The sequence below is a fragment of the Rhodobacter sp. 4.3.4 genome, from assembly GCF_058724655.1.
The window spans coordinates 3,082,163-3,193,484 of the sequence record NZ_CM178967.1; the positions used below are offsets into that span (position 1 = coordinate 3,082,163).

Annotated in this window: 106 protein-coding genes, 2 tRNA genes and 1 pseudogene (2 of these 109 cut by a window edge); 48 read left to right on the plus strand and 61 right to left on the minus strand. The window is 66.4% G+C overall.

Annotated elements, in window-relative coordinates; genetic code table 11:
* The 4 genes from AC4PTB_RS15265 to thrC all read right to left on the minus strand — a co-directional run.
* Positions 1-700, minus strand: the beginning of a protein-coding gene (locus AC4PTB_RS15265; RefSeq protein ID WP_492192646.1) for an FAD-binding oxidoreductase. 710 nt of this gene lie to the left of the window's left edge; only the first 700 of its 1,410 coding nucleotides appear in the window; it begins with the start codon at positions 698-700; its stop codon lies beyond the left edge, outside the window.
* A 66-nt stretch (positions 701-766) separates the two neighbouring features.
* Positions 767-1,351 (minus strand): GNAT family N-acetyltransferase, encoded by a 585-nt coding sequence (locus AC4PTB_RS15270; RefSeq protein ID WP_492190726.1) that lies wholly within the window; start codon positions 1,349-1,351, stop codon positions 767-769.
* Positions 1,351-2,610: a M16 family metallopeptidase gene (locus tag AC4PTB_RS15275; RefSeq protein ID WP_492190727.1), complete on the minus strand. Its 1,260-nt coding sequence runs from the start codon at positions 2,608-2,610 to the stop codon at positions 1,351-1,353. The genes AC4PTB_RS15270 and AC4PTB_RS15275 overlap by 1 nt, the downstream gene beginning before the upstream one ends.
* The gene (gene thrC / locus AC4PTB_RS15280; protein WP_492190728.1) at positions 2,607-4,013 is read right to left on the minus strand and encodes a threonine synthase; all 1,407 of its coding nucleotides are present in this window, start codon (positions 4,011-4,013) and stop codon (positions 2,607-2,609) included. The genes AC4PTB_RS15275 and thrC overlap by 4 nt, the downstream gene beginning before the upstream one ends.
* 159 nt (positions 4,014-4,172) lie before the next feature.
* Here thrC and tldD point away from each other — a divergent pair, with 159 nt between their 5' ends.
* Both tldD and dprA read left to right on the plus strand, forming a co-directional pair.
* Positions 4,173-5,594, plus strand: a complete 1,422-nt coding sequence (gene tldD, locus AC4PTB_RS15285; protein ID WP_492190729.1) for a metalloprotease TldD — start codon at positions 4,173-4,175, stop codon at positions 5,592-5,594.
* A 182-nt stretch (positions 5,595-5,776) separates the two neighbouring features.
* A complete protein-coding gene (gene dprA / locus AC4PTB_RS15290; RefSeq protein ID WP_492190730.1) occupies positions 5,777-6,928 on the plus strand; it encodes a DNA-processing protein DprA in 1,152 nt (383 codons plus the stop codon).
* A 2-nt stretch (positions 6,929-6,930) separates the two neighbouring features.
* Here dprA and AC4PTB_RS15295 read toward each other — a convergent pair whose 3' ends face one another.
* On the minus strand, positions 6,931-7,374 hold the full coding sequence (locus AC4PTB_RS15295; RefSeq protein ID WP_492190731.1) for a hypothetical protein: 444 nt from the start codon (positions 7,372-7,374) through the stop codon (positions 6,931-6,933).
* A gap of 113 nt (positions 7,375-7,487) precedes the next feature.
* Between AC4PTB_RS15295 and topA the strand changes: the two genes are divergently transcribed.
* The 7 genes from topA to AC4PTB_RS15330 all read left to right on the plus strand — a co-directional run bounded on the left by topA (position 7,488) and on the right by AC4PTB_RS15330 (position 15,036).
* Positions 7,488-10,148, plus strand: a complete 2,661-nt coding sequence (gene topA / locus AC4PTB_RS15300) for a type I DNA topoisomerase (RefSeq protein WP_492190732.1) — start codon at positions 7,488-7,490, stop codon at positions 10,146-10,148.
* Between the two features lie 74 nt (positions 10,149-10,222).
* Positions 10,223-10,924: a CoA transferase subunit A gene (locus tag AC4PTB_RS15305; protein WP_492190733.1), complete on the plus strand. Its 702-nt coding sequence runs from the start codon at positions 10,223-10,225 to the stop codon at positions 10,922-10,924.
* Positions 10,925-10,927: 3 nt separating this feature from the next.
* Positions 10,928-11,146: a hypothetical protein gene (locus AC4PTB_RS15310; RefSeq protein WP_492190734.1), complete on the plus strand. Its 219-nt coding sequence runs from the start codon at positions 10,928-10,930 to the stop codon at positions 11,144-11,146.
* Positions 11,146-11,775 (plus strand): CoA transferase subunit B, encoded by a 630-nt coding sequence (locus tag AC4PTB_RS15315; protein WP_492190735.1) that lies wholly within the window; start codon positions 11,146-11,148, stop codon positions 11,773-11,775. The genes AC4PTB_RS15310 and AC4PTB_RS15315 overlap by 1 nt, the downstream gene beginning before the upstream one ends.
* A 240-nt stretch (positions 11,776-12,015) precedes the next feature.
* Positions 12,016-12,984 carry a lysylphosphatidylglycerol synthase transmembrane domain-containing protein gene (locus AC4PTB_RS15320; RefSeq protein ID WP_492190736.1) on the plus strand — a complete coding sequence of 323 codons (969 nt, stop codon included), beginning with the start codon at positions 12,016-12,018 and terminating at the stop codon, positions 12,982-12,984.
* A gap of 8 nt (positions 12,985-12,992) precedes the next feature.
* The gene (locus tag AC4PTB_RS15325) at positions 12,993-14,288 is read left to right on the plus strand and encodes an FAD-binding protein (protein ID WP_492190737.1); all 1,296 of its coding nucleotides are present in this window, start codon (positions 12,993-12,995) and stop codon (positions 14,286-14,288) included.
* A gap of 1 nt (position 14,289) precedes the next feature.
* Positions 14,290-15,036 carry an SDR family NAD(P)-dependent oxidoreductase gene (locus AC4PTB_RS15330; protein ID WP_492190738.1) on the plus strand — a complete coding sequence of 249 codons (747 nt, stop codon included), beginning with the start codon at positions 14,290-14,292 and terminating at the stop codon, positions 15,034-15,036.
* On the opposite strand, the gene AC4PTB_RS15335 is transcribed toward AC4PTB_RS15330, so the two are convergent.
* On the minus strand, positions 15,037-15,822 hold the full coding sequence (locus tag AC4PTB_RS15335; RefSeq protein WP_492190739.1) for a crotonase/enoyl-CoA hydratase family protein: 786 nt from the start codon (positions 15,820-15,822) through the stop codon (positions 15,037-15,039).
* 117 nt (positions 15,823-15,939) lie between these two features.
* On the opposite strand from AC4PTB_RS15335, the gene AC4PTB_RS15340 reads away from it, so the two are divergent.
* Together AC4PTB_RS15340 and copM are read left to right on the plus strand one after the other, a co-directional pair.
* Entirely contained in the window at positions 15,940-17,049 is a 1,110-nt protein-coding gene (locus AC4PTB_RS15340; protein ID WP_492190740.1) for a pyridoxal phosphate-dependent aminotransferase, read from the plus strand.
* Between the two features lie 105 nt (positions 17,050-17,154).
* Positions 17,155-17,547 carry a CopM family metallochaperone gene (gene copM, locus AC4PTB_RS15345; RefSeq protein WP_492190741.1) on the plus strand — a complete coding sequence of 131 codons (393 nt, stop codon included), beginning with the start codon at positions 17,155-17,157 and terminating at the stop codon, positions 17,545-17,547.
* Positions 17,548-17,550: 3 nt separating this feature from the next.
* On the opposite strand, the gene AC4PTB_RS15350 is transcribed toward copM, so the two are convergent.
* Entirely contained in the window at positions 17,551-18,750 is a 1,200-nt protein-coding gene (locus AC4PTB_RS15350) for a pyridoxal-phosphate-dependent aminotransferase family protein (RefSeq protein WP_492190742.1), read from the minus strand.
* A 237-nt stretch (positions 18,751-18,987) separates the two neighbouring features.
* Between AC4PTB_RS15350 and AC4PTB_RS15355 the strand changes: the two genes are divergently transcribed.
* On the plus strand, positions 18,988-20,652 hold the full coding sequence (locus tag AC4PTB_RS15355) for an ABC transporter ATP-binding protein (RefSeq protein WP_492192647.1): 1,665 nt from the start codon (positions 18,988-18,990) through the stop codon (positions 20,650-20,652).
* 36 nt (positions 20,653-20,688) lie between these two features.
* Positions 20,689-21,432 carry a CAF17-like 4Fe-4S cluster assembly/insertion protein YgfZ gene (ygfZ, locus tag AC4PTB_RS15360; protein ID WP_492190743.1) on the plus strand — a complete coding sequence of 248 codons (744 nt, stop codon included), beginning with the start codon at positions 20,689-20,691 and terminating at the stop codon, positions 21,430-21,432.
* Here ygfZ and AC4PTB_RS15365 read toward each other — a convergent pair.
* A complete protein-coding gene (locus AC4PTB_RS15365; RefSeq protein WP_492190744.1) occupies positions 21,419-21,643 on the minus strand; it encodes a hypothetical protein in 225 nt (74 codons plus the stop codon). The genes ygfZ and AC4PTB_RS15365 overlap by 14 nt on opposite strands.
* An 88-nt stretch (positions 21,644-21,731) precedes the next feature.
* On the opposite strand from AC4PTB_RS15365, the gene AC4PTB_RS15370 reads away from it, so the two are divergent.
* A complete protein-coding gene (locus tag AC4PTB_RS15370; protein WP_013068809.1) occupies positions 21,732-22,052 on the plus strand; it encodes a DUF6280 family protein in 321 nt (106 codons plus the stop codon).
* A gap of 165 nt (positions 22,053-22,217) precedes the next feature.
* Here AC4PTB_RS15370 and AC4PTB_RS15375 read toward each other — a convergent pair whose 3' ends face one another.
* From AC4PTB_RS15375 to AC4PTB_RS15385, 3 genes are all read right to left on the minus strand, one after another.
* Positions 22,218-23,858 (minus strand): hypothetical protein, encoded by a 1,641-nt coding sequence (locus AC4PTB_RS15375; protein WP_492190745.1) that lies wholly within the window; start codon positions 23,856-23,858, stop codon positions 22,218-22,220.
* Positions 23,859-23,989: 131 nt separating this feature from the next.
* A complete protein-coding gene (locus tag AC4PTB_RS15380) occupies positions 23,990-25,396 on the minus strand; it encodes a TolC family outer membrane protein (RefSeq protein WP_492190746.1) in 1,407 nt (468 codons plus the stop codon).
* 104 nt (positions 25,397-25,500) lie between these two features.
* Positions 25,501-26,151 carry a protein-L-isoaspartate O-methyltransferase family protein gene (locus tag AC4PTB_RS15385; RefSeq protein ID WP_492190747.1) on the minus strand — a complete coding sequence of 217 codons (651 nt, stop codon included), beginning with the start codon at positions 26,149-26,151 and terminating at the stop codon, positions 25,501-25,503.
* A gap of 184 nt (positions 26,152-26,335) precedes the next feature.
* On the opposite strand from AC4PTB_RS15385, the gene AC4PTB_RS15390 reads away from it, so the two are divergent.
* Positions 26,336-26,409 (plus strand) — tRNA-Cys (locus tag AC4PTB_RS15390).
* A 26-nt stretch (positions 26,410-26,435) separates the two neighbouring features.
* Here AC4PTB_RS15390 and AC4PTB_RS15395 read toward each other — a convergent pair.
* The gene (locus tag AC4PTB_RS15395) at positions 26,436-27,197 is read right to left on the minus strand and encodes an ion channel (RefSeq protein ID WP_492190748.1); all 762 of its coding nucleotides are present in this window, start codon (positions 27,195-27,197) and stop codon (positions 26,436-26,438) included.
* Between the two features lie 96 nt (positions 27,198-27,293).
* Between AC4PTB_RS15395 and ettA the strand changes: the two genes are divergently transcribed.
* The 3 genes from ettA to cutA all read left to right on the plus strand — a co-directional run bounded on the left by ettA (position 27,294) and on the right by cutA (position 30,691).
* On the plus strand, positions 27,294-28,949 hold the full coding sequence (ettA, locus tag AC4PTB_RS15400) for an energy-dependent translational throttle protein EttA (protein ID WP_492190749.1): 1,656 nt from the start codon (positions 27,294-27,296) through the stop codon (positions 28,947-28,949).
* Positions 28,950-29,110: 161 nt separating this feature from the next.
* Positions 29,111-30,376, plus strand: a complete 1,266-nt coding sequence (locus AC4PTB_RS15405) for a RelA/SpoT-related domain-containing protein (RefSeq protein WP_492190750.1) — start codon at positions 29,111-29,113, stop codon at positions 30,374-30,376.
* Positions 30,377-30,691, plus strand: a complete 315-nt coding sequence (gene cutA / locus AC4PTB_RS15410; protein WP_492190751.1) for a divalent-cation tolerance protein CutA — start codon at positions 30,377-30,379, stop codon at positions 30,689-30,691. It begins immediately after the preceding gene.
* Positions 30,692-30,903: 212 nt separating this feature from the next.
* Here cutA and lepA read toward each other — a convergent pair whose 3' ends face one another.
* The gene (lepA, locus tag AC4PTB_RS15415) at positions 30,904-32,703 is read right to left on the minus strand and encodes a translation elongation factor 4 (RefSeq protein WP_492190752.1); all 1,800 of its coding nucleotides are present in this window, start codon (positions 32,701-32,703) and stop codon (positions 30,904-30,906) included.
* Between the two features lie 268 nt (positions 32,704-32,971).
* Here lepA and AC4PTB_RS15420 point away from each other — a divergent pair, with 268 nt between their 5' ends.
* The 3 genes from AC4PTB_RS15420 to AC4PTB_RS15430 all read left to right on the plus strand — a co-directional run bounded on the left by AC4PTB_RS15420 (position 32,972) and on the right by AC4PTB_RS15430 (position 34,021).
* On the plus strand, positions 32,972-33,283 hold the full coding sequence (locus tag AC4PTB_RS15420) for a hypothetical protein (RefSeq protein ID WP_492190753.1): 312 nt from the start codon (positions 32,972-32,974) through the stop codon (positions 33,281-33,283).
* Between the two features lie 85 nt (positions 33,284-33,368).
* Entirely contained in the window at positions 33,369-33,557 is a 189-nt protein-coding gene (gene copZ, locus AC4PTB_RS15425) for a copper chaperone CopZ (RefSeq protein ID WP_013068822.1), read from the plus strand.
* A 167-nt stretch (positions 33,558-33,724) separates the two neighbouring features.
* Positions 33,725-34,021, plus strand: coding sequence for a hypothetical protein (locus tag AC4PTB_RS15430; protein ID WP_492190754.1), 297 nt, complete (start codon positions 33,725-33,727; stop codon positions 34,019-34,021).
* Here AC4PTB_RS15430 and AC4PTB_RS15435 read toward each other — a convergent pair.
* Complete coding sequence (locus AC4PTB_RS15435; RefSeq protein ID WP_492190755.1) at positions 34,006-34,455, minus strand: low molecular weight protein-tyrosine-phosphatase; 450 nt, start codon at positions 34,453-34,455, stop codon at positions 34,006-34,008. The two genes, AC4PTB_RS15430 and AC4PTB_RS15435, sit on opposite strands and share 16 nt — an antisense overlap.
* Positions 34,456-34,484: 29 nt before the next feature.
* Between AC4PTB_RS15435 and AC4PTB_RS15440 the strand changes: the two genes are divergently transcribed.
* Together AC4PTB_RS15440 and rpmB are read left to right on the plus strand one after the other, a co-directional pair.
* Entirely contained in the window at positions 34,485-35,177 is a 693-nt protein-coding gene (locus tag AC4PTB_RS15440; RefSeq protein ID WP_492190756.1) for an NAD-dependent deacylase, read from the plus strand.
* Positions 35,178-35,300: 123 nt separating this feature from the next.
* Positions 35,301-35,588, plus strand: coding sequence for a 50S ribosomal protein L28 (gene rpmB, locus AC4PTB_RS15445; RefSeq protein WP_444463262.1), 288 nt, complete (start codon positions 35,301-35,303; stop codon positions 35,586-35,588).
* A gap of 69 nt (positions 35,589-35,657) precedes the next feature.
* Here the strand turns inward: rpmB and meaB are convergent, their stop codons facing one another.
* A complete protein-coding gene (gene meaB, locus AC4PTB_RS15450) occupies positions 35,658-36,647 on the minus strand; it encodes a methylmalonyl Co-A mutase-associated GTPase MeaB (RefSeq protein ID WP_492190757.1) in 990 nt (329 codons plus the stop codon).
* Positions 36,648-36,768: 121 nt separating this feature from the next.
* On the opposite strand from meaB, the gene AC4PTB_RS15455 reads away from it, so the two are divergent.
* Both AC4PTB_RS15455 and hrpB read left to right on the plus strand, forming a co-directional pair.
* On the plus strand, positions 36,769-37,500 hold the full coding sequence (locus tag AC4PTB_RS15455; protein WP_492190758.1) for a DUF3108 domain-containing protein: 732 nt from the start codon (positions 36,769-36,771) through the stop codon (positions 37,498-37,500).
* Positions 37,497-39,935 carry an ATP-dependent helicase HrpB gene (hrpB, locus tag AC4PTB_RS15460; protein WP_492190759.1) on the plus strand — a complete coding sequence of 813 codons (2,439 nt, stop codon included), beginning with the start codon at positions 37,497-37,499 and terminating at the stop codon, positions 39,933-39,935. Before AC4PTB_RS15455 ends, hrpB begins: the two co-directional genes overlap by 4 nt.
* Here the strand turns inward: hrpB and AC4PTB_RS15465 are convergent.
* The 3 genes from AC4PTB_RS15465 to AC4PTB_RS15475 all read right to left on the minus strand — a co-directional run bounded on the left by AC4PTB_RS15465 (position 39,932) and on the right by AC4PTB_RS15475 (position 42,735).
* Positions 39,932-40,477, minus strand: a complete 546-nt coding sequence (locus AC4PTB_RS15465; RefSeq protein WP_492190760.1) for an isochorismatase family protein — start codon at positions 40,475-40,477, stop codon at positions 39,932-39,934. The genes hrpB and AC4PTB_RS15465 overlap by 4 nt on opposite strands.
* Before the next feature lie 80 nt (positions 40,478-40,557).
* Positions 40,558-41,484, minus strand: coding sequence for an ornithine carbamoyltransferase (argF, locus tag AC4PTB_RS15470; protein WP_492190761.1), 927 nt, complete (start codon positions 41,482-41,484; stop codon positions 40,558-40,560).
* A 69-nt stretch (positions 41,485-41,553) separates the two neighbouring features.
* The gene (locus AC4PTB_RS15475) at positions 41,554-42,735 is read right to left on the minus strand and encodes an aspartate aminotransferase family protein (RefSeq protein ID WP_492190762.1); all 1,182 of its coding nucleotides are present in this window, start codon (positions 42,733-42,735) and stop codon (positions 41,554-41,556) included.
* A gap of 325 nt (positions 42,736-43,060) precedes the next feature.
* On the opposite strand from AC4PTB_RS15475, the gene AC4PTB_RS15480 reads away from it, so the two are divergent.
* From AC4PTB_RS15480 to AC4PTB_RS15510, 7 genes are all read left to right on the plus strand, one after another.
* Positions 43,061-45,022: a heme lyase CcmF/NrfE family subunit gene (locus AC4PTB_RS15480; RefSeq protein ID WP_492190763.1), complete on the plus strand. Its 1,962-nt coding sequence runs from the start codon at positions 43,061-43,063 to the stop codon at positions 45,020-45,022.
* A gap of 3 nt (positions 45,023-45,025) precedes the next feature.
* Complete coding sequence (locus AC4PTB_RS15485; protein WP_492190764.1) at positions 45,026-45,475, plus strand: cytochrome c-type biogenesis protein; 450 nt, start codon at positions 45,026-45,028, stop codon at positions 45,473-45,475.
* 171 nt (positions 45,476-45,646) lie between these two features.
* Positions 45,647-46,420, plus strand: coding sequence for an enoyl-CoA hydratase-related protein (locus AC4PTB_RS15490; protein ID WP_492190765.1), 774 nt, complete (start codon positions 45,647-45,649; stop codon positions 46,418-46,420).
* A gap of 42 nt (positions 46,421-46,462) precedes the next feature.
* Positions 46,463-46,548, plus strand: a tRNA-Leu gene (locus tag AC4PTB_RS15495).
* A 269-nt stretch (positions 46,549-46,817) separates the two neighbouring features.
* Entirely contained in the window at positions 46,818-47,321 is a 504-nt protein-coding gene (locus tag AC4PTB_RS15500; RefSeq protein WP_492190766.1) for a GNAT family N-acetyltransferase, read from the plus strand.
* Between the two features lie 207 nt (positions 47,322-47,528).
* Positions 47,529-49,316, plus strand: a complete 1,788-nt coding sequence (locus AC4PTB_RS15505; protein ID WP_492190767.1) for an ABC transporter transmembrane domain-containing protein — start codon at positions 47,529-47,531, stop codon at positions 49,314-49,316.
* A 127-nt stretch (positions 49,317-49,443) separates the two neighbouring features.
* Positions 49,444-51,336 (plus strand): acyl-CoA synthetase, encoded by a 1,893-nt coding sequence (locus AC4PTB_RS15510; protein WP_492190768.1) that lies wholly within the window; start codon positions 49,444-49,446, stop codon positions 51,334-51,336.
* Positions 51,337-51,533: 197 nt separating this feature from the next.
* On the opposite strand, the gene AC4PTB_RS15515 is transcribed toward AC4PTB_RS15510, so the two are convergent.
* Positions 51,534-51,740 (minus strand): cold-shock protein, encoded by a 207-nt coding sequence (locus AC4PTB_RS15515; protein WP_013068838.1) that lies wholly within the window; start codon positions 51,738-51,740, stop codon positions 51,534-51,536.
* 184 nt (positions 51,741-51,924) lie between these two features.
* Complete coding sequence (gene rimO / locus AC4PTB_RS15520) at positions 51,925-53,319, minus strand: 30S ribosomal protein S12 methylthiotransferase RimO (RefSeq protein WP_492190769.1); 1,395 nt, start codon at positions 53,317-53,319, stop codon at positions 51,925-51,927.
* A 131-nt stretch (positions 53,320-53,450) separates the two neighbouring features.
* Between rimO and AC4PTB_RS15525 the strand changes: the two genes are divergently transcribed.
* The gene (locus tag AC4PTB_RS15525) at positions 53,451-54,116 is read left to right on the plus strand and encodes a hypothetical protein (protein WP_492190770.1); all 666 of its coding nucleotides are present in this window, start codon (positions 53,451-53,453) and stop codon (positions 54,114-54,116) included.
* 380 nt (positions 54,117-54,496) lie between these two features.
* On the opposite strand, the gene AC4PTB_RS15530 is transcribed toward AC4PTB_RS15525, so the two are convergent.
* The 3 genes from AC4PTB_RS15530 to AC4PTB_RS15540 form a co-directional block, all read right to left on the minus strand.
* Positions 54,497-55,147, minus strand: coding sequence for a GcrA family cell cycle regulator (locus AC4PTB_RS15530; RefSeq protein ID WP_492190771.1), 651 nt, complete (start codon positions 55,145-55,147; stop codon positions 54,497-54,499).
* A gap of 162 nt (positions 55,148-55,309) precedes the next feature.
* Entirely contained in the window at positions 55,310-55,777 is a 468-nt protein-coding gene (locus AC4PTB_RS15535) for an Lrp/AsnC family transcriptional regulator (RefSeq protein WP_492190772.1), read from the minus strand.
* Positions 55,778-55,780: 3 nt separating this feature from the next.
* Positions 55,781-57,064, minus strand: a complete 1,284-nt coding sequence (locus AC4PTB_RS15540) for a 4-aminobutyrate--2-oxoglutarate transaminase (protein WP_492190773.1) — start codon at positions 57,062-57,064, stop codon at positions 55,781-55,783.
* Positions 57,065-57,174: 110 nt separating this feature from the next.
* Between AC4PTB_RS15540 and AC4PTB_RS15545 the strand changes: the two genes are divergently transcribed.
* The 3 genes from AC4PTB_RS15545 (at position 57,175) to AC4PTB_RS15555 (ending at position 59,261) form a co-directional block, all read left to right on the plus strand.
* Positions 57,175-57,996 (plus strand): MerR family transcriptional regulator, encoded by an 822-nt coding sequence (locus AC4PTB_RS15545; protein WP_492190774.1) that lies wholly within the window; start codon positions 57,175-57,177, stop codon positions 57,994-57,996.
* Positions 57,997-58,079: 83 nt separating this feature from the next.
* The gene (locus AC4PTB_RS15550) at positions 58,080-58,496 is read left to right on the plus strand and encodes an META domain-containing protein (protein WP_492190775.1); all 417 of its coding nucleotides are present in this window, start codon (positions 58,080-58,082) and stop codon (positions 58,494-58,496) included.
* Between the two features lie 39 nt (positions 58,497-58,535).
* Entirely contained in the window at positions 58,536-59,261 is a 726-nt protein-coding gene (locus AC4PTB_RS15555; RefSeq protein WP_492190776.1) for a rhomboid family intramembrane serine protease, read from the plus strand.
* On the opposite strand, the gene AC4PTB_RS15560 is transcribed toward AC4PTB_RS15555, so the two are convergent.
* From AC4PTB_RS15560 to pyk, 7 genes are all read right to left on the minus strand, one after another.
* A complete protein-coding gene (locus AC4PTB_RS15560) occupies positions 59,258-60,859 on the minus strand; it encodes a GMC family oxidoreductase (protein WP_492190777.1) in 1,602 nt (533 codons plus the stop codon). The genes AC4PTB_RS15555 and AC4PTB_RS15560 overlap by 4 nt on opposite strands.
* Before the next feature lie 78 nt (positions 60,860-60,937).
* Positions 60,938-63,358, minus strand: coding sequence for a phenylalanine--tRNA ligase subunit beta (gene pheT, locus AC4PTB_RS15565; protein WP_492190778.1), 2,421 nt, complete (start codon positions 63,356-63,358; stop codon positions 60,938-60,940).
* A gap of 12 nt (positions 63,359-63,370) precedes the next feature.
* Entirely contained in the window at positions 63,371-64,003 is a 633-nt protein-coding gene (locus AC4PTB_RS15570; protein WP_492190779.1) for a hypothetical protein, read from the minus strand.
* Positions 64,004-64,036: 33 nt separating this feature from the next.
* On the minus strand, positions 64,037-65,119 hold the full coding sequence (gene pheS / locus AC4PTB_RS15575; protein ID WP_492190780.1) for a phenylalanine--tRNA ligase subunit alpha: 1,083 nt from the start codon (positions 65,117-65,119) through the stop codon (positions 64,037-64,039).
* 124 nt (positions 65,120-65,243) lie between these two features.
* On the minus strand, positions 65,244-65,609 hold the full coding sequence (rplT, locus tag AC4PTB_RS15580) for a 50S ribosomal protein L20 (RefSeq protein WP_055213314.1): 366 nt from the start codon (positions 65,607-65,609) through the stop codon (positions 65,244-65,246).
* 16 nt (positions 65,610-65,625) lie between these two features.
* The gene (gene rpmI, locus AC4PTB_RS15585) at positions 65,626-65,826 is read right to left on the minus strand and encodes a 50S ribosomal protein L35 (protein WP_013068852.1); all 201 of its coding nucleotides are present in this window, start codon (positions 65,824-65,826) and stop codon (positions 65,626-65,628) included.
* A gap of 150 nt (positions 65,827-65,976) precedes the next feature.
* Entirely contained in the window at positions 65,977-67,422 is a 1,446-nt protein-coding gene (gene pyk / locus AC4PTB_RS15590; protein ID WP_492190781.1) for a pyruvate kinase, read from the minus strand.
* Positions 67,423-67,555: 133 nt separating this feature from the next.
* Here pyk and AC4PTB_RS15595 point away from each other — a divergent pair, with 133 nt between their 5' ends.
* Positions 67,556-68,302, plus strand: coding sequence for an N-formylglutamate amidohydrolase (locus AC4PTB_RS15595; protein ID WP_492190782.1), 747 nt, complete (start codon positions 67,556-67,558; stop codon positions 68,300-68,302).
* 122 nt (positions 68,303-68,424) lie between these two features.
* On the plus strand, positions 68,425-70,512 hold the full coding sequence (locus AC4PTB_RS15600; protein WP_492190783.1) for a calcium-binding protein: 2,088 nt from the start codon (positions 68,425-68,427) through the stop codon (positions 70,510-70,512).
* 230 nt (positions 70,513-70,742) lie between these two features.
* On the opposite strand, the gene AC4PTB_RS15605 is transcribed toward AC4PTB_RS15600, so the two are convergent.
* From AC4PTB_RS15605 to dgcN, 3 genes are all read right to left on the minus strand, one after another.
* Positions 70,743-71,603, minus strand: a complete 861-nt coding sequence (locus tag AC4PTB_RS15605; RefSeq protein ID WP_492190784.1) for a D-amino-acid transaminase — start codon at positions 71,601-71,603, stop codon at positions 70,743-70,745.
* A gap of 12 nt (positions 71,604-71,615) precedes the next feature.
* Positions 71,616-72,578 carry an N-acetyl-D-Glu racemase DgcA gene (dgcA, locus tag AC4PTB_RS15610; protein ID WP_492190785.1) on the minus strand — a complete coding sequence of 321 codons (963 nt, stop codon included), beginning with the start codon at positions 72,576-72,578 and terminating at the stop codon, positions 71,616-71,618.
* Between the two features lie 70 nt (positions 72,579-72,648).
* Positions 72,649-73,650, minus strand: coding sequence for an N-acetyltransferase DgcN (gene dgcN, locus AC4PTB_RS15615; protein ID WP_492192648.1), 1,002 nt, complete (start codon positions 73,648-73,650; stop codon positions 72,649-72,651).
* Positions 73,651-73,925: 275 nt separating this feature from the next.
* Here dgcN and AC4PTB_RS15620 point away from each other — a divergent pair, with 275 nt between their 5' ends.
* Both AC4PTB_RS15620 and AC4PTB_RS15625 read left to right on the plus strand, forming a co-directional pair.
* Positions 73,926-74,882, plus strand: a complete 957-nt coding sequence (locus AC4PTB_RS15620) for an L-malyl-CoA/beta-methylmalyl-CoA lyase (protein ID WP_492190786.1) — start codon at positions 73,926-73,928, stop codon at positions 74,880-74,882.
* Between the two features lie 223 nt (positions 74,883-75,105).
* Positions 75,106-76,068 carry an acetyl-CoA carboxylase carboxyltransferase subunit alpha gene (locus AC4PTB_RS15625; RefSeq protein ID WP_492190787.1) on the plus strand — a complete coding sequence of 321 codons (963 nt, stop codon included), beginning with the start codon at positions 75,106-75,108 and terminating at the stop codon, positions 76,066-76,068.
* Positions 76,069-76,136: 68 nt separating this feature from the next.
* On the opposite strand, the gene AC4PTB_RS15630 is transcribed toward AC4PTB_RS15625, so the two are convergent.
* From AC4PTB_RS15630 to AC4PTB_RS15640, 3 genes are read right to left on the minus strand one after another with little or no spacing between them, the layout of a single operon-like run.
* Entirely contained in the window at positions 76,137-76,868 is a 732-nt protein-coding gene (locus AC4PTB_RS15630) for a lysophospholipid acyltransferase family protein (protein ID WP_492190788.1), read from the minus strand.
* On the minus strand, positions 76,868-77,758 hold the full coding sequence (locus AC4PTB_RS15635) for a cell division protein FtsX (RefSeq protein WP_492190789.1): 891 nt from the start codon (positions 77,756-77,758) through the stop codon (positions 76,868-76,870). Before AC4PTB_RS15635 ends, AC4PTB_RS15630 begins: the two co-directional genes overlap by 1 nt.
* The gene (locus AC4PTB_RS15640) at positions 77,758-78,429 is read right to left on the minus strand and encodes a cell division ATP-binding protein FtsE (RefSeq protein ID WP_492190790.1); all 672 of its coding nucleotides are present in this window, start codon (positions 78,427-78,429) and stop codon (positions 77,758-77,760) included. The genes AC4PTB_RS15635 and AC4PTB_RS15640 overlap by 1 nt, the downstream gene beginning before the upstream one ends.
* Positions 78,430-78,569: 140 nt before the next feature.
* On the opposite strand from AC4PTB_RS15640, the gene AC4PTB_RS15645 reads away from it, so the two are divergent.
* A complete protein-coding gene (locus AC4PTB_RS15645) occupies positions 78,570-79,946 on the plus strand; it encodes a zinc-ribbon domain-containing protein (RefSeq protein WP_492190791.1) in 1,377 nt (458 codons plus the stop codon).
* 22 nt (positions 79,947-79,968) lie between these two features.
* Here AC4PTB_RS15645 and AC4PTB_RS15650 read toward each other — a convergent pair whose 3' ends face one another.
* Genes AC4PTB_RS15650 through argH form a run of 5 tightly spaced genes read right to left on the minus strand, consistent with a single transcriptional unit; the run spans position 79,969 to position 85,651 of the window.
* Entirely contained in the window at positions 79,969-82,548 is a 2,580-nt protein-coding gene (locus AC4PTB_RS15650) for a DUF4175 domain-containing protein (RefSeq protein ID WP_492190792.1), read from the minus strand.
* Positions 82,549-82,575: 27 nt separating this feature from the next.
* Positions 82,576-83,844: a diaminopimelate decarboxylase gene (gene lysA / locus AC4PTB_RS15655; protein WP_492190793.1), complete on the minus strand. Its 1,269-nt coding sequence runs from the start codon at positions 83,842-83,844 to the stop codon at positions 82,576-82,578.
* Between the two features lie 58 nt (positions 83,845-83,902).
* Positions 83,903-84,103, minus strand: coding sequence for a hypothetical protein (locus AC4PTB_RS15660; RefSeq protein WP_492190794.1), 201 nt, complete (start codon positions 84,101-84,103; stop codon positions 83,903-83,905).
* Entirely contained in the window at positions 84,100-84,240 is a 141-nt protein-coding gene (locus AC4PTB_RS15665) for a hypothetical protein (RefSeq protein WP_492190795.1), read from the minus strand. The genes AC4PTB_RS15660 and AC4PTB_RS15665 overlap by 4 nt, the downstream gene beginning before the upstream one ends.
* 13 nt (positions 84,241-84,253) lie before the next feature.
* Positions 84,254-85,651, minus strand: a complete 1,398-nt coding sequence (gene argH / locus AC4PTB_RS15670; RefSeq protein ID WP_492192649.1) for an argininosuccinate lyase — start codon at positions 85,649-85,651, stop codon at positions 84,254-84,256.
* Positions 85,652-85,676: 25 nt separating this feature from the next.
* Between argH and AC4PTB_RS15675 the strand changes: the two genes are divergently transcribed.
* Positions 85,677-86,222 (plus strand): TlpA family protein disulfide reductase, encoded by a 546-nt coding sequence (locus tag AC4PTB_RS15675; RefSeq protein WP_492190796.1) that lies wholly within the window; start codon positions 85,677-85,679, stop codon positions 86,220-86,222.
* Here AC4PTB_RS15675 and AC4PTB_RS15680 read toward each other — a convergent pair whose 3' ends face one another.
* On the minus strand, positions 86,223-87,458 hold the full coding sequence (locus AC4PTB_RS15680; protein ID WP_492190797.1) for a PAS domain-containing protein: 1,236 nt from the start codon (positions 87,456-87,458) through the stop codon (positions 86,223-86,225).
* A 176-nt stretch (positions 87,459-87,634) separates the two neighbouring features.
* Between AC4PTB_RS15680 and AC4PTB_RS15685 the strand changes: the two genes are divergently transcribed.
* The 4 genes from AC4PTB_RS15685 to yddG all read left to right on the plus strand — a co-directional run bounded on the left by AC4PTB_RS15685 (position 87,635) and on the right by yddG (position 91,561).
* Positions 87,635-88,477, plus strand: coding sequence for an EAL domain-containing protein (locus AC4PTB_RS15685; RefSeq protein ID WP_492190798.1), 843 nt, complete (start codon positions 87,635-87,637; stop codon positions 88,475-88,477).
* 153 nt (positions 88,478-88,630) lie between these two features.
* Positions 88,631-89,806, plus strand: coding sequence for an acetyl-CoA C-acetyltransferase (locus tag AC4PTB_RS15690; protein WP_492190799.1), 1,176 nt, complete (start codon positions 88,631-88,633; stop codon positions 89,804-89,806).
* 105 nt (positions 89,807-89,911) lie between these two features.
* Entirely contained in the window at positions 89,912-90,634 is a 723-nt protein-coding gene (gene phbB / locus AC4PTB_RS15695) for an acetoacetyl-CoA reductase (RefSeq protein WP_023923629.1), read from the plus strand.
* 63 nt (positions 90,635-90,697) lie between these two features.
* Positions 90,698-91,561 carry an aromatic amino acid exporter YddG gene (yddG, locus tag AC4PTB_RS15700; protein ID WP_492190800.1) on the plus strand — a complete coding sequence of 288 codons (864 nt, stop codon included), beginning with the start codon at positions 90,698-90,700 and terminating at the stop codon, positions 91,559-91,561.
* Positions 91,562-91,588: 27 nt separating this feature from the next.
* Here yddG and AC4PTB_RS15705 read toward each other — a convergent pair whose 3' ends face one another.
* The 3 genes from AC4PTB_RS15705 to AC4PTB_RS15715 all read right to left on the minus strand — a co-directional run bounded on the left by AC4PTB_RS15705 (position 91,589) and on the right by AC4PTB_RS15715 (position 92,859).
* Positions 91,589-91,762, minus strand: coding sequence for a YdcH family protein (locus AC4PTB_RS15705; RefSeq protein ID WP_013068878.1), 174 nt, complete (start codon positions 91,760-91,762; stop codon positions 91,589-91,591).
* Positions 91,763-91,885: 123 nt separating this feature from the next.
* Positions 91,886-92,647 (minus strand): tRNA1(Val) (adenine(37)-N6)-methyltransferase, encoded by a 762-nt coding sequence (locus AC4PTB_RS15710; RefSeq protein ID WP_492190801.1) that lies wholly within the window; start codon positions 92,645-92,647, stop codon positions 91,886-91,888.
* The gene (locus tag AC4PTB_RS15715) at positions 92,647-92,859 is read right to left on the minus strand and encodes a putative signal transducing protein (RefSeq protein ID WP_492190802.1); all 213 of its coding nucleotides are present in this window, start codon (positions 92,857-92,859) and stop codon (positions 92,647-92,649) included. Before AC4PTB_RS15715 ends, AC4PTB_RS15710 begins: the two co-directional genes overlap by 1 nt.
* Positions 92,860-92,930: 71 nt before the next feature.
* Between AC4PTB_RS15715 and AC4PTB_RS15720 the strand changes: the two genes are divergently transcribed.
* A complete protein-coding gene (locus AC4PTB_RS15720) occupies positions 92,931-93,932 on the plus strand; it encodes a polyprenyl synthetase family protein (protein WP_492190803.1) in 1,002 nt (333 codons plus the stop codon).
* Positions 93,933-93,964: 32 nt separating this feature from the next.
* On the opposite strand, the gene AC4PTB_RS15725 is transcribed toward AC4PTB_RS15720, so the two are convergent.
* Positions 93,965-95,614: a hypothetical protein gene (locus AC4PTB_RS15725; RefSeq protein ID WP_492190804.1), complete on the minus strand. Its 1,650-nt coding sequence runs from the start codon at positions 95,612-95,614 to the stop codon at positions 93,965-93,967.
* Between the two features lie 104 nt (positions 95,615-95,718).
* On the opposite strand from AC4PTB_RS15725, the pseudogene AC4PTB_RS15730 reads away from it, so the two are divergent.
* Positions 95,719-97,029, plus strand: a pseudogene (locus AC4PTB_RS15730) (DUF8689 domain-containing protein).
* Positions 97,030-97,050: 21 nt separating this feature from the next.
* Here AC4PTB_RS15730 and AC4PTB_RS15735 read toward each other — a convergent pair.
* The 15 genes from AC4PTB_RS15735 to glpK form a co-directional block, all read right to left on the minus strand.
* A complete protein-coding gene (locus tag AC4PTB_RS15735) occupies positions 97,051-97,950 on the minus strand; it encodes a LytTR family DNA-binding domain-containing protein (protein WP_492190805.1) in 900 nt (299 codons plus the stop codon).
* Between the two features lie 135 nt (positions 97,951-98,085).
* Positions 98,086-98,976, minus strand: coding sequence for a bifunctional methylenetetrahydrofolate dehydrogenase/methenyltetrahydrofolate cyclohydrolase FolD (gene folD, locus AC4PTB_RS15740; RefSeq protein WP_492190806.1), 891 nt, complete (start codon positions 98,974-98,976; stop codon positions 98,086-98,088).
* The gene (locus AC4PTB_RS15745; protein ID WP_492190807.1) at positions 98,973-99,278 is read right to left on the minus strand and encodes a chorismate mutase; all 306 of its coding nucleotides are present in this window, start codon (positions 99,276-99,278) and stop codon (positions 98,973-98,975) included. Before AC4PTB_RS15745 ends, folD begins: the two co-directional genes overlap by 4 nt.
* Before the next feature lie 63 nt (positions 99,279-99,341).
* Entirely contained in the window at positions 99,342-101,015 is a 1,674-nt protein-coding gene (locus AC4PTB_RS15750; RefSeq protein ID WP_492190808.1) for a formate--tetrahydrofolate ligase, read from the minus strand.
* 247 nt (positions 101,016-101,262) lie between these two features.
* Positions 101,263-103,158, minus strand: a complete 1,896-nt coding sequence (gene ftsH, locus AC4PTB_RS15755; RefSeq protein ID WP_492190809.1) for an ATP-dependent zinc metalloprotease FtsH — start codon at positions 103,156-103,158, stop codon at positions 101,263-101,265.
* Between the two features lie 79 nt (positions 103,159-103,237).
* Entirely contained in the window at positions 103,238-104,527 is a 1,290-nt protein-coding gene (gene tilS / locus AC4PTB_RS15760) for a tRNA lysidine(34) synthetase TilS (protein WP_492190810.1), read from the minus strand.
* Entirely contained in the window at positions 104,524-105,357 is an 834-nt protein-coding gene (ybgF, locus tag AC4PTB_RS15765) for a tol-pal system protein YbgF (RefSeq protein ID WP_492190811.1), read from the minus strand. Before ybgF ends, tilS begins: the two co-directional genes overlap by 4 nt.
* 5 nt (positions 105,358-105,362) lie before the next feature.
* Entirely contained in the window at positions 105,363-105,884 is a 522-nt protein-coding gene (pal, locus tag AC4PTB_RS15770) for a peptidoglycan-associated lipoprotein Pal (RefSeq protein ID WP_492190812.1), read from the minus strand.
* Positions 105,885-105,950: 66 nt separating this feature from the next.
* Positions 105,951-107,264, minus strand: a complete 1,314-nt coding sequence (gene tolB / locus AC4PTB_RS15775; protein WP_492190813.1) for a Tol-Pal system beta propeller repeat protein TolB — start codon at positions 107,262-107,264, stop codon at positions 105,951-105,953.
* 90 nt (positions 107,265-107,354) lie between these two features.
* A complete protein-coding gene (locus AC4PTB_RS15780; RefSeq protein WP_492190814.1) occupies positions 107,355-108,671 on the minus strand; it encodes a cell envelope integrity TolA family protein in 1,317 nt (438 codons plus the stop codon).
* 8 nt (positions 108,672-108,679) lie between these two features.
* Entirely contained in the window at positions 108,680-109,186 is a 507-nt protein-coding gene (locus tag AC4PTB_RS15785; RefSeq protein ID WP_492190815.1) for an ExbD/TolR family protein, read from the minus strand.
* A gap of 3 nt (positions 109,187-109,189) precedes the next feature.
* Positions 109,190-109,894, minus strand: a complete 705-nt coding sequence (gene tolQ, locus AC4PTB_RS15790; protein WP_492190816.1) for a protein TolQ — start codon at positions 109,892-109,894, stop codon at positions 109,190-109,192.
* A gap of 124 nt (positions 109,895-110,018) precedes the next feature.
* Complete coding sequence (gene ybgC, locus AC4PTB_RS15795; RefSeq protein WP_492190817.1) at positions 110,019-110,420, minus strand: tol-pal system-associated acyl-CoA thioesterase; 402 nt, start codon at positions 110,418-110,420, stop codon at positions 110,019-110,021.
* Complete coding sequence (locus AC4PTB_RS15800; protein ID WP_492190818.1) at positions 110,417-111,064, minus strand: hypothetical protein; 648 nt, start codon at positions 111,062-111,064, stop codon at positions 110,417-110,419. The genes ybgC and AC4PTB_RS15800 overlap by 4 nt, the downstream gene beginning before the upstream one ends.
* A 56-nt stretch (positions 111,065-111,120) precedes the next feature.
* A protein-coding gene (glpK, locus tag AC4PTB_RS15805) for a glycerol kinase GlpK (RefSeq protein WP_492190819.1) crosses the window boundary here: on the minus strand, positions 111,121-111,322 show its 3' portion. The gene runs 1,271 nt beyond the window's last position; only the last 202 of its 1,473 coding nucleotides appear in the window; its start codon lies off the right edge, out of view — the gene reads right to left on this strand; it ends in the stop codon at positions 111,121-111,123.

The window sequence follows — 111,322 nt, forward strand, 5'->3', positions numbered from 1 at the left end:
CCGCCGCCGCGGGGGACGGCACGGCGAGCAGCGCCACCCCCTCGACCGCAGGGGGCTCGTGCAGCCGCAGGCTGGCCGCGGTGATGATGCCCAGCGTGCCCTCGGCGCCGATGATCAGATCGCGCAGATCATAGCCGGTATTGTCCTTGGCCAGCCGCTTCAGCCCGTGCCAGATCGTGCCATCGGCCAGCACCACCTCCAGCCCCAGACACAAAGCCCGCGCCGAACCATAGCGCAGCACGTTCACGCCGCCCGCATTGGTCGCCAGACAGCCGCCGATCTGCGCCGAGCCCTGCGAGGCGAGCGTCAGCGGAAAGCGCTTGCCCGATGCCGCCGCCGCGTCCTGCACCGCCTGCAGCGTCGCCCCGGCCTCGATCACCAGCGCCTGGCCATCGACCTGCCGCACCGCCCGCATCCGCTCCAGGCTGAGAAGCACCGGCACCGGCCCCTCCGACGCCACCTGCCCGCCGACAAGCCCGGTGCCGCCGCCAAAGGGCACGACGCCCACCCGTTCCGCATGACAAAAGGCGAGAAGCGCCGAGACCTGCGCAGTTGTTTCCGGCCGCGCCAGCACGCCCGCCTGCCCGCGCCAGCGCCCGCGCGGCTCTTCCAGATAGCGGGGCTCCGCCGCCCCCAGCCACAGCCCCGGCACCGCCACGGCCAATCGTTTCACAAAAGCAGCATCCGCCGGGTTCAGCACGGCTTTCCCCTTCATCTTGCCTAAAATATCCTCCGGGGGTCCGGGGGTGGAAAACCCCCGGCTTCCTCAGCCAATATCGGTGCGCCCGCGCCGATCCGGGCGCAGGTTGGCGTAAAGCACATGGTTGCGCCAGCGCCCGTTGATCTGCAGATAGGCCTGCGCCACGCCCTCGTATTTGAAGCCGGATTTTTCCAGCACCCCGCGCGAGGCGGCGTTTTCCGGCAGGCAGGCGGCTTCGATCCGGCTCAGATCCATCGGCCCGAAAGCATGATCGACCACCGCCGCGATCGCCTCGCGCATGAAGCCCTGCCGGGCGTAGCGCGCGCCCACCCAATAGCCCAAAGTTCCCGCCTGCGCCGGTCCGCGGCGGATGTTGTCCAGCGTGATCGCCCCCAGCACCCGCCCCGTCGCCCGCTCGATCAGGACGAACGGCAGCGCCGTACCCGCCGCTTCCGCCCGCGCCGCCCAATAGACCCGGTTGGCAAAGGCCTTGCGGCCCAGATGCTCGGCCGACCATGCGGGTTCCCAGGGCGTCAGGAATTCGCGGCTTTCGGCGCGCAGGCTGGCCCAGTCGCGGAAATCGGAATGCAGAGGCAGGCGCAGCGTCAGCCGCTCGGTCTCGACCTGAGGTTTCCGACGCCGCAGGAACATCAGGCCGCCAGCCTCCGCCGCAGCCCCGCCAGATCGGGCGCCGCTTCGGCAGGCCCGTAAAGCGCCAGCGCCGTGCGATCCTGCGCGATCATCCGCCCGGCATAAGAGCGCACCGCCTCGACCGTCACGCCATCGATCAGCGTGGAGACCTCATCCAGCCCTGGCACCCGGCCCCAGATCGCCAGATTGCGCGCCATCCGCTCGGCCCGGCTGGACGGGCTTTCCAGCCCCATCAGCATGCCCGCCTTCATCTGCGCCCGCGCCCGCGCCACCTCGGCCTCGGTCATGTCCTCGGCGGCGCGTTTCAGCTCGTCGATGGTCAGACCGCAGAGATCCGCCACTTCCTCACCCGAGGTGCCCGCGTAAATCGTGATCATCCCGGTGTCGTCATAGGCCCCGGCCTGCGCGAAGATCGAATAGCAAAGCCCCCGTTCCTCGCGGATCTTCTGGAACAGCCGCGAAGACATGCCGCCGCCCAGCGCCGTCGCATAGACCTGCGCGGTGTAAAGATCGGCATCGCGATAGCCCGGCCCCTCGAAGGCGAGCGCAAAATGCACCTGTTCCAGGTCTTTCAGCTCGCGCCGTTCGTTGCCCGACCAGCGCGCCAGCTGCACCGCGGGGGCGCCGATCGGGCGCAGATGACCGAAGAGCCGCTCGGCCTGTTTCACGATCGCGGCGTGATCCACCGCACCGGCCGCCGAGAGGATCATCTGATCCGGCCCGTAATGTTCCGCCACGAACCGTTCGAAATCCTCGCGCCCGAAGCGCTCGATATTCTCCGACGGCCCAAGGATCGTGCGCCCCATCGCCTGATCGGGATAGGCGGCCTCTTGCAGCCAATCAAAGATGATGTCGTCGGGCGTATCGAGCGCCTGACCGATTTCCTGCAAGATCACATGGCGCTCGACCTCGATTTCACGCGGATCGAAGATCGAATTCAGCACGATGTCGGAAATCACGTCGAGCGCCAGACCGACATCGGCTTTCAGCACGCGGGCGTAATAGGCCGTCGCCTCGCGCGAGGTATAGGCGTTGATATAGCCGCCCACATCCTCGATCGCCTCGGCAATCTGAAGCGCGGTGCGGGTCTTCGTGCCCTTGAAGGCCATATGTTCCAGAAAATGCGCGATGCCGTTCTGTTCCAGCCGTTCATGGCGGCCGCCCGCCAGAACCCAGACGCCGACCGAGGCCGAGGCAAGGCCCGGCATGCGCTCGGTGACGATGCGCAGGCCGTTGGGCAGCGTGGTCAGCTCGATCATGCCCGGGGCTCCCCAAGCGTCCGGGCCTTGCGGATCAGCGCTTCCAGCGCCGCCAGATCATTGGGCACCCGGGTGACGCGCTCGGGGCGCTCGAACAGATCGGCCATGCGCGGCGGCAGGCCGGGGCGCAGGCCGGTGGCGGCCTCGACCGCATCGGGGAATTTCGCCGGATGCGCGGTGGCCAGCGTCACCATCGGGGTCTCGGGGCGGGCATGGGCATGACCGACGCGGACCCCCACGGCCGAATGCGGGCACAAAAGCTCGCCCGAGCGAGTCCGTTCCTCGGTGATCGTCTGCGCGGTCTCGGCCTCGGACACGCGGCCAGAAGCATAAGTCTCGCGCAGCGCCTCCAGCGCGCCCTGGCTGACGGTGAAGCCGCCCTTGGTCTTCAGCTCCTCCATCAGCTGCGCCACCGCGGCGCCGTCCTTGCCATAGGCCCAGAACAGCGCGCGCTCGAAGTTCGAGGAAATCTGAATGTCCATCGACGGGCTGATCGAGGGTTTCACCCCGTCCATCCGGTATTCGCCCGTGCTCAGGCAGCGGTGCAGGATGTCGTTCTGATTCGTGGCAATCACCAGCTGTTCGATCGGCAGACCCATTTCCCGCGCGATAAAGCCCGCGAAAATGTCGCCAAAGTTCCCCGTCGGCACGGTGAAGCTGATCTTGCGTGCGGGCGCCCCAAGGCTGACCGCGGCGGTGAAATAGTAAACGACCTGCGCCAGCACCCGCGCCCAGTTGATCGAGTTCACGCCCGCCAAACCCACCTCGTCGCGGAAGGCGAAGTCGTTGAACATGTCTTTCAGCCGGTTCTGGCAATCATCAAACGTGCCCGACAGCGCCAGCGCATGCACGTTGCTTTCCGGCGGCGTCGTCATCTGCCGGCGCTGCACATCCGACACGCGCCCATGCGGGAACAGGATGAAGACATCGACATTCTCAAGGCCCTTGAAGGCCTCGATCGCCGCCGAGCCGGTGTCGCCGCTGGTCGCGCCGACGATGGTGATGCGCTTGCCCGCTTTCGAAAGCGCGATCTGAAACAGCTGCCCGATGATCTGCATGGCGAAATCCTTGAACGCCAGCGTCGGGCCGTGAAACAGTTCCAGCAGGAAATGCCCGGGCGCAAGCTGCACCAAGGGCGCCCGCGCCACATGGCCGAAGCCCGCATAGGCCTTGGCGATGGCGCCGCGAAGCTCTGCCTCGGTGAAGGTGTCGCCAACGAAAGGCGCCATGACGCGATAGGCCACCTCCTCGTAGCTTTGCCCCGCCATCGCGGCGATCTCGTCCTTGCTCAGGCTCGGCACCGTTTCGGGGACGTAAAGTCCGCCGTCGCGGGCAAGCCCGGTCAGCATGGCTTCGGCAAAGCTCAGGACCGGGGCCTGCCCCCGGGTGGAGATATAACGCATCATTCGCCCTTCGATTTCGGTACCGCCTGATACGCGAGAACGGAAACCTTGTCAGCCCCAAGCATCAAGGCCGGGGCCTTGCCGCCTTCGCTTTTGCGCGATTGCCTTTCCTTTCACCCGGGGCGGCTATATCTGCAGGGAAGCACAAAGGAGCCGCAGATGAGCCAGGACCGCTTTGCCCCTTTCGAGACGCAGATCGACGAAGCTTCCGCGCTGGCGATCCTGCGCGCGGCAACGGCGGGCGCCGATGATGGCGAGCTGTTTCTGGAACGGATGCGTTCGGAGAGCCTCGTCTTCGACGATGGCCGGGTGAAGACGGCGTCTTATGATGCGTCGGAGGGGTTCGGCCTGCGCGCCGTGCGCGGCGAGGTGACGGGCTATGCCCATGCGACCGAGATTTCCGAAGCCGCGCTGAAACGGGCGGCGGAGACGGCGCGGCTGGCCGTGGGTGATGGCGGCGGGGTGATGGCGCCGCCGCCTGCGCGCACCAACCGGCATCTTTACGGCGCCGCCGATCCGATGGCCGATGCCGCTTTCGGTGCGAAGATCGAGATCCTGCGCGAGATCGACGCCTTCACCCGCGATCTCGACCCGCGCGTGGTGCAGGTGACGGCGACGGTGGCGGCCAGCCTGCAGGAGGTGTTCATCCTGCGCCCCGAAGGCGGGGTGCTGTCCGATATCCGGCCGATGGCGCGGGTGAATGTCTCGGTGATCGTCGAGGAAAACGGCCGGCGCGAAAGCGGCACCAATGGCGGCGGCGGGCGGATCGGTCTGGCGGGGCTGATCGCGCCCGGGCACTGGCAGCCGATCGCGCGCGAGGCCCTGCGGATCGCACTGGTCAATCTTGCCGCCGAACCCGCGCCCGCGGGGGCCTTTGATGTCGTGCTCGGCCCGGGCTGGCCCGGGGTGATGCTGCATGAAGCCGTGGGCCACGGGCTGGAGGGGGATTTCAACCGCAAGAAATCCTCGGCCTTTTCGGGGCGCATCGGCGAGCAGGTCGCGGCCCGGGGGGTGACGGTGCTCGATGACGGCACGATCCCCGACCGGCGCGGCTCGATCAGCATCGATGACGAGGGCACGCCCTCGAACCGCACCGTGCTGATCGAGGATGGCGTGCTGGTCGGCTACATGCAGGACCGGCAGAACGCCCGGCTGATGGGGGTGACGCCGACCGGCAATGGTCGGCGCGAGGGCCATGCCCATCCGCCGATGCCGCGGATGACGAACACCTACATGCTGGCGGGCGACACGGACCCCGCCGCCATCCTCGCCGATCTGAAGGACGGCATCTATGCGGTGGGTTTCGGTGGCGGGCAGGTCGACATCACCAACGGCAAATTCGTCTTCAACTGCACCGAGGCCTACCGGGTGCGAAATGGCCGCGTCGGCGCGGCGCTGCGGGGCGCGACGCTGATCGGCGACGGGCCTGCCGCAATGAAACAGATCCGCGCCATCGGCAACGATCTGGCGCTGGACCCCGGTATCGGCAATTGCGGCAAGGCCGGGCAATGGGTGCCGGTCGGCGTGGGCCAGCCGACGCTCTTGATCGGCGGGCTGACCGTGGGCGGTTCGGCCGCCTGATTCGCCGTCCCCCGGCCGCATTGGCGCCGAAACCCCGAAACGACGGGCCTATCCGGGCCACATTTTGCAATTTAAGCGGGTTTTCTGAAAATTTTCCTCAACCTGGAAGAGAATGGCGATTTCGGTAACGCTTTGTTAAGATTAATGGGGCAATTTGATCCTGCGACGAGGCGGAGGGACGGATGAAAACAAGTTTGTTTTCTTACCCCACCCCCTTCACCCCACCCACCACGGAAGAAGACGAACTCTCGTTTCTCCGTCTCGCTCGCTCTCGTCGTGTCGGGGCCACGACGTTTCACCGATTGCTGAAAGATCATGGCAGTGCCGCCGCGGCGCTGGACGCGCTTCCGGGCATTGCCCGGGCCGCCGGATCTGCCGATTACAGCCCCTGCCCGCCCGCCGTGGCCAAGGCGGAGCTGACCGCCGGCCGACGCCTTGGCGCAAGGCTGCTTTTGCCCGGGGGGCCGGGCTATCCCACGGATCTGCTGGATTTTTCCGATGCGCCGCCGGTGCTTTGGGCGCGCGGCAGGGTTGATCTGCTCGACCGTCCGCGGGTCGCGGTGATCGGCGCGCGCAATGCCTCGTCGCTGGGGCTGCGGATGGCGCGCAAACTCGCCGAGGAGATGGGCCGGGCGGGATTCGCCATCGTCTCGGGTCTGGCGCGCGGCATCGATGCCGCCGCCCATGACGCCGCCCTGCCCACCGGCACGATCGCGGTGATGGCGGGCGGCATCGAGGTGATCTATCCGCCCGAGAATCGCGATCTGGCGGACCGCCTCGCCGCCGAAGGGCTGCTGCTGTCGGAACTGCCCCCGGGGACCGAGCCGCAGGCGCGGCATTTTCCGCAGCGCAACCGGATCATCGCGGCGCTTTCCCGCGCGACGCTGGTGGTCGAGGCCGCCGCACGCTCGGGCAGCCTGCTGACCGCGCGGATGGCGCTGGATTACGGGCGCGAGGTGATGGCGGTGCCCGGTCATCCGATGGATGCCCGCGCCGCGGGCTGCAACATGCTGATCCGCGACGGCGCCACGCTGATCCGCGGCGCCGAGGATGTGATCGAAGCGATGGGCCTTGTCGCCGCGCCCCGCCCCGTGCCGCAACCCGAAACCGTGCCGCAACCCGAAACCGCGCCGCAGCCGACACCGGTCGCAAAAACCGCCGTCGCCGGGCTGCGGGCGCGGCTTCTGGCGCTCCTTGGCCCGGCGCCGACGCCCGAGGATGCGGTGATCCGCGATCTGGGCATCGACGCCGCCACCCTCTCGCGCGAGGTGATCGGCCTTGAAATCGAAGGCGAAATCACCCGCCATCCGGGCGGGTTGCTCAGCCGGGGGTGATCTCACATGCCGCCGCAGGCCTCGGGGATCACGTCGCGAAAGGTGGCGCAGATCGGCTCCCAGGAATACCAGACATCGGTGGCGCCCACCGCATGATGCACCGCCACCCATTGCCGCCCGGATTTCACCCAAAGCGCCTCGACGTGATCGGCCCCCTCGGCCAGTTCCGGGTCGAACTCCTCGCGCGCCACCATCGGGGTCTGCGCCATGTCGATCCGCCCGCCGCCCGGGCGCTGCGGCAGCAGCGTGGCGAAGGCGTGATCGCCCTTCACCCGCATCTCGGTCACCACGAATTCGACCGGCGCACCCAGCTGCCACTCCACCAGCGGGCGCAGCGCATCAAGCAGATCCCCCCGCAGCTGCGAGCCCCGCGCCGGGCTCTCCCAATCGCCCGCCACCGCGGTCCCCGCCGCCAGAACCAGCCCCAGAACGACAATTCCCCGCATCTTTCCCCCTTTCGGCCCGCGCAGGCTGCGACGGAAGCCGGATTGACATTTGCCCCCAACCCCCCGCATGGTCCGCCGCTGAACCGGTTTGCGAGAGTGATCAAGAGGAAGTCATGGCCGTTGTTGTTGTCGAATCCCCCGCCAAGGCCAAGACGATCAACAAGTATCTCGGCTCCGACTATACCGTTCTGGCCTCTTTCGGTCACGTCCGCGATCTGCCGCCCAAGGATGGCTCGGTCGATCCCGAGGCCGATTTCGAGATGAAATGGGAAGTCGCGGCGGACAGCAAAAAGCATATCAAGGCGATCACCGACGCGCTGGCCAATGATGACGAACTGATCCTGGCCACCGACCCCGATCGCGAGGGCGAGGCGATTTCCTGGCACCTGCAGCAGGCCTTGGCCTCGAAGCTGAAGAAGAAAAAGGTCAGCCGCGTCACCTTCAATGCGATCACCAAATCGGCGATCACCGAGGCGATGAAAGCGCCGCGCGAGGTCGATCAGGCCCTCGTCGACGCCTATCTGGCCCGTCGCGCGCTCGATTATCTGGTGGGCTTCAACCTGTCCCCGGTGCTGTGGCGCAAGCTGCCGGGCGCGAAATCGGCCGGTCGGGTGCAATCGGTCTGCCTGCGGCTGATCGTCGAGCGCGAGATGGAGATCGAGGCGTTCCGGGCGCGGGAATACTGGACGGTGACGGCAGAGCTGACCACCCCGCGCGGCCAGACCTTCACCGCGCGGCTGACGGTGCTGGGCGGCAAGAAGCTCGACAAGTTCGACCTGACGACGGCAACCGATGCGGAACTCGCGGTGCAGGCCGTCACCTCGCGCGATCTCACCGTGAAATCGGTCGAGGCGAAACCGGCCACCCGCAACCCCTATCCGCCCTTCATGACCTCGACCCTGCAGCAGGAAGCCTCGCGCAAGTTCGGCATGGGCGCCAAGGCCTGCATGTCGGCGGCGCAACGGCTTTATGAGGCAGGCCACATCACCTACATGCGGACCGACGGGATCGACATGGCCCCCGAGGCGGTGATGGCCGCGCGCGACGAGATCAAGCGGCGGTTTGGCGACAAATACGTCCCCTCCAGCCCGCGGATGTACAAGAACAAGGCGAAGAACGCGCAGGAAGCGCATGAATGCATTCGCCCCACCGACATGAGCCAGAGCCCGGACAAGCTGAAACTGGCGGATGACCAAGGCAAGCTTTACGACCTGATCTGGAAGCGCACGCTCGCCAGCCAGATGTCGGCGGCGGTGATGGAACGGACCACGGTCGATGTCGGATCGAAAGACGATCAGGTCGAGCTGCGCGCCACCGGGCAGGTGGTGACCTTTGACGGCTTCCTGAAAATCTACGATCAGGGCCGCGACGATGACGAGGGCGAGGATGGCGCCCGGCTGCCGCAGATCATGGCGGGCGAGCCCGCGCAGAAAGGGGCGATCACCCCCGAGCAGCATTTCACCCAGCCGCCGCCGCGCTACACCGAGGCGACGCTGGTGAAGCGGATGGAGGAATTGGGCATCGGGCGGCCCTCCACCTATGCCTCGATCCTGACGACGATCGTCGACCGCGGCTATGTGCGCAAGGACAAGAACCGGCTGATCCCCGAGGATACCGGGCGGCTGGTGACGGCGTTCCTGTCGAACTATTTCCGCCGCTATGTCGAATATGATTTCACCGCCGATCTGGAAACCGAACTGGATGACATTTCCGCGGGCGACCGGCCTTACAAGGACGTGCTGGCCCGGTTCTGGCGCGATTTTTCGGCGGCGCTGGCCGAGACCGCGGATCTGCGCATCGGCGAGGTGCTGTCGAAGATCGACGAGGTGCTGGGGCCGCATCTTTACCCGGTGCGCGCCGATGGCTCTGACCCGCGCTCCTGCCCGGTCTGTTCTGCCGGGCGGCTGCATCTGAAAACTGCGCGTTCGGGCGGGGCCTTCATCGGCTGCGGCAATTACCCGGACTGCCGCTATACGCGGCCGCTTTCGGCCCCGGCGGATGGCGAGGCGGGCGTGCTGGACGGCAAGGTGCTGGGCGAGGACGACGGCGCACAGATCACCCTGCGCGTCGGCCGTTTCGGCCCCTATGTGCAAAAGGGCGAGCCGACGGAGGAAGCGCCGAAACCGCCGCGCGCCAGCCTGCCCAAGGGCTGGTCGCCCGAAAGCATCGATCTGGACCGCGCCTTGCAGCTTTTGAACCTGCCGCGCCCGATCGGCAATCACCCCGAGGATGGCGCGCTGGTCGAGGCGGGCATCGGCCGCTTCGGCCCCTATGTGAAGCACAACAGCACTTACGCGAACCTGCCCGATGTCGAAGAGGTCTTCACCATCGGCATGAACCGCGCCGTCGAAGTGCTGGCGCAGAAACTCGCCCGCGGCGGCGCCCGCGGCGCGGCGGCGGCGGCGCAACCGCTGAAAGAGCTGGGCGAACATCCCGATGGCGGCGTCGTGCAGGTGATGCCCGGCCGCTACGGGCCCTATGTGAAATGGGGCAAGGTCAATGCGACGCTGCCCAAGGGCACGGAACCCGAGGCGATGACGCTGGAGGAAGCCCTGCCGCTGCTGGAGGCCAAGGCCTCGAAAGGCGGCAAGAAGGCGGCGCCGAAAAAGGCCGCCAAACCCGCCGCCGAGAAGAAACCGGCGGCAAAGAAGGCTCCGGCCAAGAAGGCGGCGACGAAGACCACCGCCGCGAAGAAACCGGCCGCGAAGAAAGCCGCCCCCAAAAAGACCGCCCCGCAAAACCCGGCCGAGGGCGGCGAGGTCATCGAGGACTGAGCCTTCGCCGCGACGCGGCAATTGACACCGTGCCCCGGCCTTGCCAAGCTTTGCGCAAGTAACGGGAGGGTTTCATGAACAAGATCTACGGCTCGGCGCGAGAGGCCCTTGACGGGCTTCTCTCCGACGGGATGACGCTGGCGGCGGGGGGGTTCGGCCTGTGCGGCATCCCCGAGATGCTGATCGATGCACTCGTTGAAAGCGGCGTCAAGGATATCACCATCGCCTCGAACAACTGCGGCGTCGATGGCTTCGGTCTGGGCAAGCTGCTCGACACCAAGCAGATCAAGAAGATGATCTCTTCCTATGTCGGCGAGAATGCCGAGTTCATGCGCCAGTATCTGTCGGGGGAACTCGAGCTGGAATTCAACCCGCAGGGCACGCTGGCGGAACGGATGCGGGCGGGCGGCTGCGGCATCCCCGGCTTTTACACGAAGACCGGCGTCGGCACTGTGGTCGCCGAGGGCAAGGAACACAAGGACTTCGACGGCGAGACCTATATCCTCGAACGCGCCATCATTGCCGATGTCTCGATCGTCAAGGCGTGGAAGGCCGATCCCTCGGGCAATGCGGTGTTCCGCAAAACCGCGCGCAATTTCAACCCCCCCGCGGCGATGTGCGGGCGCGTCTGCGTGATGGAGGTCGAGGAGATCGTGCCCTTGGGCGCGCTGGACCCCGACCATATCCACCTGCCCGGGATCTATGTGCACCGGCTGATCCAAGGGCAGCATGAGAAACGCATCGAGCAACGCACCACCAGAAAGCGGGAGGTGTGAGTTATGCCGAAGAAATGGCCAGACGTCGCCGACACACTCGATCTCTACTGTTACATGAGAGACCAGGCAAAAAGCCTGCTTGAAGACGAGGCGTTTTATGACTCCCACGCCCGGTTATCTGCAGAACTGGAGTTGGCGCAAGCTTTGATGGCTGCTCATCATCAGAGCGCAATGATTGAAGCCCTTGATGAAGTTGTACAGCGGCTGGGGGGAGAAGAATAATGGCTTGGGATCGCAACCAGATGGCGGCGCGGGCCGCCAAGGAACTGAAAGACGGCACTTATGTGAACCTTGGCATCGGGATTCCGACGCTGGTGCCGAACTTCATCCCCGAGGGGGTGTCGGTGACGCTGCAATCGGAAAACGGCATGCTCGGCATGGGGCCCTTTCCCTATGAGGGCGAGGAAGACCCCGATCTGATCAACGCGGGCAAGCAGACGATCACCGAACTGCCGCAGACCGCCTATTTCGACTCTGCGACAAGCTTTGGCATGATCCGCGGCGGCAAGATCGCCATGGCGATTCTGGGCGCGATGGAAGTGTCGGAACAGGGCGATCTGGCGAACTGGATGATCCCCGGCAAGCTCGTGAAGGGGATGGGCGGCGCCATGGATCTGGTCGCCGGGGTCAAGCGTGTCGTCGTGGTGATGGATCACACCAACAAGGCGGGCGAGTCGAAGGTGCTGCACGCCTGCACCCTGCCTTTGACGGGCAAGGCGGTGGTGAACCGGATCATCTCGAACCTCGGCGTGCTGGATGTAGTGCCGGGGGGGCTGAAGATCGTCGAGCTGGCGGACGGCGTGACCGAGGCGGAGCTGCGCGCCGCCACCGAGGCGACGATCGTCGATTGACTGTCTAGGCAGGGCCCCGCCTGCGGCGGGGCTTTGCGCCTGCGGCGCGAAGGGCGTATTTGTCCCAAGAAAAAGCAACGGGGCTTTTTCTTGGGACAAATACGCCGGGGTGAGCGGCGCAGCCGCGAGGGGCAGCGCCCCTTTCTTTCCGGCAAACAGGGTTTGCGCATGCGTAACAGCGTCATCTTGCTGCCCAAGTTGGCCCGTAGAGAACCGGGCATGATGAACCACGGTCCCGCCATGTCCGCCCCCGATCCCGCGCGCCCCGGGCGCGAAAAGGCCGTGCTGATCGGTCTGATCGCCCTTGTCGGGCTTGGGCTCTGGAGCCTTGGCGCGAGCACCGGCTGGGCCGAGATCGGCGCGCAGCTGGCCCGGTTGCAGCCCTGGCAGGTGGCGGCGCTTCTGGCGCTCTCGGCGGGGAATTATCTGCTGCGCAGCCTGCGCTGGCACGGGCTGGCGCGGCGGCTGGGCCTGCCGACCGGGTTTGCGCAGAACCTGCGCCATTATCTGGGCGGCTTTGCGCTGTCGGTGACGCCCGGGCGGCTGGGGGAGCTTGTGCGGATGCGCTGGCTGAAGCGCGAGACCGGCTGGGCGCCCGAGCGCACGGCGCCCCTGGTGCTGATGGACCGGGCGGGGGATCTGGCGGTGATGGCGCTGTTGCTGGCGCTGGGGCTGACGCTTGCCGCGGGCAAGATCACCGGGGCGGTGCCGGTGGCGGCTTGCGCCCTTGCCGCCGCCATCCTCGCCACGCGGCCGCGACTTCTGTCCGCGCTGGTCACCCGACTTTACCGCGCCCTTGGCCGCTTTCCGCGCGCCTTTGCCCGCGCCCGCGGCGCCGCGCGGCTGCTGACGCGGTTCTGCCACGGCCCGACACTGGCGCTGGTGCTGGGGCTCGGCTTTCTGGGCTGGCTCGCCGAGGGCTATGCCTTTCACCTGCTTCTGGGCTTCCTCGGCGCCGGGATCGGGCTGTGGACAGCCGTCTCGATCTTCGTCTTCGCGACGCTGGCGGGCGGTCTGACCGGCGCCCCCGGCGGGCTTGGCGGGGCCGAGGCGGCGATGATCGCGCTGCTCTCGCTTGAGGGGGTGCCGCTGGAGGTTTCGGTGCCCGCAACCGCGGTGATCCGGCTCACCACGCTCTGGTTCGCCCTCGCGCTGGGCCTTGCGATCTTCCCGATGGCCGAGCGCGCCTCGGTCCGGGCGACGGCATAGGCGCGGCGATGTCCTTCACACCCAAGGACTATACGGGCTGGGGACGGGCGCTGCGGGCCTCGGGCACGGTGGCGCGGCCCGACCGCGCGAGCGCGCTTGCCCGCCTTGAACCCGCCCCCGCCTTCGGCATGTGCCGGTCTTATGGCGATGCGGCGCTGAACCACGGCGGGCGGGCCATCGACATGAGCGGGCTTGACCGCTTCCTTTCCTTCGACGCCGAAACCGGGCTGCTGGAGCTGGAAGCCGGGGTCCGCATCGGCGCGGTGGCTGCGGCCTTCGCGCCGCGCGGCTTCCTGCCCGCGGTGATGCCCGGCACCGGCTTTGCCACCATCGGCGGCTGCATCGCGCAGGATGTGCATGGCAAGAACCACCACCACGCAGGCAGTTTCGGTGCCCATCTGGCCGAGATCACGCTTTGGCAGGGCGGCGCGGAAGTGACCGTGACCCCGGGCACGGCGCTTTTTCGCGCCACTTTGGGCGGGCTGGGCCAGACCGGAACGATCCTGCGGGCAAAACTGCGGCTGGCGCCCTGCACGGGCACGGCGATGCGGGTCACCGAGCGGCGCGCCCGCGACTGGGACCAGCACCTGAGCCTTCTCGACGGCGCGACCGCGACCTATGCGGTGGGCTGGATCGATGCGACGGCCACCGGCGCAAGCCTTGGGCGCGGCATCGTCGAGGAAGCCGAGATCGCCCGCGGGCCGGTGGCGCAGCGCACAAAGGCCGCGAGAGTGCCGCTTGACGCGCCGGGTTTCGCGCTCTCCGCCCCGGTCGTGCGCGCCTTCAACGCGGCCTATTATGCCCGCGTGCCCTCCGCCGGACGCATCGTGGTGCGGCCGCTGGCGGATTTCTTCTTTCCGCTTGACCGGATCCTTGACTGGAACCGGCTTTACGGCAGGCACGGCTTTCACCAGTTTCAATGCGTCGTGCCGCTTGCGGCCACGGGCGCCCTGCGCCGGATGCTGGAACGCATCGCGACCTCGGGTCTGGCCTCGCCGCTCGCGGTGCTCAAACGCATGGGACCGGGGCGGGCCGGGTATCTGTCCTTTCCGATGGCGGGCTATACGCTCGCCGTCGATTTCCCGAACCGGGCCGCGGCGCGCGATCTGATCCGCAAGCTGGAGGCAGACACCGCCGCCGCGGGCGGGCGGCTTTATTTCGCCAAGGATGCGCTGGCCGGGGGCACATATATCCCCGCCATGTATCCCGAACTGGACGCCTGGCGGCAAGAGGTGGCGCAAGCCGATCCGGCCCGGGCCTATGAGACCGACCTTGTGCGTCGGCTGAAGCTGAGGAGCCCCTGAGATGCAGAACCGGATCATGCAGCATTGGGTTGTTTTGGGGGCCGGTTCCGGGATGGCCCGCCCCTTCCTGCGCCGTCTGGCGGGCGATGGCGCGACGCTGTTCCTGGCCGGTCGCGACCTTGCCGAGCTTGAGACGCTGGCGCAGGATCTGCGGCTGCGGGGCGCGGCGGCGGCCGAAGCGGTGGCCTTTGATGCCCGTGACGCGGCGGGCTATCCGGCGCTGGTGGCCCGGCTCGCCGCTTGCGAGGGCGTGCTGAACGCGGCCTCTTTCGTCGGCTCGATGCCGGATCAGGCGGCGATCGACGCCGATCCCGGGCTGATCGCCGGGGTGATCGCCGACAATTTCACCGGACCTGCCATGTTCCTCAGCCTGCTCGCCCCGGTGCTGGAAGCGCGCGGCGCGGGCGTCATCGTCGGCATCGGCTCGGTCGCGGGCGACCGCGGGCGGCTTGGCAACTACGTTTACGGCGCGGCGAAAGCGGGGTTTGCCACCTATCTGTCGGGCCTGCGCAACCGGCTGGGACGGCGCGGCGTGCATGTGATGACGGTGAAGCCCGGCCCGGTCGACACCCGGATGACCGCGGGGAGGAAACTGCCCCTGATGACCACGCCCGAAGCCGTGGCCGAGGACATTCTGACCGGTCTCGCCAGGCGCCGCAACGTGATCTACACGGCAAGGATCTGGGGGCCGGTGATGCGGATCATCCGCGCCATCCCCGAGCCGATCTTCAAGAAACTCTCGCTCTGATCAGCCGAATTTCGGCACCCGCCCCGCCATGTTCGCCGCGATCACCTCCATCTGGTCGGGCTTGCCGATCAGCTCGATCTGCTCGCGGCTTTCCAGCGCCAGCACCTCGGCCGCGGGCGCGGCATAGGCGGTGCCGACCAGCCGCTTCGCCGCCCGGATCGCAGAGGGCGAGCGCCCGGCAATCGCGCGCGCCAGATCCAGCGCCCGGACCAGCGGGTCCTCGGCCAGTTCGGTGACCAGACCGAGCCGCAGCGCCTCTTCGGCCAGAACCTCCTCGGCGGTATAGGTCATCCGCCGCAGCACATCGGGGCGCAGCAGCTCCGGCAGCGTCACCATGCCCCCCATGTCGGGAACGAGGCCCCATTTCATCTCCATCACCGCAAGCCTTGTGCCCGGCATGGCAATACGGATGTCGGCGCCAGCCGCCAGCTGCAGCCCGGCACCAAAGACGACGCCGTGCAGCGCCGCGATCACCGGCACCGGCAGCGCCCGCCAGCACAGCGAAAACTGCTGGAACCGGTTCGCGTCGCCATGGCTGCGCGGCGCGATCAGCGCCTCGGGGTCGCTCGCCGCCAGCGCCGCGAAATTCGCCACATCCAGCCCGGCGCAAAAGGCCCGCCCCTCGCCACGCAGCACCACCGCGCGCAGCCCCGGCTCGGCGGCCAGCTGTTCGGCCACGGAAATCACCGCGTCGATCATCTGAAGATCGACGGCGTTCATCTTCTCGGGGCGGTTCAGCGTCACCACCGCCACCCCCTCGACCCGTTGCAACGTCACCCGGTCCATCTTGTCCCCCGTTTCGGCCTCCCGTTTGCGCCATCAAAGCACATCGCGCCCGCCCGCGCGCGCATGACGCTGCGAAACGGGCTTTACGCAGGACGCCAAAGCCCCTAGCCATGGCGCATGACCCGGATCCGCCTCACACCGCTCGTCGCCGGCCTGCCCGCCACCGTGCCCTTTGTCGGGCCCGAAACGCAGGAGCGTCGGCGCGGCCGCCCGTTTCAGGCGCGGCTTGGCGCGAATGAGAACGGCTTCGGGCCGTCCCCCCGCGCAATTGCCGCGATGGCGGCGGCGGCGGGCGAGGCCTGGATGTATGGCGACCCGGAAAACCACGATCTGAAGACGGCGCTGGCCCGCGCGCATGGCTGCGGCGTCGACAATGTCGTCGTGGGCGAGGGGATCGACGGGCTTCTGGGCTATCTTTGCCGGATGATGCTGGCGCCGGGCGATGCGGTGGTGACCTCGGAGGGCGCCTATCCGACCTTCAATTTCCATGTCGCGGGCTTTGGCGGCGTTTTGCACAAGGCGCCCTATCGCAACGACGCCGAAGACCCCGAGGCGCTTCTGGCGCTGGCGCAGCAGGTCCGGCCGAAACTGCTTTACATCGCCAACCCGGATAATCCGATGGGCAGCCATCATCCGGGCACGACCATTGCGGCCATGCTCGACCATCTGCCCGCGGGCACGCTGATGGTGCTGGATGAAGCCTATGTGGAACTCGCCCCCGAGGGGACGGCGGCGCCGGTTGCGGCGGAGGACCCGCGGCTGATCCGGATGCGCACCTTTTCCAAAGCGCATGGGCTGGCGGGGGCGCGGGTGGGCTATGCGCTGGGCGCGGCGCCGCTGATCGCGGCCTTCGACAAGATCCGCAACCATTTCGGCATGAGCCGGATTTCTCAGGCCGGTGCCCTTGCGGCGCTCTCGGACACCACCTGGCAGGTCTACATGCGCCGTCTGGTCGCCGCCTCGCGCGATCGGATTGCCGCCATCGCGGCAGAAAACGGCCTCACCGCCCTGCCCTCGGCGACGAATTTCGTCGCCGTCGATTGCGGCGGCGACGGCGCCTTTGCGCAGGCGGTGCTGGAGGAACTGACCGCCGCCGACATCTTCGTGCGCAAGCCCGCGGTCGCGCCGATGGACCGCTGCATCCGCATCTCCTGCGGGCCGGAACCCGAGATGGCGGCGCTGGCCGCGGCCCTGCCCGGCGCCTTGGACCGGGCGCGGGCCCGCTGACGCCCGAGGCTGCCGTTACCGCTCACGCAAATGCGCGCAACCTTGAATTGCGCGCGGCCAACTTGTGGGGCAGGCTGGGGCATATCCCCTCAGGAGGCCCTGTCCATGCCCAGAACATCCCGTTTTCTGACCGTCACCGCGCTTGGCCTTGCGCTGGCGCTGCCCCTTGCCGTCACCGCCCATGCCGAGGCCGCGATGGAGGGCCATTCCGGCCATGCGATGAGCGCCACCGCCGATGCCGCCCCCTCGACCACCGCCTATATCGACGCCAATGCGAAGATGCATGCGGCGATGGCGATCGACTTCACCGGCAATGCCGATGTCGATTTCGTGCGCGGCATGATCGGCCACCATCAGGGCGCCATCGACATGGCGAAGATCGTGCTGGAAAACGGCGCCGATCCCGAGGTGCGGCAGCTGGCGCAAAACGTGATCGCGGCGCAGACGGCCGAGATCGACTGGATGCGGAAATGGCTTGAGACCAACGCGCCGAAATAAGGCTCAGCCCGCGGCAATCACCGCGGCGGCGGATTGGATGCCGCCGCGGCCATGGGCGATGCCCAGAGCCTGCAACCCGGCCTCCATCACGGCAAGCGCGCCCAGCACCATATGCGCGTTCACATGGCCCATGTGACCCAGGCGCAGGAAATCCCCCGCCTCGGGCGTGCCGGGCGCCGCCATGCCAAGACCGATGCCGAGCGTCACCCCCGCCTCTGTCTCACACCAGCCGCGCAGCCGTTCCGCGCCGCCCTGCCCGATCCGCGCCGCCGTCACCGCACCCGAGCGATGCGCCGCCACCGGCACGTTCAGCGCGATGTCCCCGCCCTGCCCCCAGGCCTCGAAAGCCGCGGCGACGCTGCGGGACAGCGTGCGGTGCCGCGCCCAGACCTGCGGCAGACCTTCCTCGTCCAGGATCATCCTGAGCGCTTCCGACAGCCCGAAAAGATGATGCGTCGGCGCGGTGCCACCGAACTGCTGCCAGTATTCCTGCGCGAAGATCCGCGGCCGCCAATCCCAATAGGGCGTCACCAGATCGGCGCCCTTGCAGGCCGCAACCGCCTTGTCAGAGACCCAGACGAAGCCCAGACCCGGCGGCACCATCAGCCCCTTCTGGCTGGCCGCGACCATCACATCGACGCCCCAGTCGTCAAAGCGGAATTCATCGCAGCCCAGCGAGGCGATGCAATCGACCGCCAGCAGCGCCGGATGGCCCGCCGCATCGATCGCCGCCCGCACCGCCGCCACGTCGTTGCGCACCGAGGAGGCGGTATCGACATGGGTGAGCAGCACGACCTTGATCTTGCGCGCCGTATCGGCGCGCAGCGCGGCCTCGACCCGGGCCGGATCGACCGGCGCCTTGATGCCGAAATCAAGCGTCTCGACCGTGACCCCCAGCGCCCGGGCATGATGCGCCCAGCCCACGCCAAAGCGCCCGGTGATCAGCGACAGCGCGGTGTCGCCCCGCGAAAACAGGTTCGAGATCGCCGCTTCCCAGGCGCCATGGCCATTCGCCAGATAGATCGCCACATGGCCGGAGCTGAGCGCGACGCGGCGCAGATCGGTCATCACCTGCGCGGTCAGCTCGATCAGATCGCCTTCGTAGATGTTCGGCGCGGCACGGTGCATCGCGGTCAGCACCCGCTCCGGCATCACCGAGGGGCCGGGAATGGCAAGATAGGAACGTCCCTGGGCAAGGCTCATGCGGTCTCTCCGGCTGCTTTGACAGCGGTACCGAAGCCCCCCGGACCGGTCAACGGCGGGGCTTGTACCCGTCACAAACCGGGCGCCGCTTGTGACAGGCCGGTTTTCCGGCTATCGAACCGCCATGCCACCGGCAAGATCGAGGATCGCGTGACCAGTTCTTCCCCCTCCGCCCCCTCCTCGTCGCGCATCTTCGCGCGGGTCTGGCGCGATTATCTGCGGCGGCAATGGCCGCTGATGGCCGTCGCCATGCTGCTTCTGATGCTGGAGGGATCGACGCTTGGCCTGCTCAGCTGGATGATCGAGCCGCTGTTCGACCGCGTCTTCGCCCAGGGCCAGAACGGCGCGGTGATCTGGGTGGGCAGCGCGATCTTCGGGCTGTTCCTGATCCGCGCCATCACCTCGGTCGCGTCGAAAACGCTGCTGACCTCGGTGGCGCAGGCCTCCTCGACGGCGATGCAGATCGACATCGTCCGCCATATCCTGCGGCTTGATCAGAGCTTCTTTCAGACCAACCCGCCCGGCGCGCTGATCGACCGGGTGCAGGGCGACACGCTGGCGGTGCAGGGCGTCTGGAGCGTCTTCGTCTCGGGGGCGGGGCGGGATGCGGTCTCGCTGATATCGCTGTTCGTCGTGGCCCTGTCGATCGACTGGCTCTGGACGCTGGCGGCGCTGATCGGGGCGCCGCTGCTGATCGCGCCGACCGCGATGGCGCAGCGCTACATCCGCCGCAAGACCCGGCAGATGCGCGACGAATCCGGCCAGCGCGCGACGCGGCTGGACGAGGTGTTCCACGGCATCGCCGCGGTGAAGCTTTACCAGATGGAGGACTATCAGCTCGGCCGGTTTGCCGGGCTGGCGCATCGGATCCGCCGCGCGATGGTGAAGATGAGCTTCTCGCAATCGATCGTGCCCGCGCTGATCGACGTGATGACCGGGCTTGGCTTCTTTGCCGTGCTGCTGATGGCCGCCCCCGAGATCACCTCGGGCGCGCGCACGGTGGGCGAATTCATGTCCTTCTTCACCGCGATGACCCTGACCTTCCAGCCGCTGCGCCGTCTGGGCGGGCTTGCGGGCACCTGGCAATCGGCCCGCGCCAGCCTTGAGCGGCTTTACGAGGTGCTTGACATCGCGCCCGGCGTGCTGGCCCCCGCCCGTCCCGCCGCGGCGCCGGCGACGACGCTGATCCGCTTCGATCAGGTCGGCCTTTCCTATGGGCAAAAGCCGGTCCTGCGCGGGCTTTCCTTTACCGCGGAAGCGGGCAAGACCACCGCGCTTGTCGGCCCCTCGGGCGCCGGGAAATCGAGCGTCTTCAACCTGCTGACCCGGTTGGCCGAGGCGCAGTCGGGGGCGATCACCTTGGGCGGCGTGCCGATCACCGCGCTCGATCCGGCGGTCTTGCGCGGGCTTTTCGCGATGGTGACGCAGGATGCCGCGCTCTTTGACGAGACGATCCGGGAAAACATCCTGCTGGGCCGCAAGGATGTCGCGCCCGAGGTGCTGGCCCGCGCCATCGAGGTGGCGCATGTGCGCGAATTCGTCGAGGCGATGCCGCTTGGCCTCGACACCCCCGCCGGTCCGCGCGGCTCGGCGCTTTCGGGCGGGCAGCGCCAGCGCGTCGCCATCGCCCGCGCCGTGCTGCGCGATGCGCCGATCCTGCTTCTGGACGAGGCGACCTCGGCGCTCGACACCGCCTCCGAGGCGAAAGTGGCCGAGGCGCTGGCGACCCTCTCGCAGGGCCGCACGACGCTGGTGATCGCGCACCGGCTCTCGACCGTGCGCCATGCCGACAAGATCGTGGTGATCGTCGAGGGGCAGGTGGTGGAAGAGGGCACGCATGACGATCTGCTGGCCCGCGGCGGTGCCTATGCCACCCTGTGCCGGATGCAGCTTGTGGAATGAGCCCGCCGCCCCATAATGGGGGAAAAGGGGGGCGCCATGCGCAAGATCTTCGACATCACCGGCCAGGACCGCGAGCATTTCCTGCAGGGCCTTGTGTCCAATGACCTGCGGCGGCTGGCCGAGGGCCCGCTCTACGCCGCGCTGCTGACGCCGCAGGGCAAGTATCTGGCGGATTTCTTTCTGATCGCGCGGGGCGAGACGATCCTGCTCGATATCGAGGCCGCGATTGCCGAGGCCACCGTGGCGCGGCTGAACATGTATCGGCTGCGCGCCGATGTGGCGATCGCGCCCTCGGCGCTCTCGGTCTTTTGCGGCACCGGCCCCGCGCCCGAGGGCGCCCTGGCCGATCCGCGCCATCCGGCTCTGGGCTGGCGGCTTTACGGCGACCGGGATGGCGACGACGGCAGCGACTGGGACGCGCTGCGCGTGGCGCATCTGATCCCCGCCACCGGCATCGAGCTGACACCCGAGACCTATATCCTGGAAGCCGGGTTTGAACGGCTTCACGGCGTCGATTTCCGCAAGGGCTGCTATGTCGGGCAGGAGGTCACGGCGCGGATGAAGCACAAGACCGAACTGCGCAAGGGGCTGGTGCAGCTGGCGATTTCGGGCGCGGCGCCGGTGGGCACGCCGATCAAGGCGGGCGGCAAGACCGTCGGCACGCTTTACACGCAATCGGGCGGCAAGGCGCTGGCGCAGCTGCGGCTGGACGCGCTCGAGGGGCCGATGACCGCCGACGAGGCCCGGCTTTGGGCCGCGGAGGCGATCACAAAGCCGTGATCCGCGCGCCCGACTGGCGGCACGCCGAAAGGAAAGGCAAAGACTCGCGACGGCTGAACAAAAACGCGGCGCCGCGATATGGCCCTTGTTTTGCACGCTGCAGACTTGAACGCAACGGTTTGGTAACCATATATGGGCCGGTATTGGCGTTAACGGCACCTAAATACGGGGGCTGTTTCAGCAAGCCATGCGTCAGGTGCATGTCAGACATGCCTTACAGGGCATATCGAATCGGTGGGCAGGGGGCCTAGATGGCCGCCACGCCAGCAAACGCAAGAGCAATAAAAAAGGACGGAATAATGCGCGATTTCGTTGACGGCTCCGCATTCAACTATGAGCAAGGTCAGAGGGCGCGCAAGCTGTTTGCCGCGGTCGTTCTGGCGGCTCTGGATGATGCGATTGCCGATGACAAGAAATACGGCAACGGCCCCGAGCAGATCGCCCGCTGGGCGCGCTCGCGCGATGGGCGCGAGGTCTTGTCCTGCGCCGGGATCGACCCGAACGAGCGCGTGGTCAAGGGGCTGATGGAATTCGTGTCGAAAGGGGTGCGGACCTCGGTGGCACTGTCGCGCGAAGAAAGCGAACGGCGGATCGCGGCGGAAGAGGCGGAGGCGGCCTGACGGCCCCGCCCTGCCCGGAATGACAAACGGCGCGCCCAAGGCGCGCCGTTTCATTTTCGCACTGTCCTGTCCGGCCATGCCGTTGCGGCACCGTCAGGCGACACGGAAGACCGAAACCGGAAGGCCGGGGCCGAAGCCCCGCCCCCGGTGCCCGCAAGGTCCGGGTCAGTCGTAATCCTGCCCCAAAAGCGCGCGCTGGATTTCCCGGCGCACCAGCTTGCGGACGTTCTGGGTGATCCGCTCGCCCAGGCTGCCGCGCAGCTCCTCGCGCACGAGCTGGGCCACCATGTCGCGCAGCACCGCCTCGTCGATCAGCCCGTCTTCATATGACGGCACCAGCTCTTCCTCGTAAAGCTCCGAGACCTCGTCCAGATCCTGCCCCAGCTCGTCGCGCAGCTCTTCGTAGCTCGAGCGCATCGTGGCGGCGCTCTGCACCGTTTCCTCAGCCTCCGAGACGGCCAGACGCCGCGGCGGGGTCCGACGCGCCAGATTGAGTGTCGCTTCGGCCCAGTCCATGCCGACCCCCGACTCTTCGGGGCCGGTCTCGGCCGGAAGCTCGGGGTCGGCCATCTCGGCCTGCAGCTCCGCCACATGATCCTGTTGCGCAAGCAGCTCCGCCTCGGCCGCGGCCTCCAGCGCCTCTTCGGCGGCATCGGCACTCCAGTCCAGCGCGCTGTCCGCAAGCGGATCGGCCTCCGGCTCCGCCAGCGCAGGGCCCTCGTTCGGCGCAAGATCCTCGGTCGGCGCAGCGGCCTCCTCGGCCAGCGGCTCTGCAAGGGCTTCCGGCGCGGGCGCCTCGATCGCCTGACGCACCTCGGCCTCGAAGGCGTCGGGCAGCTCTGCCGTAGCCGCTTCGGGCTCCAGCGCGAAGGGATGGCCGGTGTCCGGCTCGAAGTCGAAGCCGCTTTCGGCCACCGCCGCCTCAAGCTCGGCAATCGTGCTTTCCAGCCGCGACAGCTCGTCGCCCAGATCGATCGCCGTCCCGGCCCCCGGATCGGCGATCTCCTCGGCCAGCGCCACATCGCCCTCGCCCGCAGCATCGATCGCGCTCGAGGCATCTTCCAGCACGACCCCGGCTTCGGCCAAAGCCGCCTCGGCCTCGGCCAGCAGCACCTCGGCCTCGGTCATCGGACGCGACGCGGGCACGACGGCAAAGGGACGGATGTCGGAGGGCGAAACCGCAGCGGAGGGCTGCAGCAGGAACGGCGCCGAAGCATCATGGGCCGGGACGATCTCGGCCTCGGCAGGGGCCTCGGGGACAAGTTCGGCGGCGGGTTCGGCGGGGGTGTCGACTGCGGCTTCGACAGCAATTTCGGCGGGAGCCTCGGCGGTCAAAACCGGCGCGGCCGCCTCGGCTTCCTCGGCCAGCGCGGGGTCGAGCGCAAGGGCAGGCGCGACAAAATCAAGGATCTCGGCCTCGACCGGCTCCGGCTCTGCCATCGTCCCGGGGGCGGCCTGCGCCGCGGTGCCGATCTCGGCCGCGACCTCGACCTCAGCGTCGAGCTCGGCGGTGCTCTCGACCTCGGGCCCGACTGCGACCGGATCTTCTGCGACCGGCTCTTCGTGCTCACCCGCGATCCCGGCCTCGGCTTCCGCATCCTCCTCGCCGATTCGCAGCGCCGGGGTCAGCACCAGGCATTCCGCCTCGGCCGCAAGCGGCGCGGGCTGTGCCGCGACCTCGGGCTGCGCGGCGGGCGCAGGGGGCGGCACCGGCATCGGCCGCACAGCCCCGGCATCGCGCGAGACCAGACGACGGATCGACGACAGGACGTCTTCAATTTCGATTTTCGTTTCGGGTTCGGACATCATGCTCCCAATCCTGCTCTCTGGCCGACACAAGGTCCGGCTGTTTGAATGAAGCAGAATTCCTCCTCCCGTGGACAGGGTCCGAGGGAAGCCGGGTCACACCCAGTCACAGCCACACAGTGCACAAGAACTCATTTCTTGCCGATGGCGCGCAAGACACGATCAAGAGCCTTGCCCTGATCGCTGAGAGGCGCGTTCTGCACCGCGTTATAGTAGGCTGCGGGGTCATAGGTGGGGATCCCGAGCTTGAGGTTTTCTACCGTCAAGAGTCCCATAGCGGACAAAAGTTGATAATATGCTACCTGCAAAGAAGCTTCCGCCGTAATCCGCGAGGCTTTCGCGTCCAGAAGGTCCTGTTCGGAGTTCAGAACGTCCAGCGTCGTCCGCGCGCCCAGCGTCGCCTCTTCGCGCACGCCCTGATAGGCCAGATCGGCGGCCTGGATCTGCTGGTCATAGGCGTTGATCTGCGCCCGGTAGACATCGATGCCGGCAAAGGCATTGGCGACGGCCTGCGCCACCTCGACGCCCGCCTGGCTCAGCCCGGCCCGGGCCTTGTCGCGGTTGGCAACGGCCTTGCGATTGGCCGAGGCGATGGCGCCGCCGGAATAGATCGGCTGCCCGATCGACAGCGACAGCGTCGAACTGCGCCCGCTATCTTTCGGATCCGCCAGCTTCGCCTGTCCGCTCACCGTGGGCAGATGCTGGGCATGGGCCAGTGCCACGCCCAGATCGGCGGCCGAGACCAGATGCTGGGCCTGCTTGATCGCCGGGTGCAGCCGCAGCGCCGTCGCATTCGCCTCGGCGGTCGTCTTCGGCAGCTTCGGCGCCTTCGGCAAGGACGAGAGCCGCTCGGGGTAATGGCCGATCACCGCCTTGTAGGCCTCGCGCGCGGCCTTGTATTGCCCCTGCGCAGCCGCCAGCGCGGCCCGCGCCCCGGCCAGGGACGCCTCGGCCTGCGACACGTCGGTCTTCGTCACCTCGCCGACATCGAACCGATCCTGCGCGGCTTTCAGCTGTTCCGAAATCACCCGCACCGAATTCTCGGTGATCGCCACCTGTTCGGCCGTGGCCTTGGCATCGGCATAGGCCTTGACGGCGGACAGCAGCACATCCTGTTCGGTCGACAACAGCGCGGCACGCGTGGCGAGGACAGTCTCCTTCTGGATATCGACGCTCAGGCGATTGCGGCCAAAGTCGAACAGCGTCCAGTCGAGCGTCAGCGCCATCGTCGCCTCCAGCTCTTTCCAATGGCCGTCGTCGCAATTCGCGGCAAACGAGACCTGCACCGGAATGTTGCAGCGGCTTTTCGAGAATTCCGCCCCCCATTTCGCCACCGGCCGCAGCGCCGCCACGGCCGTCGCCACATCCTCGTCAGCGGCGCGCAAGGTGGCGCGGTTCTGCTCCAAGAGATGCGAGACCTTGTAGGCCGAGACCAGCGCATCGGCCAGCGTCTCGGCCGAGGCGGACAGCGACCCGGCCAGCAGGCCAAGCCCGGCGACGGTGGCCAGAAGAAGGGGTTTGAACGTTCTGCGCTTCATGCCTCGGATCCTCTTGCTGCACCGCTGCCCGGCTGCTGTCCCGCCGTTTCACGGCGATAACATTCATTTCCGCCGATATGAGCCGAATTCGGCCCCAAAGGCAATCAGAGCACGAATTCTTTTGCGCGGGTGAAGCCCGGAAGCACCGGGGCCGCGGCGTTGAACGCGTCGCGCCAGGCCAGGATGCCATCGATCTTTCGGCCGATCCGCACCGTGCCCAGCTGCCCCTGCAGGAAGATCGCCGCGATCCGGCCGCCGTCCCGCAGCTGCGCCGTGATCGCCGCGGGCACCTGCTCGACGCCCCCCTCGATCACGATCACGTCATAGGGGCCTTCCTCCGCGGCGCCGTCGGCCAGCCGCCCCTCGACGACGGTCACGCCCTCGATGTCCTGCACCGACAGATGCGCCTCGGCCGAGGCGGCCAGCGCGCCTTCCTCCAGCGCGACGACGGCCTGCGCCATCCGCGCAAGGACGGCAGAGGAATAGCCCATGCCCGCCGCGATATCGAGCACCCGGTCCCCGGGCTGGATATCGAGCGCATCGAGCATCTTGGCGAAATTGCGCGGTTCAAGCAGCCAGCGCCCCTGCCCCAGATCGAGGTTTTCGCCGACATAGGCGGCCTCGCGGCGGGCGTCGGGCACATAGGCTTCGCGCGGGACGGCCAGCATCGCTTCGATGATCGGGAATTTCGTCACGTCATTGGGGCGAACCTGGGTGTCGACCATCATGGTGCGGCGGGCGGCGAAATCCGGCATGGGGGAACTCTTCCGTCTGAGCGTTGCGTTGCGCGGTTTTGCCACAGAAGTCGCAAGGGAGCAACGGTCGGTGGCGGGCTGCGCCCGGTGTTGCATACCATGGTGCACGGAACAAGCTGCAAAGTCGGCGCAAGACCCCTTGCACGGCGCGGTGTGATTGGGTAGGTGGAAGACACCTCACGGCGGCGGGTTGGCGGAGAGGTTACGCAGCGGATTGCAAATCCGTGAAGACCGGTTCGATTCCGGTACCCGCCTCCAGCTTCCCCGGCAATGCGGAAAGCCGGTCAGACCAGCCCCTCATCCTCGATGTTCAGCACCACGCCGCAATGCTTGCAGTGCACCGCATCGGCGTCATGCAGCAAAAGTCCGCAGCTGGGGCATTTGTGACGCACCTTCCGCGGCCGGAACAGCACCTGCGCCAGCCGCAAAAACAGCGTCACGCCGACGATCATCACCACCACCGAGATCATCCGCCCCGAAGTGCCCTGCAGCGTGATATCGCCAAAGCCCGTCGTCGTCAGCGTCGTCACGGTGAAATACAGCGCATCGGCATAGTTGCCGATCTGCGGATTGCGCCCGGCCTGGGTCGCATGGATCAGCCCGGTCATCACGAACAGGAAGACCGCCAGGTTGACCGCCGCCAGAATCACCTCCTCATGCTTGCGAAACAGCCGGAAATCCTGCCGCAGCCGCCCCAGCATCTGATAGGCATGCAACAGCCGCAGCGTCCGCAGCACCCGCAGGAACCCCAGCTGCGCCCCCAAAAGCGGCGCCAGGAACGACACCATCGCCACCACATCGGCCCAGGTCGTCAGCCGCCCCCAGAACGCGGCCTTGCGCTCCTCGACGGCGAAGCGCGCGACGAAATCCAGCACGATCACCGCCCCGATCACCACATCCGCCGCCACGATCCACGGCGCCATCGGCAGGAACGAGGTCACGATCACGAACACGATCGTCGCCAGATCGAAGGCCAGCAGCGCATAGCGGAACCGATGCGCCCGTTTCGAGCGCCCGTGATAGAGGTTGCGCAACTCTTTCAGCATCCGGTCCCTCCCAACGGGCTTTGGCGGCTCACCCCTTCCCCAAAGGCCCCGTTTCCCCTATCTAGCCACAAACTTCCCTTTCCCAAGGTGCGCGCAATGGCTTCCTATCAATATGTCTACCACATGGATGGCGTCTCGAAGACCTATCCCGGTGGCAAGAAATGCTTCGAGAATATCCGCCTGAACTTCCTTCCCGGTGTCAAGATCGGGGTCGTCGGCGTCAACGGCGCGGGGAAATCGACGCTGCTGCGCATCATGGCGGGGATCGACAAGGATTTTCAGGGCGAGGCCTGGGCCGCCAAGGGCGCCAAGGTCGGCTATCTCTCGCAGGAGCCGCAGCTCGACGAGTCGCTGAGCGTGCGCGAAAACGTCATGCTGGGCGTGGCGGAAAAGACCGCGAAAATCGCGCGCTACAATGACCTGGCGATGAACTATTCCGACGAGACCGCCGAGGAAATGGCGCGTCTGCAGGACGAGATCGACGCCGAGAACCTCTGGGATCTCGACAGCCAGGTCGATATCGCGCTCGAAGCGCTGCGCTGCCCGCCCGATGACGCGAATGTGGCGACGCTGTCGGGCGGCGAACGCCGCCGGGTGGCGCTGTGCAAGCTGCTGCTGGAAGCGCCCGACATGCTGCTTCTGGACGAACCGACCAACCACCTTGACGCCGAGACCATCGCCTGGCTGCAAAAGCACCTGATCGACTACAAGGGCACGATCCTCTGCGTCACCCACGACCGTTACTTCCTCGATGACATCACCTCGTGGATCCTGGAACTCGAGCGCGGCCGCGGCATCCCCTATGAGGGGAACTATTCCAGCTGGCTGGAACAGAAGGCCAAGCGGCTGGAACAGGAAGCCCGCGAGGACAAGGCCAAGCAGAAGGTCATGGAAAAGGAGCTGGAATGGATCCGCGCCGGCGCCAAGGCCCGTCAGGCGAAATCCAAGGCCCGGATCGCGGCCTACGACAAGATGGCCGAGGAAGGCGTCAAGGAACGCGTCGGCAAGGCGCAGATCATCATTCCGAACGGCCCGCGTCTGGGCGGCAAGGTGATCGAGGTCGAAGGCCTGAAGAAGCACATGGGCGACAAGCTCTTGATCGAGAACCTCAGCTTCTCGCTGCCGCCGGGCGGCATCCTTGGGGTGATCGGCCCGAACGGCGCCGGGAAATCGACGCTGATCAAGATGCTGGTCGGCGCCGAGGCCCCGGACGAGGGCACGATCACGCTGGGCGACACGGTGAAGCTGGCCTATGTCGATCAGTCGCGCGACGCGCTGGATGCGAACAAGAACGTCTGGGAGGAAATCTCGGGCGGGGCGGAACTGATCGAACTGGGCGATGCGCAGGTGAACTCGCGCGCCTATTGCGGTGCCTTCAACTTCAAGGGCGCGGATCAGCAGAAGAAAGTGGGCCTGCTCTCGGGCGGGGAACGCAACCGCGTGCACATGGCGAAACTGCTGAAATCGGGCGGCAACGTGCTGCTGCTTGACGAACCGACGAACGATCTGGACGTGGAGACCCTTCAGGCGCTGGAAGCGGCGATCGAGGATTTCGCGGGCTGCGCGGTGATCATCTCGCACGACCGTTTCTTCCTGGACCGGCTTTGCACGCATATTCTGGCGTTCGAGGGCGACGCCCATGTGGAATTCTTCGAGGGCAACTTCGAGGATTACGAAAACGACAAGATCCGCCGTCTGGGCCCGGACGCGGTCGAGCCGAAGCGGGTGAAGTACAAGAAGTTCACAAGGTAAGATGGACATGAAGCCCCGCCACTGGCGGGGCTTTTTCTTGCAAATTGATGCGCCGCAGGCGAAAATATGTTCGCGCTTGATGCGTATGTTGCGCGGATGCTATTTTTGCTCCGCGCGTCTATTTTGAATTTACGCGCTGCGTTTGCGGAAGTGAGGTTGAAGTGAAAATTTCGAAGTCTCAAGTCGACAAAGCTGGCAGAATACTCAGCGATCCACTTCGACCATATGACGAAATCGCGCTGGAACTCGATTATGCCTTCGAAGAGTACAGAAAAGAGCACTTGGAGCCGCTAACTAAGCTCACCTTGGATCTGCAAGCATGGCTGCAGACCTATAGACAAGAATATTACATTGCCCAAAGACTCAAGAGAAAACCGCAAATTTTAAGAAAACTGCGCCGTTTTAGTGTTAGGTTATCGCAACTGCAAGATATCGGGGGCTGTCGGATTGTCGTCGAATCAAATGATGACGCTGACAAGCTTATTACATATGTGACCGGGAAGATCGCCGCGGATAGCTCCTATTCTCTGGAAAGGATATCAGATTATCGCGATTGGGGGCGCGATGACTCTGGATATCGCGCATATCACATTATCTTGAAAAGCGCGGGACGTTTCCTTGAGCTTCAGATTCGAAGCAAGTTGCAGCATTATTGGTCCGAAAGCATTGAGCGAACTTCTGTTATTTATGGATTTCGTTTAAAGGAGCAAGAGGGAGACCCAGAGGTTCTACGCTACTTTAAGAGATTCTCAAATGCGCTGCATCTAATTGAGCAAGACAAGCGCCTTGCTGCAGAAACTGAAATTGAACTTCAACAATCGCGGGAGCTGGCCGAAGCGATAATTGGTCAATCCGTCAAACGGGGATCTCTAGCAAGTTACGTAAATGAGAACATCATCAAGACTCTATCGGAAGTTGAGCGCCGTTCGGAGGCGGGCCTAAACAACTGGATTCTAGTATTTGACTGGACAGATGGAAACTTCTGCTTTTGGGATATTGTTGGCCGCAATCCTGCCGACGCAATCGAGGCATATATGAAGTATGAATCTCAGTATCCCGAGGAAGACAAGTATGAAGTTGTCATGATCGGGTCATCGGACATTTCCTCGGTCAAACACACTCACAGTCACTATTTCGGCATCGAGCATCATAGCAGCGCCTTGGAGGAAATGGAGCAAGCCATTATTGGTTTGTCTAGCCGTATGTCCATGGACGTCGGCGCAAGAAGAATACTCGCAACGCTGAAGCGTCAAGGGCGCTGGGGGAAGAAAAACATTAAGGTTGCAACTTTAAAAAATCATTTCTGCCAAAATGTTGCGACTTTTGAAGATTCGCTTCAACTGCTGCGAGACCGCGGTTTTCTGCTGGGCGATGATCCCGTATCCTTGGACATTAAGAGAAATAAAGAAATTGGCGAACTGGTCTAAATGTATCCCATAACCCGCATCCATACCACCCTGCCCGACACCGCCACCGCAAAAACCCTCGCGGGAGCGCTCCTGCAGGCCCGCCTTGTCGCCTGCGCCCATATCGCGCCGCCGGGGCTTTCGCTTTACACGTGGAACGGCACGGCCGAGGAAAGCCCCGAGGTGCAGCTCTGGCTCAAGACCACGCCCGAGCGCGCGGCCGAGGCCGTTGCGGAGCTTGCGCGGCGGCATCCCTATGACTGCCCGATGATCCTGACCGATACGGTCGAAGCCAATCCTGCCTATGCCGTCTGGGTGGCAGAACAGGTGGCGTAAGGGCTGCTGGCCCTTCGCCTGCGCTTCGGGCGTTCGGGGCTCGCCCCTAGCCCTCGCAAGCGTGCTCGGGCGTTCGACGCTCAAATCGTTCCACTGGAACGATTTGACCCCGCCAAAGGCGGGGTCGCTGGCCCTTCGCTTGCGCTCCGGGCGTTCGGGGCTGAAAACGCTCCACCGGAGCGTTTTCCCGGGGGCGAAGCCCCCGGCGCCCCTCACTCATCCATCTTCAACGCTGCAATGAACGCCGACTGCGGGATCTCCACCTTCCCGAACTGGCGCATCTTCTTCTTCCCGGCTTTCTGCTTCTCCAGCAGCTTCTTCTTCCGCGTCGCGTCGCCGCCGTAGCATTTCGCCGTCACGTCCTTGCGCATCGCCGACAGCGTCTCGCGCGCGATCACCCGGCCGCCGATCGCCGCCTGAATCGGGATCTTGAACATGTGCCGCGGGATCAGATCCTTCAGCTTCTCCACCATCGCCCGGCCCCGCCCCTCGGCGCGGTCGCGGTGCACCATGATCGAGAGCGCATCCACCGGCTCGTCATTCACCAGAATCGACATCTTGACCAGGAAATCCTCACGGTATTCGGCCAGCTGATAGTCGAAACTCGCATAGCCCTTGGTCACCGATTTCAGCCGGTCGTAGAAGTCGAACACCACCTCGGACAGCGGCAGGTCGTAGACCACCATCGCCCGCGAGCCCGCATAGGTCAGATCCATCTGGATGCCGCGGCGATCCTGACACAGCTTCAGCACGTCGCCCAGATAATCGTCGGGAACCATGATGGTGGCCTTGATCCGCGGCTCCTCGATATGATCGACATAGGTCAGGTCGGGCAGGTCGGCGGGGTTGTGCAGATCGCGGACCTCGCCGTCCTTCATGTAAAGCTTGAACACGACCGAAGGCGCGGTGGTGATCAGATCAAGGTCATATTCGCGTTCCAGCCGGTCGCGCACGACTTCAAGGTGCAGAAGACCAAGGAAGCCGCAGCGGAAGCCAAAGCCCAGCGCGGCCGAGGTTTCCATCTCATAGGTGAAGCTCGCGTCGTTCAGCGCCAGTTTCTCGATCGCGTCGCGCAGCGGCTCGAAATCATTCGCATCGACCGGGAACAGGCCGCAGAACACCACCGGCTGGGCGGGCTTGAACCCCGGCAGGGCCGCGTCGCAGGGTTTGCGTTCATGGGTGATGGTGTCGCCGACGCGGGTGTCGCGGACTTGTTTGATACTGGCAGTCAGCACGCCGATCTCGCCCGGGCCAAGCTCGGCAATGTCGACCATCTGCGGCTTCAAGACGGCCAGCTTGTCGATCCGGTAGCTCGCCCCGGTCTGCATCATCTTGATCTGGTCGCCCTTGCGGACAACGCCATCCATGACGCGGATCATCACGACGACGCCCAGATAGGGGTCGTACCAGCTGTCCACCAGCATCGCCTTCAGGGGTGCGTCCACATCGCCCTCGGGCGCGGGCAGGCGGTGCACGATCGCCTCCAGCACATCGGGAATGCCAAGCCCGGTCTTGGCCGAAATCGGAATCGCATCCGAGGCGTCGATGCCGATCACATCCTCGATGTTCTTCTTCACCGCATCCGGGTCGGCGGCGGGCAGGTCGATCTTGTTCAGCACCGGCACGATCTCGTGCCCGGCATCAAGCGCCTGATAGACATTCGCCAGCGTCTGCGCCTCGACGCCCTGCGAGGCGTCGACGACCAGAAGCGAACCTTCCACCGCGCGCATCGAGCGGCTGACCTCATAGGCGAAGTCGACGTGGCCGGGGGTGTCGATCAGGTTCAGGATGTAAGTGCGCCCATCCTTGGCCGGATAGTCGATCCGCACGGTGTTCGCCTTGATGGTGATGCCGCGCTCGCGCTCGATATCCATGCTGTCGAGCATCTGCTCTTTCATGTCGCGCGCGGCCACCGTGCCCGTCATCTGGATCAGACGGTCGGCAAGCGTGGATTTGCCGTGGTCGATATGCGCCACGATGGAGAAGTTGCGGATGTGATCGAGCTTTTTCATGGGCGCGCAAATAGCAGCAATTCAAGGGTGCGGGAAGGGGGATTGCGGCGACGGGCCGGGCCGTGGCGCCGCGGCGGGATCGGGGGAAAAACCGCGAGGGCACGGCCGTTGACGCAACCGCCGGGCGAGTGGTAGCGTTATCTGGCCAGACCACCGGCGCCTTGCAGACGAACGACCGGACATCTCATCAAGGGAGGAGAGAGAGAATGCCGAGAGCCGATTGCACTGCCGTCACACAACCTGTCGAAACCGGAGGCTGAGGCGGATCATGACCACGCAAACCACCCTGAACGGGCCGCTCACCCTCACCGCGCTGAACAACCGCAATGTCGGGCTGGTCTCCTTCATCCGGCTCAAGGGCTATTTGCCCGATGCGGGCTGGATCGTGACCGGCGAGGCGGCACTGACCACCTCGGGGGTGCTGGTGTCGCTGCGCACCCGCAGGCGCCCCGGGACCTTCCCCGAGGCCGCGCAGCCGCTGGCGATCGAATATGCGCTTGGCCAGCTGCACCCGGGCGAGCGCGCCTATCGCGTCATCTGTGACGGGGCCACGCTGGCCACAGGCAAGATGATGTTCTGAACCGGGCTGCGGGCGGCCATGCAATCGCGGTTGACGCCGCCCGCGGATCGCGCCAGATCATGCTAGATCCAGCGCGGAGGCCCCGATGATCCTGTCCGTTCCCAACATGACCTGCGGCCATTGCAAGGCCAGCGTGGAAGCTGCCATCACCGAAGTGGGCGGCAAGGCCCTTGTCAGCCTGGAAGACCGCGAGGTCGAGGTGAACGGCCTGCCCGAGGAAACCGTCCTGGCTGCCCTCAAGGCCGCGGGCTTCGAGGCCGAAGTCATCGCCTGACCCAGATTTCGGTGAAAATCCCTCCCTTGCCGCCAGATCTGGCGGTATCCCGGCTTAATCGGCGGAAAGCTGCCGAAGCCATTGTGCCTGCTTGTCGAATCCCCTAAAACATCGGTCAAATCGACGGGAAACGGGCATGAACCCGACCCGCAACCGAAGAGCAGAGCATGATGAAATATCTTCTTTCCGCCGCCTTGGTTCTTGCGGGAACCACGGCTTTTGCCGGGCCGATCGACCGGGCCTGCCTGAACGCCGGACGCACCGCCGACCGGGCATTGTGCGGCTGCATCCAGCAGGTCGCTGACCAGTCCCTGTCGCGGTCGGACCAGCGCCGGGCGGCGAAATTCTTCGAAGACCCGGATCAGGCGCAGGAAACCCGCGTTTCCGACCGCGCCGCGGACGAGGATTTCTGGGCCCGCTACAAGGCCTTCGCCCAGGCTGCCGAAGCTTACTGCGCGCGCTGAAGCCGCATCAGCAACGCCCTTGCGCCTGCCTCGATGATGTCGAGGCAGCCGTCGAAATCGCGGGTGTAATAGGGGTCGGGCACCTCGGACACGCCGCGTTTGCTCTGCAGGAACATTTCCAGCCGCGCCGTCGCATCGACGGGCTGCAGCGCCTGCGCATCGCGATAATTCTGCCGGTCCATCGCCAGAATCAGGTCGAAGTCACGGAAATCCGCCGGTTTCAGCTGCCGCGCCCGCAGCGCGCTCAGGTCATGGCCGCGCGCGCTGGCCGCCGCCTGCATCGGACCATAGGGCGGCTCTCCGACATGCCAGGCACCGGTTCCGGCGCTGTCGAGCGTGACCGGCACCCCGGCCTGCGCGGCCAGTGTGCGAAAGACCCCCTCGGCGGCGGGGGAACGACAGATATTGCCAAGGCAGAGAAACAGGATACGCATGAGGGGGTGTTTACCAAGGGGAAACGCCGATGGCCAGAATCGTGATTCTCACAGGTGCGGGAATATCTGCCGAAAGTGGCCTGCGCACCTTCCGCGCCAGCGACGGGCTGTGGGAGGAGCACCGGATCGAGGATGTGGCAACGCCCGAAGGCTTTGCCCGCGATCCGGCCTTGGTGCACAGGTTCTACAACCAGCGCCGCGCTGCGGCGGCGGCGGCCCTGCCGAATGCGGCGCATCAGGCCCTGGCGCGACTTGAAGCCGCAGGGGCGCATCACCTGCTGGTGGTGACGCAAAATGTCGACGACCTGCACGAACGCGCCGGGACGCAGAACCTGATTCACATGCATGGCACACTGACCGGCGCGCAGTGTGCCGCCTGCGATCACCGCTGGCCCGCCCCCGCCGCGATGCGGCCCGCCGACCCCTGCCCCGCCTGCGGCACCACCGCGACACGGCCCGACATCGTCTGGTTCGGCGAGATGCCCTACCGGATGGACGAGATCTGGGCGGCGCTGCGGGCGGCCGATCTGTTCGTCTCGGTCGGCACCTCGGGGAATGTCTATCCGGCCGCCGGGTTTGTCGCCGATGCCCGGCATGGGGGCGTGGCGACGCTGGAGCTGAACCTCGAGCCCTCGCAGGGCACGCGGCTCTTCGACGAGGCGCGGCACGGCCCGGCCACACAGGTGGTTCCGGCCTGGGTGGATGAGATGCTTTGCACATGAATCGCTTGACGCGGGGCGGCTTTGGCCCTATGCCCCGCGAACGGATTTCCGGGCACCGCGCGCAGCGGGTCCCGCAGTATTGGAAGTGGGCCGCGTCGCCCGAGGAAACGAAGGAACAACGCCATGTCGCGCGTCTGCGAACTGACCGGCAAAGGCCCGATGTCGGGCAACAACATCAGCCACGCGAACAACAAGACGCGTCGCCGCTTTCTGCCGAACCTGAACGAAGTCACCCTGATCTCGGACGTTCTGGGGCAATCGTTCCAGCTGCGTGTTTCGGCCGCTGGCCTGCGCACCGTCGATCACCGCGGTGGTCTGGATGCTTTCCTCGCGAAAGCCTCGGATGACGAGCTGTCGCCGAATGCGCTGAAAATCAAGAAAGCCATCGCCAAGGCGCAAGCCGCGGCGTGATTGGCCGCCACGTGATCGGCTGATCCACGGATCGAAAACCCCGCCTTTGGCGGGGTTTTTTCATGTCGCTCACCCTTGCAAGGCCGCCAGCATCTCGGCCGCCGCCACCGCGGGGGCCGTCTGCCCCGCGGCCACGGCGCCGCCCAAAGCCTGCATCCGCGCCCGAATCGCCGGATCGCTCACCAACCGCGCCAGCAGCCCCTCGCGCACCTCGGTCTCGAACCAGTGCCGCGCCTGTTCGGCCCGGCGGCGGTCGAAATGCCCCTTCTCCCGGCGCCATGCGGCCAGCCGCTGCATGTCCTCCCAGGCGGATTTCAGCCCCTCCTCGGCCAGCGCGGAGACCGGCACCGCTTTCGGAAAGCCCTCGGGGTCCTGCGGACGGCGCCGCAACAGCCGCAGCGCGCCCGCGTAATCCGAGACCGTTCGCAGCGCGGCAGGCTTCAGATCGCCATCGGCCTTGTTGACCAGAATCATGTCGGCCATTTCCATGATGCCGCGCTTGACGCCCTGCAATTCATCCCCGCCCGCAGGCGCCATCAAAAGAATGAACAGATCGGTCATTTCGGCCACCAGCGTTTCCGACTGCCCGACGCCCACCGTCTCGATCAGCACCACATCAAACCCCGCCGCCTCGCACAGCGACACCGCCTCGCGGGTGCGTCGGGCGACGCCGCCCAGCTGCGCCTGAGAGGGCGAGGGCCGGATGAACGCCGCAGGCTCGCGCGAGAGCCGCTCCATCCGGGTCTTGTCGCCCAGGATCGAGCCGCCCGAGCGCGCCGAGGACGGATCGACCGCCAGCACCGCGACCCGATGCCCAAGCCCGACCAGCATCATCCCGAAGCTTTCGATGAAGGTCGATTTGCCCACCCCCGGCGTGCCGGAAAGCCCGATCCGCAGCGCCTTTTTCGCCGTGCCCAGCCGGTCCAGCAGCGCCGTCGCCTGCGCCCGGTGATCGGCGCGGCCCGATTCCACCAGCGTGATCGCCCGGGCCAGCGCCCGGCGTTCACCGGCCAGGATACGGGGGGCAAGATCGGCGGCAGTATCAGGGGAAAAGGTCATGGCGTGCCTGTGCGAAACGGTGCCGGTCGAACGAAATCGTCAACCGGCGTGAAACGGTTTCGGTTTCATGCCCTCAACGGGCGGTGTATGTCCAGTCCGAAGGCATCCGCAGAGCAGGCCCATGACAGCAGTCCCCCCCCTTTCCGTTTTCATCACCGGCCTTGCGCTGGCGCTGGCCCAGCCCGCGCTCGCCGATCAAAGCGACCGCATCGTCTTCGACATCCTGCTCAAGGGGCTGAAAGCCGGAGAGCTGGCGATCGACGGCAAGATCGCGGGCGGGGCCTATGCCGCCAATGGCGTGGTGAAGACCACCGGCCTTGCGGGCATGATCAAGAAGATCCGCTACGACGCCACCGCCAGCGGAAGCTTTGCGAAATCCCGCTTCACCCCGCGCGCGGTCGAGGTTGCCTCGCAGCGCGGCGATGACCGCTCGAAGAACACGATGATCTACAAGAACGGCACCCCCGCCTCGGTCAGCCACGAGCCGCCGCGGGTGCCGCGCCCGACCGATGTCGACCCGGCGCAACAGGGCGGCACGATCGACCCGCTGACCGCGCTTTACGCCGTGCTGCGCGATGTCGACCGCGACGAGGCCTGCACGCTGAACGTGACGATGTTCGATGGCGTGCGGCGCTCGCAGGTGGCGCTGTCGGCGCCGCAGGTGCAGGGCGAGGGCGTCGTCTGTGCGGGGGAATATCGCCGCATCGCCGGGTTCAAGGAAAAGGAAATGGCGGAAAAGACCCGCTTTCCCTTTACCCTCACCTATGCGCCCACCCCTGACGGCACGCGGCTGCGGGTGGTCGATATCGCCACCGACACGATCATCGGCCAAGGCCGCCTGACCCGGCAGTGACGGCATCGCTTCCCATTGATGATAGTCTGCCCGATCTGGTCGACGCCCTGCGTCGCACCGGGCGGGCGGTGCTGATGGCGCCGCCGGGCGCGGGCAAGACCACCCGCGTTCCCTTGGCGCTGCTCGATCTTGTGCCGGGCCGCATCCTGATGCTGGAGCCGCGCCGTCTGGCCGCCCGCGCGGCTGCCGAACGGATGGCGGAAACCCTGGGCGAGAGCGTCGGGCAAACCGTCGGCTACCGCATCCGCGGCGAGGCGAAGCTCTCGAAAGCGACCCGGATCGAGGTGGTGACCGAGGGCATCCTGACCCGGATGATCCAGTCCGACCCGGAGCTGACCGGCATCGGCTGCGTGATCTTCGACGAATTCCACGAACGCTCGCTGAATGCCGATCTCGGCCTCGCGCTGGTCTGGGAGGCGCGCACCGCGCTGCGCCCTGATCTGAGGCTCGTGGTGATGTCGGCAACGCTCGATGCCGCGCCGGTGGCCGCGCTTCTGGACGACGCGCCGATCCTGCGCTCCGAGGGCCGGGCCTTTCCGGTCGAAACCCGCTGGCTGGGCCGGCCTTTGGCACCGGGGATGCGGCTCGAGCCCGCCGTGGCGGGGCTCGTCGAGCAGGCCGTGGCGGAAACCACCGGCGGCGTTCTGGTCTTCCTGCCCGGCGAGGCCGAGATCCGCCGCACCGAATCGCTTCTGCGCGACCGGCTGCCCGCGGGCGTGCAGCTGCGCCCGCTTTTCGGCGCGATGGACTTTGCCGCGCAACGCGCCGCGATTGCGCCCTGCGAAAGCGGTCGCAAGGTCGTGCTGGCGACTGCGATCGCCGAAACCTCGCTGACGATTCAGGACATCCGCGTCGTCGTCGATGCCGGTCGCGCCCGGCGGCTGCGCTTCGATCCCGCCTCGGGGATGGCGCGGCTGGTGACCGAGCGGGTGTCGCGTGCCGAGGCCGAGCAACGCCGCGGCCGGGCAGGCCGTGTGGCCGAGGGGATCTGTTACCGGCTCTGGACCAGGGGAGAGGAAGGCGCGCTGCCCGGTTTCGCGCCCCCCGAAATGGCGGTGGCCGATCTGGCGGGGCTGGCGCTGGAACTTGCGCAATGGGGCAGCGACGGCGCGGATCTGGCCTTCCTGACCCCGCCGCCCGGGCCCGCTTTGGCCGAGGCGCGGGCGCTTCTGCAAAGCCTTGGCGCGCTGACGGGCGGCCGGATCACCGATCACGGCAAGGCGCTCGCTGCCCTGCCGCTGCATCCGCGTCTCGCCCATATGCTGGTGACGGCAGGCCCCGAGGCCGCGACCTTGGCCGCGCTTTTGGAAGACCGCGACCCGATCCGCGGCGCCTCGGCCGATCTGACCCTGCGCCTCTCGGCCATTGCCAACCCGGGCCGGTTTGAGGCCGACCATCCCGGCCAGCTGCATCGCGGCACCATCGAGCGCATCCGTCTGGAAGCGAAACGCCTGGCCCGCATGGTCGAGCCGGTCAACACGCGTCATTCCCCGGCCGAGATGCTGGCGCTGGCCTATCCCGACCGGATCGGGCTTAGGCGCAAGGGCGATGCCGCCCGTTACGTCCTTTCCGGCGGCAAGGGCGCGGTGGTGGACGAGGCCGATGGTCTGGGCAAGCATCGCCTCATCGTCGCCTCGGATCTGGATGGCGACCCGCGCGAGGCCCGCGTCCGGCAGGGCCTCGCGCTTGCCGATGCCGAGCTGCGCCGCCTTTACGGTGATCGCATCGCCTGGGTCGATCTGTGCGAATGGAGCAAGCGCGAGGGCCGCGTGGTGGCCCGGCGGCAGGAGCGTTTCGGCGCGCTGGTGCTGGAAGACCGGCACTGGCCCGAGGCCCCGCCCGAGGCGATCGCCCGCGGCGCGCTGGATGGTCTGCGCCAGATCGGCCTGACGCTCTCGCCCGGCGCCGCCCGCTTCCGCGCCCGCGTCGATATCCTGCGCGCCGATGGCGTCGATCTGCCCGACCTTTCCGATGCCGCCCTTCTGGGGTCAGAGGCGCTGCTGCCCTGGCTGAAAAAGGCCCGGACCGAGGCGGATCTGCGCAATCTTGACCTGACCGAGGCTTTGCGCGCCCAGCTTGACTGGGGCCAGATGGCAGAGCTTGACCGCCTTGTGCCGGGTCATTTCGAAACCCCCTTGGGCCGGCGCGTGCCGATCGACTATGGCGCCGAGGTGCCGACGATCGAGGTGAAACTGCCCGAGATGTATGGCGTCACCACCCATCCCAGCGTCGGACCGAAACGGCATCCGCTGCGGATCGAACTGCTCTCACCCGGGGGCAAGCCGATTCAGGTGACGATGGACCTGCCCGGTTTCTGGGACGGCTCTTACGCCGAGGTCCGCAAAGAGATGCGCGGCCGCTATCCGCGCCACCCCTGGCCGGAAAACCCGCGCGAGGCCGACCCGACAACGCGGGCGAAACCGCGCGGCACCTAAAGGCTGGCGATAACGTCCGCGGTGGTCGAAAGCGTGGCGAAATCGGCGCCCAGCAGTCCGAAGGTGACCCGGGCGATCTCTTCGGCCGAAAGCCCCATCCCCGGCAGATCGAAGCCCAAACAGGCATCGCGCGGCAAGATCACCGCAAAGCCCAGATCGGCGGCCGCGCGCACGGTCGAGGTGACGCAAAAGCCCAGCACCGCGCCGGTGACGATCAGCCGGTCGATCCCCTGCCCGCGCAGATGCGCCGCCAGTTCGGTCGAAGCAAAGGCGGAGGAGGTTGATTTGACAAACACCGCCTCGCCGGGCAGAGCCGCATCACAGGGCATCGGCTGCGCCCCGGGCGCATCGGCGTGAAGGGGTGAGGCCGGATCGGCGTCGTGATGGCGCACGTGCGCGACGGCCACCCCCTTTGCCCGGCAGGCCGCAGCCAAAGCAGCGATCGCCGCCCCGGCATCACGGTTCACCGCGGCGCGGCCCGCATCAAGCCGCGCCTGCATCTCCATCTGCATGTCGATGATCAGGAGCGCGGTCTTGCCCATCGCCTTGCCCTTTTTCTTGGTTCAAATACGCCGGGGGGCCGGGGCATTGCCCCGGCGGGGCAGCGCCCCCGGCCTTGCCTTTACTTGCCCAAAGCCCAGCGCATGATCGCCTTTTGCGCATGCAGCCGGTTTTCCGCCTCGTCGAAGATCACCGAATGCGGCCCGTCCATCACGGCGCTGGTCGCCTCGTCGTTGCGATGCGCGGGCAGGCAATGCATGAACAAGGCATCGGGTTTTGCCTTGGCCATCAGCGTCTCGTTCACCTGATAGGGGCGCAGCTGGTTGTGGCGGCGTTCCTTGGCCGATTCCGGGTCGTGCATGCTGACCCAGGTGTCGGTGACGACCAGATCGGCGCCCTCGACCGCCTTGGCCGGATCGCGCTCGATCACCACATTCGCGCCCTTGGAGCGGGCAAAGTCGATCCAGTCGCGTTCCGGGTCAAGCGTCTGCGGCCCGGTGAAGGTCAAGTCAAACCCGAACTGCCCCGCCGCCTGCAGGAAGCTGGCGCAGACATTGTTGCCGTCGCCCGACCAGACCACCTTGCGCCCGGCGATCGGGCCGCGGTGTTCTTCATAGGTCATGATGTCTGCCATGATCTGGCACGGATGGGTGCGGTTCGTCAGCCCGTTGATCACCGGGACCGAGGCATATTCCGCCATCTCCAGCAGCGTCGCCTCTTCGAAGGTGCGGATCATGATCAGATCGACATAGCGCGAGAGCACCCGGGCGGTGTCGGCGATGGTCTCGCCATGGCCCAGCTGCATCTCCTTGCCCGAGAGCACCATCGTCTGCCCGCCCATCTGCCGCACGCCGACATCGAAGCTGACGCGGGTCCGGGTCGAGGGTTTTTCGAAGATCAGCGCCACCATGCAGCCCGCCAGCGGCTGTTCGTCATCGAGCGCGCCTTTCGGGCGGCCGAGGCGCGCGGTCTTCATCGCGCGGGCGCTGTCGATCATCACGCGCAGATCGGCCGGGCTGGTGGTGTGGATGTCAAGAAAATGGGTCACGTCGGTTTCCTTGCCGAGCGGCCGGGGGCTCTGCCCCCGGACCCCCGGGATATTTGTGGCAAGATGAAATCAGGCCGGTTGGGTTTCGAGCGCGGTGGCGGCGGCGTCCAGACGGCGGACGGCCTCGGCCATGTCGTCTTCGGAGATGGTCAGCGCGGGCAGAAGCCGCAGCACATTATCGGCCGCGGGCACGGTCAGCAGGTTCTGCGCATAGGCCGCCTTGACCACATCCCCGGGCGGCAGCTTGCAGCGCAGACCCAGCATCAGGCCCTGACCGCGCACCTCCTCGAAGATATCGGGATGGGCGGCGACAAGACCTTCGAGGCACTGACGCAGGAAGCCCGCCTTGCGGCTGACCGTGTCAAGGAAGCCCGGCGCGGTGACGATCTCGATCATCTTCGCGCCGATCGCGCAGCCCAGGGGATTGCCGCCATAGGTCGAGCCATGCGTGCCCGCGATCATCCCCGAGGCAGCGTTTTCCGTGGCCAGCACCGCGCCGAGCGGAAAGCCGCCGCCGATGCCCTTGGCCACCATCATCACATCGGGGGTGACGCCCGCCCATTCATGCGCGAAAAGCTTGCCGGTGCGGGCGACGCCGCATTGCACCTCGTCAAAGACGAGAAGCGTGCCGGTGGCGTCGCAGATCTCGCGAAGCGCCTTCAGGAAGCCCTCGGGCGCGGGTCGGATGCCGCCCTCGCCCTGAATCGGTTCGATCAGGATCGCCGCGGTGGTCTCGGTGACGGCGTTCCTCACCGCCTCCAGATCGTCCCAGGGCAGATGTTTGAACCCGGGCAGCAGCGGGCCGAAGCCCTTGACCATCTTTTCCGATCCGGCGGCGGCGATGGCGGCCGAGGACCGGCCATGGAAGGCGCCCGAGAAGGTGAGGATGTCGGTGCGTTCGGGCTGGCCCTTTTCGTAGAAATGCTTGCGCACCATCTTCACGGCAAGCTCACAGGCCTCGGTGCCCGAATTGGTGAAGAAGACGGTATCGGCAAAGGTATGGGCCACCAGCATGTCGGCCAGCCGTTCCTGTTCCGGGATCCGGTAGAGGTTCGAGACATGCCAGAGCTTGCCCGCCTGTTCGGTGAGCGTCGCCACCAGTTCGGGCGCGGCATGGCCGAGCGCGTTGACCGCGATCCCGGCGCCCAGATCAAGGTATCGGCTGCCATCCGCGGTCCAGAGCCAGGAGCCCTCGCCACGCACGAAGGCGAGGGGGGCACGGGTGTAGGTCGGCAACACGGAAGCGATCATTTGCGGCTCCTGAAAAAGGAAGGCCAAGGCGTGCAACAGGCGCGGGGCGGCTGTCAACGGTCCGGGACCTTCGGGGGCGGTTTTGTGGAAAGGGTGTGGCGACAAGCCACGGCAGATCGGGCGTCAGGCGCGGGTGCGGCGACGTCGGGGACGGGCAAGAAGGGCGGTCCGGGTGATCATGCCTGCCCCTTAGCGCAGGGCGCGGGGCAAAGTCAAAGGAAATGACCGCTTCACGCTTTTGCGAAAGATGCGCGGCAGATGCGCATCTGCCTTGGCCCCGTTGGGTCTTGTCTCTATGATCCGCCCGACTTGAGGAGGACCCCGCATGATCGTCGAGACCGGCCATTTCGCCCTGATCCTGGCCCTGTGCGTGGCGCTGGTGCAGGCGGTCATCCCGCTGGTGGGCGCGCAAAGGGGCTGGTCGGGCTGGATGGCCGTCGCCCCCCCCGCGGCGCTGGCGCAGTTTCTGCTGATCGCCACGGCCTTTGCCGCGCTGACCTATGCCTTTGTGACATCTGATTTTTCGCTCAATCTCGTCTATGAAAACTCGCATACCGACAAGCCGATGCTCTACAAGGTCACCGGGGTCTGGGGCAACCACGAGGGCTCGATGCTGCTCTGGGTGCTGATCCTTGCGATGTTCGGCGCGGCGGCGGCGGCCTTTGGCGGTGCGCTGCCGGAGCGGCTGCGGGCGCGGGTGCTGGCGGTGCAGGGCACGATCGGGCTGGCGTTCCTGGTCTTCGTGCTTTTCACCTCGAACCCGTTCCTGCGGCTCGAAGACGCGCCCTTCAACGGGCGCGACATGAACCCGCTGTTGCAAGACCCCGGCCTCGCCTTCCACCCGCCGTTCCTTTACCTCGGCTATGTCGGGCTTTCGATGGCCTTCAGCTTCGCCGTCGCCGCGCTGATCGAGGGGCGGGTCGATGCCGCCTGGGCGCGCTGGGTCCGGCCCTGGACCTTGGCCGCCTGGATCTTCCTGACCATCGGCATCGCGCTCGGCTCGTGGTGGGCCTATTACGAACTCGGCTGGGGCGGCTTCTGGTTCTGGGACCCGGTCGAAAACGCCTCGCTGATGCCCTGGCTTCTGGCGGCGGCGCTTTTGCATTCCGCCATCGTCGTCGAAAAGCGCGAGGCGCTGAAAAGCTGGACGATCCTGCTCGCCATCATGGCCTTCGGCTTTTCGCTGATCGGCACCTTCCTCGTGCGCTCGGGCGTGATCTCCTCGGTGCACAGCTTCGCCAATGACCCCGAACGCGGGGTGTTCATCCTGTTCATCCTGGCCTTCTTCACAGGCGGCGCGCTGACGCTTTATGCGGCGCGGGCCTCGGACATGCAGGCGAAGGGGCTGTTTGCCATGGTCAGCCGCGAATCGGCGCTGGTGGTGAACAACGTGCTGCTGGCGGTAGCGGCGCTGGTCGTCTTTACCGGCACGGTCTGGCCGCTGATCGCGGAACTGGTCTGGGACCGCAAGCTCTCGGTGGGGGCGCCGTTCTTTGAAAAGGCCTTCACGCCCTTCATGATCGGGCTGGCGCTGCTTCTGCCGTTGGGGGCGATGATGCCGTGGAAACGGGCAAGCCTTGGCAAGCTGGTGCGGCCCTTGCTACCCGCGCTTGTGCTGACGCTGGCGGTGCTGGCGCTGGTCTGGACGCTGGCGACGGGGCGGCCGATGCTGGCGCTCGGCGCGGCGGGGCTGGGCGCCTGGATCGTCTTTGGCGCCTTGGCCGAGCTGTGGCAGCGGGCGGGGCGCAGGCCGGGGCGGATCCTGCGGCTGCCGCGGGCTGACTGGGGCAAGGCCTTCGCGCATGGCGGGCTGGGCATCGTCTTTGCGGGCGTGGGCCTGCTGATGGCGGGGCAGATCGAGGATATCCGGGTGGCGAAGGCGGGCGACAGTTTCGAGGTGGGCGGCTATACGATCACCCTCGTTTCCGTCGATGACCTGCCGGGGCCGAACTTCACCGCGAAAACCGCGACGATGGAGGTGCGGCAGGGCGCCAAGCTGGTGGCGGTGCTGCATCCCGAAAAGCGCATCTATCCGGTGCAGGCGATGCCGACGACCGAGGCCGATATCGACAACGGTTTCTGGCGCGATGTCTATCTGGTGATCGGCGACCCGCAGGAGGGCGGCGGCTGGGCGGTGCGGACCTATATCAAGCCTTTCGCGAACTGGATCTGGGCGGGCTGTCTGTTGATGGCCTTCGGCGGCGGGTTGAGCCTGACCGACCGGCGCTATCGCAGCGCCGCGGGGGCGCGGCGGGCGGTGCCGGACACGGCTGTTGCGGCGGAGTGAGCGATGCTGAAACGTCTTGCGCTTTTGCTGCTTCTTGCCACCCCCGTTCATGCGGTGCAGCCCGACGAGGTTCTGTCCGATCCGGGGCTTGAGGCCCGGGCACGGCAGATTTCGCAGGTGCTGCGCTGCCCGGTCTGTCAGGGCGAGAACATCGACGAATCGAATGCCGGGGTGTCGCGCGATCTGCGGCTTGCGGTGCGCGAGCGGCTGGTGGCGGGCGACACCGACGCGCAGGTGATCGACTATATCAAGGACCGCTTCGGGGAATATGTGCTGTTCGAGCCCGAGCGGCGCGGCGCCAATCTGATCCTGTACTGGATCGGGCCTGCGGTGCTGGTGGTGGCTTTGGGCGGCATCTTCCTGTGGCTGCGCGGGCGGCGGCGCGAGGAGGACCCGGCGCCGGCGCTCTCGGCCGAGGAAGAGGCGCGGCTGAAGGAATTGCTGAAGGACTAGGGATTTCGCCCGGGGCTTGCGCCCCGTGCGACCCGCGGGGGGCGCAAGCCCCCCGCACCCCCCGGCGTATTTTGCCAAGGAAAAGCCGGGGCCGGGATCTGGTCGTGACGTTTGGTTTCGCTTTGCCTTTCGCCCCCCGCGCGGCAAGCTGGGGCAAAGAGGAGGCCGGCGATGACCTATCACACCATCCGCTACGAGAGTGCCGAGGGGCTGGCGGTGATCACGCTCGATCGCCCCGAGGTGATGAATGCACTCAACCGCGCGATGCGGCGCGAGCTGACCGAGGCGCTGCACCGCGCACGGGGCGAGGCGCGGGCGATCGTGCTGACCGGATCGGGGCGGGCCTTTTGCTCGGGGCAGGATCTGGGCGATGGCGCGGCCGAGGGGCTGAACCTGGAAACCGTGCTGCGCGAGGAATACGAGCCGCTCTTGCAGGCGATCTGCAGCTCTCCGCTGCCGGTTCTGGCGGCGGTGAACGGCATGGCGGCGGGGGCGGGGGCCAATCTGGCGCTGGCGGCCGATGTGGTGATCGCGGCGCAGTCTGCGGCCTTCCTGCAGGCCTTCACCCGGATCGGGCTGATGCCGGATGCGGGCGGGACCTGGTGGCTGCCGCGCCAGGTCGGCATCGCCCGCGCCATGGGCATGGCGCTTTTCGCCGAAAAGATCGGCGCCGAGGAGGCCGCGCGGATCGGGCTGATCTGGGAAGCCGTGCCCGATGTCGATTTCGAGCATCACTGGCGCGCCCGGGCGGCGCATCTGGCCAAGGGGCCGACGGCGGCCTTTGGCGCGCTCAAGCGGGCCTTCCATGCCGGTCTGACCAATCCGCTGTCGGCGCAACTGGCGCTGGAGGCGCGGCTGCAGGGAGAGCTGGGCCAGAGCGCGGATTTCCGCGAAGGCGTGCTGGCTTTTCTGGAAAAGCGCCCGCCGCGGTTTTCCGGCCGCTGAGCCCTTGCCCCGCCTGCTTGCCCGCGCTACCCAGAACCGGCCGCGGGCGTGGCGAAATGGTAGACGCATGGGACTTAAACTCCCTCGGAGGGATCTCCATGCCGGTTCGAGTCCGGCCGCCCGCACCACAAATCCAAAACATCACATTGATTTCGAATGTATTTTCTTTCGCGAATGTCCCGGCCCCGGATGCTGCGCCAAAGTCAGGCGGCGGCGGGAGGGTCACCTTGCTGTCGGCGCAAGCCGACCGCGGCCCGTGAGGCAGCGGCATCGCCCCGCGGCAGACCGCGGTAACCGCCGGTCGCGTCGCGCCCCGGGGCGACAGAAACGCGCCCCTTGCCGTCATTCGCGCCAGGGGCGATTGTTGAACGCACTCCGCTGAGAGGTAACGTCACTTATGGCCCGTGCCAATTCCCAGACGATAATCCGTGCATTTGAGCCTTCAGATGTGCCTGCTTTGACCCAACTGCTCAACCTGCCCGGCGTGGTCGCAGGGACGTTGCAACAGCCATTCAGATCATTTGCGGAAAGAGCAAAGCGGGCTGAATACTTCTGCCCTCAGGTGAACATTGTTGCTGAGCTTGAGGGCGTTTTGCTTGGGCACGCTTGCTTGAATGTCGCTTCGGACATCAGTTGCAGGCATTCCGGCACTGTTGATGTCGCCGTGAGAGACGATCATTGGCGCATGGGTATCGGCTCGAAGCTCGTCAGAACGCTATTGGATCAGGCTGACAACTCGATCGGGTTACGGCGAGTCGAGCTGACAGTCCTTGCGGAAAACACCGGGGCGATTGCCCTCTATGAAACCTTGGGCTTCCGGCGCGAAGGGGTATTTCATGATTACGCTTTCAAGGCCGGAAGATTTGTCGATGCCATCCCTATGGCGCGGATCAAAAAGTAGCAGGGGCACCCTTGCGATCGACTGCTGCGCCAGATCGGCTGCGGCCGCGCACGAAATCGGCGGTCCGGAGCGATGACGCCGGGCGCTTGCCGATCTTCGGTAGCACCGGGACGCGCACACCGACGCCCACACCGGCCACGTTCCGGCGTGAGCCTTGCCCTTGGCCCCTTGCGGCCATAAATCGGACGAAACCGAAAGGGAGAGCCGATGGCCCGCAGACCCGCAACCCCGCTGGAAGATCGTCCGAAACCGAAACAGCTGGGCGCGATCCGGGGCCTTGTCCCCTTCATCACCCCCTATCGCCGTCTGGCGCTGGCCACCGCCGCGGCGCTGGTGCTGACCGCCATGGTGACGCTGATCCTGCCGATCGCCGCGCGCCGCGTGGTGGACGGGTTCCAGCACGGCGGCGAGATGCTTGACAGCTATTTCCTGGCCGCCCATGTCATCGCCGCGGCTTTGGCACTGGGCACCGGGCTGCGCTACTGGCTGGTCACCCGCTTCGGCGAGCGCGTCGTCGCCGATATCCGCAAGGCGGTCTTCGGCCGGGTGATCAGCCTGTCGCCCGCCTTTTACGAAAAGATCCTGACCGGCGAGATCATCTCGCGCATCACCACCGACACCACGCTGATCCTGTCGCTGCTCGGCTCCTCGATCTCGGTCGCGGCGCGCAACATCCTGATCTTGCTGGGCGGTCTGACCATGCTTCTGGTCACTTCGGCGAAGCTGACCGGGCTGGTGCTGTTGATCGTGCCGCTGGTCATCGTGCCCATCGTCATCATGGGCCGCCGCCTGCGCCGGCTGAGCCGCGAAAATCAGGACTGGATCGCCTCTTCCTCGGGCTCGGCCTCGGAGGCGCTGAGTTCGGTGCAGACGGTGCAGGCCTTCACCCATGAGGCGCTGACCCGCCAGGCCTTTTCCGAGGTCACCGAAAAGGCCCTCGCCTCGGCCAATGACCGCATCACCACCCGCGCGATCATGACGATGATCGTGATTTTCCTGGTCTTTGCCGGGATCGTCGGCGTCCTTTGGATCGGCGCGCGCGATGTGCAGGCGGGGCTGATGACGGTGGGCCAGCTGGTGCAATTCGTCATCTATGCGATTATGGTCTCGGCCGCGGTCGGCGCGCTGACCGAAATCTGGGGCGAGGTGCAACGCGCCGCGGGGGCGACCGAGCGGCTGGTGGAGCTGCTGCATGCGGGCGATACCGTGACCGATCCGGCCCGGCCCCTGCCCCTGCCCCGCCCGGTGAAAGGCGCCATCGCCTTTGAAAATGTCACCTTCCGGTATCCGTCGCGGCCCGAGACCTCGGCCTTGAACGCGGTCAGCCTGCAGGTTGCGCCCGGGGAAACCGTGGCGCTGGTCGGGCCTTCGGGGGCGGGGAAAACCACGATCATCCAGCTGATCGAGCGGTTTTACGACCCCGAACAGGGGCGGATCACGCTGGATGTCATCGATCTGCGCGATCTGGCCCGGGCGGATTATCGCCGCGCCCTCGCGCTGGTGCCGCAAGACCCGGTGATCTTTGCCGCCAGCGCCCGCGAGAACATCCGCTTCGGCCGCCCCGACGCCAGCGATGCCGAGGTCGAGGAGGCCGCGCGGGCGGCCTATGCGCATGATTTCCTGACCGCGCTGCCGCAGGGCTTTGACACCTATGTCGGCGAGCGCGGCATCATGCTCTCGGGCGGGCAGAAGCAGCGCATCGCCATTGCCCGGGCGATCCTGCGCGATGCGCCGGTGCTGCTGCTCGATGAGGCGACCTCGGCGCTGGATGCGGCCTCGGAACGCGCGGTGCAGGCGGCGGTCGATGATCTGCGCGCCAGCCGCACCACGATCATCGTCGCGCATCGGCTGGCGACGGTGAAAAAGGCCGACCGGATCATCGTCTTCGATCAGGGCCGGATCGTCGCGCAGGGCAGCCACGACGCCCTGGTGGCCGAGGGCGGGCTTTATGCCGAGCTGGCGCGGCTGCAATTCACCGACGGGGCCGCGTGCTGAAAGCCCTGTCCCAGCGTCATGCCTGCCATGACGTGACGTTCGCGGCAATCCCGCCCTTGCCCGGGCGCCGTTTTATGACGCATTCTGCGCACAAGGCCTGCGGAGGAACGGGCCGGGGGAGGACACAATGACCGATACCTACGCCACGGTGGCCGATCGCGACCGCGTCGAAGCCGAGATGCCCTGGGAAGACCGCGACCGTGCGGTGACGATGTATGATTTTCTGTCCCGCGTGGCGAGGAAACACGGGGCCCGTCCGGCGCTGACGTTTCAGATCACCTCGGGGCCTGCGGATCACTCCCTCACCATGACCTGGGCAGAGGTCCTGGCCCGGGTGACGCAGGTGGCAAACCTGTTGCGCCGGATGGGCGTGGGCGAAAAGGACACGGTGGCTTACCTGCTGCCCAACAGCCTGGAAACCGCGGTGGTGCTTCTGGGCGGCGCGACGGCGGGGATCGTCAATCCGATCAACCCGTTGCTGGAGCCCGAGCAGATTTCCGCGATCCTGCGCGAGACCAAGGCCAAGGTGCTGGTGACGCTGAAAAGCTTCCCGAAATCCGACATCGCGCAAAAGGCGGCCGAGGCGGTCAAGCACGCGCCGAATGTCAAGACGATCCTTGAAGTCGATCTCAACCGCTACCTGACCGCGCCGAAACGCTGGATCGTGCCTTTCATCCGGCCGAAGACGCATTTCCGCCATCACGCCGATGTCTATGATTTCAACACCGCCTGCGACGGCCAGCCCGCCGACCGGCTGGTGTTCGAGGATGCGAAGGCCGACCGCGTCGCCGCCTATTTCCACACCGGCGGCACCACGGGCATGCCGAAAGTGGCGCAGCACAAATATTCCGGCATGATCTACAACGGCTGGCTGGGCGGCACGCTTTTGTTCCGCCACACCGATGTGATGATCTGCCCGCTGCCGCTGTTCCACGTCTTTGCCGCCTATCCGATCCTGATGTCGGCGATCCATTCCGGCGCCCGTGTCGTCTTCCCGACCCCCGCGGGCTATCGCGGCGAGGGGGTCTTCGACAATTTCTGGAAGCTCGTCGAACGCTGGCAGGTGACCTTCCTGATCACCGTGCCCACCGCCATCGCCGCGCTGATGCAGCGCAAGGTCGATGCCGACATCTCGTCCCTGCGCACGGCAATCTCGGGCTCCGCCCCCCTGCCGGTCGAGCTTTACAACCGCTTCAAGGAGGCGACGGGCGTCGAGATCTGCGAGGGCTACGGGCTGACCGAAGCCACCTGCCTGGTCTCGATCAACCCGGTCGACGGGGTGAAGAAGGTCGGCTCGGTCGGCATCCCCCTGCCCTATTCCCACGTCCGCATCCTGCGCAAGACCGAGGCGGGCTTTGTCGGATGCGCCCCCGACGAGGTGGGCGAGATCTGCGTCGCCAACCCGGGCGTCTTCGAGGGCTCGACCTATACCGAGGTGGACAAGAACCACGATCTCTTTGCCGAGGAACGCTTCCTGCGCACCGGCGATCTGGGCCGGATCGACCCGGACGGCTATCTGTGGATCACCGGCCGCGCCAAGGATCTGATCATCCGCGGCGGTCACAACATTGACCCAGCGGAAATCGAGGAGGCGCTGCTGTCGCACCCCGCCATCGCCTTTGCCGGCGCCATCGGTCAGCCCGATGCTTTCGCGGGCGAATTGCCCTGCGCCTATGTCGAGCTGGTCAAGGATGCGACGATCAGCGCCGAAGAGCTGCTGGCGCATGCCAAACGCCACATCCACGAACGCGCGGCGGTGCCCAAGCACATCGAGGTGCTGGACGAGCTGCCGAAGACCGCGGTGGGCAAGATCTTCAAGCCCGAGCTGCGCAAGCGCGCGATCACCCGGGTTCTGGACGGCGCCTTGGCCGAGGCCGGGGTGCCGGTGCAGGTCGTCGCGGTGGTCGAGGACAAGAAGCGCGGTCTGGTGGCGCAGCTGGCCAGCACCGGCGCGGTCGATCAGGAGAAGATGGCGCAGGTGCTGGGGCAGTTCACCGTGCCCTGGGCCTGGGCCGAGTGACCGGCGGCGACAGGGCGTCTTCGGGCCGGGAAGAAATCAGCGGATCGGCAGGCTGACCTGATCCGCCGGGCGGCCAAGGGGCGGTTCCTTCGGGGACCGCCCTTTTCATCCCGGCAGTTTCATCTTGGCAGCTTCATCCTGGCAAATGAAAAGCGGCCCCCGAAGGAGCCGCTTTCCGAAATCCTGTGCGCACTGGCTCAGGCGATGGCGAGGTTGATCGCCGATTCGCGGCCGTCGCGGCCTTTTTCCAGATCGTAGTTGATCGCCTGGCCGTCATTGAGGCCACGCAGACCGGCGCGTTCCACCGCCGAGATGTGGACGAACACGTCCTTGCCGCCCGATTCCGGGGCGATGAAGCCGAAGCCTTTGGTTTGGTTGAACCATTTCACGGTGCCTTTGGCCATCCGTCGTCTCCTTCTGTATGCCGCCCGCAGGATTGCGGCGGCCCGGCTCAGTCACGTCACGATCGAGAACTGTAGCCGCAAAGGGAGCAGGTCGTCGAAAAGGCGCGGTGCGCAGGACTAGGGTATGGGGCCTTCGCCCCCACATTGCAAGAAAATTGCGCGTGGGGGTGCCGCGGCAAAAAGCCTATTGCAAGCGCCCCCAAAGGTCGTAATCCGACGCTTCCTCGACCTCGACCGTCACCATGTCGCCCGGCGAGAGGTCCTCGAATCCCTCGTCGATGAACAGGTTGCCGTCGATTTCGGGCGCATCGGCGCGGGTGCGGCAGGTCGCCCCCTCGTCATCGACGGCATCGACCAGCACCTGTTGCACGGTGCCGACCTTGGCCGCCAGCTTCGCCTCGGAAATCGCCTGCGCGGCCTCCATGAAGCGTTCCCAGCGTTCCTGTTTCAGCTCGGGCGCCATATGGCCCGGCAGGTCGTTCGACCGCGCGCCCTTGACGTTTTCATACTGGAAGCAGCCGACACGATCGAGCTGCGCCTCGGCCATCCAGTCCAGCAGATACTGGAACTCCGCCTCGGTCTCGCCCGGGTAACCCACGATGAAGGTCGAGCGCAGCACGATCTCGGGGCAATCCGCACGCCAGGCGGCGATCTCATCGAGCGTCTTGGCAGAAGCCGCGGGCCGGGCCATGCGTTTGAGCGTTTCCGGGTGGGCATGCTGGAACGGGATATCGAGATAGGGCAGCACGAGGCCATCCGCCATCAGCGGGATCAGTTCGCGCACATGCGGATAGGGATAGACGTAATGCAGCCGCACCCAGGCGCCCGAGGGCTGGGCAAGCCGCCCGAGTTCCCGCGTCAGGTCGGTGATATGCGCGCGGACCTCGGCCCCCTTCCAGGCCGTCACCTCATGCCGCCGATCCAGCCCATAGGCCGAGGTGTCCTGGCTGATCACCAGCAATTCCCGCACCCCCGCCTCGAGCAGCTTTTCCGCCTCGCGCAGCACCGCATGGGCGGGGCGGCTGACGAGTTTGCCGCGCATGTCGGGGATGATGCAGAACTTGCAGGCGTGATTGCAGCCCTCGGAGATCTTCAGATAGCTGAAATGCCGCGGCGTCAGCTTGATGCCGGTGGCGGGCAGCAGATCGACGAAAGGATCGGGCTTGGGCGGCACCGCCCCATGCACGGCATCGAGCACCTGTTCGTATTGCTCAGGCCCGGTGACGGCCAGCACTTTGGGATGCACGCCGGTGATGAACTCCGGCTCGGCGCCCAGACAGCCGGTGACGATGACCTTGCCATTCTCGCTCAGCGCCTCGCCGATGGCTTCAAGGCTCTCGGCCTTGGCACTGTCCAGAAAGCCGCAGGTGTTGACGATCACCGCATCGGCGCCCTGATAGCTGGGCGAGATCGCATAGCCCTCTGCCCGCAACCGGGTCAGGATGCGTTCGCTGTCCACAAGCGCCTTGGGGCAGCCCAGCGAGACCATGCCGATCGTCGGCTGGCCCGGGCGGGGGGTGTCGGTGACAAGCGCTTTCGGCGCAAGATCGGGGCGGAGGTTGGGCGGGTTCTGGCTCATGGGGGCGATATACACCGCCTTGGGGGGCCGCGGGAAGCGCCTTGCGCGACAGGTGTAACAGTGATTGCAAGCACACCCTCAAGCAGTATCATGCCGCGAATGTTGTGAAGGGGGCCATTTTGACCAAGAGATTGATCGTTTTCGGCAACGGCCTTGGTCGTGCCATCGACGACATGCATTTCAAGCTCTCAACCGCGCTCGGCGTCGCTTGGAATAGTGGAGTCCTTTCACCAGAGAAAAAAGACGCCCTGTTGCGTTGGGCGATGTTGGGCGCAGGAGAGTCGCCCAATACCGAAGAGCAATTCGGCCGCATTTATGTCGTCATGCGGGAGGCGGCGAAAATTCGAAGGGAGCATCCCGTCTCTGCGATGGACTTGACCGAAGACGAGATGCGATCATTCTGTCATGCAGCGGCGTGTCACTTTCATGACGAGGCGTTTTCAAGTGCGGACAGTGAGGAGAAAAGGGCTAAATTCATCGCAGCCTTGATTGAGCACATCGCAAAGAAAGAATCCAGTATCGCAACACTGAATTACGACAAGCTTATATATGGCGCCATGGTGGATGCACATCGTAAGAATGGCTTGGATTTTGACGATGGCTATAGGAAAAGAAAAATTCCTGTCTTCGATCTGACTGCCTTGAGAAATTCCACTGATCGAGAGCACCCACTATATCTGCATCTTCATGGCTCACCTCTATTTCTGACCAGTCAAAACGAATGCGGCGACGATCAGATTGAAAAAAGCCAACGTGGGCGATCCCCAAAATTGCCGGCTCACCCCAAAGCCACCTGATCCTGAACAATTCCTACTACAAACAATTCGACATAGAAAAAAGCGATCTTCTCAAAAGCTATTGGAACGCCTATCGTACCCTTGTCGCCAAAGCGGAGCGCATTTTCCTTTTCGGATATTCGGGCTGCGATGACCACCTGAATGCAACAATTAACCTCTTGGGAAAAGGGCAAGTCACGCGCGTCGTAGAATATGAATCGACAAAACACCACCCAGCCGATCCGAAAACCGAAATCAGTCAAAGCGAGTATTGGGACCTGATCATCCCCGGCTCGAAAGTGATCCCGATGCCAAACATTCTGGACTTCAGGGATTGGGAACAATAGCCCCCAAACCTATCCGCGCAAACGGACACCTGCGTCTTGCCGGGCCTCGCTGTCTTACCGCCGACGGTCCCGCCGCGCGCTCATCGGCTGGAAGGCCACCGAGACATGCGCCTCGCAATAGGGTTTGCCGGCCGAGCTCGGCAGGCCGCAGAAGTAGAAATTCTCGGTCGCCGGGTCGCCGATCGGCCATTTGCAGGTCCGTTCGGTCAGTTCCATCAGCGAAATCTTGCGCGAGCGCTTTTCGACCTCGCGGACCGAGGCCAGCGTCTCGGGGCTGATCTCGTTCAGCGAAGGTTGCGGCGGCAAGGGCTGGCCCGCGGGCACCAGCGCGGGCTTGCGCACCACGCCCGGCACCGGAGCGGCGGCGACAGCCGGTTGCGGCGCGGCGGGCGCGGGGCGCGGCGGCACTGCGGCAATCGTCGGACGCACGGGTTCAGGCTCGGGCTCGACGCGCGGGGCCGCCGTTGCAGCGGGCGCCGGGGCCACCGGCTCGGGCGCGGCGGGCTTGGCCACCGCGGCAGGCGCCGCCGCCGGGGCAGGCGCGGGCGCCGCCCCCTCGACCCGGTTCGACAGGCCCAAACGATGCACCTTGCCGATCACGGCATTGCGCGTCACCCCGCCCAGTTCCTTGGCGATCTGGCTGGCCGATTGCCCCTCGGTCCACATCTTTTTCAGAAGTTCGACACGTTCATCGGTCCAGGACATCGGCGCACCTTGTTTCTTCGCCCCGCGGGGGCGGCGTTCATCACCCGTCCGGGCAGACCCGAGCAGGCATCCCCCATCGGGGCGGTCTGACCCATTTTAGCCGGGACGGTGCGCAATACAAGGACCGTCCCGGAAATTCAAGGGCGACCGAAAGACCCGGTGTCAGAACCGGGCCGCCGGACGACGCGAGGACAGCTGCAGGTTGGTTTCCGTCCGCCCCACCCCCTCAAAGCGGCGGATCGCCAGGATCGTCTCGTCCAGTTCCTCAAGCGAACGGGCGCCGATTTCGGCGATCAGATCCCATTGCCCGTTCGTCGTATGCACCGCCTGCACCGGCGGCAGGCCGAGCAGGCGGGCGATCACCTTGTCGGTCGCCCGCCCCTCGACACAGAGCAGCATCAGCCCCCGCACCGGCGCGGCAGAGACTTCGGCGCGCGTCATCACGGTAAAGCCCGAGATTTCGCCGCGCGCCACCAGCCGCTCGATCCGCGCGCGCACGGTGGCGCGGGAAACACCAAGCTGCACCGCCAGATCCGACACCGCGGCCCGGCCGTCGCGGCGCAGCGCCGCGATCAGCCGCTGATCGGTGTCGTCCAGACGCTCTGCCGTGCGGGCGGGTTCGCCCCACATCGCTCAGCCCCTCGCGGCGAGGATCGAGGCTTCGAGGATGTCGAGCGCCTCGTCAAAGACCGCATCCTGAATGGTCAAGGGCGCCAGAAAGCGGATGACGTTGCCGTAAACGCCGCAGGTGAGCAGGATCAGGCCGCGGTTCAGCGCCTCTTCGCGGACGCGGTTGGTCATTTCCGGGTTCGGCGTATGCGTGCCCGCGACGTTGAACTCGACCGCGTTCATGAAGCCCGGGCCGCGGATGTCGGCGATTTCGAGCACGCTGTCCTGCAGCGCCGCCAGACGCTGTTTCAGCCGCGCTCCCAGACGCTCGGCGCGGGCGCAGAGCTGTTCCTCCTCGATCACATCCAGCACCGCATGGGCGGCGGCGACCGCAATCGGCGCCCCGGCATAGGTGCCGCCAAGGCCACCCGGGTTCGGGCTGTCCATGATTTCGGCGCGGCCCGTGACGGCCGAGATCGGGAAGCCGCCGCCCAGCCCCTTGGCCATGGTGGTGATGTCGGCGGCGACCCCGTGATGTTCCATCGCGAAAAGCTTGCCGGTGCGGGCAAAGCCGGTCTGCACCTCGTCGGCGATCAGGACGATGCCGTTCTTGTCGGCGATCTCGCCCAGCTTCTTCATGAAACCTTCGGGCACCGGGTAGAAGCCGCCCTCGCCCTGCACGGGTTCCACGATGATCGCGGCGACGCGGGCGGGTTCGATGTCGGCCTTGAACAGACGTTCCAGCGCCGCCACGGCGTCCTCGCCCGACACGCCATGCAGCGGGCAGGGGAAGGGCAGGTGCCAGACATCGTTCATCATCGGGCCGAAACCGGCCTTGTAGGGCTGGACCTTGCCGGTCAGCGTCATGCCCATGAAGGTGCGGCCGTGAAAGCCGCCCGCAAAGGCCACAACACCGGGGCGGCCGGTGTAATGGCGGGCAATCTTGATCGCGTTTTCAACGGCTTCGGCGCCGGTGGTGGCGAAGATGGTTTTCTTCGCAAAGTCACCGGGCACGGCGGCGTTCAGACGCTCGGCCAGGGTGACGTAGTTTTCGTAAGGCACGACCTGATGGCAGGTGTGGGTGAAGGCGTCGAGCTGCGCCTTGACCGCCGCGATCACCCGCGGGTGACGGTGGCCGGTGTTCACCACCGCGATGCCCGCGGCGAAGTCGATATAACGGGTGCCATTCTTGTCCCAGATTTCCGCGTTCTCGGCGCGTTCGGCATAGATCTGTGTCGTCACGCCAACGCCCTTGGCGATGGCGGCGGCACGGCGGGCGGACAGGTCGGACGAGGTTTGCACGGTCATGAAGGGCTCCGATTCGAGATATCGCATCCTCTCACCTTGCATTTTTTCTGCAAGAAAATTCTTGGCAAGATCGGTGGCCAGGCGCATCCTGCCCGGATAAGGCAGGTGAAATGACCGAGTCGCATGCAGATATGCCCGAAGATGCGCCGCTGTTTCGGGTGACCGAAGCCGCGCGGGCGGCGGGCGTGGCCTCCTCCACGCTGCGGCTGTGGGAGACGCAGGGGCTGATTGCGCCGCAACGCCGGGCCTCGGGGCAGCGGCTTTATTCCGCAGCCGATGTGGCGCGACTGCAGCGCATCGCTTATCTGCGGCGCGAGGCCGGGCTGAACCCCGCCGCGATCCGCGCGACGCTGGAAAGCGAGAACGACGCCCCCACCGCCCCCGCGATCACCAACGAACCCTTGGGGACCGCCCTGCGGGCGCTGCGGCAGGCCCGGGGCGAGACGCTCGACACCGTGGCGCAGGCGCTGGGGGTCTCGGCCTCGGCGCTCTCGACGCTGGAACGCACTGGGGCGGGGGTCAGCTTCAAGACGCTGGCCGATCTGGCGCAATATTACGGCACCACCGTCTCGCGGCTTTCCGGGCAGGACGAGGTCGGGCACCCCGTGGTGCGGGCGGGGGCGGCGCGGATCTGGCCAATGCCGGTCGAGGGCGTGCGGGTCGAGGTTCTGGCCGAGGGGCGGCGGCAGATGGATTGCCACCGCTTCATCCTTGCCCCCGGCGCGGCCTCGGAGGGCGGTTACGGCCACGAGGGCGAGGAATTCATCACCGTGCTGGAGGGCCGTTTCCGGCTGACGCTGGACGGCACCGAGCTGCACGAGCTGGGGGTCGGCGACAGCATCTATTTCGAAAGCCGCCGTCCGCATGCCTGGGCCAATGCCGCCGACGGGCGCACGGTGGTGATCTGGGTCAACACCCCGCCGACCTTCTGACCCCGCCGAAAGCCACACCTTTGCGTGATGCTCTTGCGGGACCGCGCCCGGCGGGTCACTCTGGTCAAAACCGCGGAGGTCCCATGCGTGTCGCCGTTCTTGCCCTTGCCCTGATCGCCCTTGCCGCCTGCAAGGAGGAGGCCGCGACCGCCCCGGCCGATCCGCTGGCCCTGATCGGCACCGGAACCGAATGGACCGTCACCGAGATCGCGGGCACCGCCGTGCCTGCGGGCGTCAGCGTCACGATCTTGTCCCCCGAGCCGGGGATGCTCGCAGGCAGCTCGGGCTGCAACCGCTATGCGGGCCGGGTCGAGACCCGCGACGGCGCGCTGCATGTGGGCGCCCTGGCCGGAACCCGGATGATGTGCCCGCCCGAACAGATGCAGGTGGAACAGGCCTTCCATTCGACCATCGGCACGGTGGCGGCGCTGCGGCAGGCCGGTCCGGCGCTGGAGTTCATCGATGCCGCGGGCAAGGTGGTGCTGCGCGCCGCCCGCTAGAGGCTTGACGCCCCCGCTGTCTTCGGGAAGGCTGGGCCGATGTTCCCGATCCGCGACCATAACCCCTCGACCCGCACCCCTTGGGTGGTGCGCGGGCTTATCCTGCTCAACGTGCTGATCTATGTGCTGACCGCCGACTGGGGCGGGCGGATGTTCGGGCTGTGGCAATGGGGCGCGCTTTACCCCGAGGCGATCAGCCATGGCGTCTGGCTGCACGGGCTTGTCACGCATATGTTCCTGCATGCGGGCATCCTGCACATCCTTGGCAACATGCTGTTTTTATGGGTCTTTGGCGACAACCTCGAGGACCAGCTCGGCCATTTCGGCTTTCTGGTCTTCTACCTGCTGGGCGGCCTGGCGGCAGCGGGCGCACAGATCGCGGGCGATCCTTTCAGCGATGTGCCGATGGTCGGCGCCTCCGGCGCGATTGCCGCGGTGATGGGCGGCTATCTGCTGCTGTTCCCGAAGGCGCGGGTCGACATCCTGTTCATTTTCTTCATCATCTACAAGATCTTCACCATCCGCGCCTGGATCGTGCTGGGCTTCTGGTTCGCGGTGCAGCTGTTGAATTCGCTCGGCGGCTCGGCCGATGGCGTCGCCTATTGGGCGCATGCGGGCGGCTTTCTGGCCGGGCTGGTGCTGATGGCGCCGCATTTCCTGCGTCTGGGCGGGCCGCGGTTCTGGCGCGACCATGGCGGGCTGCCGCCGAACCCCTCGATCGACTATGTGGCAACCCGCGTGCCGGTGGTGCGCCGCCGCCGCTAGCGCCCCCGGATCATCGCAGCCGCGCGCTCGGCGATCATGATGGTGGGCGCATTGGTGTTGCCGCCGATCAGGCTGGGCATGACCGAGGCATCGACGACCCGCAGCCCCGCCACACCGCGCACCCGCAATTCGGGATCCACCACCGCCGCCGCATCGGTGCCCATGCGGCAGGTGCCGACCGGGTGATAGATCGTGTCGGCGCGCGCGCGGATATCGGCCATCAGCCCGGCCTCGGTGCCGTCATGCGGATAAAGCCTGTCGCCCCGCCAGGGCGCCAGGGCCGCCGCGCCCACGATCTGTTCCAGCATCCGCGCCGCCCGCAGCATCAGGGCTTCGTCGCGCGGATCGGCCAGAAAAGCCGGGTCGATCAAGGGCGCCTTGCGCGGGTTTTTCGACGCGAGCCGCAAGGTGCCGCGCGATTGCGGCCGCAGCACGCAGATATGCACCGACCAGCCGTCCGCGACATGCAGCTTGCGCATGTGGGCATCGACGATGCCGACGACGAAATGGATCTGCAGATCGGGCACCGTGACCCCGGGCGCGGATCGCAAAAACGCCCCGCCCTCGGCCATGGGCGAGGCGAAAAGCCCCTCGCCATGCCGCATCCAGCCGCCCGCGGCCTTCGCCAGCCGCCACAGCCCGCGCGGGTTCAGCCCGACGACATCGCGGCGCGGCGAAAAATGCGAAATCGTGTAATCCAGATGGTCCTGCAGGTTGGCGCCGACGCCGGGCAGATCCTGCACCACCGCGATGCCATGGTCGCGCAGATGCGCCCCCGGCCCGATGCCCGAGAGCATCAGAAGCTGCGGCGAGCCAAAGGCCCCGGCGGACAGGATCACTTCCCGCCCCGCCTCCAGCCGCAGCCGGTGCCGCCCCTGCCGCACCAGCGCCCCGGTGGCGCGGCCCTCGGAAATCAGCACCTTTTCCGCCCTTGCCCCGGTCAGCACCGTCAGATTGGGCCGGTCCATCACCGGATGCAGATAGGCCGCCGCCGCCGAACAGCGCTCGCCTTTCCTCGGCCCATCCCAGAATTGCGTGACCTGAAAGGGCGCGGCGCCCTCCTGCCGGTCGCCGTTAAAGTCGTCGGTTTCCGGGCATTGCACCGCACCGCAAGCCTGCACGAAAGCGCGGGTGATCGGCCGCGGGCGGCGCTGGTCGCCCACCTGCAACGGCCCCGCATCGCCGTGATGCGCAGACGCCCCGCGACTGTTGCGCTCGGAGCGCAGGAACCACGGCTGACAGGCCGCCCAATCCCAGCCCGTGGCCCCCGCTGCCGCCCAGGCGTCGTAATCCGAGGGATGGCCGCGCACATAAAGCATCGCATTGATCGCAGAGGACCCGCCCAGCCCCCTGCCCCGCGGCTGAAAGCCCCGCCGCCCGTTCAGACCGGGCTGCGGCACCGTCTGCAGCGCCCAGTTATGCGCGCCGAGATACCCGGGGACCAGCGCCGCCACCAAGGCGGGCGCCCGCACCAGAATGTCTTTCGCCGCATTGCCCGCCTCGACCAGACAGACGCGGGTGCCCGGATCTTCGCTCAGCCGCGCCGCCAGCACCGACCCGGCCGAGCCGCCGCCCAGAATGACATAGTCGAAATGCATCAGGCTCCCCCCTGTTCGGAGAGAGCCTAACCTGTTTTGCCCGGTCACAAAGTGTGACCTGCCGTCACTTCGGGGCCGTCACTTCCGCTGCACGCCGCCGGTGGCCTTGGTGACCTTTTCCACCACCTTCGCCGAAACCGTCTCGATCTCGGCATCGGTCAGCGTCTTGTCGCGCGGCTGCAGCCGGACCGAGAGCGCGATCGACTTCTTGCCCGCGCCCATCTGTTCCTCGGCCTTGGCGCCGGTGAACTGGTCAAAGACCGAGACCGCCTCGATCAGCGCCTTGTCGGCGCCCATCGCGGCATTGACCGCGGTCAGCGCCTCGACGCCCGCATCGACGACAAAGGCGAAATCGCGCTCGACCGCCTGCAGACCGGACAGCGCCAGCGCCGGCCGGGTCGGCGTTTTCGCCTTCGGGAAGGGCACCGATTCAATCCAGACGGTAAAGGCGACCGCCGGCCCCTTCACCCCCATTTCGCGCAGAACTTTCGGATGCACCTCGCCAAAGCTCGCCAGCGCATTCGGCCCAAGCGCAATGGTGCCCGAGCGGCCCGGATGGAACCAGCCCGCCACCTTGCGGTTGATCTGCACCCGGGCAGGCGCACCAATCGCCGCCAGCACGGCCTCGACATCGGCCTTGGCGTCATAGACATCAACCGGACGGCGTGAGGCCCAGGGGTCACGCGGCGCCGAGGCGCCCACCAAAAGCCCCGCCGCCTGCACCGCCTGATCGCCCGGCTCGCCACCGCTGAAAGCGGGGCCAACCTCGAACAGCGCCAGATCGGCAAAACCGCGCGCCTGATTGCGCGCCGCCGCCTGCAACAGACCGGGCAGCAAATCCGGGCGCAGGTGCGTCATCTCGGACGAGATCGGGTTTTCGATCCGCGTCGCCTCACCCCCGCCGCCAAACAGCGTGGCCGATTTCGCGTCGATGAAGCTGTAGGTCACGCATTCATTGTAGCCCAAGGCCGCAATCGTGCGCCGCGCGGTGCGTTCGCGGGTCTGAATGGGCGTCAGCACCGGGCCGGGAACGCCGGTGGTTTCGCGCGCCAGCGGACGGCCGACGAGCTTCGTGAGGGACGCAATCCGCGCCACCTCTTCCACAAGATCCGCCTCGCCCAGCACATCGGGCCGCCACGAGGGCGGCGAGGCCATGTCGCCGTCAAAAGTGAAGCCAAGCGCGGTCAGGGTTTCGCGCTGCGTGGCCTCGGGGATCTCCATCCCCACCAGCGAAATCACCCGGGCGGGGTCGAGCTTGTAGGCGCGTTTCGTATCGGGAACGGCGCCGTCCATCACCACATTCGACGCCTCGCCGCCGCACAGCTCCAGCACCATCTGCGTTGCCAGTTCCAGCCCCGGCAGGGTGAACTCCGGGTCGACGCCACGTTCGAACCGATAGCGCGCGTCCGAGTTGATCTTGAGCGCGCGGCCGGTGGTGGCAATGGTGATCGGGTCCCAATAGGCGCTTTCGAGGAAGACATCGACCGTCGCCTCGGTGCAGCCCGACAGCTCGCCCCCCATGATCCCGGCAAGGCTTTCCGGCGCCGCATCGTCGCAAATCACCATCTGCCCGGGGCGGAGCGTGTAGGTCTTGCCATCCAGCGCCAGCAGTTCTTCGCCGCCCTGCGCGGGCACGATCCGCAGGTTCCCCGCCACCTTCGCCGCGTCGAACACATGCAGCGGGCGGTTCAGGTCATAGGTGAAAAAGTTGGTGATATCGACCAGGGCCGAGATCGGACGCAGCCCGATCGCCCGCAGCCGCGCTTGCAGCCAGTCGGGGCTCGGCCCGTTCTTCACGCCGCGGATCAGACGGCCAGCAAACAGCGGACAGCCCTTTTCTTTCAGGGCGGCGTCGATTTCCACCTTGATCGGGCTTTCGAACCCGCCCGGCACGGCCTCGATGTCCAGCGGTTTCAGCCGCCCAAGACCGCGCGCCGCCAAGTCGCGGGCCACGCCGCGCACGCCCAGCGCATCGGGGCGGTTCGGGGTGATCTTGATGTGAATCATCGGATCGACGGCCTCGGGGCGGTTTTCCGCCAGCCAGTCGATGAACTTGCAGCCGACCTCGGAATTCAGGCTGTCCTCGGGCAGCTCGATGATGCCGTTATGCTCGTCCGACAGCTCCAGCTCGCGTTCCGAGCACATCATGCCGTGGCTTTCGACGCCGCGGATCTTGCCGATGCCGAGCGTGGTGTCGATGCCCGGCACATAATCGCCCGGTTTCGCCAGCACGACGGTGATCCCCGCCCGCGCATTCGGCGCGCCGCAGACGATGACCTTTTCGCCCTCGTCGGTCAGCACGCGGCAGACCCGCAGCTTGTCGGCATCGGGGTGCTTTTCGGCGTGCAGCACCTTGGCGATGGTGAAGGGGGCGAGTTTCGCGCCCGGGTTCACCACCTCCTCGACCTCAAGGCCAAGGTCGGTGAGCGCATCGGCAATCTCGGTGACCGAGGCCTCGGTCTCGAGATGGTCTTTCAGCCAGGAGAGGGTGAATTTCATACCAAGTATATCCTATAGGCTGGCTGCAGGATCAGCCTGCGGCGTTTGGACTGGAGCAGAGTTCGGCGGATTTCCGCTATCTGGTGGCGAGCTAAATGGGTTACCGCCTTTAGGAGGGGCAGTAAAAGGATTATTTTGCAGGGCTCCGGTTTTATTTCGCCTCCAGCAGTCCGCAGCTTCGTCCAAAGCCCTTGAGCTCCCACGCAAGTCTACAGGGTAGTTGTCTCCATTAGGAAAAACTATCCGAAGAACACTTCCGTCCCGCAAATTATTAAAGAGCGCCTCGTAATCAGACTTCTCAGAGTATATATATATAACCTGCGAGCTATCTATAATATCCTCATTTCGCCGAGGAAGAGTGTTTGCCCTCAAAACGAATATCTTATCGCCAAACGCAAAACCAACATAACCAAGAGCAGTATCGTAAGGCAGAGTAAAATCGGCTCTGTAGAAGACGAAATCCATGTCTTCTCCATGCAGCCTAACCGTAAAAAAGGCATTTCTATAGTTTTGATTGGCATTACAAGTCGACAACTGATCAGCAGTTTCGGCCTGAAGATATGATGTCTCCCACGCAAACGCTGGCGCGGCAATAACCGCGGAGACAACGGTTGCCCAAGCAAAGAATTTAGCAGATTTCTCCATTTGAAACTCTCCACAAAAAAGAGTGCCGCTCCATTACTTACTCAACCCTCCAAAAACCGTCGGCAAATCCAATGCCGCAAAACCATAGTGCTTCAACCACCGCAGGTCGCTCTCGAAGAACGCGCGCAAATCCGGGATGCCGTATTTCAGCATCGCGATCCGGTCGATGCCGACGCCGAAGGCAAAGCCCTGATATTCGTTCGGGTCGATGCCGCCCGCCGCCAGAACCTTGGGATGCACCATGCCCGAGCCGAGGATTTCCAGCCAGGAATTGCCCTCGCCGATCTTCAACTGGCCGCCTTCCCAGGAACAGCGGATATCCACCTCGGCCGAGGGTTCGGTGAAGGGGAAGTGGCTGGCGCGGAAGCGCAATTCGACCGAGGGCACCTCGAAGAAGGTCTTGCAGAATTCCTCCAGCACCCATTTCAGGTTCGCCATCGAAATGTCGCGGCCAATGGCGAGGCCCTCGACCTGATGGAACATCGGCGCGTGGGTCTGGTCCATGTCCATCCGATACACGCGGCCCGGCGCGATCACGCGGATGGGCGCGCCCTTGGCCTGCATGGCGCGGATCTGCACCGGGCTGGTGTGGGTGCGCAGCACATGCGGCGGGCGCGGGTCGGCCGGATCGCGGGCCATGAAGAAGGTGTCGTGTTCCTGCCGGGCGGGGTGTTCGGGCGCGATGTTGAGCGCGTCGAAGTTGTACCAGTCGGATTCGACCTGCGGCCCCTCGGCCACGGCAAAGCCCATATCGGCGAAAATCGCGGTGACTTCGTCCATCACCTGGCTGACCGGGTGGATCGTGCCAGCCCGGCGCGGACGGCCGGGCAGCGTGACATCCAGCCATTCCGAGCGCAGCCGGGCATCCAGCGCCGCATCGGCCAAAGCCTCTTTCTTCGCACGCAAAGCCGCGTCGATCTCGTCCTTCAGCCGGTTCAAGGCCGCGCCGGTGGTGGTGCGTTCCTCGGGCGTCATCTGGCCCAGTTCGCGCATCTTCAGGCTGATCTCGCCCTTCTTGCCAAGGGCGGCCAGACGCAGCTCCTCAAGGCTCGCCTCATCCGCGGCGGCGCCGATGCCTTCGAGATATTTCGCCTTGAGCACATCGAGCGTGGTCATGAGGTCTCTCCTGCAAGTGGGTGCGTCTTGCTAGCCGCCCCCCGGGGTGATTTCAAGCGCCCGAACGCAAAACCCCCGCGACGGCGTGCGCCGCGCGGGGGGTTCGGTTCCCGTCAGTGGGGAATTACGCGGCCGCGGCGGCTTTGGCCTGGGCAACGATGGCCGCAAAGGCCTCGGGCTCGTGGACGGCCAGATCGGCCAGAACCTTGCGGTCCACTTCGATCCCGGCAAGCGCCAGACCGTTGATGAAACGCGAATAGGTCATTTCCAGATCGCAGGCGCGGACGGCCGCGTTGATGCGCTGGATCCACAGCGCGCGGAAGTTGCGCTTGCGCTGCTGGCGGTCGCGCGTGGCGTATTGCATCGCCTTGTCGACAGCCTGGGTGGCGGTGCGGAAGTTGCGCGAACGGGCGGAATAGTAGCCTTTCGCCTTCTTCAGGACTTTCTTGTGCGAGGCGTGAGTGACCTTGCCGGATTTGACGCGGGACATTGTTCAGGCCTCCAGATCAGCGGTTGTAGGGCATGTATTTCTTGACGATCTTCGCGTCCGCATCGGACAGGATCATCGTGCCCGCGCTGTCGCGGATGAACTTGGTCGAACGCTTGATCATGCCGTGGCGTTTGCCGGCCGGACCCGCGATGACCTTGCCGGTCGCCGTGAATTTGAACCGCTTCTTCGCAGCGGATTTGGTCTTCATCTTGGGCATTTTCATCTCCTTTTCGAGAGTGAACGCACGACTCGGCATGCCACTGTTGGCCGGCCGTACGGGATAGATGCGGGCAGATAGCCGCGCGCGCCGGAATTGGCAAGCGAAAACGGTCCCGCGGCCGGGAAAGGCGCGGAACCGGGCGCAGGGTCATTCCGGGTCGGTGCGGTAGATCAGTCTTTCGTCGCAGGGCGCCACGCGCAGGATGTTCGTCGTGCCCTGCACGTTGAAGGGCACCCCGGCGATGACGATGATCTGATGGCTTTCATCGGCAAAGCCGTAGTCGCGCGCGGCCCGGGCGGCATTGACCACGGCTTCCTTGAAGCGGCTGACTTCCTCGCAGCGCACCGCATGCACGCCCCAGTTCAGGCAGAGCTTGCGCAGCGTCTGGGTGATCGGCGAGAGCGCGATCACCGGCACGCGGGGCCGTTCGCGGCACACCAGCGCCACGGTCTTGCCCGACTGGGTATAGCAGCAGATCGCGGAAACATCGGTGGTTTCGGCAATCTCGCGCGCGGCGGCGACGATGCCATCGGCAACGGTCTGCCGCGCGGCCGAGCGCGACGCCTCGATGATGTCGCGATAGGTGGGGTCACTTTCGACCGAGCGGGCGACGGCGTTCATCGTCTGCACCGCCTCGACCGGATAGCGCCCGGCGGCGGATTCGGCCGAAAGCATGATCGCATCGGCACCTTCATAGATCGCGGTGGCGACGTCCGAGATTTCCGCCCGTGTCGGCATCGGGCTTTCGATCATGCTTTCCAGCATCTGCGTCGCCACGATCACCGGCTTCGCCGCGGCGCGGCATTTGCGGATCAGCCGCTTCTGGATCGGCGGCACGGATTCGACCGGCAGCTCCACCCCCAGATCGCCGCGCGCGACCATGATCCCGTCCGAGACCTTGAGGATCTCGTCGAAGGCGCGTTCGGCCTGCGGTTTCTCGATTTTTGAGAGCACCTGCGCCCGGCCACGGGCCAGCGCCTTCGCCTCGATCACGTCCTCGGGGCGCTGCACGAAGCTCAGCGCCAGCCAGTCGGCGCCCAGATCGCAGGCGAATTCCAGATCGGTGCGATCCTTTTCCGACAGCGCCGCCAGCGGCAGCACCACATCGGGCACGTTCACGCCCTTGCGGTTCGAAATCGTGCCGCCCACCGTAACGACGCACTCAGCGAAATCCGCGCCGCAGGCGGTGACGCGCAGGCGGATCTTGCCGTCATTGACCAAAAGCCGGGCACCCACTTCCAGCGCGGCGAAAATCTCGGGATGCGGCAGGCAGACCCGGTGGCCATCGCCCTCGGTCGGATCAAGGTCGAAGCGGAAGGTCTCGCCCTCCTCCAGATCGGCGGCGCCAAAGGCGAAGGTGCCGACGCGCAGCTTCGGCCCCTGCAGATCGGCCAGCACCGCGACCGGACGGCCGGTGTCGGCCTCGATCTGGCGGATGATGTCGTAGCGGGCCTTGTGGTCGGCATGGGTGCCGTGGCTCATGTTCAGGCGGAACATGTCGGCCCCGGCCTCGAACAGGGCGCGGATGGTCTTGTAATCGGAAGATGCGGGGCCAAGCGTGGCCACGATCTTGACATTGCGAAGGCGTCTCATGCGTCCTCGGGCGTTGATGTTGCAGTCATTTCGTGGGCCGTTTCCAGCTATGGCGCAAAATGTCGCGCGGGGCAACTGGAACACCGGGCCCCGCTGACGTAAATCTGTTGTGAACGACAAAGGCAAAGAAACCATGACCGAAGCCTGTCACATTCATGGCGAAACCCGCCCCGGGCGCTGGCTGATCACCGTCGATCACGCCACCAACCGGGTGCCCGGCTGGGTGGCGGGCGGCGATCTCGGCATCGCCCCCGAGGACATGACCCGTCACATCGCCTGGGACCCCGGCGCGCTCGAGGTCGCCCGGCATCTGGCAGAGGCGCTCGACAGCCCGCTGATCTGGTCGGATTTCTCGCGGCTTGTCATCGATCCGAACCGCGGCGAGGACGACCCGACGCTGGTGATGCAGCTTTATGACGGCACGATCATTCCCGCCAACCGCCACATCCCGCCCCCCGCGGTGGCGGAGCGGCTGGACCGGCTTTACCGCCCCTATCACGCCGCGCTGGCGCGGCTGGCGGCGCGGCGGACGGATACGGTGATCTGCGCGATCCATTCCTTTACCCCCTGCCTGCGCGGACGTGCCCCCCGGCCCTGGCAGGTGGGCGTGCTGCATTCGCCGCGCGACACCCGCCTGGCGCTGCCGCTGATTGCCGGGCTGCGCGCCGCGGGGCTTTGCGTCGGCGACAACGAACCCTATGCGGGCCATCTGCGCGGCGACAGCATCGACCGGCACGCGCTCGACACCGGGCGGCAGAACGTGCTGATCGAGCTGCGCAACGACCTGATCGCAAACGAATCGGGGCAAGCGCATTGGGCCGGGATACTGGCGCCGATCCTGGCAGAGGCCCTGAAGGCCGCCGAAACAGTCACCCCCTGATCACGGCATTGTTTCCGCCGAAAGCGTCAATTCCCCGCAGACCTGTCGCTTTGGTTGCCCCTGCCAAGGGGCGGTGCTAGCGACTTCTTAACGGATTTTGAAATCAGGTCAGGAGCGCAGTCTTGGGCAGTCTCATTCTTCTTTCACTTTTCCCGGCGCTTCTTGTCGGCATGGCCATGAATGCGCAGGATGACGACGATGACGGCGACGACACTGCCGCGAACAAGATCTTTGGCGACGCGAAGGCGAACGAGATCGACGGCACGGACGGCAGGGACTTTATCGACGGCGGTCATGGCAATGACACGATTGATGGCGGCGGCGGCAACGACACCCTGCGCGGCAATCTTGGCGCCGACGAGCTGACCGATTTCTTCGGCGCGAATACGCTGCACGGCGGGTATGGCAACGACTATCTGACCGCGCTGGATCTCAAGCGCGGGGCCTCTGACCTGCTGGATGGCGGCGCCAACAACGACACGCTGCTGGGCGATGACGGCGACACCCTGCTGGGCGGCGACGGCACCGACATGTTCCGCGCCTATTGGACGCCGGGCAGCACCGCCCTGACGCTGAGCGATTTCAAACCTGCTGCGGGCGAGAAATTCGAGATCGAGATCGATGACGCGGTGAGCGACAAAACCGATTTCCACCTTGAGGCGGTCAAAGGCGGGGTGAACCTGATCCTCGACGGCGAGACCGTGGCCTGGTTCGAGGGCGGCGACATCACCGCGCTGGCCCCCGCGGTGACGCTGACCCAGACCGACAGCGACACCAGCCTGCATCCGAAGATCCCCGGCGAGACCGTGACCGGCACCGCGGGAGCCGACGATCTCAAGGGCACGGCGGCCGAGGATACGCTCAGCGGGCTGGCCGGGAACGACACCCTGTCCGGTCTGGCGGGGGCCGACTCGCTCTCGGGCGGCGCGGGCAATGACACGCTTGACGGCGGCGCCGACAATGACCTGCTGGCGGGCGAGGACGGGGCCGACTCGCTGTCGGGCGGCACGGGCAACGACACGCTTGACGGCGGCGCCGACAATGACACCCTGACCGGCGGTGACGGCGCCGACCGCCTTGCGGGCGGGGCGGGCAATGACACCCTGACCGGCGGTGACGGCGCCGACCGCCTTGCGGGCGGGGCGGGCAATGACGCGCTCGACGGCGGCGCCGGGAAAGACAGCCTTGACGGCGGCGCGGGCGATGACGCGCTTGCGGCGGGGTCGGGCGACGTGATGACCGGCGGCGCCGGGCGCGATTCCTTCGAGATCACCTGGCAGCCGGGCGACGCACCGCTGAAGCTGACCGATTACGGCAACATCACCGGCGCGGCGGCGGGAAGCTTCGAGACGGTGCTGATCCGCGACGACGCCTTCACCGCTGGCATGGAATTCCGGCTCGACACCATCGCGGGCGGCGTGGCGGCGATCGTCGATGGCAAGACCGTGGCCGAGTTCCCGGGCGCCGATCTGCAGACCCTGTCCGACCACCTGACGCTGCAAGACGCCGCGGGCAAGAGCCACACGCCGGATCTGCCCGCGCGCGAAATCCACGGCACCGACGCGGCCGACAGCCTGACCGGCACCGCTGCCGACGAGGCGTTCTACGCCCATCTGGGCGCGGATACGGTGAAGGCTGGCGCGGGCAATGACACCGTCTCGGGCGGCTACGGGGCCGACGAGCTTCGCGGCCAGGACGGCAATGACAGCCTTCTGGGCGGCGGGCAGAATGACAGTCTTTACGGCGGCGACGGCAACGATTCGCTGCTGGGCGAAGACGGCGACGACCGGCTGAACGACCTGAGCGGCGCGGATCTGCTGGATGGCGGCGCGGGCAACGATCTGCTGATCGGCGACGACGATCCCGCCTCCACGGCCGCCGATACGCTGCTGGGCGGGGCGGGCGATGACACGCTGATCGGCGATCTGGCCGACACGATGACCGGCGGCGCGGGGGCGGATGTCTTCACCACCGGCCTTACCACGACCGGCACCCCCGCACCCGAGCTTGTCGTGGTGACCGATTTCACCGCCGGCACCGACCGTCTGGTGCTGGACGACGTGCCCGCGGATGCGGTGATCAGCGTCGTCGATCGCGGCACCGGGGCGGTGGTCCTGGTCAATGGCGCGGATGCCTTCCAGCTGCAGGGCGTCGCCGCCAGCGCCGTCACGCTCGACATGATCACCGTCAACCGCGTCACGGCAGGCTGACGACCGGCCGATCCCCTTGCAAGGCCCCGCTCCGGCGGGGCCTTTTGCTGTCGGGATGCAGGCCGCGGATCACCGGTTGCGCCCGGGCAACCTGATCGCGCGGGACATCGAAAGCCCCTCCCCGTCGCCTCTCCGGTTTCGCCCGCCGCAGAGGGGCGGACCGGCCGGACAAACGAAAAAGCCCCGGACCGCACTGGCCCGGGGCTTCTCATCTCAGAGACTGCGACGGCTCAGATCGCCGCCTTGCGCCCTTCTTCCAGATAGATTTCGCGCAGACGCTTCGACACCGGGCCGACGGCACCGCCGTTCAGCGCCACGCCGTCTACTTCGACCACCGGCATCACGAAGGCCGAAGCCGAGGTGAAAAACGCCTCGTCGGCGGCCTGGGCTTCGGCGATGGTGAAGGGGCGTTCCTCGATCTCCATCTGCGCCTCGGCGGCATATTTCAAAAGCGAGGCCCGGGTGATGCCGTGCAGGATGTCGTTCGACAGCTGCCGGGTGATGATCTTGCCGCCCTTGACGATATAGACGTTGTTCGACGAGCCCTCGGTCACGAAACCGTCCTCGACGAACCAGGCGTCATGCTTGCCCGCGGCTTCGGCGGCCATCTTCGCCATCGACGGGTAAAGCAGCTGCACCGTCTTGATGTCGCGGCGATGCCAGCGCAGATCCGGGATCGAGATCACCTTGATGCCGGTCTTCGCCTTCGGATCATCGGCCAGACCCGGCTTCGACTGGGTGTAAAGCACGATCGTCGGCGGCGTGCCCGCGGGCGGGAAGTGGAAATCGCGGTCGCCCGCATTGCCGCGGCTGACCTGCAGATAGATCATGCCATCGACCAGATTGTTGCGCGCGATCAGCTGGCGGTGGATTTCCCGCCATTCCTCGCGGCTCAGGTTGCCGGTCATCTGCAGCTCCGCCATCGAGCGGGAAAGCCGGGCCAGATGGCCTTCGAATTCCAGGATCTTGCCCTCCAGAACCGAGGTCACTTCGTAAACGGCATCGCCCATCACGAAGCCACGGTCAAAGATCGAGACCTTGGCCTCTTCCTCGGGCAGATACTCGCCATTCAGGTAAACGGTGCGGCTCATGCGCATTCCTCCTCAGCCCCAGAGCCCCGGCTCGGGGGGATAAACCTTGCCGTCCGCATAAGTCAGCGGGCTTTCGCGGTCTTGGGCCAGAAGCAACGGCCCGTCAAGATCGACATAGGCCGCAGCCTGCGCCACAAGGGTCGCGGGCGCCATCGCCAGCGACGATCCGACCATGCAGCCGACCATCACGCCATAGCCCTCGGCCAAGGCCGCTTGCCGCAAGGCCAGCGCCTCGGTCAGCCCGCCGGTCTTGTCGAGCTTGATGTTCACAAGATCGTATTTGCCCTTCAGATGCGACAGCGACTTGCGGTCATGGCAGCTTTCATCGGCACAGACCGGCACCGGACGCGCCAGACCGATCAGCGCCTCGTCATCGATCGCGGGCAGGGGCTGCTCGACCATGGCGACGCCCAGCCGCAAGAGATGCGGAGCAAGATCGGCATAGACCTCGGCCGACCAGCCCTCGTTCGCATCGACGACGATCACCGATTTCGGCGCCCCCGCCCGCACGGCTTCAAGCCGCGGCATGTCATCGGGGGTGCCAAGCTTGATCTTCAGGATCGGCCGATGCGCGTTCTTCGCGGCCGCGGCCCGCATCTGCTCGGGCTCGGCGAGCGAGAGCGTGTAACAGGTGATCTCCGGCCCGGGGGCGGAAAGCCCGGCCAGCTCCCAGACCCGTTTGCCCGCGGCTTTCGCCTCCAGATCCCACAGCGCGCAATCCACCGCATTGCGCGCCGCCCCGGGCGGCAGGGCGTCATACAGCGCCGCGCGGGTGATCCCCTCGGGCAGGCCCTCGATCTGCGCCGTCACGCTGTCCAGACTTTCGCCATAGCGCGCATAGGGCACGCATTCGCCCCAGCCGGTCACGCCATTGCGGCTGATCCGCACCGTCAGCACCTTCGCCTCGGTCCGCGAGCCGCGCGAGATGGTGAACACCTCGGCCAAACGAAACACATCCGCGGAAACGGAAATCATTTCCCGCCCTTTCATCTTGCCCCAAATATCCCCGCCGGAGGCTCCTGCCCCCGGCACAGGCGCCACGCTCTCAGATCGCGGCGAGCGCGTCCACCAGCTTCGTCGCGCCGAAGCGGAAGGGATCGGTGGTGGGCAGACCCATCTCGGCCTCGACCTTGGCCAAATAGGCGCGGGCCTCGGCCTCGGGCATGTTTTGCGTGTTGATCGAGATGCCGACGACCTGGCAGGCCGGGTTCGCGACCTTGGCCACCTGCAGCGCCAGATCGCGCAGGGCGTCCAGACCGGGCAGCTGATAGCCCGGCAGGCCGCGCATATGCGCCCGGGTCGGTTCGTGGCAGAGCACCAGCGCATCGGGCTGACCGCCATGCACCAGCGCCATCGTCACGCCGGAATAGCTGACGTGGAACAGGCTGCCCTGCCCCTCGATCAGATCCCAGTGATCGGCGTCATTGTCGGGCGTCAGCCATTCCACCGCCCCCGCCATGAAATCGGCAATCACCGCATCGAGCGGCACGCCGTCGCCGGTGATCAGGATGCCGGTCTGCCCGGTCGCCCGGAACGTCGCCTTCATCCCCCGCGCCCGCATCTCTTTCTCCATGCAGAGCGCGGTATACATCTTGCCGACCGAGCAATCGGTGCCCACGGCCAGCATCCGCTTGCCGGTCCGCTTCACGCCATTGGCGATCGGATAGTCCACCGTCGGCACCCGCACATCATGCAGCTGCCGCCCGCAGGCCTTGGCCACGGCCACAAGGTCTTCCTCGTCGCAAAGCAGGTTGTGCAGCCCCGAGGCGAGGTCGAACCCCTCCTCCAGCGCCATGATCAGCACCTTCTTCCAGGCCTGCGAGATCACGCCGCCCCGGTTCGCCACGCCGATCACCAGCGTCTTGCAGCCCGCGGCCTTGGCGGTGGCCAGGTTCATCTCCGGCAGGCCCAGATCGGCGTTGCAGCCCTCCATCCGGTACTGGCCGATGGCATATTCCGGCCGCCAGTCCTTGATGCCCTGCGCCACTTTCGCGGCCAGCTGGTCAGGCGCATCGCCAAGGAACAAAAGATAGGGGGTTTCGATCAGCGACATGGGAACCTCGGCAGGTTGGAAAGGGTTTCGCAAGGTATGACGCGACAGCGCCCGGATTTTCTTGGAAAGATACGGCGGAACCGCAGCAACTCTACAACTTTCTTGCGCAATCTTGCGATTTGACCGCAGTTTCTTCCAGCTTTTCCCCGCGCCGCAAAATTCATCACCCTTTGACCCGGATGCTGCAGGCGCAGAAATTTCTTGCACGCCGCAGCGCAACATTATATCGAAAACGCAACGCATCCCGTAACTTCATTGCCGAGAGACAGATGAGCTTCCGCACCCAGCCCCCTGCCCCCGCCCGCCTCAACCGCTGCCAGCTGTTCGGGCCGGGTTCGCGTCCGGCGATCTTTGAAAAGATGGCGCAATCGGCGGCCGATGTGATCAACCTCGACCTGGAAGACTCGGTCGCGCCCGATGACAAGCCGCAGGCGCGGCGCAACATCATCGAGGCCTCGCACAACATCGACTGGGGCAACAAATACCTTTCAGTGCGGATCAACGGCCTCGACACGCCCTATTGGTATCGCGACGTGGTCGAGCTGCTGGAAGACGGGTCCGAACGCATCGACCAGATCATGATCCCGAAAGTGGGCTGCGCCGCCGACGTTTACGCCGTCGATGCGCTGGTGACGGCCATCGAGGCCGCCAAGGGCCGGAAGAAACGCATTTCGCTGGAAGTGATCATCGAATCGGCCGCGGGCATCGCCCATGTCGAAGAGATCGCGGCCTCCAGCCCCCGCCTGCAGGCGATGAGCCTTGGCGCGGCGGATTTCGCCGCCTCGATGGGCATGGCCACCACCGGCATCGGCGGCACGCAGGAAAACTACTATATGCTGCATGCGGGCGTGAAACATTGGTCGGACCCGTGGCACTGGGCGCAGGCCGCCATCGTCGCCGCCTGCCGCACCCATGGCATCCTGCCGGTCGACGGCCCGTTCGGCGATTTCTCGGATGACGAGGGCTTCCGGGCCCAGGCTTTGCGCTCGGCAACGCTCGGCATGGTCGGCAAATGGGCGATCCACCCGAAACAGGTCGCCTTGGCGAACGAGGTCTTCACCCCCTCGGAGGCCGCCGTGGCCGAAGCGCGCGAGATTCTGGCCGCAATGGAAAAGGCCAAGGCCGAGGGCGCCGGCGCCACCGTCTACAAGGGGCGGCTGGTCGATATCGCCTCGATCCGGCAGGCGGAAGTGATTGTCAGACAGGCGGAAATGGCTAAGGTCTGAGCACCGTGTAAACGATTCGTGACCGAATCGATTCGGATCCCGGAGCGGTAGGGAGGGGAGGCCCGGCTGCATGAGGGAACAGGAACGCCCCGGACCCGCGCCGGGGCGTTTCCCCATTGCGATCCCCACCTCCCCCGCGGCACTCTGCCCGGTTTTCCCTGCGTCAGTTGCAAATCCCGGCCCGCGCGGTCATATAGGCCACGACTGCGTTACGGAGGCTTCGATGACGACCTATCTCGAGTTCGAAAAGCCGCTCGCCGAGATCGAGGGCAAGGCCGAGGAACTGCGGGCGCTGGCCCGGGCGAATTCGGGGATGGATGTCGAAAAGGAAGCGGCCGCGCTTGACAAGAAGGCGGCGCAACTGCTGAGCGACCTTTACAAGGATCTGACGCCCTGGCGCAAATGCCAGGTGGCGCGGCATCCCGACCGGCCGCATTGCCGCGACTATATCTACGAGCTTTTCACCGAATACACGCCGCTGGCGGGGGATCGCAACTTTGCCGACGATCATGCGGTGATGGGGGGCCTCGCGCGGTTCGACGATCAGCCGGTGGTGGTGATCGGCCATGAAAAGGGCCACGACACCGCCTCGCGCATCGTGCACAATTTCGGCATGGCCCGCCCCGAGGGCTATCGCAAGGCGATCCGGCTGATGGACATGGCCGACCGCTTCGGCCTGCCGGTGATCACGCTTGTCGACACCCCCGGCGCCTATCCGGGCAAGGGCGCCGAGGAGCGCGGTCAGGCCGAGGCCATCGCGCGCTCGACCGAAAAATGCCTCTGCCTTGGCGTGCCGCTGATTTCGGTGATCATCGGCGAGGGCGGCTCGGGCGGGGCCGTGGCCTTTGCCACCGCCGACCGCATCGCCATGCTCGAACATTCGGTCTATTCGGTGATCTCGCCCGAGGGCTGCGCCTCGATCCTGTGGAAAGACGCCGAGAAGATGCGCGAAGCCGCCGAGGCGCTGCGGCTGACGGCGCAGGATCTGAAGAAACTGGGCGTGATCGACCGGATCATCGCCGAACCCTTGGGCGGGGCGCAGCGCGACCGCAAGAAGACGATTGCGAGCGTCGGCGCCGAGATCGGCAAGATGCTGGCGGATCTGAAGGGCAAGACCCGCGCCGAGATTCTGGCGGCACGGCGCAAGAAATTCATCGACATGGGCTCGAAGGGTCTGGCGGCATAACGCCCTGACCTTGCGACATGAAAAAGGGCGGCTCAGGCCGCCCTTTGCTTTGCGGGGTCGCTGATCCCTCAGCCGATCTTCAGCCCGGCCTCGGCCATCAGCTTGTCCGAGGCGGTCTCGATCTGCGTCTCGATCAGCTTCATGTAGTCGCCCATCGGCAGGCCGGGCGCGATCGGCGGCAGGAATTCCACCACCGCCAGACCGGGCTTGCGCAGCACGGCATGGCGCGGCCAGAACACGCCGACATTCGTCGCCGCAGGCACGCAGGGCAGGCCCAGCTCATTGTAAAGCGCCCCGGCGCCGATCTTGTAGGGCTTCTTCGCCCCGGCCGCGACGCGGGTGCCCTGGGCAAAGATCACCAGCTGACCGCCCGCGAAACGGGCATCCCTGGCCTGTTGCAGCATCCCCTTGATCGCCGCGCCACGCTTGCCGCGATCAACCGGCACACAGCCGATCATCCAGGCATACCAGCCGACGAAGGGGGTCCAGACCAGCTCTTTCTTCATGATGAACTTGCCGCGCGGGATCGCCGCATAGATCATCAGGATGTCGAAGAAGCTTTGATGCTTGGCGGCAATCAGCACGTCGCCTGTCGGGATTTCGCCGCGATATTCGGTCTTGATGCCGACCATCCAGCCCGCGGTCCAGCACACCCATTTGCAATAGGCCCGGCAGACATGGATGGCGGCAGAGCGCCCGCCGATCAGCGCATAGGGCAGCCCGACAACGGCATAGACCGCCAGCATCACATACATCTGTGCGATGAACAGAACCGAACGAATGTATTGCCAAACGATCATCAGCGAATTCCCCTGAGCATGCGCAGCGCCGCGGCGCGGGTGGCGCCAAAGGCCACTAGCGCAGCCAGCCCCGGCAATGCAAGCGGCCAAAGCCAGCCCCAGCCGGTGAAGCCAAGCCCGGTCAGGAAGCCGCCCGCCGCATCGGCCGCGGGCAGCGCCGCCACCGCCGCCATGCCCAGGGCCGTGCCGATCCCGGCACCGGCCAGCGCGCGCATGGTGAAACGACGCACGAAAGCCCCGGCGATGAAGGCATCCTGCGCCCCCACCAGCCGCAGCGTGCGGATCACCTGACCATTCGCCGCGAGCGCCGCCTGTGCGGCCAGCGTGATCATCCCCGCCATCGCGCCGCCGATCAGAACCAGCGAGAGCCAGCCCAGAAGCCGCAAGCGCCCGGCCGCGGCGATCAGCGGCTTGCGCCAGCGGGTGTGGTCATCAAGCACCGCCCCGGGCGCCTCGGCCGCCAGCCGCAGCCGCAGCCCCTCGGCATCGATGCCCTGCCCGGTCTCGGTCAGCTCGACCAGCTTCGGCAAGGGCAGCGTATCGACCGGCAGATCCGGCCCGAACCAGGGGTCGAGCAGCTTGCGCATCTCGCCCTCGTCCATGGCGCGGTAGCTGGCGACGCCGGGCGTCGTTTCCAGCGTCTCGAGCACCGCGCGCAGCTGTGTCTCCATCTGATCGGGCGGCGCCGAAATGCGGATCGTGGCCGAGCGCGCCAGCGCCTCGGACCAGCGATCGGCGAGCCGCCCCGAAGCCAGCGACAGGGCCAGCGCGAAGACCGCCAGAAAGGCCATCGCCGCCGAGGTCAGCACGGTCAGATTGGCGGTGAAGCCGGTGGGCGGCACCACCCGGTCGGCGGTCGACAGTTCAGAGCCGAAAGGATTGAACCGCATCACAGATCCGCCCCCGCCAGTTGCAGCCGCCGGTTCGCGATCCGCAGCACCCGCGCCGAGACCTGCGCCTTGGCCTGCCGGATCAGGTTCAGATCATGCGTCGCGATCAGCACGGTCTTGCCCAGCTTGTTCAGCTCCATCAGCAACGACAACAGCCGCAGCGACATTTCCCAATCGAGGTTGCCGGTAGGCTCGTCAGCCAGAATCACCTCGGGCGAGGTGATGATCGCCCGCGCCAGGGCCGCCCTTTGCCGCTCGCCGCCCGAAAGCTGCGGCGGCAGCGCATTCATCTGCGCCTTCAGCCCGACCCAGGACAGCAGCTCGACCAGTTCCCTCCCGTCGATCGGCCGCCCGGACACCGTCAGCGGCAGCGCGACATTCTCCGCCACCGAGAGGTGATCGAGAAACTGGCAGTCCTGATGCACGACACCGATGCGCTGGCGCATCCGGGCGATGTCGTCACGCCCCATCGTGCGGGCGTCCTGACCGTAAAGCCCCATGAACCCCGAAGAGGGCAGCAGCTCGGCATAGCACAGTTTCAGAAACGTCGTCTTGCCCGCGCCCGAAGGCCCGGTCAGGAAGTGAAACGACCCCGGCACCAGCTTCAGCGTCATCTCCGCCAGCAGCTCGGTTCCGCCATAGCCCACGGCGACATCCTGCAATTCGATCACTGCGCGGCCCCTCCCCTGTTGCCACCTCTGCGGGCAGCCCCTGCGACACACTCAAACTATTGGAGTTTGTTTCTTTGCTTGCTACAACAAGCTGGTAGAAAAGGCCAGAATGGCAAGCGAGGGGCGAGGCTGGGAACCGGATGCGGCTGATCTGCCCAAGATGCGGTGCGCAATACGAGGTGGATGACGTGGTCATTCCCGCCGCGGGGCGCGATGTGCAATGTTCCGGCTGCGGCCAGACCTGGTTCCAGCCCAGCCGTCAGATGCTGGATGCGGCCGCAGATCCGGCCGAAGATCCGGCCCCCGTCTTCGACGACGAAATCCTGCCCGGGGCGCCGCAAGACCCGGTTGTCACATCCGGCATGACCGCGGACCCGGAGCCCGAGGCCTGGCCCGAACCGCGCCCGGAAGACTGGCCCGACATCGACCCCGCACCCGAAGACGCCGCATCCGAACCGGCGCCGCCTGCCATCGCCGATGACGCCGTCCCCCGGGGGGGCGTCTCCGAGGCCACAAACGCCGAAACCGGGGCCTTGGCGCTCGAGGGGCTGGACTGGGCCGTGCCGCCGCAGACCGACACGGAACCCGAACCCGCCGATCTTGATCTGACCGGGGTCGAGACCGATGTGACCCAGGCGATTGCCGAGCTGATGCGGGCCCATCCGCCCGCCCCCCCCGAAGCCCCCCCGGCCGCGACGGTCGCGTCGCCCGACCCCGTCTTGCCCGCCCCCGTCTTGGCACCGCCGCCTCCCGAGCCGCCCGCCCCGCCGCTGTCGCCGTCGCCGCCACCGGCCGGCGATACGGGCCCGGCGCCGCGGGCGGGGGCGATTCCGCGCCGCCCGCTCGACGAAAACCTGATGGCGATCCTGCGCGAAGAGGCCGAGCGCGAAGCCGCCGCGCGCCGCGCCGAAGGCACGGCGATCGAGACGCGGGGCGAAATGCCCCCCGATCCGGTGCTGCCGCCCGTCGCACCGCCTGCCGCAGTGCCACCCGCCGCAGTGCCACCCGCGACAGTGCCGCCTGCCCCCGTCGCTCCGGTGCAGCCGCAGCGCGTGCCGCCGCCGCGCCGCACCGAGCCGCGCCGGGTGCCCGATTTCAGCGATCTGAATTCCGTCGAGGCGGATGACCCTCTCGCCGATCCGGCCGGAACTCCCGATCCCGAAACCCCGGACAGCCCCGAGCGCGCGCAGCGGCGCCCGCGTCTGCCCGATATCGAAGAGATCAATTCCAGCCTGCGGGCCAGTGCCGACCGCGCGGACGACATTGCCGCCCAGGGCGTGCTGCAGGCGCGGCAAGACAGGGGCGCGGGCTTCCGGCTCGGCTTTTCGATGGTGCTGCTGCTCTCGGCGCTGGCGTTGCTGGTCTATGTCTATGCGCCGCAGCTGGCCGGGCGGGTGCCGGCGCTGACGCCGCTGCTGGACAGCTATGTCGCCGCGGTGGATGCGGCGCGGATCTGGCTGGATGCGCAGATGCGCGCGGCGATCGCCGCGATGCAGGCGAAGACGCCACAGACCTGATCCGGTCGCTCAGGCCCCGATTTCAGGGCGTTGCGAAGCGATCCAGCAGGCGGCGCAGATAGTCGCGCTCGGACTCGGGGCGGCTGCGTTCGGCGGTGCGGCGGCGGATTTCATCCAGCAGATCGCGGGCGCGGCGATAGATGTCGTCGCCCTGCAAAAGATCCGAGTCGGTGCCGATCCGGCTGCCCTCGCCCGTCGCCCGCCCCAGCGGATCGCGCGGCAATTCGCGTTCGCCATGCCCGCCCGTCGCATCGCCGCGCCGCTCCATCCCCTGCGCGCCCTGCCCGGTCTGACCCTGACCGCCCTCCTCGGCCAAGGCCTTGCCCAGATGGCGCATGCCCTCGCGCAGCGCCTCGATCGCATCGGCCTGCCGGTCCAGCGCGGCGCCCAGATCGCCCTCCTTCAGCGCCTGTTCGGCCCCGTCCATCGCCTCCCCGGCGCCTTCGAGCGCCCGTTCGGCCTCCCGCGCCGCCTCGCCGTCAAGCCGGGGCATCAGCCCGCGCTGTCGTTCCAGCTCGCGGCGCAGCGCATGCTGACGCTCGGCCAGGCTTTCGCCCGGATCGTCCTGCGCGCCCTCTCCGGCCTGCGGCTGACCGTCAGGCTGCATCTGCGGCCCGCCCGGCCCCGGCTGTTCCAGCCCCGGATCGATCCCCTCGGGCTGCGGGCTGCGCTGCATCTGCCGGAACGCATCGTCCGACAGGTTCTGCTGCTCGCGCAGCGTCTGGCCCAGATCCTTCATCGCCTTGCCCCCGGGGCCGTCCCCCTCGCCGCCCTCGCCCTGAGTGACCTTCATGTTTTCCATCTGCCGCGCCAGCTGATCGAGCAGCTCCTGCGCCTCGGCCATCTTGCCTTCCTCCATCAGACGCTGGATTTCGTCCATCATCTGTTGGATCTGATCGCCGCTGATGCGCTGGCTGTCCTGCTTCTGCCCGAACTGCGGCCCCTCTTCCTGATCGGTGGCGCGCTCGGCCAGCATTTGCAGATAGCGGTCGGTCGCCTCTTTCAGCTCGGCCATCAGCTTGGCGATCTCGTCCTTGGAGGCGCCGTTGCGGATCGCCTCGCTCAGCCGTTCCTGCGCCTGCTGCATGGCGGCCAAAGCATCGGCCAGACCGCCATCTTCGAGCAGTTTCGCCAGATCCCACAGGGTCCTGGCCACTTCGTCCCGGGCCTCGGGGGTCAGCGCGGCGCCCTCCAGACGTTCGATCTGCGCATGCAGCGCCTCGGCCATCTGCGGCAGCGGGAACAGATTCTCGGGCCGGTTCAGGAGCGCCCGCAGAAGCTGCGCGGTGCGGGGGGCGTTCTCGCGCGACCACAGCAGATCGCGGCGCAGCTCGATCAGCGCCGCCGCCCGCGGGTCAAAGAACCGCCGCCCGGGCAGCTCGAAGCTTTGGTCGCCGCTGGTGCCGGTCTGGCCCAGCCCGTCCTCGACCGAGAGCGAGAGCTTGACCGGCAGGTTCGCCCAGGGGTGCTCGGACATGTCCTCGATCAGCATTTCGGTGAAATCCGCGCGCGAGCCGGTGATCGGCAGCGGCAGATCGAAGATCAGATCGGGGCGCGGCTCGGGGGCGATGGCCAGCCCGTAGCGGCGGTCGACCGCCGCCAGATCCAGGCGGATCTGCGCCTGTCCCCGGATCACGCCGTAATCATCGCGCGCATGAAAGGGCTGCGCCAGCTTGCCATCGGCGCGGCGTTCGGCCAGCCGCGGCAGCGCGACCTCCGGCCCGGCATCGGACAGAAGCGTGACCTGGAAGCTGCGTCCCATCGGCCCGCCGATCTCGATCCCGCCGGAGCGGCGGGCCGTCAGATCAAGGCTTTGCACCTCGGCGCCCCCGGTCTTTTCGGGCGTGGCCGCGGGGCTTGAGACGGTTTCGCTGAAGGGCACCGATCCGGGAGCACCATAGAACCGGAAGGAAAGCTTCGTGCCCTCGGGCAGGACCAGCTCCTCGCTCTCGACGCCGTTCAGATAAAGCCCGGGCTTGCCGGTATAGCGCGGCGGCTCGGCCCAGCCTTCCCAGGAGGGGCCCATCGCGGCCTCGGCGGTGCCGGGGGGGCGCGGGTGCGTCGCAGGGGTGAAGATCGCCAAGGGCGCGCCGAAGACCAGCGCCACGGTGACGCCGGTCAACGCGGAAATCCGCAGGCCGTAAGGGTCGCGCGGGGCAAGATCGGGCGCGGGCAGGGGCGCACGGGCAACGGCGGCGCTTTCGGCCATGCGGCCGCGGTGCAGCGCCCAAAGTGCGCGCGTCGCCGGATCGGTCTCGCCCAGCGTCAGACTGTCGGTCAGCGCGGCCAGCGGTCGGCCGGGCAGGGTCGCATCCAGCCGGGCAATCGCCTCGGCCCGGGTGGGGATGCGGAACCGCCGCAGCCCGGGCGCGGTCAAAACGACGGCCAGAAACGCCAGACAGCCGGCCAGAACGGGCCATTGCCGCCCGCTCAGGTAATCGGGCAGGCGAAAGGCCAGAAGGGTGAAGGTGATTGCCGCCAGCGTCAGCAACGGCCAGAAGGCGCGCAGCAGCCGTTCGGCCAGCATCGCCGCCCGCGTCAGCGCGATCGGTCGGGCCAGCGGGGCGAGCGGGTCGCCCGGAAGGGGCGGCGGCGGCGGCATCGGTCCTTTCCGGCCCCGACTACGGGATCAGAGCCATTCCGGGATGCTATCGCGGGCCAGCATTTCCTCAAAGCTCGGTCTTTGCCGGATGACGGCGAAGTGATCCCCGGCAACCAGCACCTCGGGGATCAGCGGGCGGGAATTATATTCCGAGGCCATCACCGCGCCGTAAGCCCCGGCCGAGCGGAAGGCGACCAGATCGCCCTCGCCCATCGGCGGCAGCTCCCGGCCCTTGGTGAAGGTGTCGCCGGTCTCGCAGACCGGGCCAACGACATCAAAGGGCTGCGGCGCGATGCCCGGCGCGGGCTCGATCACCGGAACGATGTCGTGATGCGCGGAATACATCGCCGGACGCACCAGATCGTTCATCGCCGCATCGACGATCAGGAAGTTCCGCCCCTCGCCTTCCTTCAGATAGATGACCGAGGTCACCATCAGCCCGGCATTGCCGGAAATCAGCCGCCCCGGCTCGATCTCGATCTCGCAGCCCAGATCGCCCAGAACGCGGGTGATCATCGCGCCGTAATCGGTGGGCAGCGGCGGCGCCTCGTTCGAGCGCTGGTGATAGGGGATGCCCAGACCGCCCCCCAGATCGAGGCGGCGGATATCGTGGCCATCCTCGCGCAGCGCCAGCGTCAGCTCGCGGACCTTGGTGAAGGCGGCCTCGAAGGGCGCCAGATCGGTCAGCTGGCTGCCGATATGCACATCGACGCCGATCACCTCGATCCCGGGCAGTTTCGCAGCCTCGGCATAAACCGCGCGGGCCTTGGCGATCGGAATGCCGAACTTGTTTTCCGACTTGCCGGTGGCGATCTTTTCATGGGTCTTGGCATCGACATCGGGGTTCACCCGCAAGGCAATCGGCGCGGTGACGCCCAGCGCGGTGGCAATCTCCGAAATCGCCCGCAATTCGGGTTCGCTTTCGACGTTGAACTGCCGGATGCCGCCGGTCAGCGCCAGCCGGATTTCCTCGCGCGTCTTGCCGACGCCGGAAAAGACGATGCGGTCGCCGGGCACGCCCGCGGCTTTCGCCCGGCGATATTCGCCGCCCGAGACGACATCCATCCCCGCGCCCAGATCGCCGAGCAGTTTCAGCACCGCCAGGTTCGAATTCGACTTGATCGCGAAACAGACCAGATGATCGGTGCCCGCCAGCGCGGCATCGAAGAGCTGAAAATGCCGGGTCAGGGTCGCGGCGGAATAGACGTAGAAGGGCGTGCCGACGGCAGCCGCGATCTCGGGCAGGGCCACGTCCTCGGCATGCAGCACGCCATTGCGGTAAAGAAAGTGATCCATCGCGCCCTCCGGTTCCTCGGGCGTTCTTAGCCGGTCGGGCCGGTCAAGAAAAGCGGTCTCAGAAGCCCGCCCCCAGATGCAGCCAGCCCAGCCGCGTGCCGACGGAGCCGCGGCCACTGCTGTTCACCCCAAGCCGCACCGGGCCGACGCCGGTCGAAACCCCGGTCGTCACCTGCCCCGCGGGATTGGCATGCACCGCCGCCCGCGGCCCGGAACAGGCCGCAAGCAGGATCAGCAGCAGCGGCAGCGCGAGCCTCACAGCCTGCCCGCCACGCCCATCCGCGCCTCGCCGGTGATCGAGAGGCCGGGGGTCGTGGCTTGTGGCGGCGTCGGCGGGCCGTCGACACCGCAGGCGGCGGCGAAGCTCAGAAGCGACAGGGCCAGAAGAATGCGCATGAAACCTCCGTTCTCAGGCCAGAAGCCCCTTCCAGCGCGCCACCTGGGCGCGGACCTGATCGGGGGCGGTGCCACCGTAAGACTGCCGCGAGGCGACCGAATTATGAACCCCCAGCACGGAATAGACCGCATCGGTCAGCGCCGGATGGGCGGATTTCAGCTCGTCAAGGCTCAGATCGGGCAGATCGCAGCCCTTCTTCTCCGCCAGCGCCACCAGCGCGCCGGTGACATGGTGGGCGTCGCGGAAGGGCAGACCGGCCTCGCGCACCAGCCAGTCGGCAAGGTCCGTCGCGGTTGAAAAGCCCGACGACGCCGCCGCTTCCAGTTTCGCGGTGTTCACCGTCAGGTCGGACATCATGCCCGTCATCGCCGCCAAGGCCAGCATCAGCGTGTCGGCGGCGTCGAAAACCTGTTCCTTGTCTTCCTGCATGTCTTTCGAATAGGCCAGCGGCAGGCCCTTCATCACGGTGAACAGGGCAACGGCCGCCCCCAGCACCCGGCCGATCTTCGCCCGGATCAGTTCCGCCGCATCGGGGTTGCGCTTTTGCGGCATGATGCTCGACCCGGTCGACCATTTGTCCGACATCGCCACAAACCGGAACTGCGCCGAGGACCAGATCACGAGTTCCTCCGCCAGTCGGCTGAGGTGGACCGCGCAGATCGCCGCCGCCGACAGGAATTCCAGCGCGAAATCACGATCCGACACGCCATCCAGGCTGTTCGCCATCGGCCGATCAAAGCCCAAAGCTTGCGCCGTCATATGCCGGTCGATCGGAAAGCCCGTGCCCGCAAGCGCCGCCGAGCCGAGCGGGCATTCGTTCATCCGCTTGCGCGCATCTTCAAAGCGGCTCCGATCGCGGGCGAACATCTCGACATAGGCCATCATGTGATGGCCCCAGGTCACCGGCTGCGCGGTCTGCAGATGGGTGAAGCCCGGCATCACCCAATCGGCGCCCTTCTCGGCCTGCGCCACCAGCACCTTCATCAGCGCGGTGAGCGAGGTGATCGCCGCATCGGCCTGATCGCGGACCCAGAGCCGGAAATCGGTCGCCACCTGATCATTGCGCGAGCGCGCCGTGTGCAGCCGCCCCGCCGGTTCGCCGATCAGCACCTTCAGCCGCGCCTCGACATTCATGTGAATGTCCTCAAGCGCGGTCGAAAACGGGAAATCCCCCGCCTCGATCTCTGACAAGACCGTGAGCAGCCCTTCCCCGATCGCCTCGGCATCCCTATTCGTAAGGATACCCGTCGCGGCCAGCATCGCCGCATGGGCCCGGCTGCCGCGGATATCCTGTGCGTAAAGCCGCTTGTCGAACGAGATCGAGGCGTTGATCGCCTCCATGATCGCGTCCGGACCGGCGGCGAAGCGCCCGCCCCACATGGCGTTCGAGGATTTCGTGTCGTCGGTCATCGTCAGGCCCTTCGTCGGAGGCATCATGCTGCGGTTGCTCGTCCTTTATACGGCCCTTGCCCTGAGCGCAAATGCCGCGCCCGCCGCCGACCTGTCGGCGCTCAAACAGGGCGAGATGAAGAAACTCGCCGTCTTCACCGAACCGCTGGCCCTGCCCGAAATCCCCTTTGTCGATGAAACCGGCACCAGCCACCGGCTGGCCGATTATCGCGGCAAGGTGGTGCTTCTGAACCTCTGGGCGACCTGGTGTGCGCCCTGCCGCAAGGAAATGCCCGATATCGCGGCGCTTCAGGCCGAGATCGGCGGGGCGGATTTCACCGTGCTGACGGTGGCCTCCAGCAATCGCGACACCCAGGCGAAGGTGGGGGCGTTTTTCGACAAACAGGGCATCACGGTGCTGCCGCGGATGATCGACGAAACCGAGCGGCTGCCGCGGGCGCTGGGGGTTCCCGGCCTGCCCGCCTCGTTCCTGATCGACCGTCAGGGGCAGATCGTGGCGCAGCTCTTTGGCCCGGCCGATTGGTCGAGCCCGGAAGCGAAAGCCGTGATCGCCGCGCTGCGCGCCGAGTGATCAGCGCGATTCGCTCCGCATGAACTGGTTCATCGAGGAGCCGATTTCCTCCGACAGGCGCATGATCGATTCGAGCCGGTTCTTGATGTCGGCATGGAAGATGTCGAGCTGGTCGATCGTCGCCGAAAGCCCGCCGCTGCTGTCGCGCATCCGCCCGCATTCGACCCGGCCCAGCACCCGGATCGTGTCGAGCCCCAGCATCAGGCGGCGAATCTCGCCGCTGGCGCGGAACAGCTCCTCGGCATGGCCGACGGCGCGCATCATCGCCTCGCGGGTGTCGATGTAGGACCGGGCCTCGAGCGCGCGCAACAGGTCGCGTTCGACGTTCCAGTCGATTCCCTCGACCTTGGCGGCGTCGCGGAAACCCGCGTTCATTTCCTTCAGCACCCGGTTCGAGCCGAGCAGGAACAGCGCCCGCGCCGCCTGACGCGACACCCGGTCGCAGAGGTTGTCGCGCCCGGCGACGAAACTGCGCAGCCGTTCCGAGATCACCAGCGACGAGGCCTTGTAATTCTCCGAGATCGCCGAGACCGGACCGCCCGAAGGTTCCATCCGCGAGGCGACGATGCGCATGTTGTTCGGGATCGACTGCAGCGCCTCGAAGCTGCGCAAAAGCTTGGTCTGCTCCTGCGTCACGCGCTCGAGCGACTTGTTCATCTCGATCAGCCGCTGCGTGCGCGGATCGGCCGGACGGCCAAGCTTGGCATCCCGCGCCGCCAGTTCCTGCCCGAGCGCGAAGGCCATGTAGCTTGTATAGCTGGAAAATCCCTCGGCCTGGGCAAGGCCGCGCAACTCTCCGGCGCTGACCTCGGGGTCGAGCCTTTCGGCCCGTTCGCGGGCGCTGAGCTTGGTATAGACCTCGCGGAACCGATCAAAAAGCGGCGTCGAGGGCTTCAGCCGCACCGACAGGTAGCCGCCGTCGACCGGCATCAGGACGGCGAAGACCCAGTAGATGTCGCCGTTGCGGACGCGGTTCTTGACATAGGCGCCCATCGGATGGCCTGCGCCCAGCGCACTCCACAGGATGCGGAACACCCCCCGCGGCGTGTCGGGATGGCGCACGACCTTGTGCGGGGCCCCCAGAAGTTCGGACCATTCGAAGCCCGAAACGCGGTGGAACACCTCGTTGCCGGCAATGATCACCCCGCGCTTGTCGGTGCGGGAGTAAAAGAGTTCGTCGAAGCCGAAGGGGGCTTCGTTCTCCTGCGATTTGGAAAGATCGGTCGGCGCGGTCATGATTTCCCTGAAGCTGGACACTGCAGCAACCATAGGGCGTCAAGGTAAGCGAAACGTATACAACCTTAGGTTTATTTTCAGGGGATCTCATTAACCATGCGGCACGGAACTTGGGGGGCTTTACCTGTTGTTAGCCGATTTCGCGGAATCTGGGCCGGTACCTGATGGAGGGGCCGATGACGAAAATTCCGCTGTCGCTGCGCGAGTCGCTCGATCCGGCCGAATCCAGCCCGCTGAATTTCGCCGTCGCCCAACGTGACCGGGAAACCCTGTCGATGGTCACCCGCGCCGTCGAACGCCGCGATGTCGTGCTGGCCTTTCAACCCGTCGTGCAGACCCTGCGCCCCGACCGCCCCGCCTTTTACGAGGGGCTGATCCGGGTGCTCGACGACACCGGCCGGGTGATTCCGGCGCAGGATTTCATCGGCGCCGCCGAAACCACCGAGGTCGGCCGCAAGCTGGACTGCCTGGCGCTGGAAATGGGACTTCTGTCGCTGGCCGAGGATCGCAGCCTGCGGCTGTCGGTGAACATGTCCGCCCGCTCGATCGGCTATCCGGAGTGGATGCGCATTCTCAACCGCGGTCTAGCGATGGATGACCACATTGGCGAAAGGCTGATTCTGGAAATCACCGAATCCTCGGCGATGATGATGCCGGAACTGGTCTCGGTCTTCATGCAGGACATGCAGACGAAAGGGATCTGCTTCGCGCTCGACGATTTCGGCGCCGGCTACACCTCGTTCCGCTATCTGCGCGAATTCTACTTCGACATCCTGAAGATCGACGGCCAGTTCATCACCGGCATCGCCCGCAATCCCGACAACCAGATCCTGACCCAGGCGCTGATGTCGATTTCCAGGCATTTCGAGATGTTCACCGTTGCCGAAGCCGTCGAAACCGCCGAGGATGCCGCTTGGCTGACACGTGCAGGCATCGACTGCATGCAGGGCTATTATTTCGGCGCGCCGACGATCATGCCGCCGTGGAAAGCGGCCACGCCCCACAAGGCCGGGATCTGAGACCCGGCCCGGACCTCCGATTTCATCGCGCAACAAAATTGCGCGAACAGACTTCAATATTGCCAAATATGCTTGACCTCCTGCGGCCTTTCGGCATGCTGCGCAGCGGCAATGGGCGCCTTTGCGCCTGAAATCCTGTGAGGAGGGAACTTCATGACCAATGTCGTCATCGTCTCGGCGGCCCGGACCGCCGTGGGCAGCTTCAACGGCGCTTTCGCCAACACGCCCGCGCATGAGCTGGGCGCCGCGGCGATCGAAGCCGTCGTGGCGCGGGCGGGCATCGACAAGGCGGAGGTCTCGGAAACCATCCTCGGTCAGGTGCTGACCGCCGGTCAGGGCCAGAACCCGGCGCGTCAGGCGCATATCAAGGCCGGTCTGCCGATCGAATCGGCCGCCTGGGGCATCAACCAGGTCTGTGGCTCGGGCCTGCGCACGGTGGCGCTGGGCGCGCAGCACATCCAGCTCGGCGATGCGGCGATCGTGGTCGCCGGGGGGCAGGAAAGCATGTCGCTGTCGGCTCATGTCGCGCATCTGCGCGCGGGCACCAAGATGGGCGACATGAAGATGATCGATTCGATGATCAAGGACGGGCTTTGGGACGCGTTCAACGGCTATCACATGGGCCAGACCGCGGAAAACGTCGCGGCACAATGGGGCATCACCCGCGAGATGCAGGACGAATTCGCCCTTGCCAGCCAGAACAAGGCCGAAGCCGCGCAAAAGGCGGGCAAATTCGTCGATGAAATCATCCCCTTCACGGTGAAGACCCGCAAGGGCGACATCGTCGTCGATGCCGATGAATATATCCGTCACGGCGCGACGCTCGAATCGATGCAGAAGCTGAAACCGGCCTTCACCAAGGACGGCACCGTCACCGCGGGCAACGCCTCCGGCATCAATGACGGCGCCGCGGTCGTGCTGCTGATGACCGAGGAAGAGGCGGCGAAACGCGGTCTGACGCCGCTGGCCCGGATCGCCTCTTACGCCACCGCCGGGCTTGACCCGTCGATCATGGGCTGCGGCCCGATCCCGGCCTCGCGCAAGGCGCTGGAAAAGGCGGGCTGGAAGGCCGCCGATCTGGACCGGATCGAGGCGAACGAGGCTTTCGCGGCCCAGGCCTGCGCGGTGAACAAGGACATGGGCTGGGACGTGTCGAAGGTCAACGTCAACGGCGGCGCCATCGCCATCGGCCACCCGATCGGCGCCTCGGGCTGCCGGATCCTGAACACGCTTGTCTTCGAAATGAAACGTTCGGGGGCGAAAAAGGGCCTCGCGACGCTCTGCATCGGCGGCGGCATGGGCGTGGCCATGTGCCTTGAAGGGCTCTGAGCCTCACTTTTCTCTGCAAATGCGAAAAACGGGCGCGCAACAATATTGCGCGCCCATCTTATTTTGGGTAACAGCATTTCAACACGGATGTTCTGAGGAGGAATCATGTCCAGAGTTGCACTCGTCACCGGTGGGTCGCGCGGCATTGGCGCGGCGATCTCAATGGCGCTGAAGGACGCGGGTTACACCGTCGCCGCGAACTATGCCGGCAATGACGAGGCCGCCGCGAAATTCACCGCCGAGACCGGGATCAAGACCTACAAATGGTCGGTCGCCGATTACGACGCCTGCGCCGCGGGCATCGCCCAGGTCGAGGCCGATCTGGGCCCGGTCGATGTGCTGGTGAACAATGCGGGCATCACCCGCGACGCGCCCTTCCACAAGATGACCCGCGAGCAGTGGGATCAGGTGATCGGCACCAACCTGAACGGCATCTTCAACATGACGCATCCGCTGTGGAATGGCATGCGGGAGCGCAAATTCGGCCGGATCATCAACATCTCCTCGATCAACGGCCAAAAGGGCCAGTTCGCCCAAGCGAACTATTCCGCGGCCAAGGCGGGCGACATCGGCTTCACCAAGGCGCTGGCGCAGGAAGGGGCGCGGGCGGGGATCACCGTCAACGCGATCTGCCCGGGCTATATCGCGACCGAGATGGTGATGGCGGTGCCGGAAAAGGTGCGCGAGCAGATCATCGCGACGATCCCGGTCGGCCGTCTGGGCGAAACCGGCGATATCGCGCGCTGCGTGGTCTTCCTCGCCTCGGATGATGCGGGCTTCATCACCGGCGCGACGCTGACCGCGAACGGCGGCCAATACATGACCTGATTTGCCCTTGGCAAAATGGTTCGGGGCCCGCATCTTGCGGGCCTCTTGCATTTCGGGGGGCAGATGTCGCGCAACCGGGCAACCTTGATCGGCTTTTCCGCCGTCGCACTTTGGGCGCTGCTGGCGCTGTTCACCGTGGCCTCGGCGCCGGTGCCGCCGTTGCAGCTGAATGCGATCTGCTTTGCCATCGGCGGCGGCATCGGGCTGATCTGGGTCGCCGCGACCGAGGGGCTGGCTGTGCTGCGCCAGATCTCGTGGAAGGTCTATGCCTTTGGCACAGCAGCGCTTTTCGGCTATCACCTGATCTATTTCTCGGCGCTGCGTCTGGCCCCCCCGGCCGAGGCCAGCCTGATCGCCTATCTCTGGCCGCTGTTGATCGTCCTTTTGTCCGGCCTGCTGCCGGGCGAGCGGCTGAACCGGTGGCACATTTTCGGGGCGGTGATCGCCTTTGCCGGGGCGGCGCTGATCGTCGCCCGCGGCGGCATCTCGGCCAGCGCCGATTCGCTGCCGGGCTACGGGCTGGCGTTCCTGTGCGCGCTGATCTGGTCGGGCTATTCGCTGCTGTCGCGCCGGATGGGCGCGGTGCCCACCGCCGCCGTCGCGATCTATTGCCTGGCCAGTGCCGCGCTCTCGGCGCTGGCGCATCTGGCGCTGGAAGACACGCTCTGGCCCGGGAGCCTTGGCGGCTGGGGGGCCATCATTGCGCTGGGGCTGGGCCCGGTTGGGCTGGCCTTTTACACATGGGATATGGGGGTGAAGCGGGGCGACATCCAGATGTTGGGGACGGCGTCCTATGCGGCGCCCCTTTTGTCAACGCTGGCGCTGATCGGGGCGGGGATCGCGGCAGCATCACCCATCCTGGTGCTGGCCGCCGCGATGATTGCTGCAGGTGCCTTTCTGGCCGCTTTGGGCAGTCGGCAAGGCTAGGGACCGGCCCGCAGGCCGGCCCGGAACTCAGACCGCCACGCCTTCCAGCCGGGCGATTTCTTCCTTGAGCCGCAGTTTCTGTTTCTTCATCTCCGCGATTTGCAGGTCGTCGAAGCTGGGCGTGCGCAGCGCCACTTCAACTTCCGCGGACAGAGCCTGATGTTTCTTGCGAAGTTCAGCGATATGCGAACTCACGGACATGGCAGTCTCCTCTTTCGTTGTTCGGTAAGATGATTGCAGCACGTTTTCGAACACTTGTCACGCGCTTGTCGTACTCCTGCGCGAAAATATGAGCGCGTTTCACGGAATAATATTGCCACGGAATTAAGGCGTTAACGGCAAGCCTTCGCCGCAGCGCAGCACTGCCTGCGCCGCGGCGGTGAGGTCTTCGCAATCACCGCCGTGCGCAGGCAGGGCATGCAGCACCAAGGGCGCCAGAAGCCGCAAGGGCGTCTTGCCCCCCTTGCGCGCGGCGACGATCACCCGCCCCGCCGCCCGTCCCTGCCGCGCCGCGATCGGCAGCACCGTGACCGCGCCCCCCTGCCCCGCCAGCGCGACCAGAAGATCGCCCAGCCGGTCGGCATTCTGGATCAGCGTCAGCCAGCCGCCCGGCCGCAGCCGCCGCATCCCGGCCCGCACCCAATCGGCAAGCGGCGTCACCTCGCGCTGCGCCCGCTCGCGGCCCGGGTCCGCCGCCGCCGTGCCGCCCGAGGCGGCGAAATAGGGCGGATTGGCGATCACATGATCGTAATTGCGCGCCCGCAGCGCCGCGGGCATCCGCGCCAGATCGCCCTCGAACACCTCAAGTGCGAGGCCGTTCGCCGCCGCATTGCGCCGCGCCAGATCGGCATAGTCGGGTTGCAGTTCCAGCCCCGCCTGCACCAGCCCCGGCACCCGCCAGCCAAGGCACAGGCTTGCCACCCCCGCCCCGCAGCCCAGTTCCAGCACCGATTGCCCCGGTTTTGCGCCGCAAACCGCCGCCAGAAGCACCGGATCCATCGCCGCACGATAGCCATGGCGCGGCTGCGCCACCGTCAGCCGACCATCCAGAAACCGGTCGAAGCTGCAGTCCTCGGGCGCAAACATCAGTCTTCCCAAAGCCCGTTGTCGCGCAAGATCGCCCGCGCCTCGAACCAGTCGGCATCGGCCACGGCCAATCTGCGCGGCAAAATGCCGAGGCTGCCGTCCAGAATGCTCATGTGGACGTCCCATTCAAAGGCCGTTATACCCTCGCCCTCAAGAAGGGCCATCGCCATGGCGATCCGAACCGGGTCAGTGGTGCGCAAAAGCTCTTTCATGGCTCGACTTAAGGGCAGCTTTGTCCCCCTGTCGAGACGAAATTGGGCCGGGAAACTGGGAAGGAAGACCGATGAGCCTCGACGACAAGGCGACGAAACCGCACGACCGTCTGGCGCAGGCGCTGGCCGAGGACATGGCGGCGGTCAATGCGCTGATCCGCGATCGGATGAGTTCGGAACATGCGCCCCGCATCCCCGAGGTCACGGCGCATCTGATCGAGGCGGGCGGCAAGCGGCTGCGGCCGATGCTGACGCTCGCCGCGGCGCGTCTGGTGGGCTATGGCGGGCCGTTCCATGTGCATCTGGCGGCGACGGTCGAATTCATCCACACCGCGACGCTTCTGCATGACGACGTGGTCGACGAAAGCCGCCAGCGCCGCGGCCGTCCGACGGCGAACCTGCTCTGGGACAACAAATCCTCGGTTCTGGTGGGCGATTATCTTTTCGCGCGCTCGTTCCAGCTGATGACCGACACCGGCAACATGCGGGTGATGGAGATCCTGGCCAACGCCTCCGCGGTGATCGCCGAGGGCGAGGTGCTGCAGCTGACGGCGGCGCAAAGTCTGGCAACCACCGAGGACATCTATCTGCGGGTGATCCGCGGCAAGACGGCGGCGCTGTTCTCGGCGGCGACCGAGGTCGGCGGCATCATCGGCGGCGCCCCGGCCGAGCAGGTGCAGGCGCTTTACGATTACGGCGATGCGCTCGGCATCGCTTTCCAGATCGTCGATGACCTGCTGGATTACGGCGGCAAATCCGCCGAGATCGGCAAGAACACCGGCGATGATTTCCGCGAGCGCAAGCTGACGATGCCGGTGATCAAGGCGGTCGCGCTGGCCGATGAGGCGGAACGCGCCTTCTGGACGCGGGTGATCGAAAAGGGCGACCAGCACGAGGGCGATCTGGAACAGGCGATGGCGCTGATGACGAAGCACGGCACACTGGAAGCGACCCGGCTGGCGGCGATCGGCTGGACCGACACCGCCCGCAAGGCGCTGGCGAAGCTGCCCGATCATCCGCTGCGGCAGATGCTGGACGATCTGGCCGATTACGTCGTCGAACGGGTGCGCTGAGCGCCCCGCCCGAAGCCCCCGCCCGCGCGCCCTTACGGGCGCTCGGGCCGCAGCAGGATATAGGTGGCGGTCCGGCGCTCCTCGACCAGCCGCCAGCCCGCCTCGGCAAGCGCCGTCACGATCTCGTTGCGCCGCGTTTCCCCCGTCGGGCAAAGCGGCACCAGCACGTGATCGGCGGCCTCGATCCCCGGGGTGCCGCCGTAATACCAAGGCGCGGCGCCCTTGATCGGCTCGAACGGCCCGTAAAGCCACAGCGCCGAGAACAGATCCGCCACCAGCACCCGCGACCGGGCATAGCCCGCCTGCGTCAGATCCGCGGCCAGGGTCTCGAACCAGGCGACATAGCCCATCATCATCTCGCATTCGGGCAGGGTCTCGCCGTTCAGCACCGCGGGCTTGCGGGGCTGTTCCGCACTGTCCCCGCGGTCGGCATAGGCGGCATAGGGCTGCCCCGGCGTATCCGCCGCCAATTTGTAATCCACCGGATAGACCCGCGCGGCGATCACCCGCAGATCGGCCTCCTGCGGCCGGGCCGAGAGCAGCGGCACGCTTTCTGACGATGCGGCAAAGGCATGGCGCAACGGGCTGGTGACCAGATTGACCATCGGCCCGGTCGCCAACGCCAGCGCCGCAACCCCGGTGGCCAGCAAGGCCTCGCGCATCGGCCAGCCAAAGCCGTTCAAGATCCGCCCCTCGGGCCGCAGGGCCAGCGCGATCAGCCCCACCAGCACCAGCCATTGCGGATCATTGCCGTAATTCTGATAGGCCACATAGGCGAAGGCGGGCACCAGCCAGAGCAGCGCCAGCCCCTCGGCCCGCCGCCCGGACTGGCGCAGAAAGATCACCGTGGCCAGAGCCACCAGCGTCGCCGCGATATGCTCTGGCGCCGCCAGCACCCCGACCAGAGGATCCCCCGGCGCCGCCCGGGTGGCCGAGCCTGCCACGGTCAGCAGATCCCGAGAATAGCCGACCCAGAAGCCCGGCCCCAGCAGCGCCGTCACCCCGGCCAGCACCAGAAGCCCCGACAGCACCGCCACGCCCAGCGTGCGCAGATCCCGCCGCACCAGCAGCGCCACCACCAGCACCGGGGCCAGCGCCACGACATAGGTCACCTTGACCAGCCCCAGCCCCGCCATCAACGCCCCGATCAAGGCGCCATCCAGCCGCACGCGGCGCGGCACGAGCGGTTCCAGCACCGCCAGCGCCACCGCCACATAGGCCATCGCCCAGGCCCAGCGGTTGTAATGCATCGAGACCGAGAACATCGGCATCGTCTCGCCATGCACCAGCGCCAGCACCATGCCAAGCACATAGGCCCCGAAGATCCAGGCCAGCCCGCCCGGAAAGCGCGATTGCGCGGCGCGCAGGATCGGCAGGAACAAAAGCGCCGCCACCGCGGCTTGCGCGGCCAGGAAGGCATGACCAAAGCCAAGCCCGGCCTGCACGAAGGCCGCGATCGGCCACAGGCCAGCGATGCCCAGCGGCGTCATGAAATCGCGATGCGGCATCTGGCCCTTTTCGGCCATCCGCAAGACCAGATCGGCCAGATGCAGCGTGTCGCCCTCGTGCTGGGTGACGAAAAGCCCCCCCGCCCAGAACGGCGCCACCGCCAGCACCACGGCGAAAACCGCCAGCCCGCCCGTCAACGGCTTCACTGCCGCCGCCCTTGTCCTGCCCGCCATCCCGGCCTCTCCGCATCTTTTCCCATTTTTGGCCACAATAGCCCGGCAGACTCGGGCTGTGAATCCCGCAGCAATGCCGAAGACGACAAGCCGGAGCAGGACAGATGAACATGATCGCCCAGGGCGTGATCGCGCCGATCCCGCCCCGGACCCTTGCCGATACCGGCCTGAATGCGGTGCTGATGCGGGACATCCTGCTCAAGACCATGTTTCGCACCAACATGGACACGGTCAGCGGCCTTGCCCGGCTGATCTGCCTGCCGATCGCGCTGACCCAGGAACTGGTCGACATCGGCCGCGCCCAGCGCCTGATCGAGGCCACGGGCACGCTGCACGCCAATTCGGGCGGCGAGATGGGCTACCAGCTGACCGATGGCGGCCGCGCCCGCGCGCTGGATGCGCTGACGCAATCGGAATATTACGGCGCGATGCCGGTGCCGCTGGACGAATATGCGGTGCAGATGCGCAAATAGTCGATTCGCAACATCCAGCTGACCCGGATGCAGCTGATGCGGTCGATGGGGCATCTGGTGCTGCCGCCGACGCTGATCGACCAGCTTGGACCGGCGGTGTCCTCGGGGCGGTCGATCCTGATGTATGGTCCGCCCGGCAACGGCAAATCCTCGATCTCGAACGGCATCCGCGATGCGATCGGCGACCGGATCTACGTTCCGCGCGCGGTCGAATATGCCGGTCAGGTGATCGTCGTCTATGACCCGGTCGTGCACACCGCCGCCCGCGAGGATGTCGAAGACCCGGGCAGCCTGCGCAAATCCGGCAACCGCTTCGACAGCCGCTACGTCTGGTGCGACCGGCCCACGGTGATCACCGGCGGGGAACTCTCGCTCGACATGCTCGACCTCACCTACAACACGACGGCGCGCACCTATACCGCGCCCTTGCAGATGAAGGCCTCGGGCGGGGTCTTCATCGTCGACGACCTTGGCCGTCAGGTCGAACCGCCGCAGAAACTGGTCAACCGCTGGATCGTGCCGCTGGAAGAAGGCCGCGACATCCTTGCGCTGCAATCGGGCGAGAAGTTCGAGGTGCCCTTCGACACGCTTGTCATCTTCTCGACCAACTTCCACCCGAACCAGATCTTCGACAAGGCGGCGCTGCGCCGGATCTTCTTCAAGATCAAGATCGACGGGCCAAGCCAGGCCGACTACCTGAAAATCTTCTCGCTCGTCGCGAAAAAGCGCGGCATGCCGCTGAGCGAAGCCGCGCTCGTGCATCTGATGAAGGTGAAATACCCGACGATCAACAACGTCTATGCGAATTATCAGCCGGTCTTCCTGATCGACCAGATGATCGCGATCTGCGACTTCGAGGGCATCCCCTATCAGATGTCCCCCGAGCTGATCGACCGCGCCTGGTCGAACATGTTCGTGCGCGAGGAAGCGATCCTGCACTGATCCCGCCGGGCGGAACCGGGCCTAGCGCGCGACCAGAACTTGCGGCGCCTGCGCGCCATCTTCGGCCTGCGGCACGATCTCGGGCAGGCCAAGCGCCAGAACCGCGGGCGCATTGCCCCGCGAAACCGGAATCTGCGTGCCGTCCCGCAGCGCCAGGCTGACCTTGCCCTGCGCCCGCATTACCCCCCGGATCGCCTGCAGCGCCACCCAATGCGACCGGTGCACCTGCAGCCCCTCGACCCCTTCGGCGGCGCAGATCGCATCCGCCATCCGCAGCAGCACGGTTTCCGATCCGGCCTGGGTAAAGACCTCGACATAATGGTCGCGCATCTGCAACCGGATCAGGGGCGCCCGCAGCTCCGGCGAGAGCCGTGCCATCAGCCGCGCCGCAGCGTCCCGGCCGGGCGGGGCCGGATCGGCCGGGACGGGATCTGTCAGCGCGGGCTCTGGCGGGGCGGCTCCGGCCCCGGGCGTCGCGGTCACCGGCATCCCGGGCCAGGTCGCCGCCAAGGCATGCCGCAGCGTCGAGGTGATGATCGACATGATGAAGATATACCCCGTCATCGCCGGGGGCGAGGGCACATGCTGCTCCGGCCCCGCGACGGCCCGGGCCAGGGCCAGAAACAGCGGCGTCAGCCCCAGCGCGGCCAGAACGGCGATCAGCGGCGCCTCGGGCCAGAAGCTGCGCAGGCCCCAGCAGTCCCGCACGACCACCCGCAAAAATCCGCCCACCAGCACGCCAAGACCAATGGTGATCGGCCAGAAGGCGACACGTCCGGTCAGCGGGAAATGCTCGGTTCCGAACGGGCTGGCGACGATTCCGAAGATCGAGGTCACCAGCCAGACCACGGGGATGACGGGCTGCGCCATCGCCCGTCCATAGGCGCACAGGAACTCGCGCGTGCTCACAACAGAGGGCATGGCCCCTCGCCCCATTCAAAAACACAACCAGGTCAACATGCTAGCGAGCCGACTGCGCACAGGCAACCAAGATTGTGCGCAGGCCAGACAGGTGCGGGGCAAGAAAACTGGCCCGGGCCGGACCCGGGCGCAGGCTCAGGCGGTCAGGCCCTCGGGTTCGGCCAGCCCCTGCGCGCGGCAGCAGGCGGTCAGCGTATTGGCCAGAAGGCAGGCGATGGTCATCGGCCCGACGCCGCCCGGAACCGGGGTGATCGCCCCCGCCACCGCCGCGGCGCTGTCGAACTGCACGTCGCCCACCAGCTTGCCCTTGCCGTCGCGCTCGATGCGGTTGATGCCGACATCGATCACCGTCGCCCCCGGTTTCACCCAGTCGCCCGGGATCATCTCGGGGCGGCCCACGGCGGCAACCAGAATATCGGCACGGCGGCAGACCTCGGCCAGATCCTTGGTGCGCGAATGCGCGATGGTGACGGTGCAGCTGTCGCCCAGCAGCAGTTGCGCCATCGGCTTGCCGACGATGTTCGAGCGCCCGACAACGACCGCATTCAGCCCCGCAAGCGATCCGTGATGGTCGCGCAGCATCATCAGACAGCCCAAGGGCGTGCAGGGCACCATCGCCTTCTGCCCGGTGCCCAGAAGCCCGACGTTCGAGATGTGGAACCCGTCCACATCCTTCGCCGGATCGATCGCATTGATCACCAGATCACTGTCGAGATGTTTCGGCAGCGGCAGCTGCACCAGAATGCCATGCACCGAAGGATCGGCATTCAGCCGCGCGATCAGCGCCAGAAGATCGGCCTCCGAGGTCTCGGCGGGCAGCTTGTGCTCATAGGAGTTCATCCCGACTTCCCGGGTCTGGATGCCCTTGTTCTTCACATAGACCTGGCTCGCCGGGTCCTCGCCCACCAGCACCACGGCCAGACCGGGGGTCACACCGTTCGTCTCCTGCAACCGCGCCACATGCGCCGCCACCTGCGCCCGCACCTTGGCCGCAAAGGCCTTGCCGTCGATGATCTTCGCGCTCAAATCCCGTCTCCCTTGCCCAGAACCCGCTCTTCGCGGGCGATCGACCATTCCACCATCATCCGCCACATCGCCTCGATCAGCTCGGGGTCCATCCCCCGCGCCTCGGCGGCGGTGCGCGCATTGCCCACCACTTCCTCGACCCGCGCCTTGATGCGCGCGGGCATGCCCTCGGCGGGCTTGAGTTCGGCGGCACGGTCAATGTACCGCGCCCGATCGGCCAGCAGCGCGACGATGCGCAGATCCAGCGCATCGATCTCGGCCCGCAGTTCGGCCATCGAGGTGATTTCGGAGGGCTCTTTCATGGACAAGTTCCGCCTTTATGCCCTGCTCCTATCGCACCTTGTCGCCCGCTTCTCAACCCCGCCTCAGAACAAGCCCTCGATCTCGCCTGCGGCATCAAGGCGGATGGTTTCCGCCGCCGGATGCCGGGGCAGGCCCGGCATCGTCATGATCTCGCCGCAGATCGCCACCACGAAACCCGCCCCCGCCGCAAGCCGCACCTCGCGCAGAGGGATCACATGCCCGGTGGGGGCGCCGCGCAGCGCGGGATCAGCGGAAAAGGAATATTGCGTCTTCGCCATGCAGATCGGCAGGGAACCGTGACCCGCCGCCTCCCAGGCGGCCAACTGCGCCAGCACCGCCTTGTCCGCCGTCACCGCCCCGGCGTGATAGATGCGCCGCGCAATCGTCTCGATCTTGTCGAAAAGCCCCATCGCGTCGGGGTAAAGCGGCGCAAAGCGGCTCTCAGTGTCGCACAGCTCCACCACCTTGCGGGCCAGATCGGCGGCGCCCGGCCCGCCCTCGGCCCAGTGCTTGCAGGAAATCGCCGCAACACCAAGGGCCGCGGCCGCTTCGACAATCGCCGCGACCTCGGCCGGGGTATCGGCGTCAAAGGCATTGATCGCCACCACCACGGGCACGCCGAAGCCGCGGGTATTGGCGATGTGACGGGCCAGATTGGCACAACCGCGCCGCACCGCGCCCACATCCTCGCGGCCCAGATCCTCGCGCGCGACGCCGCCATGCATCTTCATCGCCCGCACCGTGGCCACGATCACCGCCGCGGCGGGAGCCAACCCGGCCTTGCGGCATTTGATGTCGAAGAACTTTTCCGCCCCCAGATCGGCGCCAAACCCCGCCTCGGTCACCACGTAATCGGCCAGCCGCAAGGCGGTTTTCGTCGCGATGACCGAATTGCAGCCATGCGCGATATTGGCAAAGGGCCCGCCATGCACGAAAGCGGGCGTGTGGGCGATCGTCTGCACCAGATTGGGCTGCAACGCCTCTTTCAGCAGCACCACCATCGCCCCCGCGGCGCCGATGTCGCGGCAGGTCACTGCGGTCTTGTCGCGCCGATAGGCAACGACGATCCGGCCCAGCCGGTCCTCGAGATCGGCCAGATCCTCGGCCAGACACAGACAGGCCATGACCTCCGACGCGACGGTGATGTCGAAGCCGGTCTGCCGCGGCACCCCGTTTGCGACCCCGCCCAGCCCCACCACCACCTCGCGCAGGGCACGGTCGTTCATGTCCATGACCCGCCGCCAGACGATGCGACGCTCGTCGATCTGCAGCGCATTGCCCCAATGGATGTGGTTGTCGATCATCGCCGCCAACAGGTTGTGGGCCGCGGTGATGGCGTGGAAATCGCCGGTGAAATGCAGGTTGATGTCTTCCATCGGCAGCACCTGCGACAGCCCGCCCCCCGCCGCGCCGCCCTTCATGCCGAAATTCGGGCCAAGCGAGGCCTCGCGCAGGCAGATCGCGGTTTTCTTGCCGATATGCGCCAGCGCGTCGCCCAGACCGACCGTGGTCGTGGTCTTGCCCTCGCCCGCGGGGGTCGGGCTGACGGCGGTGACCAGGATCAGCCGCCCCATCGGCCGGTCCGCAAGCCCGTCCAGGAAACCGGCCTCGACCTTGGCCTTGTCGCGGCCATAGGGGATCAGCGCCGCCTCGGGAATGCCCAGCTTGGCGCCGATCTCGGGGATCGGCCGCTTTTCGGCCGCCCGGGCGATCTCGATATCGGTTCTGACGGCCATGCGATCCTCTCCTTCGTGGCTTCGCACGCGGCGCCCGCCCGCATCGGCAAGCTAGCCGCTACTTTCCCCGGGGCAGTCCGCATTTGCGACGCCGCAATGCCCGAAACCGCCCCGCCTGCGCAAGATGGCATCGTTTGCCGGTGCCCCAAAGAGCCTAGAAGAGGCCGCTGGTCCGGCAACCGCAAGGATCAAAAAAACCTGCGCCGGTTCCCCGGCGCAGGTCTGGATTTCACCCCTGTCGCGCGTTTCAGGCGTTCGGCTCGGGCGCGATGCCGGGCTTCGGCGCGGGCTTCGTGCGCGGCAGCGAGGTCACCGTGGGCAGGCTGCCCGAGGGCCGGTCGTCATCGCCGCCCAGCGTCTCGCCCGCCATCACCTTGCGGATCTCGTCGCCGGTCAGGGTCTCGTATTCCAGAAGCCCCTGCGCCAGCCGTTCCCATTCCTCGCGGTTTTCCTCAAGGATGCGCCGCGCCTCGACATAGCCGTTCTCGATCAGGATGCGGACCTCTTCCTCGATCAGCTCCTTGGTCTTGGTCGAAACCGAGAAGCCCGCGGTATTGCCCTGATAGCCCTCATGCGCTTCGGAATAGTCGATATTGCCGACCTTGTCCGACATGCCCCAGCGCATCACCATCGCCCGCGCGATGGCACTGGCCTGCATGATGTCGCCCGCGGGGCCGTTCGAGACCGCTTCCTCGCCCCATTTCAGGATCTCGGCCGCCTTGCCCGCCATGGTCATGGCGATCTTCTGCTTGGCCTCGTCCTTGTGGTAGTTCAGCCGGTCCATTTCGGGCAGCGACACCACCATCCCCAGCGCCTGACCGCGCGGAATGATCGTCGCCTTGTAGACCGGATCGCATTTCGGCAGCTTCATGCCGACGACGGCGTGACCGGCCTCGTGATAGGCGGTCATTTCCTTCTGTTCGGGGGTCAGCACCATCGAGCGCCGCTCCACCCCCATCATCACCTTGTCCTTGGCGTTTTCGAAATCTTCCATCGTCACGAAGCGACGCCCGACCCGCGCGGCCATCAGCGCGGCCTCGTTCACCAGGTTCGCCAGATCGGCGCCGGAAAAGCCCGGCGTGCCGCGCGCGATGGTGCGCAGATCGACATCCGGCCCGCGCGGGATCTTGTTGGCGTGCACCGACAGGATCTTTTCGCGGCCCTTGATATCGGGGTTCGGCACATGGATCTGCCGGTCGAAGCGGCCCGGGCGCAAGAGCGCCGGATCGAGCACGTCTTTCCGGTTCGTCGCCGCGACGATGATGATGCCTTCATTCGCCTCGAACCCGTCCATCTCGACCAGAAGCTGGTTCAGCGTCTGTTCGCGTTCGTCATTGCCGCCGCCGATGCCGACACCCCGGGCCCGGCCCACCGCGTCGATCTCGTCGATGAAGACGATGCAGGGCGCGTTCTTTTTCGCCTGATCGAACATGTCGCGCACGCGGCTGGCGCCGACGCCGACGAACATTTCGACGAAATCCGAGCCCGAGATGGTGAAGAACGGCACCCCGGCTTCGCCCGCAATCGCACGGGCCAGCAGGGTTTTCCCGGTGCCGGGCGGGCCAACGAGCAGCGCGCCTTTCGGGATCTTGCCGCCCAGACGGCTGAATTTCTGCGGGTTGCGCAGGAATTCGACGATTTCCTCAAGCTCTTCCTTGGCCTCGTCGATGCCCGCGACATCGTCAAAGGTCACGCGGCCGTGCTTTTCGGTCAGAAGCTTGGCCTTCGACTTGCCAAAGCCCATCGCCCCGCCTTTGCCGCCGCCCTGCATCCGGTTCATGAAGAAGACCCAAAGCCCGATCATCACCAGGAAGGGCAGCCAGACGCCGAGGATCGACATCAGACCCGATTGCTGCTGCTTGACCACATTGACGGTGATGCCTTTGGCCACCAGCTTGTCGGCAATGGCGTCGGAGCCTTCCTTGGTGGTCGAATAATTGTCGCCCTTGCTGTCCTGATAGCGCACATCCTCGCCATCAAGCTGCACCTGTTTCACCTCGCCCTTTTCGACGGCGGCGATGAAGTCGGAATAGGACGCTTGCCGGGCATTGAGCGGACCCTGCCCGCTGCCGAGCAGGTTGAACAGCACCAGGATGAGCACGAAAAGCAAGGCCCAGAAGGCGATGTTGCGCAGATTGCCCAAGAGAAACCTCCGAAGAATGACAGGGCACCGCATGGGGTGCGGTGCCTTTGGTGTGAAAATAGGGATTAAGTGCGCAGGTTCAACGTCTGATTAGCGAGACTGTGAAGCTTGGCCGCATCAAACGCGCCTCATAGCCGTTTTTCCAGCCCGCCACCGGCGCGGCGATCAGCGTTTCCCCCTGCCAGAGCGCGGGCGAAGCCAGCAGGCTGGCGCGCGGCACCGCGCGGCTGCGGCCCTCGCCCAGCTGGCGCAGCCCCTCGGGCCCCAGCGCCGCCAGCGTCAGCCCCGGCTGCTCCGGCCCCTCGATCCGCCAGCCGTCCCAGACCTGGCCAAAGGGCAGGCGCAGACCGGCCACCGCCCGCAGCTCGCGGGTGATGCGGAGCGCGTCGTCGGTCACCAGCAGGCGACAGCCGTGCAGGGTGCGGTCGCGCCTTGTGCGCCAGCTCGTCAGCACGTCGATCACCTTGGCGGCGCGCGGCGGATATTCCGCCCCCGACACCCAGAGCAGCGCCGCATTCAGCAGCCGCCGCCCGGTCTCGGGGTCGAAGGCGTCGCGAAAACCATGCGCGTCGATCACCACATCGCCCGCGTCGAAGCGCACATGCGCCTTGACCAGATGCTCCAGCGACCAGAGCACCGATTGCTCGGCCATCGCCAGATGCCCCACCACCGTCGAGAGTGTGCCCGCGGTGATCCCCAAAGGCGCCAGCGCCGCCAGCGCCTTGCGCGCCTTGACCCGGTCGAAGCGCTCGTTCGCATTCGACGGATCCTCGATCCAGCCGACCCCCTGCCGCCGCAGATGGTCGCGCAATTCCGCCCGGGTCTGGCTCAGAAACGGCCGGAACCAGAGCACCCCGCCGCTTTCGAAGCTTTCGCGCATCCCCGACAGGCCCTCAAGCCCGGCCTCGCGCGCCAGACGCATCAGGAAGGTCTCGGCCTGATCGTCGCCGGTGTGACCCAATGCCACGGCCCCGATGCCGCGCGCCTGCGCCCAGGCGCCGATCAGCCGAAACCGCGCCCGCCGCGCCGCATCCATCAGATTGCCCTGCGCGCCGCTTCCATCCCAGCGCAGCGTGCTGTGGGCAATGCCGCGCGCGGCGCAAAAACGCGCCACAAAGGCGGCCTCATCGGCGGATTCGGGGCGCAGGCCGTGATCGACCGTCACCGCCTCAACCGGATGCAGCGCCGACAAAAGCACAAGCGTCGCCAGCGAATCCGATCCGCCCGAGACCGCCACCGCCAGCCGCGGCGCGGTCATCCTGGTGCGGACCGTCTCGACCGCGGCATCAGCGGCCCAAAGCAGCAGGCCGTCTTCCGGCGGCACATCCCCGCGCAGCAGCGCCGCGCGCAGGCGCTTCGCCTCGGTCACGGGCAGCCAAGCGACGCCTGCGCCGCAGCCACCTTGCCCGCCGCCGCCGAGGTGGGGAACCGCGCCGGCACTTCGGCCAGCGTCGCACAGGCTTCGGTCTTCTGACCCAGCGTGCCCAGCGCCTTGCCCAGTTCCAGCAGGTCATCGGCCGCCCGCTTGCCCTCGGGCTCGGCAGAGAAACCGTCAAGCCAGGCCCGGGCCGCGCCCGGAACATCGCCCGCCTTCATCAGCGCCTCGCCGCGCAGATAGCCCGCGTCGCCGGTCAGGGGGCCGCCCGGGTAGGTTTCGGCAAAGGTCTTAAAGAGGTCCGCAGCGGCGCGAAAGTCACCTTGATCGAGCACCCCCTTGGCCCGATCAAAGTCCGCTTGTTCGTTCATCGCCATGGTGCCGCCCGAAGAGGCCGCCCCGCCTGAAGCCGCCGGTGCCGCGGCGGCTGCCGCAGCGGGGGCCGCGCCCCCCAGCGGTTGCGCCTGCCCGACGCTGGCGGGGTCGCAGCCCTCTTCCAGTTCGCAGACGCGGAATTCCAGATCGCCCACCCGGTTGGTGCCGTCCTTGACGACCTTGTCCACCCGGTCCTTGAGCTGTTCGGTCATCGCGGTGAGGCGGGTCAGCTCCGCCTCCATCGTGTCCATGCGCTGCAGCGCCGAGGCACCGCCCGCCGCCTGCAGGCCGCTCGCCCCGGAGGCGACCAGCTCGCTGCGCAGCTCCTGCAGCTGCGCCGACACCTGCGCGAGTTCCGCGCGGATGTCGGCCAGCGTCTGTTTATCGGCAGCAAAGGCGGGCGCGGCCAGCGCCAGCACCAGTGCCGTCCCCAGCATCACCCGCCGCATCTGCCTCAGCTCCCGGCGCCGACCGAGATCACGGTGACCGCACGCCGGTTCTGCGCGAAGCAGCTTTCCGCGGCGCAGGTGGCGATCGGGCGCTCCTTGCCATAGGACACGGTGCGCAGCCGGTTCGCGGGCACGCCCTGCGAAATCAGATATTGCTCCACCGAGCTGGCGCGACGGGCGCCAAGGGCGAGGTTGTATTCGCGCGTGCCCTGTTCGTCGGCATGGCCTTCGATGATCGCGGCATAATTGCCATGGCTGTTGAGCCATTGCGCCTGCCCCGCAAGCGTCGCGCGGGCCTCGTCGGTCAGGGTATACTGGTTGATGACGAAGCGCACGGTGTCGCCCACCTTGCCCGAGAAATAGGCCGGCGAATTCGGGTCGTTGATCGAGCCCTGCGAGACGCCGCCAGCGTCGCCATAGGCGCCGCCCGGATCGACAACGCCATTCGCGCCGTTTTTCGAGGGGTTGTTACAGGCCGCCAGCGCGATCATCGCCAGTCCGAACGCCGCTTTGGTTGCAAGATGCATGTTGTACCGCCTTTTGTTGCTTATGCCGTTTCGGCACACAGTATCAGGTTTGGCTACGCTTGGGAATCAGGGCAGAAGCGGGCCCCATGTCGGGTCGGACGCGCCCCCCGCCCCCGCAACCGCCTTCAGGTTGCGCCCGGTGATATCGACCGTATACATTTTCGCCGCACCGGCCGCGCCGGGGCTTTCGCGGGTGAACATCAGCACGCGGCCGTTCGGCGCCCAGGTCGGGCCTTCGTCAAGATAGGAGGCCGTAAGATCGCGTTCCTCCGAACCATCGGTGCGCATCACGCCGATGAAGAAGCGCCCGCCCGATTGCTTGGTGAAGGCGATGAGATCGCCGCGCGGCGACCAGACCGGCGTGCCATAGCGGCCGTCGCCGTTCGAGATCCGCACCGGCTCGCCACCGCTGGCCGACATCACATAGATCTGCTGCGAGCCGGAGCGGTCGCTTTCAAACACGATCTGGCTGCCATCCGGGCTGTAGGAGGGCGCGGTTTCGATCGCGGGCGAATTCGTCAGCCGCTCGACCCCGCCGCCCGAGACCGACATCCGGTACAGGTCGGTGTTGCCGTTCTGCTCCAGCGAATAGATGATCGAGCCGCCATCAGGCGAAAACCGCGGCGAGAAGGTCATCGTGCCGGGGACTTCCGGCAGAAGCTTGCCCGAGGCATTGCCGACCGACACCATCTTGATGCGCGGGAAGCCGGTCTCGAAAGTGGTGAACAGGATGCGATCCCCCTGCGGCGAGAACCGCGGCGCCAGCACGATGGTCGAGCTGTCGGTCAGGTAATTCACGTTCTCGCCATCGTAATCCATGATCGCGAGACGTTTCTGCCGCTGCCCCTTCGGCCCGGATTCCGAGACATAGACGACGCGGCTGTCGAAATAGCCGCTTTCGCCGGTGATCCGCGCATAGATCACGTCGGCAACCTTGTGCGCCAGACGCCGCCAGCTTTGGGGGCTGGCCGCCAGCTGCTGGCCGTCGCCCAGCTGGGTATTGCCGTAAACGTCATAGAGGCGGAATTTCACCACCACCTTGCCGCCCGACATGCCGACCGAGCCGGTGATCAGCGCCTGCGCGTTGATCGCCTGCCAGTCGGCGTAGCTGACCGGGGTGTCAAAACTGCCGAAGCGCTGGATATGCGCGGCCTCGGGGATTTCGCGGAACAGCCCGGTGCCCGAGAGGTCGTCGGCGATCACCTTGGTGATCTGGCTTGCCAGAGAGCCTGCGCCCTCGTCCACGAAACTGGGCAAGGCATAGGGAAGCGGCTCGATCACGCCCTCGTCCAGCTCGATGCGCAGCGGTCCCTGTTGGGCCGCCGCCAGTCCCGTTGTCAGCATCAGCGCCGCCGCCGCGGCCAAAATCCAACGTACCATGTTCCGTCCTCGTCCGGGCCTTGCGCCCTGTTCTATCCGTATTTTCCAGCCGCCCGTCATCACAAGCGCCTGACCGCCCGCGGTTGCCCGCTATTTCATCCGCATCTTCGTCGGGTTGAAGACAATCTCGATCTGCTGCCACCAGCCGAATTTCTCGGCCGGAAGCGGGAACCCATCCGAACCGCAGCGCACGATCGCCCGCCGCGCCGCTTCAAATGCCTGCCGCGCCGCCGCATCGGACCCGCCCGTGGCATCGACCATCTTGATCGAACTGACCACCGGCTTGCCGTTTTCCTGCATGTCGACCCGCACCGTCACCGTGGTCCGCAGCGCCTCCGACGACAGCGCGCCGACGTTCCAGCAGGCCTTCACGTCAACGATCAGCGCCTCTTTCTCGCCCGCCGTCACCGGGGGACCGTTCTTCGCAATGCCCAGCCCGCCAGTGCCGGTGTCGTTGCCGGGGCTGTCCTCACCCATCGCCTCGGCGAGCGCATCGGCGACCGCATCCGCACCGGCAGGTTTCGACGACGCCGGCTTGGCCGGTTTCGCAGGCTTGTAGGACTTCGGCTTCGCCGGTTTGTCCGCCGGTTTGTCGGCAGCCTTCTCGGCGGGCTTCTCCGCCGGTTTCTCGGCAGGCGCATCTTCCGCCGCGGCGGTCTGCGTCTCCTCCGGCGGTTTCACCGCGGGCTTGGCCGGTTTCTTCGGCGGCCGCGGCGAGGATTTCGGCGCCGAGGTCGTCTCTTCCTCGACCGGCTTCGTCTCCTCGGGCACGATCTCGGTCGCGGCCTCGGGCGGAGCAGCCTGTTCCTTCGGCTTTTCAGCCGGTTTCTCGGGCTTGGGCTGTTCCTCGGGCCTGGTTTCCGGCTCGGCGGTCTCCGAGACTTTCACCTCGGGCGCGGGCGCCTCGGCCGGTTTCGGCGCCACGCGCTGCGCAGGCTTGGGCTGCGGGCGCGGCGAGAAATCGGGCGCGTCGGTCTCTTGCGGCTCTTCGACCGACGGCATCATCGAGGGCGGCACCTCGGTCACCTCGGCGGGCGGCGTCGGCGGCACCACTTCGGACAGATCCGGCGGCGGCTCGGGCTTGGGTTCGGGCGGCACCGGCTGGTCGGGCTCGGCCTCGGGGGTCGGCGCCTCTTCGGCCGGGGGCTCCTCGGGGGCGGGCTCGGCCGCCGGTTCCTCGGGCTGCGCGGGGGCGGGCTCTGCGACAGTTGCTCCGCCCGCCTTCGGCGCCGCCGCCTGCATCGCGGCAAATTCGGCCTCGGAAATCATCCCGGCCGGTTTGATTTCGACAGGCTCGTTCGGTTCGGGCTTGAACCATGCCGTGCCGATCAACGCCCAGAGGATCACCGCGATATGCAGTGCCGCCGAGACGCTCGTGCCGATCCGTTCCGCCCGATCCATGCGCATGGCGCGCCTCAGTTCCCTGTCTTGGCCGCCGGGCCCGGCTGTGCCGCGGCCCCGGTCAGCGTCGGCCCGCCCGGGTCGGTCACCAGGATGATATTGGCAAAGCCCCCGGCGTTCAGCGCGCCCATGATCTCGACGACGCGGGCATAGGGAATGCCGCCATCGGCGCGCAGGAAGACCTTGTCGCTTTCCCGCTCGGCCGAAACCGCGCGCAGCCGGTTCACCAGCTCTTCCTCGGGGACGGGCTCATTCATCAGCGAGATCGTGCCATCCAGCTGCAACGAGATCGCCAGCGGCTCTTCCTGTTCCGTCGGCACTGCCTTGGCGGCGGTCTTCGGCAGCTCGAGCGGCACCCCAACGGTCATCATCGGCGCCGCGACCATGAAAATGATCAGCAGCACCAGCATCACGTCGACCATCGGCGTGACGTTGATTTCGGCCATGACGGCATGTTTGCCCTTGCCGCCGCGGCGGCGTCGGCTGCCGCCTCCGCCCTTTTTCATCACCCCCGCGCCCATCGCTTACGCGTCCAGCTGGCGCGACAGGATGGTCGAGAATTCGTCGGCGAAGGCCTCGTAGCCCGAGGTGATCTTGTCGGCGTCGGACGAGAGCTTGTTGTAGGCGATGACCGCCGGGATCGCCGCGACAAGGCCGATCGCCGTGGCCACAAGCGCCTCGGAAATCCCCGGCGCGACGACGGCAAGCGAGGTGTTTTGCGAAATCGCGATTTCCTCGAAGGCGACCTTGATCCCCCAGACCGTGCCGAACAGCCCGACGAAAGGCGCGGTCGAGCCGACGGTGGCGAGGAAGGCCAGACCCGAGTTCAGCGCCTCGCCTTCCTTGGCGATCGCCACATCCATCGAGCGTTCGATGCGCGCCTGCGCCCCGGTGATCAGCTCGCCGTCATGGCGGTGGCTGCGGCGCCATTCCAGCATGCCCGCGGCAAAGATGCGCTGCGAGGCGCCATCCGGGGCCGGTCCGATCTGGTCGAAAAGTTCATCAAGCGGCTCGCCCGACCAGAAGGCGCGGTCGAAGGCATCGGCCTCGGCGCGGGCGGCGCGGAACGAGATATACTTGCGGATCATGATCGACCAGGACCAGAAACTGGCGAGGGTAAGCATGATCATCACAAGTTTCACGGTCAACGAGGCGCGCAGGAAAAGCGCAAGCAAGGAGAAATCCATCTCCGGCGCCGCTGCCGCCATGGCAAGGGTTTGCTGGTCCATTGGTCACTGCTCTCATACGGGGCCTGTTTCTCGGGCCTCTTAGCAGTGATTCTACCGGATATTGAGGGGTAAAGCCATAACAACTGCGTCATTGTTGCGGCTTGATTGCTGCCCTGCAGCGAAATCAGTGCAGTTTTGGCGCGATCTTCGCCCGGATTTCGGCCGGAAGCCGCGCTGCGGCCCCGGTTTCGGCCAGACAGACCAGCGTGACCGTGGCGGTAAAAAGCTTGTCATTGCCCCGCCAGACCGCCTGATCCAGCACGATCCGCGCCCCGGTTTCGGCGATCAGATCGGTCGTGACCCGCAGCTCGTCATCATATTTCGCCGGTTTCAGATACTCCGCCTCGACCCGGCGCACGGCAAAGACCAGCCCGTGATCGCGTTTCAGCGTCCCCTGATCGACGCCCAGGCTGCGCACCCATTCGCTGCGGCCGCGCTCGATGAATTTCAGATAATTGGCGTAATAGACGATGCCCGCCAGATCGGTGTCTTCGTAATAGACGCGCAGGGTGAAATCGTGGCTCATGCCGCCCCCCCAAGACCGATCCGCGCCGCCAGCCGCAGCGCATGGCTGGCATCCGTCGCGACAGCGGGCAGCACCGGATCATAGGCGGCACGGATCACCGCGGCGATCTCGGGGCGGATCACCGCCACGCCCCGCGCCTCGGCCAACGGCGGATGGCCGACAAAGGCACGCTCGCCCCAGGTCAGGATCATCTGCACCGCCTGATTGAGCGCGATGGTTTCGGCGGGCACCTCGTCCAGCGCGGCATCCATGCGGATGAAGGAAAAACAGGCGCGGATGGCGCCCGCGTCGTCAAAGCGGAAGGTACGGAACTGGTTCGCCCCGGCATCATCGAGCCGCGCGACAATGTCGGACAGCCCGTCGATCATCTGATCCAGGTTCGGAACTTCCAGCAGTTCCTGCCAGTCGCGAAAGAAGAAGATCATCAGATTGGCGCCGATCTCGGCATCGGTCTCGGCCATCTTCGCCTTGGCCAGCACCACCACCGCCTCGGTCGCGCCCTTGACGATGGCAAGCGTGCCCGCATCAACGCCAAAGACCACCGGCACGATCGGCCGCCCCCAGCGCGCAAAGCGGTAGCCCGCTGCTCCGGTGAACAGCGCCGCGATCTGATCGGCGCCCGGCATCGTGCTTGTGTCACTCATCTCCACCCCCTGTCGCTGCGCGGCAGCGTAACCGCCGCGACGGGGCTTGCCAAGGCTCAGACCGCGAGTGTCGCCGCCACCGCGCGCTGCCAGCGGGCCAGTTTCCGCGTCCGGTCCATCTCGGCCATCGCGGGGGTGAAGCGGCGGTCAAGCGCCCAGCTCCGCGCGAACTCCGCAGGCGGCGGGCAGATCCCGGCGCCAAGCCCGGCCAGATAGGCGGCGCCGAGCGCCGTGGTCTCGGTGATCACCGGGCGGTCG

What these genes read in the sequence shown, in the direction of transcription:
- AC4PTB_RS15270 (WP_492190726.1), bottom strand. Translation starts at nt 1,351, where the DNA reads ATGTTCCTGCGGCGTCGGAAACCTCAGGTCGAGACCGAGCGGCTGACG.
- AC4PTB_RS15275 (WP_492190727.1), bottom strand. Translation starts at nt 2,610, where the DNA reads ATGATCGAGCTGACCACGCTGCCCAACGGCCTGCGCATCGTCACCGAG.
- thrC (WP_492190728.1), bottom strand. Translation starts at nt 4,013, where the DNA reads ATGCGTTATATCTCCACCCGGGGGCAGGCCCCGGTCCTGAGCTTTGCC.
- tldD (WP_492190729.1), top strand. Translation starts at nt 4,173, where the DNA reads ATGAGCCAGGACCGCTTTGCCCCTTTCGAGACGCAGATCGACGAAGCT.
- dprA (WP_492190730.1), top strand. Translation starts at nt 5,777, where the DNA reads ATGAAAACAAGTTTGTTTTCTTACCCCACCCCCTTCACCCCACCCACC.
- AC4PTB_RS15295 (WP_492190731.1), bottom strand. Translation starts at nt 7,374, where the DNA reads ATGCGGGGAATTGTCGTTCTGGGGCTGGTTCTGGCGGCGGGGACCGCG.
- topA (WP_492190732.1), top strand. Translation starts at nt 7,488, where the DNA reads ATGGCCGTTGTTGTTGTCGAATCCCCCGCCAAGGCCAAGACGATCAAC.
- AC4PTB_RS15305 (WP_492190733.1), top strand. Translation starts at nt 10,223, where the DNA reads ATGAACAAGATCTACGGCTCGGCGCGAGAGGCCCTTGACGGGCTTCTC.
- AC4PTB_RS15310 (WP_492190734.1), top strand. Translation starts at nt 10,928, where the DNA reads ATGCCGAAGAAATGGCCAGACGTCGCCGACACACTCGATCTCTACTGT.
- AC4PTB_RS15315 (WP_492190735.1), top strand. Translation starts at nt 11,146, where the DNA reads ATGGCTTGGGATCGCAACCAGATGGCGGCGCGGGCCGCCAAGGAACTG.
- AC4PTB_RS15320 (WP_492190736.1), top strand. Translation starts at nt 12,016, where the DNA reads ATGTCCGCCCCCGATCCCGCGCGCCCCGGGCGCGAAAAGGCCGTGCTG.
- AC4PTB_RS15325 (WP_492190737.1), top strand. Translation starts at nt 12,993, where the DNA reads ATGTCCTTCACACCCAAGGACTATACGGGCTGGGGACGGGCGCTGCGG.
- AC4PTB_RS15330 (WP_492190738.1), top strand. Translation starts at nt 14,290, where the DNA reads ATGCAGAACCGGATCATGCAGCATTGGGTTGTTTTGGGGGCCGGTTCC.
- AC4PTB_RS15335 (WP_492190739.1), bottom strand. Translation starts at nt 15,822, where the DNA reads ATGGACCGGGTGACGTTGCAACGGGTCGAGGGGGTGGCGGTGGTGACG.
- AC4PTB_RS15340 (WP_492190740.1), top strand. Translation starts at nt 15,940, where the DNA reads ATGACCCGGATCCGCCTCACACCGCTCGTCGCCGGCCTGCCCGCCACC.
- copM (WP_492190741.1), top strand. Translation starts at nt 17,155, where the DNA reads ATGCCCAGAACATCCCGTTTTCTGACCGTCACCGCGCTTGGCCTTGCG.
- AC4PTB_RS15350 (WP_492190742.1), bottom strand. Translation starts at nt 18,750, where the DNA reads ATGAGCCTTGCCCAGGGACGTTCCTATCTTGCCATTCCCGGCCCCTCG.
- AC4PTB_RS15355 (WP_492192647.1), top strand. Translation starts at nt 18,988, where the DNA reads ATGGCCGTCGCCATGCTGCTTCTGATGCTGGAGGGATCGACGCTTGGC.
- ygfZ (WP_492190743.1), top strand. Translation starts at nt 20,689, where the DNA reads ATGCGCAAGATCTTCGACATCACCGGCCAGGACCGCGAGCATTTCCTG.
- AC4PTB_RS15365 (WP_492190744.1), bottom strand. Translation starts at nt 21,643, where the DNA reads ATGTCTGACATGCACCTGACGCATGGCTTGCTGAAACAGCCCCCGTAT.
- AC4PTB_RS15370 (WP_013068809.1), top strand. Translation starts at nt 21,732, where the DNA reads ATGCGCGATTTCGTTGACGGCTCCGCATTCAACTATGAGCAAGGTCAG.
- AC4PTB_RS15375 (WP_492190745.1), bottom strand. Translation starts at nt 23,858, where the DNA reads ATGTCCGAACCCGAAACGAAAATCGAAATTGAAGACGTCCTGTCGTCG.
- AC4PTB_RS15380 (WP_492190746.1), bottom strand. Translation starts at nt 25,396, where the DNA reads ATGAAGCGCAGAACGTTCAAACCCCTTCTTCTGGCCACCGTCGCCGGG.
- AC4PTB_RS15385 (WP_492190747.1), bottom strand. Translation starts at nt 26,151, where the DNA reads ATGCCGGATTTCGCCGCCCGCCGCACCATGATGGTCGACACCCAGGTT.
- AC4PTB_RS15395 (WP_492190748.1), bottom strand. Translation starts at nt 27,197, where the DNA reads ATGCTGAAAGAGTTGCGCAACCTCTATCACGGGCGCTCGAAACGGGCG.
- ettA (WP_492190749.1), top strand. Translation starts at nt 27,294, where the DNA reads ATGGCTTCCTATCAATATGTCTACCACATGGATGGCGTCTCGAAGACC.
- cutA (WP_492190751.1), top strand. Translation starts at nt 30,377, where the DNA reads ATGTATCCCATAACCCGCATCCATACCACCCTGCCCGACACCGCCACC.
- lepA (WP_492190752.1), bottom strand. Translation starts at nt 32,703, where the DNA reads ATGAAAAAGCTCGATCACATCCGCAACTTCTCCATCGTGGCGCATATC.
- AC4PTB_RS15420 (WP_492190753.1), top strand. Translation starts at nt 32,972, where the DNA reads ATGACCACGCAAACCACCCTGAACGGGCCGCTCACCCTCACCGCGCTG.
- copZ (WP_013068822.1), top strand. Translation starts at nt 33,369, where the DNA reads ATGATCCTGTCCGTTCCCAACATGACCTGCGGCCATTGCAAGGCCAGC.
- AC4PTB_RS15430 (WP_492190754.1), top strand. Translation starts at nt 33,725, where the DNA reads ATGATGAAATATCTTCTTTCCGCCGCCTTGGTTCTTGCGGGAACCACG.
- AC4PTB_RS15435 (WP_492190755.1), bottom strand. Translation starts at nt 34,455, where the DNA reads ATGCGTATCCTGTTTCTCTGCCTTGGCAATATCTGTCGTTCCCCCGCC.
- AC4PTB_RS15440 (WP_492190756.1), top strand. Translation starts at nt 34,485, where the DNA reads ATGGCCAGAATCGTGATTCTCACAGGTGCGGGAATATCTGCCGAAAGT.
- rpmB (WP_444463262.1), top strand. Translation starts at nt 35,301, where the DNA reads ATGTCGCGCGTCTGCGAACTGACCGGCAAAGGCCCGATGTCGGGCAAC.
- meaB (WP_492190757.1), bottom strand. Translation starts at nt 36,647, where the DNA reads ATGACCTTTTCCCCTGATACTGCCGCCGATCTTGCCCCCCGTATCCTG.
- AC4PTB_RS15455 (WP_492190758.1), top strand. Translation starts at nt 36,769, where the DNA reads ATGACAGCAGTCCCCCCCCTTTCCGTTTTCATCACCGGCCTTGCGCTG.
- AC4PTB_RS15465 (WP_492190760.1), bottom strand. Translation starts at nt 40,477, where the DNA reads ATGGGCAAGACCGCGCTCCTGATCATCGACATGCAGATGGAGATGCAG.
- AC4PTB_RS15475 (WP_492190762.1), bottom strand. Translation starts at nt 42,735, where the DNA reads ATGATCGCTTCCGTGTTGCCGACCTACACCCGTGCCCCCCTCGCCTTC.
- AC4PTB_RS15480 (WP_492190763.1), top strand. Translation starts at nt 43,061, where the DNA reads ATGATCGTCGAGACCGGCCATTTCGCCCTGATCCTGGCCCTGTGCGTG.
- AC4PTB_RS15485 (WP_492190764.1), top strand. Translation starts at nt 45,026, where the DNA reads ATGCTGAAACGTCTTGCGCTTTTGCTGCTTCTTGCCACCCCCGTTCAT.
- AC4PTB_RS15490 (WP_492190765.1), top strand. Translation starts at nt 45,647, where the DNA reads ATGACCTATCACACCATCCGCTACGAGAGTGCCGAGGGGCTGGCGGTG.
- AC4PTB_RS15500 (WP_492190766.1), top strand. Translation starts at nt 46,818, where the DNA reads ATGGCCCGTGCCAATTCCCAGACGATAATCCGTGCATTTGAGCCTTCA.
- AC4PTB_RS15505 (WP_492190767.1), top strand. Translation starts at nt 47,529, where the DNA reads ATGGCCCGCAGACCCGCAACCCCGCTGGAAGATCGTCCGAAACCGAAA.
- AC4PTB_RS15510 (WP_492190768.1), top strand. Translation starts at nt 49,444, where the DNA reads ATGACCGATACCTACGCCACGGTGGCCGATCGCGACCGCGTCGAAGCC.
- AC4PTB_RS15515 (WP_013068838.1), bottom strand. Translation starts at nt 51,740, where the DNA reads ATGGCCAAAGGCACCGTGAAATGGTTCAACCAAACCAAAGGCTTCGGC.
- rimO (WP_492190769.1), bottom strand. Translation starts at nt 53,319, where the DNA reads ATGAGCCAGAACCCGCCCAACCTCCGCCCCGATCTTGCGCCGAAAGCG.
- AC4PTB_RS15530 (WP_492190771.1), bottom strand. Translation starts at nt 55,147, where the DNA reads ATGTCCTGGACCGATGAACGTGTCGAACTTCTGAAAAAGATGTGGACC.
- AC4PTB_RS15535 (WP_492190772.1), bottom strand. Translation starts at nt 55,777, where the DNA reads ATGTGGGGCGAACCCGCCCGCACGGCAGAGCGTCTGGACGACACCGAT.
- AC4PTB_RS15540 (WP_492190773.1), bottom strand. Translation starts at nt 57,064, where the DNA reads ATGACCGTGCAAACCTCGTCCGACCTGTCCGCCCGCCGTGCCGCCGCC.
- AC4PTB_RS15545 (WP_492190774.1), top strand. Translation starts at nt 57,175, where the DNA reads ATGACCGAGTCGCATGCAGATATGCCCGAAGATGCGCCGCTGTTTCGG.
- AC4PTB_RS15550 (WP_492190775.1), top strand. Translation starts at nt 58,080, where the DNA reads ATGCGTGTCGCCGTTCTTGCCCTTGCCCTGATCGCCCTTGCCGCCTGC.
- AC4PTB_RS15555 (WP_492190776.1), top strand. Translation starts at nt 58,536, where the DNA reads ATGTTCCCGATCCGCGACCATAACCCCTCGACCCGCACCCCTTGGGTG.
- AC4PTB_RS15560 (WP_492190777.1), bottom strand. Translation starts at nt 60,859, where the DNA reads ATGCATTTCGACTATGTCATTCTGGGCGGCGGCTCGGCCGGGTCGGTG.
- pheT (WP_492190778.1), bottom strand. Translation starts at nt 63,358, where the DNA reads ATGAAATTCACCCTCTCCTGGCTGAAAGACCATCTCGAGACCGAGGCC.
- AC4PTB_RS15570 (WP_492190779.1), bottom strand. Translation starts at nt 64,003, where the DNA reads ATGGAGAAATCTGCTAAATTCTTTGCTTGGGCAACCGTTGTCTCCGCG.
- pheS (WP_492190780.1), bottom strand. Translation starts at nt 65,119, where the DNA reads ATGACCACGCTCGATGTGCTCAAGGCGAAATATCTCGAAGGCATCGGC.
- rplT (WP_055213314.1), bottom strand. Translation starts at nt 65,609, where the DNA reads ATGTCCCGCGTCAAATCCGGCAAGGTCACTCACGCCTCGCACAAGAAA.
- rpmI (WP_013068852.1), bottom strand. Translation starts at nt 65,826, where the DNA reads ATGCCCAAGATGAAGACCAAATCCGCTGCGAAGAAGCGGTTCAAATTC.
- pyk (WP_492190781.1), bottom strand. Translation starts at nt 67,422, where the DNA reads ATGAGACGCCTTCGCAATGTCAAGATCGTGGCCACGCTTGGCCCCGCA.
- AC4PTB_RS15595 (WP_492190782.1), top strand. Translation starts at nt 67,556, where the DNA reads ATGACCGAAGCCTGTCACATTCATGGCGAAACCCGCCCCGGGCGCTGG.
- AC4PTB_RS15605 (WP_492190784.1), bottom strand. Translation starts at nt 71,603, where the DNA reads ATGAGCCGCACCGTTTACCTGAATGGCGAGTATCTGCCCGAGGAAGAG.
- dgcA (WP_492190785.1), bottom strand. Translation starts at nt 72,578, where the DNA reads ATGATTTCCGTTTCCGCGGATGTGTTTCGTTTGGCCGAGGTGTTCACC.
- AC4PTB_RS15620 (WP_492190786.1), top strand. Translation starts at nt 73,926, where the DNA reads ATGAGCTTCCGCACCCAGCCCCCTGCCCCCGCCCGCCTCAACCGCTGC.
- AC4PTB_RS15625 (WP_492190787.1), top strand. Translation starts at nt 75,106, where the DNA reads ATGACGACCTATCTCGAGTTCGAAAAGCCGCTCGCCGAGATCGAGGGC.
- AC4PTB_RS15630 (WP_492190788.1), bottom strand. Translation starts at nt 76,868, where the DNA reads ATGATCGTTTGGCAATACATTCGTTCGGTTCTGTTCATCGCACAGATG.
- AC4PTB_RS15635 (WP_492190789.1), bottom strand. Translation starts at nt 77,758, where the DNA reads ATGCGGTTCAATCCTTTCGGCTCTGAACTGTCGACCGCCGACCGGGTG.
- AC4PTB_RS15645 (WP_492190791.1), top strand. Translation starts at nt 78,570, where the DNA reads ATGCGGCTGATCTGCCCAAGATGCGGTGCGCAATACGAGGTGGATGAC.
- AC4PTB_RS15650 (WP_492190792.1), bottom strand. Translation starts at nt 82,548, where the DNA reads ATGCCGCCGCCGCCGCCCCTTCCGGGCGACCCGCTCGCCCCGCTGGCC.
- lysA (WP_492190793.1), bottom strand. Translation starts at nt 83,844, where the DNA reads ATGGATCACTTTCTTTACCGCAATGGCGTGCTGCATGCCGAGGACGTG.
- AC4PTB_RS15665 (WP_492190795.1), bottom strand. Translation starts at nt 84,240, where the DNA reads ATGCGCATTCTTCTGGCCCTGTCGCTTCTGAGCTTCGCCGCCGCCTGC.
- argH (WP_492192649.1), bottom strand. Translation starts at nt 85,651, where the DNA reads ATGACCGACGACACGAAATCCTCGAACGCCATGTGGGGCGGGCGCTTC.
- AC4PTB_RS15675 (WP_492190796.1), top strand. Translation starts at nt 85,677, where the DNA reads ATGCTGCGGTTGCTCGTCCTTTATACGGCCCTTGCCCTGAGCGCAAAT.
- AC4PTB_RS15680 (WP_492190797.1), bottom strand. Translation starts at nt 87,458, where the DNA reads ATGACCGCGCCGACCGATCTTTCCAAATCGCAGGAGAACGAAGCCCCC.
- AC4PTB_RS15685 (WP_492190798.1), top strand. Translation starts at nt 87,635, where the DNA reads ATGACGAAAATTCCGCTGTCGCTGCGCGAGTCGCTCGATCCGGCCGAA.
- AC4PTB_RS15690 (WP_492190799.1), top strand. Translation starts at nt 88,631, where the DNA reads ATGACCAATGTCGTCATCGTCTCGGCGGCCCGGACCGCCGTGGGCAGC.
- phbB (WP_023923629.1), top strand. Translation starts at nt 89,912, where the DNA reads ATGTCCAGAGTTGCACTCGTCACCGGTGGGTCGCGCGGCATTGGCGCG.
- yddG (WP_492190800.1), top strand. Translation starts at nt 90,698, where the DNA reads ATGTCGCGCAACCGGGCAACCTTGATCGGCTTTTCCGCCGTCGCACTT.
- AC4PTB_RS15705 (WP_013068878.1), bottom strand. Translation starts at nt 91,762, where the DNA reads ATGTCCGTGAGTTCGCATATCGCTGAACTTCGCAAGAAACATCAGGCT.
- AC4PTB_RS15710 (WP_492190801.1), bottom strand. Translation starts at nt 92,647, where the DNA reads ATGTTTGCGCCCGAGGACTGCAGCTTCGACCGGTTTCTGGATGGTCGG.
- AC4PTB_RS15715 (WP_492190802.1), bottom strand. Translation starts at nt 92,859, where the DNA reads ATGAAAGAGCTTTTGCGCACCACTGACCCGGTTCGGATCGCCATGGCG.
- AC4PTB_RS15720 (WP_492190803.1), top strand. Translation starts at nt 92,931, where the DNA reads ATGAGCCTCGACGACAAGGCGACGAAACCGCACGACCGTCTGGCGCAG.
- AC4PTB_RS15725 (WP_492190804.1), bottom strand. Translation starts at nt 95,614, where the DNA reads ATGGCGGGCAGGACAAGGGCGGCGGCAGTGAAGCCGTTGACGGGCGGG.
- AC4PTB_RS15735 (WP_492190805.1), bottom strand. Translation starts at nt 97,950, where the DNA reads ATGCCCTCTGTTGTGAGCACGCGCGAGTTCCTGTGCGCCTATGGACGG.
- AC4PTB_RS15745 (WP_492190807.1), bottom strand. Translation starts at nt 99,278, where the DNA reads ATGAAAGAGCCCTCCGAAATCACCTCGATGGCCGAACTGCGGGCCGAG.
- AC4PTB_RS15750 (WP_492190808.1), bottom strand. Translation starts at nt 101,015, where the DNA reads ATGGCCGTCAGAACCGATATCGAGATCGCCCGGGCGGCCGAAAAGCGG.
- ybgF (WP_492190811.1), bottom strand. Translation starts at nt 105,357, where the DNA reads ATGCGGCGGGTGATGCTGGGGACGGCACTGGTGCTGGCGCTGGCCGCG.
- pal (WP_492190812.1), bottom strand. Translation starts at nt 105,884, where the DNA reads ATGCATCTTGCAACCAAAGCGGCGTTCGGACTGGCGATGATCGCGCTG.
- tolB (WP_492190813.1), bottom strand. Translation starts at nt 107,264, where the DNA reads ATGGTACGTTGGATTTTGGCCGCGGCGGCGGCGCTGATGCTGACAACG.
- AC4PTB_RS15780 (WP_492190814.1), bottom strand. Translation starts at nt 108,671, where the DNA reads ATGCGCATGGATCGGGCGGAACGGATCGGCACGAGCGTCTCGGCGGCA.
- AC4PTB_RS15785 (WP_492190815.1), bottom strand. Translation starts at nt 109,186, where the DNA reads ATGGGCGCGGGGGTGATGAAAAAGGGCGGAGGCGGCAGCCGACGCCGC.
- tolQ (WP_492190816.1), bottom strand. Translation starts at nt 109,894, where the DNA reads ATGGACCAGCAAACCCTTGCCATGGCGGCAGCGGCGCCGGAGATGGAT.
- ybgC (WP_492190817.1), bottom strand. Translation starts at nt 110,420, where the DNA reads ATGAGCCACGATTTCACCCTGCGCGTCTATTACGAAGACACCGATCTG.
- AC4PTB_RS15800 (WP_492190818.1), bottom strand. Translation starts at nt 111,064, where the DNA reads ATGAGTGACACAAGCACGATGCCGGGCGCCGATCAGATCGCGGCGCTG.